Source organism: Streptomyces capparidis (assembly GCF_054782095.1).
In genome coordinates this window covers 1-115343 of record NZ_BAAGTD010000021.1, presented here as the reverse complement: position 1 = coordinate 115343, position 115343 = coordinate 1, and the positions used below count along the sequence as shown (strand labels likewise).

102 protein-coding genes, 1 tRNA gene and 1 pseudogene (1 of these 104 running past the window's edge) are annotated in these 115343 nt (G+C 72.7%); 45 read left to right on the top strand and 59 right to left on the bottom strand.

The annotated features are described in order from the left end of the window. A protein-coding gene (locus ACYVO2_RS18835; protein WP_461009028.1) for a cation:dicarboxylate symporter family transporter crosses the window boundary here: on the bottom strand, positions 1-221 show its beginning. The gene continues 1207 nt to the left of window position 1, outside the view; the window shows 221 of its 1428 coding nt (coding positions 1-221); its start codon is at positions 219-221; its stop codon lies beyond the left edge, outside the window. A gap of 182 nt (positions 222-403) precedes the next feature. Here ACYVO2_RS18835 and ACYVO2_RS18830 point away from each other — a divergent pair, with 182 nt between their 5' ends. Continuing rightward, complete coding sequence (locus ACYVO2_RS18830; protein WP_461009027.1) at positions 404-2119, top strand: sensor histidine kinase; 1716 nt, start codon at positions 404-406, stop codon at positions 2117-2119. Beyond that, entirely contained in the window at positions 2116-2826 is a 711-nt protein-coding gene (locus tag ACYVO2_RS18825) for a response regulator (RefSeq protein WP_461009026.1), read from the top strand. Before ACYVO2_RS18830 ends, ACYVO2_RS18825 begins: the two co-directional genes overlap by 4 nt. A gap of 52 nt (positions 2827-2878) precedes the next feature. Here ACYVO2_RS18825 and ACYVO2_RS18820 read toward each other — a convergent pair whose 3' ends face one another. After that, positions 2879-3904, bottom strand: coding sequence for an ATP-dependent 6-phosphofructokinase (locus ACYVO2_RS18820; protein ID WP_461009025.1), 1026 nt, complete (start codon positions 3902-3904; stop codon positions 2879-2881). A gap of 341 nt (positions 3905-4245) precedes the next feature. Between ACYVO2_RS18820 and pta the strand changes: the two genes are divergently transcribed. The 3 genes from pta (at position 4246) to pyk (ending at position 9404) form a co-directional block, all read left to right on the top strand. Beyond that, complete coding sequence (gene pta, locus ACYVO2_RS18815) at positions 4246-6393, top strand: phosphate acetyltransferase (protein WP_461009024.1); 2148 nt, start codon at positions 4246-4248, stop codon at positions 6391-6393. A 73-nt stretch (positions 6394-6466) separates the two neighbouring features. Further along, entirely contained in the window at positions 6467-7699 is a 1233-nt protein-coding gene (locus ACYVO2_RS18810) for an acetate kinase (protein WP_461009023.1), read from the top strand. 277 nt (positions 7700-7976) lie between these two features. Beyond that, entirely contained in the window at positions 7977-9404 is a 1428-nt protein-coding gene (gene pyk / locus ACYVO2_RS18805) for a pyruvate kinase (protein ID WP_461009022.1), read from the top strand. A 78-nt stretch (positions 9405-9482) separates the two neighbouring features. Here pyk and ACYVO2_RS18800 read toward each other — a convergent pair whose 3' ends face one another. From ACYVO2_RS18800 to ACYVO2_RS18785, 4 genes are all read right to left on the bottom strand, one after another. Next, on the bottom strand, positions 9483-10841 hold the full coding sequence (locus tag ACYVO2_RS18800; RefSeq protein WP_461009021.1) for a hydrogenase expression protein HypF: 1359 nt from the start codon (positions 10839-10841) through the stop codon (positions 9483-9485). 124 nt (positions 10842-10965) lie between these two features. Beyond that, a complete protein-coding gene (locus ACYVO2_RS18795; protein WP_461009020.1) occupies positions 10966-11517 on the bottom strand; it encodes a DUF6114 domain-containing protein in 552 nt (183 codons plus the stop codon). Between the two features lie 156 nt (positions 11518-11673). Beyond that, positions 11674-12309: a DUF6230 family protein gene (locus ACYVO2_RS18790; RefSeq protein ID WP_461009019.1), complete on the bottom strand. Its 636-nt coding sequence runs from the start codon at positions 12307-12309 to the stop codon at positions 11674-11676. A gap of 686 nt (positions 12310-12995) precedes the next feature. Continuing rightward, complete coding sequence (locus ACYVO2_RS18785; RefSeq protein ID WP_461009018.1) at positions 12996-13955, bottom strand: tetratricopeptide repeat protein; 960 nt, start codon at positions 13953-13955, stop codon at positions 12996-12998. 554 nt (positions 13956-14509) lie between these two features. On the opposite strand from ACYVO2_RS18785, the gene ACYVO2_RS18780 reads away from it, so the two are divergent. Next, complete coding sequence (locus ACYVO2_RS18780) at positions 14510-15154, top strand: TetR/AcrR family transcriptional regulator (RefSeq protein ID WP_461009044.1); 645 nt, start codon at positions 14510-14512, stop codon at positions 15152-15154. Here ACYVO2_RS18780 and ACYVO2_RS18775 read toward each other — a convergent pair. The 4 genes from ACYVO2_RS18775 to ACYVO2_RS18760 all read right to left on the bottom strand — a co-directional run bounded on the left by ACYVO2_RS18775 (position 15130) and on the right by ACYVO2_RS18760 (position 18342). Further along, positions 15130-16830, bottom strand: coding sequence for an acyl-CoA mutase large subunit family protein (locus tag ACYVO2_RS18775; protein ID WP_461009017.1), 1701 nt, complete (start codon positions 16828-16830; stop codon positions 15130-15132). The genes ACYVO2_RS18780 and ACYVO2_RS18775 overlap by 25 nt on opposite strands. Before the next feature lie 162 nt (positions 16831-16992). Further along, positions 16993-17322, bottom strand: coding sequence for a DUF3817 domain-containing protein (locus tag ACYVO2_RS18770; protein ID WP_461009016.1), 330 nt, complete (start codon positions 17320-17322; stop codon positions 16993-16995). A 100-nt stretch (positions 17323-17422) separates the two neighbouring features. After that, entirely contained in the window at positions 17423-17932 is a 510-nt protein-coding gene (locus tag ACYVO2_RS18765) for a MarR family winged helix-turn-helix transcriptional regulator (RefSeq protein WP_461009015.1), read from the bottom strand. 74 nt (positions 17933-18006) lie between these two features. Beyond that, complete coding sequence (locus tag ACYVO2_RS18760) at positions 18007-18342, bottom strand: DUF3817 domain-containing protein (protein ID WP_461009014.1); 336 nt, start codon at positions 18340-18342, stop codon at positions 18007-18009. Positions 18343-18521: 179 nt separating this feature from the next. Here ACYVO2_RS18760 and ACYVO2_RS18755 point away from each other — a divergent pair, with 179 nt between their 5' ends. The 4 genes from ACYVO2_RS18755 to ACYVO2_RS18740 all read left to right on the top strand — a co-directional run bounded on the left by ACYVO2_RS18755 (position 18522) and on the right by ACYVO2_RS18740 (position 21529). Beyond that, entirely contained in the window at positions 18522-19160 is a 639-nt protein-coding gene (locus tag ACYVO2_RS18755; protein WP_461009013.1) for an AIM24 family protein, read from the top strand. Continuing rightward, positions 19160-19810, top strand: a complete 651-nt coding sequence (locus ACYVO2_RS18750; RefSeq protein WP_461009012.1) for an AIM24 family protein — start codon at positions 19160-19162, stop codon at positions 19808-19810. The genes ACYVO2_RS18755 and ACYVO2_RS18750 overlap by 1 nt, the downstream gene beginning before the upstream one ends. Before the next feature lie 173 nt (positions 19811-19983). Next, positions 19984-20763, top strand: coding sequence for an AIM24 family protein (locus ACYVO2_RS18745; RefSeq protein ID WP_461009043.1), 780 nt, complete (start codon positions 19984-19986; stop codon positions 20761-20763). Positions 20764-21040: 277 nt separating this feature from the next. Then, a complete protein-coding gene (locus tag ACYVO2_RS18740; protein ID WP_461009011.1) occupies positions 21041-21529 on the top strand; it encodes a MarR family winged helix-turn-helix transcriptional regulator in 489 nt (162 codons plus the stop codon). Positions 21530-21561: 32 nt separating this feature from the next. Here the strand turns inward: ACYVO2_RS18740 and ACYVO2_RS18735 are convergent, their stop codons facing one another. After that, positions 21562-23046, bottom strand: a complete 1485-nt coding sequence (locus ACYVO2_RS18735; protein WP_461009010.1) for a sensor histidine kinase — start codon at positions 23044-23046, stop codon at positions 21562-21564. 1 nt (position 23047) lies between these two features. Further along, positions 23048-23728 (bottom strand): response regulator, encoded by a 681-nt coding sequence (locus tag ACYVO2_RS18730; protein ID WP_461009009.1) that lies wholly within the window; start codon positions 23726-23728, stop codon positions 23048-23050. 120 nt (positions 23729-23848) lie between these two features. On the opposite strand from ACYVO2_RS18730, the gene ACYVO2_RS18725 reads away from it, so the two are divergent. Continuing rightward, positions 23849-24547 carry a PepSY domain-containing protein gene (locus tag ACYVO2_RS18725; protein ID WP_461009008.1) on the top strand — a complete coding sequence of 233 codons (699 nt, stop codon included), beginning with the start codon at positions 23849-23851 and terminating at the stop codon, positions 24545-24547. Between the two features lie 118 nt (positions 24548-24665). Here ACYVO2_RS18725 and meaB read toward each other — a convergent pair whose 3' ends face one another. Both meaB and ACYVO2_RS18715 read right to left on the bottom strand, forming a co-directional pair. Further along, positions 24666-25637 (bottom strand): methylmalonyl Co-A mutase-associated GTPase MeaB, encoded by a 972-nt coding sequence (meaB, locus tag ACYVO2_RS18720; RefSeq protein ID WP_461009007.1) that lies wholly within the window; start codon positions 25635-25637, stop codon positions 24666-24668. Between the two features lie 41 nt (positions 25638-25678). Next, positions 25679-26878 carry an acetyl-CoA C-acetyltransferase gene (locus ACYVO2_RS18715; RefSeq protein ID WP_461009006.1) on the bottom strand — a complete coding sequence of 400 codons (1200 nt, stop codon included), beginning with the start codon at positions 26876-26878 and terminating at the stop codon, positions 25679-25681. Between the two features lie 310 nt (positions 26879-27188). Between ACYVO2_RS18715 and mce the strand changes: the two genes are divergently transcribed. The 7 genes from mce to ACYVO2_RS18680 all read left to right on the top strand — a co-directional run bounded on the left by mce (position 27189) and on the right by ACYVO2_RS18680 (position 36887). After that, a complete protein-coding gene (mce, locus tag ACYVO2_RS18710) occupies positions 27189-27662 on the top strand; it encodes a methylmalonyl-CoA epimerase (protein WP_461009005.1) in 474 nt (157 codons plus the stop codon). A 375-nt stretch (positions 27663-28037) separates the two neighbouring features. Next, the gene (gene scy / locus ACYVO2_RS18705; protein ID WP_461009004.1) at positions 28038-31493 is read left to right on the top strand and encodes a polarized growth protein Scy; all 3456 of its coding nucleotides are present in this window, start codon (positions 28038-28040) and stop codon (positions 31491-31493) included. A gap of 117 nt (positions 31494-31610) precedes the next feature. After that, positions 31611-32540 (top strand): cellulose-binding protein, encoded by a 930-nt coding sequence (locus tag ACYVO2_RS18700; protein WP_461009003.1) that lies wholly within the window; start codon positions 31611-31613, stop codon positions 32538-32540. Positions 32541-32793: 253 nt separating this feature from the next. Beyond that, positions 32794-33804, top strand: a complete 1011-nt coding sequence (locus tag ACYVO2_RS18695; RefSeq protein WP_461009002.1) for an ABC transporter ATP-binding protein — start codon at positions 32794-32796, stop codon at positions 33802-33804. Then, positions 33801-34571 (top strand): ABC transporter permease, encoded by a 771-nt coding sequence (locus ACYVO2_RS18690; protein ID WP_461009001.1) that lies wholly within the window; start codon positions 33801-33803, stop codon positions 34569-34571. The genes ACYVO2_RS18695 and ACYVO2_RS18690 overlap by 4 nt, the downstream gene beginning before the upstream one ends. A 109-nt stretch (positions 34572-34680) precedes the next feature. Beyond that, on the top strand, positions 34681-35973 hold the full coding sequence (locus ACYVO2_RS18685) for an ABC transporter ATP-binding protein (protein WP_461009000.1): 1293 nt from the start codon (positions 34681-34683) through the stop codon (positions 35971-35973). After that, entirely contained in the window at positions 35970-36887 is a 918-nt protein-coding gene (locus tag ACYVO2_RS18680) for an ABC transporter permease (RefSeq protein WP_461008999.1), read from the top strand. The genes ACYVO2_RS18685 and ACYVO2_RS18680 overlap by 4 nt, the downstream gene beginning before the upstream one ends. A 106-nt stretch (positions 36888-36993) precedes the next feature. Here ACYVO2_RS18680 and ACYVO2_RS18675 read toward each other — a convergent pair whose 3' ends face one another. Beyond that, positions 36994-37314: an ATP/GTP-binding protein gene (locus ACYVO2_RS18675; protein WP_461008998.1), complete on the bottom strand. Its 321-nt coding sequence runs from the start codon at positions 37312-37314 to the stop codon at positions 36994-36996. Between the two features lie 217 nt (positions 37315-37531). Here ACYVO2_RS18675 and ACYVO2_RS18670 point away from each other — a divergent pair, with 217 nt between their 5' ends. Continuing rightward, positions 37532-38560, top strand: coding sequence for an LLM class flavin-dependent oxidoreductase (locus tag ACYVO2_RS18670; protein WP_461008997.1), 1029 nt, complete (start codon positions 37532-37534; stop codon positions 38558-38560). A gap of 9 nt (positions 38561-38569) precedes the next feature. Here the strand turns inward: ACYVO2_RS18670 and ACYVO2_RS18665 are convergent, their stop codons facing one another. Further along, positions 38570-38962, bottom strand: coding sequence for an SCO5389 family protein (locus ACYVO2_RS18665; protein ID WP_461008996.1), 393 nt, complete (start codon positions 38960-38962; stop codon positions 38570-38572). A 350-nt stretch (positions 38963-39312) separates the two neighbouring features. Here ACYVO2_RS18665 and nucS point away from each other — a divergent pair, with 350 nt between their 5' ends. After that, positions 39313-39972 carry an endonuclease NucS gene (gene nucS, locus ACYVO2_RS18660; RefSeq protein ID WP_461008995.1) on the top strand — a complete coding sequence of 220 codons (660 nt, stop codon included), beginning with the start codon at positions 39313-39315 and terminating at the stop codon, positions 39970-39972. A 56-nt stretch (positions 39973-40028) separates the two neighbouring features. Here the strand turns inward: nucS and ACYVO2_RS18655 are convergent, their stop codons facing one another. The 4 genes from ACYVO2_RS18655 to ACYVO2_RS18640 all read right to left on the bottom strand — a co-directional run bounded on the left by ACYVO2_RS18655 (position 40029) and on the right by ACYVO2_RS18640 (position 45002). Next, entirely contained in the window at positions 40029-42614 is a 2586-nt protein-coding gene (locus tag ACYVO2_RS18655) for an AAA family ATPase (protein WP_461008994.1), read from the bottom strand. A 159-nt stretch (positions 42615-42773) separates the two neighbouring features. Next, positions 42774-43103 carry an STAS domain-containing protein gene (locus tag ACYVO2_RS18650; RefSeq protein ID WP_461008993.1) on the bottom strand — a complete coding sequence of 110 codons (330 nt, stop codon included), beginning with the start codon at positions 43101-43103 and terminating at the stop codon, positions 42774-42776. 310 nt (positions 43104-43413) lie between these two features. Continuing rightward, positions 43414-44262, bottom strand: coding sequence for a 3-hydroxyacyl-CoA dehydrogenase family protein (locus ACYVO2_RS18645; protein ID WP_461008992.1), 849 nt, complete (start codon positions 44260-44262; stop codon positions 43414-43416). Between the two features lie 89 nt (positions 44263-44351). After that, positions 44352-45002 carry a TetR/AcrR family transcriptional regulator gene (locus ACYVO2_RS18640; protein WP_461008991.1) on the bottom strand — a complete coding sequence of 217 codons (651 nt, stop codon included), beginning with the start codon at positions 45000-45002 and terminating at the stop codon, positions 44352-44354. A gap of 185 nt (positions 45003-45187) precedes the next feature. On the opposite strand from ACYVO2_RS18640, the gene ACYVO2_RS18635 reads away from it, so the two are divergent. Together ACYVO2_RS18635 and ACYVO2_RS18630 are read left to right on the top strand one after the other, a co-directional pair. Beyond that, the gene (locus ACYVO2_RS18635) at positions 45188-45979 is read left to right on the top strand and encodes an ABC transporter ATP-binding protein (protein ID WP_461008990.1); all 792 of its coding nucleotides are present in this window, start codon (positions 45188-45190) and stop codon (positions 45977-45979) included. A 34-nt stretch (positions 45980-46013) separates the two neighbouring features. Then, a complete protein-coding gene (locus ACYVO2_RS18630; RefSeq protein WP_461008989.1) occupies positions 46014-46775 on the top strand; it encodes an ABC transporter permease in 762 nt (253 codons plus the stop codon). A 40-nt stretch (positions 46776-46815) separates the two neighbouring features. On the opposite strand, the gene ACYVO2_RS18625 is transcribed toward ACYVO2_RS18630, so the two are convergent. Beyond that, complete coding sequence (locus tag ACYVO2_RS18625) at positions 46816-47982, bottom strand: DUF3179 domain-containing (seleno)protein (RefSeq protein ID WP_461008988.1); 1167 nt, start codon at positions 47980-47982, stop codon at positions 46816-46818. A gap of 486 nt (positions 47983-48468) precedes the next feature. Here ACYVO2_RS18625 and ACYVO2_RS18620 point away from each other — a divergent pair, with 486 nt between their 5' ends. Further along, a complete protein-coding gene (locus ACYVO2_RS18620) occupies positions 48469-49107 on the top strand; it encodes a LysE family translocator (protein ID WP_461009042.1) in 639 nt (212 codons plus the stop codon). 18 nt (positions 49108-49125) lie between these two features. Here ACYVO2_RS18620 and ACYVO2_RS18615 read toward each other — a convergent pair whose 3' ends face one another. Further along, positions 49126-50016, bottom strand: coding sequence for a LysR family transcriptional regulator (locus ACYVO2_RS18615; RefSeq protein WP_461008987.1), 891 nt, complete (start codon positions 50014-50016; stop codon positions 49126-49128). 221 nt (positions 50017-50237) lie between these two features. Here ACYVO2_RS18615 and ACYVO2_RS18610 point away from each other — a divergent pair, with 221 nt between their 5' ends. Together ACYVO2_RS18610 and ACYVO2_RS18605 are read left to right on the top strand one after the other, a co-directional pair. After that, positions 50238-50606 carry a YybH family protein gene (locus ACYVO2_RS18610; protein ID WP_461009041.1) on the top strand — a complete coding sequence of 123 codons (369 nt, stop codon included), beginning with the start codon at positions 50238-50240 and terminating at the stop codon, positions 50604-50606. A 37-nt stretch (positions 50607-50643) separates the two neighbouring features. Next, positions 50644-52179 (top strand): MFS transporter, encoded by a 1536-nt coding sequence (locus ACYVO2_RS18605; RefSeq protein WP_461008986.1) that lies wholly within the window; start codon positions 50644-50646, stop codon positions 52177-52179. 16 nt (positions 52180-52195) lie between these two features. Here the strand turns inward: ACYVO2_RS18605 and murA are convergent, their stop codons facing one another. Then, positions 52196-53476, bottom strand: a complete 1281-nt coding sequence (gene murA / locus ACYVO2_RS18600; protein WP_461008985.1) for a UDP-N-acetylglucosamine 1-carboxyvinyltransferase — start codon at positions 53474-53476, stop codon at positions 52196-52198. An 83-nt stretch (positions 53477-53559) separates the two neighbouring features. Here murA and ACYVO2_RS18595 point away from each other — a divergent pair, with 83 nt between their 5' ends. Continuing rightward, complete coding sequence (locus ACYVO2_RS18595; protein ID WP_461008984.1) at positions 53560-54132, top strand: cob(I)yrinic acid a,c-diamide adenosyltransferase; 573 nt, start codon at positions 53560-53562, stop codon at positions 54130-54132. A gap of 78 nt (positions 54133-54210) precedes the next feature. On the opposite strand, the gene ACYVO2_RS18590 is transcribed toward ACYVO2_RS18595, so the two are convergent. Next, on the bottom strand, positions 54211-54825 hold the full coding sequence (locus ACYVO2_RS18590) for a hypothetical protein (protein ID WP_461008983.1): 615 nt from the start codon (positions 54823-54825) through the stop codon (positions 54211-54213). A 179-nt stretch (positions 54826-55004) separates the two neighbouring features. On the opposite strand from ACYVO2_RS18590, the gene ACYVO2_RS18585 reads away from it, so the two are divergent. Then, the gene (locus ACYVO2_RS18585) at positions 55005-56258 is read left to right on the top strand and encodes a sensor histidine kinase (RefSeq protein ID WP_461008982.1); all 1254 of its coding nucleotides are present in this window, start codon (positions 55005-55007) and stop codon (positions 56256-56258) included. Further along, positions 56255-56908, top strand: coding sequence for a response regulator (locus tag ACYVO2_RS18580; RefSeq protein WP_461008981.1), 654 nt, complete (start codon positions 56255-56257; stop codon positions 56906-56908). Before ACYVO2_RS18585 ends, ACYVO2_RS18580 begins: the two co-directional genes overlap by 4 nt. A gap of 15 nt (positions 56909-56923) precedes the next feature. Here ACYVO2_RS18580 and ACYVO2_RS18575 read toward each other — a convergent pair whose 3' ends face one another. The 25 genes from ACYVO2_RS18575 to ACYVO2_RS18455 all read right to left on the bottom strand — a co-directional run bounded on the left by ACYVO2_RS18575 (position 56924) and on the right by ACYVO2_RS18455 (position 84536). Next, positions 56924-57418: a DUF2550 domain-containing protein gene (locus tag ACYVO2_RS18575; protein WP_461008980.1), complete on the bottom strand. Its 495-nt coding sequence runs from the start codon at positions 57416-57418 to the stop codon at positions 56924-56926. A gap of 106 nt (positions 57419-57524) precedes the next feature. Continuing rightward, positions 57525-57902 (bottom strand): F0F1 ATP synthase subunit epsilon, encoded by a 378-nt coding sequence (locus ACYVO2_RS18570; RefSeq protein WP_461008979.1) that lies wholly within the window; start codon positions 57900-57902, stop codon positions 57525-57527. A gap of 127 nt (positions 57903-58029) precedes the next feature. Beyond that, positions 58030-59475 carry a F0F1 ATP synthase subunit beta gene (atpD, locus tag ACYVO2_RS18565; protein ID WP_461008978.1) on the bottom strand — a complete coding sequence of 482 codons (1446 nt, stop codon included), beginning with the start codon at positions 59473-59475 and terminating at the stop codon, positions 58030-58032. A gap of 5 nt (positions 59476-59480) precedes the next feature. Further along, positions 59481-60395 carry a F0F1 ATP synthase subunit gamma gene (locus ACYVO2_RS18560; protein WP_461008977.1) on the bottom strand — a complete coding sequence of 305 codons (915 nt, stop codon included), beginning with the start codon at positions 60393-60395 and terminating at the stop codon, positions 59481-59483. Between the two features lie 22 nt (positions 60396-60417). Further along, positions 60418-62013: a F0F1 ATP synthase subunit alpha gene (gene atpA, locus ACYVO2_RS18555; RefSeq protein WP_461008976.1), complete on the bottom strand. Its 1596-nt coding sequence runs from the start codon at positions 62011-62013 to the stop codon at positions 60418-60420. Positions 62014-62165: 152 nt separating this feature from the next. Beyond that, entirely contained in the window at positions 62166-62981 is an 816-nt protein-coding gene (locus tag ACYVO2_RS18550) for a F0F1 ATP synthase subunit delta (RefSeq protein WP_461008975.1), read from the bottom strand. A gap of 73 nt (positions 62982-63054) precedes the next feature. After that, positions 63055-63606, bottom strand: coding sequence for a F0F1 ATP synthase subunit B (locus ACYVO2_RS18545; RefSeq protein WP_461008974.1), 552 nt, complete (start codon positions 63604-63606; stop codon positions 63055-63057). 37 nt (positions 63607-63643) lie between these two features. Next, complete coding sequence (gene atpE / locus ACYVO2_RS18540; RefSeq protein ID WP_461008973.1) at positions 63644-63886, bottom strand: ATP synthase F0 subunit C; 243 nt, start codon at positions 63884-63886, stop codon at positions 63644-63646. A 79-nt stretch (positions 63887-63965) separates the two neighbouring features. Next, positions 63966-64775 (bottom strand): F0F1 ATP synthase subunit A, encoded by an 810-nt coding sequence (gene atpB, locus ACYVO2_RS18535; protein ID WP_461008972.1) that lies wholly within the window; start codon positions 64773-64775, stop codon positions 63966-63968. A gap of 241 nt (positions 64776-65016) precedes the next feature. After that, positions 65017-65454, bottom strand: a complete 438-nt coding sequence (locus tag ACYVO2_RS18530) for a hypothetical protein (protein ID WP_461008971.1) — start codon at positions 65452-65454, stop codon at positions 65017-65019. Positions 65455-65758: 304 nt separating this feature from the next. After that, the gene (locus ACYVO2_RS18525) at positions 65759-67111 is read right to left on the bottom strand and encodes an MraY family glycosyltransferase (protein ID WP_461008970.1); all 1353 of its coding nucleotides are present in this window, start codon (positions 67109-67111) and stop codon (positions 65759-65761) included. Between the two features lie 245 nt (positions 67112-67356). Continuing rightward, positions 67357-68772 carry a serine hydroxymethyltransferase gene (locus tag ACYVO2_RS18520; RefSeq protein ID WP_461008969.1) on the bottom strand — a complete coding sequence of 472 codons (1416 nt, stop codon included), beginning with the start codon at positions 68770-68772 and terminating at the stop codon, positions 67357-67359. Positions 68773-68802: 30 nt separating this feature from the next. Then, a complete protein-coding gene (locus ACYVO2_RS18515; RefSeq protein WP_461008968.1) occupies positions 68803-69492 on the bottom strand; it encodes an arsenate reductase/protein-tyrosine-phosphatase family protein in 690 nt (229 codons plus the stop codon). Further along, positions 69489-70136 (bottom strand): L-threonylcarbamoyladenylate synthase, encoded by a 648-nt coding sequence (locus tag ACYVO2_RS18510; RefSeq protein WP_461008967.1) that lies wholly within the window; start codon positions 70134-70136, stop codon positions 69489-69491. Before ACYVO2_RS18510 ends, ACYVO2_RS18515 begins: the two co-directional genes overlap by 4 nt. A gap of 40 nt (positions 70137-70176) precedes the next feature. Further along, positions 70177-71022: a peptide chain release factor N(5)-glutamine methyltransferase gene (gene prmC / locus ACYVO2_RS18505; RefSeq protein ID WP_461008966.1), complete on the bottom strand. Its 846-nt coding sequence runs from the start codon at positions 71020-71022 to the stop codon at positions 70177-70179. Positions 71023-71111: 89 nt separating this feature from the next. Then, complete coding sequence (gene prfA, locus ACYVO2_RS18500; protein ID WP_461008965.1) at positions 71112-72182, bottom strand: peptide chain release factor 1; 1071 nt, start codon at positions 72180-72182, stop codon at positions 71112-71114. Between the two features lie 111 nt (positions 72183-72293). Continuing rightward, positions 72294-72518: a 50S ribosomal protein L31 gene (rpmE, locus tag ACYVO2_RS18495; RefSeq protein WP_461008964.1), complete on the bottom strand. Its 225-nt coding sequence runs from the start codon at positions 72516-72518 to the stop codon at positions 72294-72296. Between the two features lie 178 nt (positions 72519-72696). Then, positions 72697-73809, bottom strand: a complete 1113-nt coding sequence (locus tag ACYVO2_RS18490; RefSeq protein WP_461008963.1) for an LCP family protein — start codon at positions 73807-73809, stop codon at positions 72697-72699. 266 nt (positions 73810-74075) lie between these two features. Further along, entirely contained in the window at positions 74076-76127 is a 2052-nt protein-coding gene (gene rho / locus ACYVO2_RS18485) for a transcription termination factor Rho (protein WP_461008962.1), read from the bottom strand. 735 nt (positions 76128-76862) lie between these two features. Then, positions 76863-77780, bottom strand: a complete 918-nt coding sequence (thrB, locus tag ACYVO2_RS18480; protein ID WP_461008961.1) for a homoserine kinase — start codon at positions 77778-77780, stop codon at positions 76863-76865. A 433-nt stretch (positions 77781-78213) separates the two neighbouring features. After that, positions 78214-79305 carry a threonine synthase gene (thrC, locus tag ACYVO2_RS18475; RefSeq protein ID WP_461008960.1) on the bottom strand — a complete coding sequence of 364 codons (1092 nt, stop codon included), beginning with the start codon at positions 79303-79305 and terminating at the stop codon, positions 78214-78216. A gap of 219 nt (positions 79306-79524) precedes the next feature. After that, positions 79525-80817 (bottom strand): homoserine dehydrogenase, encoded by a 1293-nt coding sequence (locus ACYVO2_RS18470; protein WP_461008959.1) that lies wholly within the window; start codon positions 80815-80817, stop codon positions 79525-79527. Between the two features lie 95 nt (positions 80818-80912). Then, positions 80913-82301 (bottom strand): diaminopimelate decarboxylase, encoded by a 1389-nt coding sequence (lysA, locus tag ACYVO2_RS18465; protein ID WP_461008958.1) that lies wholly within the window; start codon positions 82299-82301, stop codon positions 80913-80915. A gap of 111 nt (positions 82302-82412) precedes the next feature. Continuing rightward, positions 82413-84074, bottom strand: coding sequence for an arginine--tRNA ligase (gene argS / locus ACYVO2_RS18460; RefSeq protein WP_461008957.1), 1662 nt, complete (start codon positions 84072-84074; stop codon positions 82413-82415). Positions 84075-84170: 96 nt separating this feature from the next. Continuing rightward, on the bottom strand, positions 84171-84536 hold the full coding sequence (locus tag ACYVO2_RS18455) for a response regulator (protein ID WP_461008956.1): 366 nt from the start codon (positions 84534-84536) through the stop codon (positions 84171-84173). 171 nt (positions 84537-84707) lie between these two features. Between ACYVO2_RS18455 and ACYVO2_RS18450 the strand changes: the two genes are divergently transcribed. After that, positions 84708-84779 (top strand) — tRNA-Arg (locus tag ACYVO2_RS18450). Positions 84780-85078: 299 nt separating this feature from the next. Here ACYVO2_RS18450 and ACYVO2_RS18445 read toward each other — a convergent pair. Then, positions 85079-86773: a TIGR04141 family sporadically distributed protein gene (locus ACYVO2_RS18445; RefSeq protein WP_461008955.1), complete on the bottom strand. Its 1695-nt coding sequence runs from the start codon at positions 86771-86773 to the stop codon at positions 85079-85081. Positions 86774-86965: 192 nt separating this feature from the next. Between ACYVO2_RS18445 and ACYVO2_RS18440 the strand changes: the two genes are divergently transcribed. From ACYVO2_RS18440 to ACYVO2_RS18420, 5 genes are all read left to right on the top strand, one after another. Next, positions 86966-89086: an N-6 DNA methylase gene (locus ACYVO2_RS18440; RefSeq protein ID WP_461008954.1), complete on the top strand. Its 2121-nt coding sequence runs from the start codon at positions 86966-86968 to the stop codon at positions 89084-89086. A gap of 78 nt (positions 89087-89164) precedes the next feature. Then, entirely contained in the window at positions 89165-91231 is a 2067-nt protein-coding gene (locus tag ACYVO2_RS18435; protein ID WP_461008953.1) for a type I restriction-modification system subunit M, read from the top strand. Continuing rightward, entirely contained in the window at positions 91228-92448 is a 1221-nt protein-coding gene (locus tag ACYVO2_RS18430) for a restriction endonuclease subunit S (protein ID WP_461008952.1), read from the top strand. The genes ACYVO2_RS18435 and ACYVO2_RS18430 overlap by 4 nt, the downstream gene beginning before the upstream one ends. A gap of 122 nt (positions 92449-92570) precedes the next feature. Beyond that, on the top strand, positions 92571-92735 hold the full coding sequence (locus ACYVO2_RS18425; protein ID WP_461008951.1) for a hypothetical protein: 165 nt from the start codon (positions 92571-92573) through the stop codon (positions 92733-92735). A gap of 8 nt (positions 92736-92743) precedes the next feature. Further along, positions 92744-95896: a type I restriction endonuclease subunit R gene (locus ACYVO2_RS18420; RefSeq protein WP_461008950.1), complete on the top strand. Its 3153-nt coding sequence runs from the start codon at positions 92744-92746 to the stop codon at positions 95894-95896. A gap of 76 nt (positions 95897-95972) precedes the next feature. Here ACYVO2_RS18420 and ACYVO2_RS18415 read toward each other — a convergent pair whose 3' ends face one another. Continuing rightward, the gene (locus ACYVO2_RS18415) at positions 95973-96218 is read right to left on the bottom strand and encodes an ATP-binding protein (protein WP_461008949.1); all 246 of its coding nucleotides are present in this window, start codon (positions 96216-96218) and stop codon (positions 95973-95975) included. A gap of 316 nt (positions 96219-96534) precedes the next feature. Between ACYVO2_RS18415 and ACYVO2_RS18410 the strand changes: the two are divergent. From ACYVO2_RS18410 to ACYVO2_RS18400, 3 genes and pseudogenes are all read left to right on the top strand, one after another. Next, a pseudogene (locus ACYVO2_RS18410) lies at positions 96535-96728 on the top strand (transcriptional regulator); the annotation flags it as partial. A gap of 18 nt (positions 96729-96746) precedes the next feature. After that, positions 96747-96941: a hypothetical protein gene (locus ACYVO2_RS18405; protein WP_461009040.1), complete on the top strand. Its 195-nt coding sequence runs from the start codon at positions 96747-96749 to the stop codon at positions 96939-96941. Between the two features lie 30 nt (positions 96942-96971). Continuing rightward, positions 96972-98588 carry a serine/threonine-protein kinase gene (locus tag ACYVO2_RS18400; RefSeq protein ID WP_461008948.1) on the top strand — a complete coding sequence of 539 codons (1617 nt, stop codon included), beginning with the start codon at positions 96972-96974 and terminating at the stop codon, positions 98586-98588. 16 nt (positions 98589-98604) lie between these two features. Here the strand turns inward: ACYVO2_RS18400 and ACYVO2_RS18395 are convergent, their stop codons facing one another. The 5 genes from ACYVO2_RS18395 to ACYVO2_RS18375 all read right to left on the bottom strand — a co-directional run bounded on the left by ACYVO2_RS18395 (position 98605) and on the right by ACYVO2_RS18375 (position 104765). Next, positions 98605-100713 carry an AIPR family protein gene (locus tag ACYVO2_RS18395; protein WP_461008947.1) on the bottom strand — a complete coding sequence of 703 codons (2109 nt, stop codon included), beginning with the start codon at positions 100711-100713 and terminating at the stop codon, positions 98605-98607. A gap of 26 nt (positions 100714-100739) precedes the next feature. Then, the gene (locus tag ACYVO2_RS18390; RefSeq protein ID WP_461008946.1) at positions 100740-102020 is read right to left on the bottom strand and encodes a hypothetical protein; all 1281 of its coding nucleotides are present in this window, start codon (positions 102018-102020) and stop codon (positions 100740-100742) included. A 462-nt stretch (positions 102021-102482) separates the two neighbouring features. After that, positions 102483-102965: a hypothetical protein gene (locus ACYVO2_RS18385; RefSeq protein ID WP_461008945.1), complete on the bottom strand. Its 483-nt coding sequence runs from the start codon at positions 102963-102965 to the stop codon at positions 102483-102485. Positions 102966-103068: 103 nt separating this feature from the next. Further along, positions 103069-103545 carry a hypothetical protein gene (locus tag ACYVO2_RS18380; RefSeq protein ID WP_461008944.1) on the bottom strand — a complete coding sequence of 159 codons (477 nt, stop codon included), beginning with the start codon at positions 103543-103545 and terminating at the stop codon, positions 103069-103071. A 20-nt stretch (positions 103546-103565) separates the two neighbouring features. Beyond that, positions 103566-104765: a helix-turn-helix domain-containing protein gene (locus ACYVO2_RS18375; RefSeq protein ID WP_461008943.1), complete on the bottom strand. Its 1200-nt coding sequence runs from the start codon at positions 104763-104765 to the stop codon at positions 103566-103568. Positions 104766-105173: 408 nt separating this feature from the next. Here ACYVO2_RS18375 and ACYVO2_RS18370 point away from each other — a divergent pair, with 408 nt between their 5' ends. Next, a complete protein-coding gene (locus ACYVO2_RS18370) occupies positions 105174-105593 on the top strand; it encodes a hypothetical protein (protein ID WP_461008942.1) in 420 nt (139 codons plus the stop codon). Then, on the top strand, positions 105590-106021 hold the full coding sequence (locus ACYVO2_RS18365; protein ID WP_461008941.1) for a hypothetical protein: 432 nt from the start codon (positions 105590-105592) through the stop codon (positions 106019-106021). Before ACYVO2_RS18370 ends, ACYVO2_RS18365 begins: the two co-directional genes overlap by 4 nt. A 243-nt stretch (positions 106022-106264) precedes the next feature. On the opposite strand, the gene ACYVO2_RS18360 is transcribed toward ACYVO2_RS18365, so the two are convergent. Further along, positions 106265-107332: a glycoside hydrolase family 43 protein gene (locus ACYVO2_RS18360; RefSeq protein ID WP_461008940.1), complete on the bottom strand. Its 1068-nt coding sequence runs from the start codon at positions 107330-107332 to the stop codon at positions 106265-106267. Positions 107333-107726: 394 nt separating this feature from the next. Here ACYVO2_RS18360 and ACYVO2_RS18355 point away from each other — a divergent pair, with 394 nt between their 5' ends. The 6 genes from ACYVO2_RS18355 to ACYVO2_RS18330 all read left to right on the top strand — a co-directional run bounded on the left by ACYVO2_RS18355 (position 107727) and on the right by ACYVO2_RS18330 (position 113617). Beyond that, entirely contained in the window at positions 107727-108902 is a 1176-nt protein-coding gene (locus ACYVO2_RS18355) for a S1 family peptidase (RefSeq protein ID WP_461008939.1), read from the top strand. A 176-nt stretch (positions 108903-109078) separates the two neighbouring features. Beyond that, positions 109079-109342 (top strand): CopG family transcriptional regulator, encoded by a 264-nt coding sequence (locus ACYVO2_RS18350; protein ID WP_461008938.1) that lies wholly within the window; start codon positions 109079-109081, stop codon positions 109340-109342. Next, a complete protein-coding gene (locus tag ACYVO2_RS18345) occupies positions 109339-109752 on the top strand; it encodes a type II toxin-antitoxin system VapC family toxin (protein WP_461008937.1) in 414 nt (137 codons plus the stop codon). Before ACYVO2_RS18350 ends, ACYVO2_RS18345 begins: the two co-directional genes overlap by 4 nt. A gap of 130 nt (positions 109753-109882) precedes the next feature. Then, entirely contained in the window at positions 109883-110425 is a 543-nt protein-coding gene (locus tag ACYVO2_RS18340; protein WP_461008936.1) for a DUF6328 family protein, read from the top strand. Positions 110426-110461: 36 nt separating this feature from the next. Further along, positions 110462-112582, top strand: a complete 2121-nt coding sequence (locus ACYVO2_RS18335; RefSeq protein ID WP_461008935.1) for a PP2C family protein-serine/threonine phosphatase — start codon at positions 110462-110464, stop codon at positions 112580-112582. Between the two features lie 123 nt (positions 112583-112705). Then, a complete protein-coding gene (locus tag ACYVO2_RS18330) occupies positions 112706-113617 on the top strand; it encodes an aminoglycoside phosphotransferase family protein (protein WP_461008934.1) in 912 nt (303 codons plus the stop codon). Between the two features lie 72 nt (positions 113618-113689). Here the strand turns inward: ACYVO2_RS18330 and ACYVO2_RS18325 are convergent, their stop codons facing one another. Then, the gene (locus ACYVO2_RS18325; RefSeq protein ID WP_461008933.1) at positions 113690-114796 is read right to left on the bottom strand and encodes a response regulator; all 1107 of its coding nucleotides are present in this window, start codon (positions 114794-114796) and stop codon (positions 113690-113692) included. Beyond that, positions 114789-115016, bottom strand: coding sequence for a hypothetical protein (locus ACYVO2_RS18320; RefSeq protein WP_461008932.1), 228 nt, complete (start codon positions 115014-115016; stop codon positions 114789-114791). Before ACYVO2_RS18320 ends, ACYVO2_RS18325 begins: the two co-directional genes overlap by 8 nt. Positions 115017-115343 lie beyond the last annotated feature (327 nt).

Below are 115343 nucleotides of genomic sequence, written 5' to 3'. Positions count from 1 at the left end.
ACGCCGAGCACGATCGTGCAGAAGATGATCGGCGAGATCATCATCTTGATCAGGTTCACGAAGCCGGTGCCCAGCGGCTTGAGTTCCTTGGCCGTGTCGGGCGCCGCGAGACCGACCAGGATGCCGATCAGCACCGCGGCGATCACGGCGATGTACAGGTAGTGGGTCCGGTCCCGGCGCTTGACCGGGCGCTGTGTGGCGGGCGCGGTGTCCGCAGCCATGGCGATCTCCTTGCTCCAACAACTGGACCCGTTAGCCACCGTTAGCTGAAGGGGTCCCGCTGAATATCCTTGGCGGAGTGACGCCCGTCACGCTTGCGTTCATTTCGTTCACGAAGCCGGACGGAAACGCCCTGTTCACGCCCGAGAAACGATCTTGTCGTGCGATAGGCACACTTGAGCCCATGGCCAGAAATCGACCCCGGCGCCCCCGCCCCGGACGGCGCCCCGGCCCGCACCGCCCGCGGCGGCGGAGCCTTGCCGGGCAGTTGTTCGCCATGCAGGTCGTGGTGGTCGCCGCGGTCGTGATCGGCTGCGCGGTCCTCGCCTGGTTCAACGCGCACGCCCAGGCCGAGGAGTCCGCGCGGGAGGAGGCCGTCGCGGTCGCGGCCGCCACCGCCGCCGCGCCGACCGTGCGCGATGCGGTCACCGGCCGGGAAGGCGCCGACCCGAGCGCGGTCCTCCAGCCCTACGCCGAACAGGTGAGGCGGGACGCCGGCGTCGCCTTCGTCACGATCATGAAGCCGGACGGCACCCGCTACACCCACCCCGACCCGCGGCGGATCGGGGAGAAGTTCCTCGGCCACACCGGGCCCGCCCTGCGCGGCGAGACGTTCACCGAGACCTACGAGGGGACCCTGGGCCGCTCCGTGCGCGCCGTCGCCCCCGTGCGCGGCGCCGACGGGCAGGTGGTCGCCCTGGTCAGCGCCGGGATCACGGTGGACGCCATCGCCGCGCGGGTCAGCCGGCAACTGCTGCCGCTGATCGGCGTCGCCGTGGCGGCGCTCACCCTGTGCGGGCTCGGCACCTACGTGGTCAACGCGCGGCTGCGCCGCCACACCCACGGCATGGGCGCCGCCGAGCTCAGCCGCATGTACGACTACCACCAGGCCACCCTGCACGCGGTGCGCGAGGGCCTGCTGCTGCTCGACGGGCGGCGGCGGGTCGCCCTGTGCAACGACGGCGGGCGCGCCCTGCTCGGCCTGCCGGAGCACCCCGAGGGCAGCCATGTCACCGAGCTCGCCCTGCCGCCGTCGCTGACGGCCGCGCTCACCTCGGACGAGCCCCGGGTGGACGAGGTGCACCTGACCGCCGACCGGGTCGTGGTGGTCAGCACCTCCCCCATCGCCGAGTCCGGCGGCGGCACCGTCGTCACCCTGCGCGACCACACCGAGCTCCAGGCCCTCACCGGCGAGCTGGACTCGGTGCGCGGCTTCGCCGAGGCGCTGCGCGCCCAGGCGCACGAGGCCGCCAACCGGCTGCACACCGTGGTGTCGCTGATCGAGCTCGGCCGGGCCCAGGAGGCGGTGGAGTTCGCCACCGCCGAGCTGGAGCTCGCCCAGGCGCTCACCGACCAGGTGGTGGGCTCGGTCGCCGAGCCGGTGCTGGCCGCGCTGCTGCTGGGCAAGGCGGCGCAGGCCAGCGAGCGCGGCGCCGAGCTCACCCTCACCGAGGACAGCCGGATCGACGACGGGGTGCTCCCGGCCTGGCTCGGCTCCCGCGACCTGGTCACCATCCTCGGCAACCTCATCGACAACGCCGTGGACGCGGCCATCGACGGCGCCGCCCGCACCGGCGAGCGGCCCCGCGTCACCGTCACCGCCCGCGCCGACGACGACGGGCTGCTGGTGCGGGTCCGCGACAACGGCACCGGCATCGACCCGGAGGCGGCCCGCCAGGTGTTCCGGCGCGGCTGGACCACCAAGGCCGACGACCGCCCCCACGGGCACGGCCTGGGGCTCGCGCTGGTGGAGCAGGCGGCGCGGCGCAACGGCGGCACCGTGGAGGTCGGCGCCGCCGGGGGCGGGGACGGCGGGGGCGGCGCCGAGTTCACCGTCCGGCTGCCGCCGGCCCGGCGGGAGCGGGTCGCTCGGGAACCGGAAGGGGCGCGGCTGCGGTGATCAGGGTGCTGGTGGTCGAGGACGACGTGGTCGCGGCGGACGCGCACCGGATGTACGTCGAGCGGGTGCCGGGGTTCGGCGTGGCCGGCGTGGTGCACTCGGGCACCGAGGCCCTCCAGTTCCTGGGGCGGCCCGGCACCGCGCGCGGCGGGGGCGGCGACCGGCAGGTGGACCTGGTCCTGCTGGACCTGTACCTGCCGGACGGGCACGGGCTGAACGTGTGCCGCTCGCTGCGCGCCGCCGGGCACACCGCCGACGTGATCGCCGTGACCTCGGCGCGGGACCTGGCCATGGTGCGGCAGGCGGTGTCCGTGGGCGTGGTGCAGTACCTGCTCAAGCCGTTCACCTACCCGACGCTGCGCGACCGCCTGGAGCGGTACGCCCGGTTCCGGGAGGACCTGGCGCGTCAGGGCGAGGCGTCCAGCCAGGACGACGTGGACCGGGCGCTGTCGGCGCTGCGGGCACCCGGGACCGCGGTGCTGCCCAAGGGCCTGAGCGGGCCCACCCTGGAGGCGGTCACCGCGGCGCTGCGGGAGGCCGAGGAGGGACTGTCCGCGGGGGCGGCCGGGGCGGCCGTGGGGGTGTCCCGGATCACGGCGCGCCGGTATCTGGAGCACCTGGTGGACACCGGCCTGGCGGCGCGCAGCCCGCAGTACGGGCAGGTGGGGCGGCCCGAGCTGTGCTACCGGTGGGCGGGCGGCGGCTGAGCGCGCCCGGCGGGGCGAGCGGGACGGCGGGGGGCGGGAGCCGTCGGCGCCGTCAGAACACCGACTCCGCCTCCTCGCACCGCTCCGGCGGCACCGTCTTCAGCCGGGACACCGCCTCCGCCAGCGGCACCAGTTCGATCTCGGTGCCGCGCAGCGCCGTCATCATCCCGAACGCGCCCTTGTGCACGGCCTCGATGGCGTGCCAGCCGAAGCGGGTGGCCAGCACCCTGTCGTACGGCGTGGGCGTGCCGCCGCGCTGCACATGGCCGAGGATGACGGGCTTGGCCTCCTTGCCGAGGCGCTTCTCCAGCTCCCTGGCCAGCCGGTTGCCGATCCCCGCGAACCGCTCGTGCCCGTACGGGTCGATGGGGCCCTTGGCGTAGTCCATCTCGCCCGGCGCCGGGTGCGCGCCCTCGGCGACCACCACCACCGCGAACTTCTTGCCGCGGGCGAACCGGGCGTCCACCATCTCGCACAGGTCGTCCACGTGGAACGGCCGCTCGGGGATGAGGATGGCGTGCGCGCCGCCCGCCATGCCCGCGTGCAGGGCGATCCAGCCCGCGTGCCGCCCCATGACCTCCACCACCATCACCCGCTGGTGGGACTCCGCGGTGGTCTTCAGCCGGTCGATCGCCTCGGTGGCCACGCCGACGGCGGTGTCGAAGCCGAAGGTGACGTCGGTGGACGAGATGTCGTTGTCGATGGTCTTCGGCACGCCGACGACCGGCATGCCCGCCTCGCTGAGCATCCGCGCCGCGGTGAGCGTGCCCTCGCCGCCGATCGGGATCAGCGCCTCCAGGCCCAGGGTGTCCATCAGCTCCCCGGTGCGTTCGGCCGCCTCGCGCAGCCGGGCGCGCTCGACCCGGGCCGAGCCGAGGACGGTGCCGCCGCGGGGCAGTATGCCGCTGACGGAGTCCAGGTCCAGATGGCGGTAGCGGCCCTCGATGAGCCCCTTGAAACCGTCCTCGAACCCGATGACGTCGTCACCGTGCTCGGCCACCCCGCGGTGCACCACGGAACGGATCACCGCGTTCAGCCCGGGGCAGTCGCCGCCGCTGGTGAGGATGCCGATGCGCATGTCCGGTAACTCCTGGCGTGATTCGTCCGACAACAAGAACTATCGACCGCGCCGCCCACGCCCGCATCTCGCGCCCGACCCCGGCCACTGCTACAACCCTGCCCAGGCCCAGGGGAGACATTCACCCCCGGTGATCCCGGGCGCGTCCCGGCGAGCCCCGCTCCTCGGGCCCCGGCGGGCCCGCCCCGGGCGCGGGCCACACACCCAAACCGGGACCCGCTACGCGCACTACTCACAGCGGGCGGTATTGTCAAGAGGTCATCGCAGTGGTTTTGCCGGATCCGTTCCGGGGACTGCGGTGCGCACCAGACCTCCGCGAGAGCGAAGATCGGAGAGCGCGCGTGGCACGCAGCGTGTACGTCACGGGGATCGGACGCGGCGACGGCCGCCAGGTCGTGGAACTGGGGGTCATGGAGCTGCTGACCCGCCAGGTGGACCGGGTGGGCGTGTTCCGGCCACTGGTCCACGCCGACCCCGCCGCGGCCTCAGGACTGCGCCGCGACCACATCGCCGACCTGCTGCGCGGCCGCTACCGCCTGGAGATCCCCGCCGAGCGGCTGTACGGCATGACGTACGAGGAGGCCGCCGCCCTCCAGGCCGAGGCGGGCATGGACGAGCTGGTCTCCCGGCTCGTGGACCGCTTCCGCGAGGCCGAGCGCGGCCATGAGGCCGTGCTGGTGCTCGGCACCGACTTCGGCGACACCAACATCCCGGCCGAGCTGGCCTTCAACGCCCGCCTGGCCAACGAGTTCGGCGCCTCCGTGCTGCCCGTGGTGGGCGGCCTCGGGCAGAGCGAGGAGGCGGTCGGCGCCGAGGTCCACAACGCCTACCGCGCCTACCACGACCTGGGCTGCGACATCCTGGCCATGGTCGCCAACCGGGTCGCCCCCGCGGACCGGGAGGCGGTGGCGGCCAAGCTGGCGGCGAGGCTGCCCGTGCCGGTGTACGTCCTGCCGGACGAGCCCGCCCTGGCCGCGCCCACGGTGGCGCAGGTGGTGGAGGCGGTCGGCGGCGAGGTGCTGCTCGGGGACGCCGCGGGGCTGTCCCGGGACGTGCGCGACGTGGTGTTCGGCGGCGCGATGCTGCCGACGTTCCTCAAGGCCCTGACCGAGGGCTGCCTGGTCCTGACCCCCGGCGACCGCGCCGATCTGATCATCGGTTCGCTGGCCGCCCACGCCGCGGGCTCCCCGCCGATCGCCGGGCTGCTGCTCACCCTGGACGAGCGCCCCAGCGACCAGGTCGCCGCCCTCGCGTCCCGGCTCGCCCCCGGCACCCCCGTCATCTCCGTGCCCGGCCTGAGCTACCCGACCGCGACCTCGCTGAGCCGCCTGGAGGGCCGCCTGACCGCGGCGAGCCCGCGCAAGGCGGAGACGGCGCTCGGCCTGTTCGAGATGCACGTGGACACCGCCGCGCTGACGGCCCGTCTGTCGGTGGCGCGCACCGAGCGGGTCACCCCGATGATGTTCGAGCACGACCTGCTGGAGCGGGCCCGCGGCGACCGCCGCCACATCGTGCTCCCCGAGGGCACCGAGGAGCGGGTGCTGCGCGCGGCCGAGGTGCTGCTGCGGCGCAACGTGTGCGACCTGACGCTGCTCGGCGACGAGGACGCGGTGCGCAAGCGGATCGCCGACCTGGGGCTGGCCATCGCCCTGGACCGGCTGCCCGAGCCGGGCGCCCCGGCCTGCGCCCGCGTGATCGACCCGGCCGCCTCCCCGCTGCGGGACCGGTTCGCCGAGCGCTACGCGGGCCTGCGGGCGCACAAGGGCGTCACCGTGGAGCTCGCCCACGACGTCGTCTCCGACGTCACCTACTTCGGCACGCTGATGGTCCAGGAGGGGCTGGCCGACGGCATGGTGTCCGGCGCGGTGCACAGCACCGCGGCCACCATCAGGCCCGCCTTCGAGATCATCAAGACGGCGCCCGGCGCCTCGATCGTCTCGTCGGTGTTCTTCATGTGCCTGGCCGACCGGGTGCTGGTGTACGGCGATTGCGCGGTCAACCCGGACCCGGACGCCGCGCAGCTCGCGGACATCGCGATCTCCTCGGCGGAGACGGCGGCCCAGTTCGGGGTGGAGCCGCGGGTGGCGATGCTGTCGTACTCCACGGGCAGCTCCGGCTCGGGCGCCGACGTCGACAAGGTCAGGCGGGCCACCGAGCTGGTGCGCGAGCGGCGCCCGGAGCTGCTGGTGGAGGGCCCGATCCAGTACGACGCGGCCGTGGAGCCGACGGTGGCGGCGACCAAGCTGCCCGACTCGCCGGTCGCCGGACGGGCCACCGTGCTGGTGTTCCCCGACCTGAACACGGGCAACAACACCTACAAGGCCGTCCAGCGCTCCGCGGGCGCGGTCGCGGTCGGGCCGGTGCTCCAGGGCCTGCGCAAGCCCGTCAACGACCTGTCCCGCGGCGCGCTGGTGCAGGACATCGTCAACACCGTGGCGATCACGGCCATCCAGGCCCAGTCCGCGGCGTCCCCGGTGCGCGGCGGCTGACGGCCGGTCCGCGCCCGCGGCGGCCGACGGCCCGCGCCCCGCCCACGAAACCACCGTCGAAAGAGAAGCGCTCGTGAAGCCCACCCGGGTCCTCGTCCTCAACTCCGGCTCCTCGTCGGTGAAGTACCAGCTCATCGACATGGCCGACGACTCCCGCCTGGCCCAGGGCCTGGTGGAGCGGATCGGCGAGAGCGGCGGCCGGGTCAGCCACACCCTGACCGGCGGCCGCGAGGACGGCCCCGAGGGCGGCACCCGCACCCGCGAGGGCCGGATCGAGGACCACGCCGCCGCGCTGCGCGCCGTCGCCGACGAGCTCGCCGCGGACGGCCTGGGCCTGGACTCGCCGAGCCTGGCCGCGGTCGGCCACCGCGTGGTGCACGGCGGCACCGAGTTCACCGAGCCGACCCTGGTCACCGACGAGGTGCTGGACGCCGTCCGCCGCCTGGTGCCGCTGGCGCCGCTGCACAACCCGGCCAACATCACCGGCATCGAGGTGGCCCGGCGCCTGCGCCCGGACCTGCCGCAGGTGGCGGTGTTCGACACGGCGTTCCACTCGACCATGCCGGAGCACGCGGCCCGGTACGCGGTCGAGACCGCGACCGCGGACAAGCACGGGGTGCGCCGCTACGGCTTCCACGGCACCTCGCACGCCTACGTCTCCCGCGCCGCGGCCCGGTTGCTGGGCCGGGCGCCCGAGGAGTTCAACGCCGTGGTGCTGCACCTGGGCAACGGCGCGAGCGCCACCGCGGTGGCCCGCGGCCGGTGCGTGGACACCTCCATGGGCCTGACCCCGCTGGAGGGCCTGGTCATGGGCACCCGCTCCGGCGACATCGACCCGGCCGTGGTGTTCCACCTGGCCCGGGTCGGCGGGATGTCGGTGGACGAGATCGACAACCTGCTCAACCGCAGGAGCGGGCTGCTCGGCCTGTGCGGGGACAACGACATGCGCGAGATCGGCCGCCGCGTCGGCGAGGGCGACGAGGCGGCGCGGCTCGCCTTCGACGTCTACGCCCACCGGCTGCGCAAGTACGTCGGCGCCTACCTGGCGGTGCTCGCCGCCGAGGCGGGGGGCGCGCACGCGATCGTGTTCACCGCGGGCGTGGGCGAGAACTCCGCGGCCGTGCGCGAGGCGGTGCTGCGGGGCCTGGCGCCGCTCGGGGTGGAGCTGGACGCCTTCCGCAACTCCCTGCGCGGCGACTCGGCGCGGCTGGTCTCGGCGGAGGGCAGCCGGATCGCCGTGGCGGTGGTGCCCACCGACGAGGAGCTGGAGATCGCCCGCCAGGCGTACGCGCTGGTGAACGGGTAACCCGACAGGAAGAGCCCCGGGAGAGCCGCCCGGCGGGGCTCCCGGGCGGGTTGCGCGCGAGCCCTCCGGGCCCGCCGGGGTGCCGCTTCCCGGCGCCCCGCCGCGGGGAGGCGCGCCCGCTCCGGTACCGTCGCCCCGCGCGTCACCGCCCGACAACCGCACAGCCCGCGCGCGGCACAGCCCGTACCGCCCGCACAGCCGCACCGCCCAAGGTGTCCCATTCACCCGGGACACTCCAGATTTTTCCAAATAAATCCCGGTGGATAGGATCATATTCATGCGCCGAGCCAAAATCGTCTGCACCCTGGGCCCCTCCGTCGACAGCTTCGAGCAGCTCAAGGCCATGATCGAAGCCGGGATGAACGTGGCCCGCTTCAACATGAGCCACGGCTCCCACGCCGAGCACGAGGCCCGCTTCCACCGCGTGCGCCAGGCCGCCGAGGCCCTGGGCCGCCCCGTCGGGGTGCTCTTCGACCTCCAGGGCCCCAAGATCCGCCTCGAGACCTTCAAGGACGGGCCGGTCGAGCTGAAGCGCGGGGACGAGTTCACCATCACCGCCGAGGACGTCGAGGGCGACCGGCACATCTGCGGAACCACCTACAAGGGCCTGCCCGGCGACGTCACCAAGGGCGAGCGGATCCTGATCAACGACGGCGCGGTCACCCTGGAGGTGACCGCGGTGGAGGGCCCGCGCGTCCACACCATCGTCATCGAGGGCGGCGTCGTCTCCGACCACAAGGGCATCAACCTGCCCGGAGTCGCGGTGAACGTGCCCGCGCTGTCCGAGAAGGACGTGGAGGACCTGCGCTTCGGGCTGCGGCTCGGCGCCGACATGATCGCGCTGTCCTTCGTCCGCGACGCCAAGGACGTCATGGACGTGCACCGCGTCATGGACGAGGAGGGCCGCCGCGTCCCGGTGATCGCCAAGGTCGAGAAGCCGCAGGCCGTGGAGAACATGGAGGACGTCGTCTCGGCGTTCGACGCGGTGATGGTGGCCCGCGGCGACCTCGCCGTGGAGTACCCGCTGGAGCGGGTGCCGCTGGTGCAGAAGCGCCTGATCGAGCTGTGCCGCCGCAACGCCAAGCCGGTGATCGTCGCCACCCAGATGATGGAGTCGATGATCAGCTCCTCGCGGCCCACCCGCGCCGAGGCGTCCGACGTGGCCAACGCCATCCTCGACGGCGCCGACGCGGTGATGCTGTCGGCCGAGTCGTCCGTCGGCAAGTACCCGATCGAGACCGTCAAGACGATGTCGAAGATCGTCGCGGCGGCCGAGGAGGAGCTGCTCAGCCGCGGCCTCCAGCCGCTGGTGCCGGGCAAGAAGCCGCGCACCCAGGGCGGCTCGGTGGCCCGCGCCGCCGCCGAGATCGGCGACTACCTGGGCGCGAAGGCCCTGGTGGCGTTCACCAAGTCCGGCGACACCGCCCGGCGCCTGTGCCGCTACCGCTCCCCCATCCCGATCGTGGCGTTCACCACCGACCAGGACACCTGCAACCAGCTCACGCTGAGCTGGGGCGTGGACACCTTCGTGGCGCACTGGATGAACACCACCGACGAGATGGTCGAGCAGGTCAACGCGGCGATGCTGCGGACCAACCGCTACCGCGAGGGCGACATCGTCATCGTCACCGCGGGTTCCCCGCCCGGCGTCCCCGGCACCACCAACATGGTCCGGGTGCACCACCTCACCGCGCCCGGCGAGTAGGCCCGGCACACCACACGCCAGGGGCGCCTCCGCGGTCCGCGGAGGCGCCCCTGGCGTGCCGTGCCCGTGCCCCGCCGGTCACTGGGGTGTGGTGTACACCCGCATGCCGGGGATGTTCAGGGTGCCGCCGTACTGGGCCACCTGGGTGACCGTGACGTCGGTGAAGAACAGCTCCGGGAGGACCAGCGGCGGCTCGTGCTCGGCGTCGAACTCGATCGGGATGATGCCGAGCAGCTTGCCCTTCAGCCGCTCGGTGTACATCGTCACCGTGCCGTTCTCGAACGACGAGGTGCTGCCGTCGCGGGCCTGCACGTGGTAGTCGTACCCGTTCTCGCCGTTCACTATCTGGTGCAGGTTCCCGATGTCCAGGCCGGAGGCGGTGAACTTCAGCGCCTGGACGGTCTGCCCGTTCTGGCGGGTGACGTTCACCACCCCGTGGTACGCCAGGCCGTGCAGGTCCAGGCGCGTGGACTCCAGGACCCAGCTCGTGTTCGGCAGGGCGTTGTCCGTGACCTCGTCGGTGCCGGGGACCTTCTTCTCCTCCGGGCAGGGGTAGCCGGCCGGTCCGTCGGCGGGATCGGTCCCCTCGGCGGCCTCGTCGGCGGGCTTGTCGTCCGTCTTGCCGTCAGCGGCCTTGTCGTCCTCGGGCTTGTCGTCCGTCTTGCCGTCCTCGGCCGCCTCGTCCTCGGCGCCGCTACCCGCGTCGACCTCGTCCCGCTCCCCGGCCACCGGGTCCGTCTCGGCCCCGGTGTCCCCGGTCTTCTGCTGCGATTCCTTGTCCTGAGGTGCCTTGTCCTGCGGTGCCTCGTCCTGCGGTGCCTCGTCCTCGGGGGTCTTGTCCTCGTCGGCCGCGGGCGGCGTGGAGGGCGTGGACGGGGTGGACGGGTCCGAGGCGGCGGGCGGCTGCTGCGCCGTGTCCTCGCCGTCCTTGTCCCGGTCCGGGTTCAGCAGGTCACCGATCGGGCCGAGGATGGGGTCGAGCAGGCCGGGCCGCTGCTCGACGGGCTCGGTGGACGGGCCGCTCTCCTCCGGCTTCGGGGCGGGCTCGTCCGCCCCGCCGGTGCCGCCGGAGCCCTCGCCGCCGTCCTGCTGGTCCTCCTCGCCCTTGTCCGGCTCCTTGTCGGAGCCGGCGGGCAGGGTGGAGGCAGTCTCGGAGGGCGCGGGCTTCACGGGCTGCCCGTCCGCGGGCGGCTTCGCGTCCTCGCCGGCCTTGCCGGTGTCCTTGCCGCTCTCCTTGCCCGCGTCCTTGGCGTCCTTGTCCGAGGCCTTGTCGGAAGCCTTGTCCGGGGCCTTGTCCTGCTCCGGCTCCTTCTCCTCCTCACCCGCCTTGTCCGGCGCCGTCACGCACGGCCCGGCCGTGAACTTGTCCTTGGACACCTCGTCCGCCTGGGCCAGTCGAGGGGTCAGTCCCATGCCCATGAGCACGGCCGTCGGCATGGCCGCCAGCGCGATCGCCTTGCCGGCGGGGACCTGGATCCGGTGGAGCAGTGATCTGCGTGGAGCTGCGTGCCGCGGCCCGGTTTTCGGCCGGCTGCCACCGCCGGCCTCGGCTCGCACCTCTTCACCCGGCACGGTGCCCTCCGTTCGTTGAGTCGTCTTCCGCCCCCGCGCCCACCGCGGCGGGCTCGGACCCGTCGGCGCCCCGCGCGCCGTCGGCGTCCTTCAAGGGGGCGCGGGCTGGACCGTCCACCCGCTCGCCGCCGCCGTCTCCGCTCTGCCCCGGCACCCACGCGACGGCGAGGCCGCCGCCGAGGAGGCCGAGCAGGAATCCCACGAAGAGCCCACCGAAGTTGGACACGACCAGGGACACCAGGCACAGCAGGATCGAGGCGATCCCGGCGAAGACCCGCACCACCGACTGGAACCACATGGTCAGTCCCAGCACCACCAGCAGCACGCCGATGATCAGCGACGCCGATCCCGTCGTGGTGGCCATGCGGAACTGGAGCTGGCCCATGGTGACGTTGCGGTAGGGGATGTACATGATCGGCACCCCGGCGAACATGGTCAGCAGACCCGCCCAGAACGGGCGCGACCACCGCCACGCGCGGAAGGCGTCGCGCGCCTTCCCGAACCCGTCCGTCAGCGAGCGTGTCGAAGTGGCGCTGGTCATGTGGCAGCTCCCTGCGTGGCGATCGGTCACGATCGATCGTTCGGTGTTTCCAAGGACGGGGCGGCGCGGTGACGGCCGCGGAGACGGACGGGTGCGAAGGGACGGGCGACCGCGCTGCCCGCGACCAGGCCGCCCCTCCGTCACCCGCCGGTCAGGTCAGTAGCATTCCTTCTTCGGGCCACTGCCCTTGCTGACGTCCATCTGCAACCCGCTGAGCTTGAAGGTACCGGCACTGGTGGCCCATGCCTTCTGCTTGACGCCGGTGAGCACCGCCGTCTCCGCCTGCTGCGCGAACGAGCCCGGCAGGACCTTGCGCTGGTCCTCGGGCTCCTTCTGCTTCGGGCCCTTGTTGATGCCGTTGACGGAGACGCCGATGTCGATGTTCGTGAACGTCGCGTCGGCCTCGAGGTGGTCGAGGTCGATGTAGAGGTTCTCGGCGGTGACGTTCTCGCCGTTGCCGCCCGCGTTGAGCTTCAGTGTGACGTCACCGAAGATCGGCACGGGCACCACGACGGACTGGCAGAGGTTGGTGATCTCCGCGTGCTCGAACGCCGAGACCGCCACCGGCCGCTTCGTGCCGCCGGCGCCGTCGTTGAGCGCGCCGTACTGGGAGAACCCGGTGCCGACGAGCTTGTCGGTCGTGACCTTGAACTCTTGGCCGGAGACGCTGAACGACGCGGCGAGCGCACCCTGACCGATCGCCACGCCGATCGCGGCGGTCGCGGCCACACTCGGCACCATGACGACAGCGAACCGCTTCCATCTGGTGCGGCCACGAGCCTGGGACTTCATGACTTTCCTCCTTCTGGGACGTACATCTCCGGCTGCGCGCTCAGGGCGAACAGACCTGGGAGGGGAGAAGTGCTACGTCCTCGGGAAGGAGAGCGCCGTCGGCCTCCACGGGTCGTGGCTGAGACGGGGCGGCACCGGCCTGGTGCGCCCCGAGCCGGAACCGTCCACGCGGGCGTGGGCGGTACGACCGGTGGCATCGGCGATCACCCCCGAGCGACAACCACTGGCCACGCTCTCGCGCAACCTTGCTGGACAGGCCCCGCCCGGTCGACGGGGACCCCCCTGTCCCCGGACGGCGGAACACGTCCGCCGCCCGCGCCCGGTGGGGACCCAGTCACCGAGGCGCCGACCGGCTGCCGGCTTCGGGAATGGACCGAGCGTGGCCGATCGTGGTCCATCAGGAGCGGCCGCACAAGTGGTTCGTTACCAGTGAGTAACGAAGTCATGAAGGATCTTGGAGGTTCCCGGCCACCGCGACCACGGTCCGTGCGCGGGACAGCGGATGACAAAAGGGGGCGATGACCCCCCTATCCGTCACCGCACAAAAAGATCATTTACCGACAGTAACAAGCGCCCCGCTTTGCCAAGTTTTGGTAAAGCGGAGCGCTTGTCAGTCGTTTGAGAGACGGATTGTCAGCAGCGGACAACCCTCCGGTGGCCGCTGCCGGACGGCCGGGAGGGGCCGGTCAGAACAGCACCCGGGCCAGCGCCTGACGCGCCTTGACCACGCGCGGGTCGTCCGTGCCGATCACCTCGAACAGGCTCAGCAGGTGCACCCGGGCCTTGTCCCGGTCCTCGCCCGCCACCCGGCGGACGGTCTCCACCAGCCGCCCGAACGCGTCCTCCACATGCCCGCCGACCATGTCCAGGTCGGCCGCGGCGATCTGCGCGTCCACGTCGGCCGGGGCCCCGGCGGCCGCGGCGCGCACCGCCGTCGCGTCGGCGCCCTCCACCCGGCGCAGCAGCTCCGCCTGGGCGAGCCCCGCCTTGGCCTCGGCGTTGGCCGGGTTGTCCGACAGGACGTTGCGGTACGCCTGGACGGCGCCGCCGAGGTCGCCCCGGTCCAGCGCGTCGTGCGCCGCGGACAGGGCGATCTCCTCCGGGGTCTGCGGCGCGCGGGGCTGCTCTTCTTCCTCGTCCGCCGCCTCCGCGGCCTCGCCGACGATCCCGAACTGCCGCTCCGCGACCTGGATGAGCTGGTCCAGGTACTGGCGGACCTGGGCCTCGCCCAGCGCCCCCTGGAACAGCGGCACCAACTGGCCCGCGACCACCGCCATCACCGCGGGGATCCCCTGGATGCCGAACTGCTGGGCCAGCATCTGGTTGGCGTCCACGTCGATCTTGGCGAGCACGAACCGGCCGCCGTAGGAGTGGGCCAGCTTCTCCAGCACCGGGCCGAGCTGCTTGCAGGGGCCGCACCACTCGGCCCAGAAGTCGATGACGACCGGGACGCGCGTGGAGCGCTGGAGGACGTCGTTCTCGAACGTGGCCTCGGTGACGTCGTACACGAGGTTCCCGGCGGCCCCGCCGGCGCCGCCGGAGGACGCCGCCTCACGTGCCTGCTGGGCCTTCTGCGCGGCTTCTCCCGCCGCCTTCACCGCGGCGAGGTCGACCACACCGCTCATGGACATGTTCCGTGGCTGCATGGGTCAATCCTCCCCCCTCTGCGCGGTATGCGTGAACAGGCCCCGGCATCCACCGCCCGCGTCGGCGCTCCGCCCGCCGCGAACGGGCGGACTCCCAGGTGGGCGGGGTCCCCTCCCGCCCTCGGCGACGACGAGCGGCGGCCGCGCGGGCCGCTTTTCGCTACGGGCCGTAGCGTAACTCCACCGCCGGTCCTCCCCGCAACCCCCCGCGGCCCCCGCGCGGTGATCGTGTGCGGAGTCACACCGTTCCCCCACCGGTCCACCACCGAACGCCCCTTGGCAGGCGGCCCGGCCACGGACCGGCGGCCTCCGCCCGCCCGCCTCGGGGACGAGGTCCAGGCCCGCCCGGGGCGGGGTTTGCCGGGGCGGGGACAGGGGTCGTGACGGGGCCCGGAGCCGCGTCCCGGTGGCGCGTCGGACGAACCGTCCCGGCGCGCCGCGACCGGCGCACCCGATGCGGGCCACCCGCCGCGGCGCCGCGGCGGGTCGAGTGGTTCCGATCACTTCCGGCCACTCGGCGTGGCGGTAGAGTCCGCGCCGTGGCGGGTTCCTCCATGGCCGACGACGAGGCCCCGGGAGCCGCCCGGCGCTCCGGCCGGCCGCGCAGCGCCGAGGCGGACCGGGCGATCCTGCGCGCCACGAGGGCGGCCCTGGTGGACCTGGGCTGGGCCAAGCTGACGATGGGTGACGTGGCCGCCCGCGCGGGCGTGGCCAAGACCACGCTCTACCGGCGCTGGCCGTCCAAGAGCGCGCTGGTGGTGGACGCCGTCGCGGCGGTGTTCGGCGAGGGCATGGAGCTGCCCGACCTCGGCAGCCTGCGGGCCGACGTGGAGTGCGTGGTGCGGCGGTTCGCCGCGCTGCTGGACCAGCCCGAGACCAGGACTGCGCTGATGGCGGTGGTCGCCGAGTCCACCCGCGACCCGGCGCTGCGCAGGCGCATCCGCGAGGTCATCGTGGCCCCGCAGAAGAACCTGGTCGTGCTGGGCCGCCGCCGGGCCCAGGAGCGCGGGGAGCTGCCCGGGGACGACGGCGACCCCTCGGCGACAATCGACCTGGTCTTCGACGTCATCGCCGGAGCCGTGATCCACCGCACGCTGGTCAGCGCGGAGCCGGTGGACGAGCGCTGGGCGGAGCGGTTCACCGCCCTGCTGCTCGACGGCCTGCGGTCGTCGGGTCAGAACCGCGCGGGCTCGGTGTAGGAGCCCCACTCCTCCCGCAGCGCCCCGCAGACCTCCCCGAGCGTGGCCTCGGCGCGCACCGCGTCCAGCATCGGCTCGATCATGTTGCCGCCGTCCCTGGCCGCGGCCACCATGGCCGCGAGCGCCGCCCGCACCGCCGCGTCGTCCCGGCGCGCCCGGCGTTCGGCGAGCATCCGCACCTGCTCCCGCTCGACCTCGTGGCTGATGCGCAGGATCTCCAGGTCCCCGGTGACCGAACCGTGGTGGCAGTTCACCCCCACCACCCGCTTGTCGCCCTTCTCCAGCGCCCGCTGGTACTGGAACGCCGACTCGGCGATCTCCGAGGTGAACCACCCCTCCTCGATGCCGCGCAGGATGCCCGAGGTCATCGGTCCCACCGGGTGCTGCCCGTCGGGCACGGCGCGCTTCCCGAGCTCCTTGATCCGGTCGAAGACGGCCTCCGCCTCCTGCTCCATCCGGTCGGTGAGCGCCTCGACGTACCACGAGCCGCCGAGCGGGTCGGCGACGTTGGCCACGCCGGTCTCCTCCATGATCACCTGCTGGGTGCGCAGCGCGATCTCCGCCGCCTGCTCCGACGGCAGGGCCAGGGTCTCGTCCAGGGCGTTGGTGTGCAGCGAGTTGGTGCCGCCGAGCACCGCCGCCAGGGCCTCCACCGCGGTGCGCACCACGTTGTTGTAGGGCTGCTGGGCGGTGAGCGACACCCCCGCGGTCTGGGTGTGGAAGCGCAGCCACTGCGCCTTGTCGGACCGCGCCCCGTAGACGTCCCGCATCCAGCGCGCCCAGATCCTGCGGGCGGCGCGGAACTTGGCGATCTCCTCGAAGAAGTCCACGTGCGCGTCGAAGAAGAAGGACAGGCCCGGCGCGAACACGTCCACGTCCAGGCCGCGGCTGAGGCCGAGCTCCACGTAGCCGAAGCCGTCCGCGAGGGTGTACGCCAGCTCCTGGGCGGCCGTGGCCCCGGCCTCGCGGATGTGGTAGCCGGAGACGGACAGCGGCTTGTAGGCGGGGATGCGCGAGGCGCAGTACTCCATCAGGTCGCCGATCAGGCGCAGGTGCGGCTCCGGGGCGAACAGCCACTCCTTCTGCGCGATGTACTCCTTGAAGATGTCCGTCTGGAGGGTGCCGTTGAGCGTGCCTGGGTCGACGCCCTGCCGCTCGGCGGCCACCAGGTACATGCAGAAGACGGGCACGGCGGGCCCGGAGATCGTCATCGAGGTGGTGACGTCGCCGAGCGGGATGCCGTCGAACAGGACGTCCATGTCGGCGGCGGAGTCCACCGCCACCCCGCAGTGGCCCACCTCGCCGAGGGAGCGCGGGTCGTCGGAGTCGCGGCCCATCAGCGTCGGCATGTCGAACGCGACGGACAGGCCGCCGCCGCCCGCCTCGAGGATCATGCGGTAGCGCTCATTGGTCTGCCGGGCGTTGCCGAACCCCGCGAACTGGCGGATCGTCCAGGTGCGGCCGCGGTAGCCGGTGGGGTACAGGCCGCGGGTGAAGGGGTACTCGCCGGGCCAGCCGATGCGCTCGAAGCCCGGCACGACGGCGCCCGGCGGCGGGCCGTACACCGGCTCCACCGGCGCGCCCGAGAGGGTGGTGAAGTCCGCGTCGCGCTTGCGCGCCGCGTCGTACCGCGCCTGCCAGCGGCGGCGGCCCTCCTCGAGGGAAGCTGCGTCCACCTTGCTCCGCCTTCCGGTCCGCCCCGGGATTACTAGGGCTTCCAACTATCGGACGTCCTAGTAATTGTCGGCAGTACGTTCGGTTCAGGCAAGCACCGCAGGTCAGAAAGGGGGGGTGTGGCGGGCGGGAGGGCCGTGGGACCGGCCGCCGCCCGCCGGGGGTCACGCCTGTGCCGGGGCCTCGGCCTCGTCGGTCTCCAGCAGGGGGGCGACCTCGCGGGCGACCCGGCGCTCCACGAAGAACGCGGCCAGGGGCACACAGCCGGCGACCAGCACCCACAGCAGCTTGCCGAACGGCCACTTCGCCTTGACGCCCAGGTCGAAGGCGAAGACCACGTAGACGAGGAACAGCACCCCGTGGATCTGGGACACGAGCATGGTGTCGCCCGTGTCGAACCCGTACTTCAGGATGATGCAGACGGTGAACACCAGCAGCCACACGGCGGTGATGTACGCCATCACCCGGTAGCGGGTCAGGACACTCGGCTTCATGGCGTCGAGCCTAACCTGCGCCGGACCGGCTCGACGTCCGCCCCCGGCCCGCCCGGAGCGCGCCCGTCCGCGGGCCGCGCCCGTCCCCGGGGCGCGGGGGTCAGGCGTCCTCGAAGTCGCCCGCGCCCACCCGCAGGGGGCGCAGCACGGCGAAGATCTCCTCGCACTGCGCGGCGTCGTACATCTCCAGGCCGAAGTCCATCGCCATCAGGTCGCGGGTGGCCGCCTCCACCACCTCGCGGCCCCGGTCGGTGATGGACGCCAGCACGCCGCGGCCGTCCTGCGGGTTGGGCCGCTTGTCGACCAGGCCCGACCGCACCAGGCGGTCCACGGTGTTGGTGACGCTCGTGGGGTGCACCATCAGCCGCTCACCGATCTTGGACATGGGCAGCTCGCCCGCCTGGCTGAAGGTGAGCAGCACCAGCGCCTCGTACCGGGCGAACGTCAGCCCGTACGGCTTGACCACCGCGTCCACCCGGGCGAGCAGGATCTGCTGGGCCCGCATGATGGAGGTGATCGCGGCCATCGAGGGCACGGGTCCCCAGCGCTTGCTCCACAGCTCGTCGGCGCGGGCGATGGGGTCGAACGGCAGGCTAAGGGGCTTCGGCACGCCCTTACCGTACCGGCCCGGGACCGGCCGGTCGCCCCTGTCTCACGCCCCGGGATCCCGGGGCGCGCGGGGCCTCAGGCCGCCGCCGCGGCGGGCTCGGCGGCGGCGATCCGCTCCTGCTCCGCCTTGAGCCTGCGCTCGGCGTAGAAGCCGGCGAAGGGGATCACCGAGGACACGAAGTACAGCGCGGCCCGCTTCAGGTCCCAGCGGACCTTGTTCCAGGCGTCGGCCCACAGCAGCACGAACGCGACGAACAGCACGCCGTGCAGCAGCCCGAGCGGCAGGACGAGGTCCACGTCCCCGTCGGTGGCCCGCTTGAGCACCGAGCCCAGGCTCAGCAGCAGCAGGAACGAGATGGCCTCGGCGGTGGAGACGACGCGCAGGCGGAACAGGGCGACGCGGGTGTTCACTGGACTCTCCGGGGGTCGTGACGTGCGTGGGCCGCGCCCGCGCACGCCGTAGGCGACTTTGTGAACGCAAGCACAAGCACTCTTATTATTGCCACCCCTTTACCCGGCCTGTCTCAGGGGGGCCACAAACCGCCGTCTCCCCTGGTCGCGGGCCCGCCGCGGTGATTAGCGTCTCCGTCGTGGCGCAGTTTCGACTACAGGGGTCCAAGGTGCTCGCCGTCGACTTGGCGGGCGACTCGGTGAAGGCCCGCAACGGATCGATGGTGGCCTACGACGGCCAGATGACGTTCAAGAAGCTCTCCGGCGGTGGCGAGGGCCTGCGCGGCATGGTGACGCGCAGGATCACCGGGGAGAGCATGGAGATGATGGAGGTCAAGGGGCAGGGGACCTGCTACTTCGCGGACCGGGCGACGGCGATCAACCTGGTGCGCCTCTCCGGCGAGAAGCTGTTCGTGGAGGCCAGCAACCTCCTGGCGGCGGACGCGGGCCTGCGGACGGGCACGACGTTCACCGGACTGCGCGGGGCCGCGCAGGGCAACGGCCTGTTCACCACGACCGTCGAGGGCGTGGGCCAGGCCGCGCTCACCTCGCACGGGCCCGCGATCGTGCTGCGGGTCACACCCGGCACGCCGCTGCTGGTGGACCCGGGCGCGTACGTGGCGCACACCGGCAACCTCCAGCAGCAGTTCCAGACCGGCGTGACCTGGCGCACCTTCGCCGGGGAGGGCTCCGGCGAGTCCTTCCAGATCAGGTTCGAGGGGGACGGCCTGGTGTACGTGCAGCCGAGCGAGCGCGAGACGATCGGCGGGGATGTGTGATGCCGTTCCACCGGATCAACTCCAAGATGGTGGAGGCCAAAATCCTCCCCGGGCAGCGCATGTTCAGCCAGCGCGGCGCGATGCTCGCCTACACCGGCGAGGTCTCCTTCACCCCGAACACGGCGAGCGGCCAGGGCGGGGTGGGCTCGATGATCGGGCGGCGGGTCGCGGGCGAGGCCGCGCCCCTGATGACCGTCGAGGGCCAGGGCTCGGTGCTGTTCGGGCACGGCGGGCACCACGTGCACTGCGTGGACCTGGCGGGCGACACCCTGTACGTGGAGGCCGACCGGCTGCTGGCGTTCGACGGGACGCTCCAGCAGGGGACGATGTTCCTCGGCTCGCAGGGCGGCGTGATGGGCGTCATCCGGGGCCAGGTGACCGGGCAGGGCCTGTTCACCACCACGCTCCAGGGCCACGGCTCGGTGGCGGTGCTGGCGCACGGCGGGGTGATCGAGCTGCCGATCACCCCGGACCGGCCGGTGCACGTCGACCCGCAGGCGTACGTCGCCCACCGCGGCGACGTGCGCAACAAGCTGTCCACCGCCCTCGGCTGGCGGGACATGGTGGGCCGCGGCTCCGGGGAGGCGTTCCAACTGGAGCTGTCCGGCCACGGCACGGTGTACGTACAGGCGTCGGAGGAGAAGCTGTGACCTACCCGCCCCAGCAGCCCCACCAGCCCGGCAATCAGCCGGGCCCGTACCCGCCCGGGGCGTACCCGCCGGGCCCGCCGCCCCAGCCGGGGGCCTACCCGCCGGCCGCGTACCCGCCGGGTGCGCCGCCGCCGCAGCAGCCGGGGACGTACGCCCCCGGGGGGCAGCCGCCGGTGCCGCAGCAGCCGGGCGGACCCGTCGTCCTGGACCCGTACACGCTGCCCAGCGACGACAACGTCAACCCCTACGCGTTCTGCGTGGAGCTGCGGGGCACCCAGTGGTTCCTCCAGAAGGGGAAGATGATCGCCTACTACGGGCAGATCGACTTCAACGGCATCGGCCACGGCCCGCTGGACCGGCTGGTGGCGGCGAACTTCCACTCCCCGCTGCACGCCGCCGACTGGGTGGTGGCGCAGGGCCAGGGCAAGATGCTGCTCGCCGACCGGGCGTTCGACATCAACTCCTACGACCTGGAGAACGGCAACCTCACCATCAGGTCCGGCAACCTGCTGGCGTTCCAGCCGGGCCTGTCCCTGAAGCAGTCGATCATCCCCGGGTTCCTGACGCTGATCGGGACGGGCAAGTTCGTGGCGGCGTCCAACGGCGCGGTGCACTTCGTGGAGCCGCCGGTGCGGGTGGACCCGGAGGCGCTGGTCGGGTGGGCCGACTGCCCGTCGCCGTGCCACCACTACGACCACGGGTACATGCGCGGCGTGCTCGGCGGGATCCGGGCGCTGACCGGGCTCGGCGGCACCTCGGGCGAGGAGCACCAGTTCGAGTTCGTGGGGCAGGGGCAGGTGCTGCTCCAGTCCACGGAGGTGCTGATGGAGGAGCGGCCCACGGGCGCGGGCCCGCACCAGGGCGGCCGGCCCGCGGGCGGCGCCCCCGCGGGGCGGCCGGCGCCGCAGTTGCCGGGGCAGTTGGGCGGGATCCAGCGGCGGCTGGGGCTGTGAACGGCCGGCCGTGAGGGGCCTGGCCGGGCACGGCCGGGCCGGGCGCCCGGGCCGTGAGCCCGGGACGGCGTGAGCGCGGCGGCCGGCGAGGGACCGCGGGCCGCCGCTGCGCCGATGGGGTGGCGGGCGGCGGAACGGGTGGATGTCGGGCGTCTGTCCGCCGCCGGTCCCGGAGAATGCCGGAGGGCGGCCGTACCGGTGCGATCCGGTGCGGAGCCCACGCGTCCGCACACCCAAAATAGTTTAATGTTGAATATTCTCGGGTAGACTTGATCTCATGGACACGCATGACGGCAGCGCCGACCAGCCGGAGCCGCGCTGGCTCAGCAGCGAGGAGCAGCGCACCTGGCGCACCCACCTGGAGGTCAGCAAGCTCCTCCTCCACCAGCTCGAGCGCGACCTCCAGCCGTTCGGCCTGACCATCAACGACTACGAGATCCTGGTCCACCTCTCCGAGGCGCCCGACCGCCGCATGCGGATGAGCGACCTGGCCCGGGCCACCCTCCAGTCCAAGAGCCGCCTGTCCCACCAGATCACCCGGATGGAGGGCGCGGGCCTGGTCCGCCGTGAGAACTGCGAGTCCGACCGGCGGGGCCTGTACACGGTACTCACCGACGAGGGCTGGCGCACCATGCGCCGGGTCGCGCCGTCCCACGTCGCCTCGGTGCGGGAGCACTTCATCGACCGGCTCGGGCCCGACTCGGTGGAGCTCCTCCACAAGATCCTCGAGCCGGTGGCCGAGCACCTGCGCTCCGGGCGCCTGTAACGCGTCCCGCGGGCCCCCGCCGCCCCGACCCGCTACGGCGCCGCGGGCAGCCGCAGCTCGAACAGCGCGCCGCCGCCCGGCGCCTCCCGCACGGACAGGGTGCCCCCGTGCCGGCGCGCCACGTCCCGGGCGATCGCCAGGCCCAGGCCCGCGCCCCCGGCGTCGCGGCTGCGGGCGTCGTCCAGCCGCACGAACCGCTCGAAGATCCTCTCCCGCTCGGCCTCGGGCACCCCGGGCCCGTCGTCCGCGACGGCCAGCACCACCCAGGCCCCGTCCCGGCGCAGCCCCACCGACACCGCGGACCGCGCGTGCCGCTGGGCGTTGTCCACCAGGTTGCCCAGCACCCGCGCCAACTGCCCGCGGTTGCCCGGCACCTCGGCGGGCTCCGCTCCCGGCTCGGCCCGCACCGGCACCCGGTCCGTGCGGGCCCGCTGCCCCAGCTCCTCGCGCACCAGCGCCCCGAGGTCCACCGGGCCCCGGCCCCTGGCCCCGTCGGGCGGGGCGCCCTCGGCGTCGAGGCGGGCCAGCAGCAGCAGGTCGGCGGCCAGGTGCTGGAGGCGCACCACGTCGGCGAGCAGGTCGTCCACCTCCAGCAGCGCCGGGTGGGCCGCGGCCACCTCCAGGTGGGTGCGCAGCGAGGCTATGGGGCTGCGCAGCTCGTGGGAGGCGTCGGCGACGAAGCGGCGCTGCCGCTCCACGGACTCCTCCAGCGCGGCGAGGGTCTCGTTGGTGGTGCGGGCGAGCGCGGCGACCTCGTCGCGGGAGGCGGGCTCGGGCACCCGGCGGGAGAGGTCGCTGGCCCGGATCTCGGCCATCTCGGCGCGGATGGCCTCCACCGGGCGCAGGGCGCGCCCGGTCACCAGCCAGGTCACCGCGGCGACCACGGCGAGCAGCACGGGCAGCCAGACCAGCATGGACCTGGTGACGTCGGCGACGGCCTCGCGCTGCGGGGTGAGCGAGGACCCGGCGTAGACGGTGACGGGCTCTCCCCCGGCCTCGGCGCGCACCGCGGCGACCCGGAAGTCGGCGTTGCCCTCGACGTCGTCGGCGTCGGCGGTGGCGTGCCCGTCGTCGTCCACCGGCAGGGTGACGTCGGCGTGGTCGGCCTTCTCCGCGACCCGCCCGGGCGCGGCCCGCTCCTCCTCGTCGTCCTCGTCGTCGTCCTCCGGCCGCTCCCGGGGGCCGGGCGCGGCGGGGTGGAAGGCGGCGAACGGGGCGGCCCCCTCCATGCTGTCGCTGGCCGCGAGCACCCGGCCGGCGCGGTCCACGACCTGCACCGGGTCGTCGGTCTCCAGGCCCTGCGCGTCCTTGGCCGAGCCGAGCGCCGCCACCTGGGCGGCCACCTGGCGGGCCTTGGACTCGGCCTCCACCTGGGCGTTGTTCCGCAGCCCGTCCCGCAGCACGCCTATGATCACAAAACCGGCGGCGAGCAGGGCCAGCGCCACCACCGCGGTGGCCGCCACCGAGGTGCGCAGCCGCACCGAGCCCCGCAGCGCCCCGCCTCCCGGGCCGGCCACCCTAGGCACCGCCGTCCGCCGCCAGCCGGTAGCCGGCCCCGCGCACGGTGGTGATCGAGCGCCGTCCGAACGGGGCGTCGATCTTGCGGCGCAGGGCGCTGATGTAGACCTCGACGATGTTGGGGTCGCCCTCGTAGGCGAAGTCCCACACGTGCTCCAGGATCTCCGACTTGGACACCACCTGCCCCGCCCGCACCGCGAGCTGCTCCAGCACCGCGAACTCCTTCGCCGTGAGCCCGATCTCCCGCTCCCCGCGCAGGCAGCGCCGGGCGCCCGGGTCCACGGTCAGGTCGCCCAGGCGCAGCACGGTGGCGCCGCCGCGGGTCCTGCGGCGCAGCAGGGCGCGGACCCGGGCGAGCAGCACCACGTAGGAGAACGGCTTGGTCAGGTAGTCGTCGGCGCCGGTGTCCAGGCCCTCGGCCTCGTCGTACTCGCCGTCCTTGGCGGTGAGCATGAGCACCGGCGTCTCGTCCCCGGCCGCGCGCAGGGCGGCGCAGACGCGGTAGCCGTTCATGCCCGGCAGCATGATGTCGAGGACGATCAGGTCGTAGTCCTGGGTGGTGGCCAGGTGCAGGCCCTCGGTGCCGTCGTGCGCGACGTCCACGGCGAAGCCCTCGGCGGCCAGGCCGCGGGCCAGCGCGGCGGCGAGGCGCTTCTCGTCCTCCACGATCAGCAGGCGCATGCGTCAAGACTCGCAGAACCACCCTGAAGGGATCTTCAGGTTGCTTCAGGGTCCCTTCAGCGAGCGCGGCGCAGGGTGGGTGGTGAAAACGCGGACCGACACCTCACAACGGGAGGCACCATGAAGCCCCGCAAGTTCCTGATCAGCGCGATCGCCGTGGCCACGCTCGCCGGCGGCGGCAGCGCGTACGCCCTGGCGGCCGGGGACGACGGCGGGGCGGCGCCCGTGGTGAGCGCGGACACCCGGCAGGCGGGCGACGACGACCGCGACGACCGCCGTGACGACGCGCGCGACGACGCCGGGAACGACGACCGGGACGACGCCCGCGAGGACGCCCGCGAGGCGCGCGCCGCGAAGGTGAGCGCGGTGGACGCCGCCCGGGCCGCGGCCCGCGCCGTGCCCGGCACCGCGTACTCGGCCGACCTGGACGGCGACGGCCGACCGGTGTGGGAGGTGGACGTCCGCGCGAAGGACGGCACCTGGCACGACGTGACCGTGGACGCGCGCGACGGCGGCGTGGTGCGGGACCGGGTGGACGAGGACGAGGACGAGAACACCGCCTCGCGGATCACCCTGGAGCGGGCCGCGAACGCCGCCACCAGGGCCGTGCCCGGCACCGTGACCTCGATCGACCTCGACGACAACGGCTGGGACGTGGAGATCGCGGGCAAGGACGGCAGGCACCACGAGGTGGCGGTCGACCCGTCCACGGCCAAGGCCACCGCGACCCGCGACGACCGCGACGACGGCGGCAAGGGCGACCACGACGACGGCGACGGCGACGGCGACGAGCACGGCGCCGACGAGCACGACGACTGACCCCGCACCGGCCCGCCCCCACGGGGCCGGGTGCGGCGGCCCCGGTCACGCGCGCGTGGACGCGCGGGGCCGGGGCCGGCTCGTCCTCCGCTCCCGGCGCGCGGGCGGTCCCGTCCGGTCAGGACTGGTCCCGCAGCCCCCGCAGCAGTTCGTCGGCCGCCGTGTACGGGTCCAGCCCACCGGCGGTGATGCGGTCGGCCAGGGCGTCCAGGCGCCGGTCGCCGTGCAGGTCGCCGATGCGCTCCCGCAGGGCCGTCAGCGCGATCGTCTCGACCTCGCCCGCCGCCCTGCGGCGCCGGCGCTCCGCGAGCACGCCGCGCTCCTCCATCCACGCCCGGTGCTTCTCCAGCGCCTCCACGACCTCGTCCACGCCCTCGCCGCGCGCCGCGACCGTCTTCACGATCGGCGGGCGCCAGTCCCCGGGCGCGCGGGACTCGCCCAGGCCCAGCATGTGGTTCAGCTCCCGGACGGTGGAGTCGGCGCCGTCCCGGTCTGCCTTGTTGACCACGTACACGTCCCCGATCTCCAGGATCCCGGCCTTGGCCGCCTGGATCCCGTCGCCCATGCCGGGCGCGAGCAGCACCACCGAGGTGTCCGCCCGCTCCGCGATCTCCACCTCGGACTGCCCGACGCCGACGGTCTCCACCAGGATCACGTCGCACCCGGCCGCGTCCAGCACCCGCACCGCCTGGGGCGCGGCCCACGCCAGGCCCCCGAGGTGGCCGCGGGTGGCCATGGAGCGGATGTAGACGTCCGGGTCCCCGGAGTGCTCCTGCATCCGCACCCGGTCCCCGAGCAGCGCACCGCCGGAGAACGGCGAGGACGGGTCCACCGCGAGCACGCCCACCCGCTTGCCCTGCCGCCGGTAGGCGCCCACCAGCGCGGAGGTGGACGTGGACTTGCCGACGCCCGGCGAGCCGGTCAGGCCCACCACGTACGCGTTGCCGGTCAGCGGGGCGAGCGCGGCCATGACCTCGCGCAGCAGCGGGGAGGCCCCCTCCACCAGGGAGATCAGCCGGGCGACGGCGCGGGGGCGGCCCGCCCTCGCCTGCTCGACGAGGGCGGGGACGTCCCAAGTCCTGGTTGTCACTTGTCTCCTTAGCCGTAGGACCTGGCCGGGGCGCGCGCCGGTCAGGTGCGCGGCACCCGCACGATCAGTGCGTCGCCCTGCCCGCCGCCGCCGCACAGCGCGGCGGCGCCGGTGCCGCCGCCGCGCCGCCTCAGCTCCAGCGCCAGGTGCAGCGCGATCCGGGCGCCCGACATGCCGATGGGGTGGCCCAGGGCGATCGCGCCACCGTTGACATTCACCTTTTCGAGGGAAATCCCCAGTTCCTTGGCGGACTGCACCACCACGGCGGCGAACGCCTCGTTGATCTCCACCAGGTCCAGGTCGCCGACGGTGAGGCCCTCGCGCTCCAGCGCCCGCGCGATCGCGTTGGCCGGCTGGGACTGGAGGGAGTTGTCCGGCCCGGCGACCACGCCGTGCGCGCCGATCTCGGCGAGCCACTCCAGGCCGAGCTCCTCGGCCTTGGCCCGGCTCATCACCACCACGGCGGCGGCGCCGTCGGAGATCGGCGAGGAGGAGCCCGCGGTGATCGTGCCGTCCTTGGTGAACGCCGGGCGCAGCTTCGCCAGCACCTCGGGGGTGGTGTCGGGGCGGATGCCCTCGTCGGTGCTGACCAGCAGCGGGTCGCCCTTGCGCTGCGGCACCTCCACGGGCACGATCTCCGCCTCGAACAGGCCGTTCTGCTGCGCCTTGGCCGCCCGCTGGTGGGAGGCGGCGGCCACCTCGTCCTGCACCTCGCGGGAGATGCCCAGCCGCGTGTTGTGCCGGTCGGTGGACTCGCCCATGGCCACGTGGTCGAAGGCGTCGGTCAGCCCGTCGTACGCCATGGAGTCCAGCACCTCGAGGGCGCCGTACTTGTAGCCGCCGCGGGAGCCGGGCAGCAGGTGCGGGGCGTTGGTCATCGACTCCTGGCCGCCGGCGACGACGACGTCGAACTCGCCGGCGCGGATGAGCTGGTCCGCCAGGGCGATGGCGTCGAGCCCGGACAGGCACACCTTGTTGATCGTCAGCGCGGGCACGCCCATCGGGATGCCGGCCTTCACCGCGGCCTGGCGGGCGGGGATCTGCCCGGCCCCGGCCTGGAGCACCTGGCCCATGATCACGTACTGCACCTGCTCGCCGGAGATGCCGGCGCGCTCCAGCGCGGCCTTGATCGCCACGGCGCCGAGCTCCGCCCCGGAGAAGCCCTTGAGCTGCCCGAGCAGGCGGCCCATCGGTGTGCGTGCGCCCGCGACGATCACGGAGGTGGTCTGGTTGGCGGTCATGGCGCGGCCCCTTCCTCAACGCTGAGGGTGGCGGTTGTGAGGGTTTCCGCCCAAGATACTGAGCGGTACGGACCGCGTCACCGGCGCCGCGGTGTGATCGCGGGCACGTTGCGTGACGGCGTGTGCGCACGGTGGACTTTGAGCGTGGGCCGCCGTTCCGGCGTATGGAACGGAATGAAGATGTTCAACGGCCCGTTGTCCACCGGCGCCGCCCACGGGTGCAGGGTGGACGGCGGCGGGAACGCGCCGGGCTCCGGCGGCCGTGCGGTCCGCACGACTCCCCCGCCCGCCCTCACCGGAAGGCCACCGCATGCTGTCGCGCATCGACCACATCGGCATCGCCTGCTTCGACCTGGACAAGACGGTCGAGTTCTACCGCACGACCTACGGCTTCGAAGTCTTCCACACGGAGGTGAACGAGGAGCAGGGCGTCCGCGAGGCCATGTTGAAGATCAACGAGACCTCCGACGGCGGCGCCTCCTACCTCCAGTTGCTCCAGCCGGTCCGCGAGGACTCCGTGGTCGCGAAGTGGCTGGCGAAGAACGGCGAGGGCGTGCACCACATCGCGTTCGGCACCGCGGACGTGGACGCCGACGCGGAGGCCGTCCGGGGCAAGGGGGTGCGGGTGCTGTACGACGAGCCGCGCCGCGGCTCGATGGGCTCGCGCATCACCTTCCTCCACCCCAAGGACTGCGGCGGCGTCCTCACCGAGCTGGTCACCTCCGCCCCGCGGGGGGCGCACGACGGGCAGGAGGACGTCCCGGAGGAGCCCGAGGCGCGCTGAACCGGCCCGCGCGCGGGTACCACGTCCCGCCGCCGCCGCGAGCGCGGACCGAATACGCTGGTCCCACACGTCCCGGCGGATCGGCTGTCCCCGGTAGAGTGCACTGTCGGCGCGACTTGGGCTTCCGGAGAACGACTGGATCTGCCGGTGCGGATCGGCTGCCGCGGACCGACCGGGCGCCGGGTCGGTCCGCGCGGAGGGCGGTGGCGGGATACGGGTGGCCGGTGCGCCGGAGGACGGGCCACGCCCCGCGGTTGATCTGACACCATTCTCCGGAAGGCCATGTTCATTCGGGAAGGCTCACCCGGACGGCGGAGCGGGGACCACCGCCGCCCGGCCGAGGGCCCGCGACCAGGAGACGGATGGGACCGCGCAGTGCGGGGCTACGACCGCTACGAGGTTGACGACCACCTCTCTCAGTTCGAAGCCGAGATGGAACGGCTTCGCACCGAGCGGAACAAGGCCGTCGATCACGCCGAGGACCTTGCCTACCAGGTGGAGGTCCTGCGCGCCAAGCTGCACGAGGCCCGCCGCCAGCTCGCCCAGCCGCGCGCCTACGACAGCGTCGGCCACCAGGCCGAGCAGCTCCTGCGCAACGCCCAGATCCAGGCCGAGCAGATGCGCGCCGACGCCGAGCGCGAGCTGCGCGAGGCCCGCGCCGCGGGCCAGCGGCTGCTCCAGGAGGCCGCGGAGCGCCAGTCGCAGCTCGAGGCCGAGTGGCACACGGAGGCCGTCCGCAGGCGCCGCCGGCTGGACGAGGAGCTGGCCGAGCGCCGCAGCACCGTCGAGAGCCACGTCAACGACAACGTCGCCTGGGCCGAGCAGTTGCGGGCCCGCACCGAGGCGCAGGCCCGCCGGCTGATGGAGGAGTCGCGGGCGGAGGCCGAGGCCACCCTGGCCGGCGCCCGCGCCGAGGCGCAGCGCCTCGCCGAGCAGGCCCGCGAGCGCGTCGCCGCCGACGCCGAGTCCGCGCGCACCGAGGCGGACGCCCTGCTGCGCCGGGCCCGCGCCGAGGCCGAGCGGCTGCTGGCCGCCGCGTCCGCGCAGGCCCAGGAGGCCACCGAGCAGGCCGAGCAGTTGCGCGGCGACGCCCTGGGCGAGGCCGAGCGCACCCGCCGCGAGGTGGGCGAGCTCACCCGGGCCGCGCAGACCCGCAAGGAGGAGGCCGAGGCGCTGCTGCGGGAGGCCCGCGCCGAGGCCGAGCGGCTGCGCGAGGAGACCGCGGCCGCCGCGGCCAAGCGCCTGGCCGCCGTCGAGGCCGAGGGCGAGCAGCGCACCCGCACCGCCCGCACCGAGGTGGCCCGCCTGGTCGCCGAGGCCACCAAGGAGGCCGAGGCCCTCAAGGCGGAGGCCGAGCAACTGCGCGCGGACGCCGCGAGCGAGGCCGAGCGCATCCGCACCGAGGCCGCGGAGGCCGCCCGCGCCGCCGCGTCCGAGGACGCCGCCGCCCAGTTGGCCAAGGCCGCCAAGGCCGCCGAGGAGATCCTCGGCAAGGCGTCCGACGACGCCCGCGCCGCCACCCGGTCCGCCTCCGACGAGGCCGAGCGCATCCGCGCCGAGGCCGAGGCGGAGGCGGAGCGGATCCGCGCCGAGGCCGCCGAGACCGCCGCCCAGGTGCAGAGCGCGGCGCAGGACGACACCAAGGAGTTCCGCGAGCGCACCACCCGCCTCCAGGAGGAGGCGCGCCGGCTGCGCGGCGAGGCCGAGCAGCTCCGGTCGGACGCCGTCGCCGAGGGCGAGCGGATCCGCACCGAGGCCCGCCGCCAGGCCATGCAGCAGATCGAGGAGGCCGCCCGCACCGCGGAGGACCTGCTCACCAGGGCCAAGGCCGACGCCGACGAGCTGCGCCGGGGCGCCGCCGCCGAGACCGAGCGGGTCCGCGCCGACGCCGCGGAGCGCGCCGCCGCCGCCCGCGCCCAGGCCGAGGAGCTGCTCACCCAGGCCAGGGCCGAGGCCGACGAGATGCGCGCCGACGGCCGCCACCAGGCGGAGGAGCAGATCCGCGAGGCCGAGCGCGAGGCCCGCCGGGTGCGCGCCGAAGCCGACCAGGCCGCCACCAGGATCGCCGCGGAGACCGCGGAGGACGTCGCCCGGCGCAGGGCGGAGGCCGAGGAGCGGCTGGCCGCGGCCGAGCGGGAGCTGGCCGACGCCAAGGCGCAGGCGGAGCGGCTGCGCGCCGACGCCGTCGCCGAGGCCGAGCGGCTGCGCGCCGAGGCCGCCGAGCGGGCCCGGGCGCTGACCGAGCAGGCCGAGGCGGAGGCCGGACGGGTCCGCGACGCCGCCGCGGCCGACGCCGCCGCGGCCCGCGCCGAGGGCGAGTCGTTCGCGGTGCGGCTGCGCGGCGAGGCCGCGGCCGAGGCCGAGCAGTTGCGCACCGAGGCGCAGACCGAGGCGGACCGGCTGCGCACCGAGGCCCAGTCGGTGCGGGAGCGCGCCGACTCCGAGGCCGCGCAGGAGCTGTCCGCGGCCGCGGAGGAAGCCGCGCGGCGCCGCCGGGAGGCGGAGGAGCTGCTGGGCGCGGCCCGCACCGAGGCGGACGCCGAGCGCACCGCGGCCCGCCGGGAGAGCGAGGAGCTGCTCGCCGCCGCCCGCACCCGGGTGGAGGAGGCGGGCGCCGAGGCGGACCGCCTCGTCGGCGAGGCCGACCGGCGCGCGGCCGAGCTGGTGGCGGCCGCCGAGAGCCACGCGCAGGCGGTGCGCGACTCGGTGGCCGGGCTGCGGGAGGCCGCCGAGGAGGAGATCACCGGGCTGCGGTCGGCCGCGGAGCACGCGGCGCGGCGCCTGACCGAGGAGAGCGAGCGGGACGCGGAGCAACTGCGCCTCGCGGCCGCCGTCGAGCGGGAGCGGGCCGCCGAGGACGCGGCGCGGATCCGCGCGGACGCGGCCGAGGAGGCCGCCGCCGCGAAGGCGCTCGCCGAGCGCACCGTCAACGACGCCATCGCCGAGTCCGAGCGGGCCCGCGCCGAGGCGCGCGACGAGGCCAACCGCCGCCGCGTGGAGGCGGCCGAGCAGGCCGACGCGCTGGTGTCGGAGGCGAGCGGCGAGGCGGAGCGGCTGGTCACCGACGCCAGGGAGCAGGCGACGCGGATCACCGCGTCCGCCGAGGAGCGGGCCGACGCGATGGTGGCCGCCGCCCGCAAGGAGGCAGAGCGCCTGGTGTCCGAGGCGACGGTGGAGGGCAACGCCTTGGTGGAGCGGGCCCGCACCGACGCCGACACGATGCTCGGCGAGGCCAGGCGCGACGCGACCGCGATCCGCAGGCGCGCCGAGGAGCTGCGCGAGCGGGTGGAGTCCGAGGTCGAGCAGTTGCACGAGCGGGCCCGCAAGGAGGCCGCGGAGGCGATGAAGTCCGCGGGCGAGCGCGTCGACAAGCTGGTGGCCGCGGCCACCGAGCAGCTCACCGAGGCCGAGGAGCGGGCGCGCACCCTGGTCGCCGAGGCCGAGGAGAAGGCCGCCGAGGTGTCGTCGAAGGCCCAGTCCGAGGCGAGCAAGGTGCGCATCGCCGCGGTGAAGAAGGCGGAGGCGCTGCTGAAGGAGGCCGAGCAGAAGAAGGCCGCGATCGAGCAGGAGGCCGAGCGCACCCGCGAGGAGGCCCAGGACGAGGCCCGGCGGATGGTCGCCGAGGGCAAGCGGGAGCTGGATCTGCTGGTGCGCAGGCGCAAGGACATCAACGCCGAGATCGCCAGGGTCCAGGACGTCCTGGAGGCCCTGGAGTCGTTCGAGGCGCCGTCCAACGGGAGCGGCGGCGGCAAGGGCGGCGTCAAAGCCGGGGCCGGAGCGGGCTCCACACGTTCGGGTGGGAGGCGGTCCGACGATCCCTCACTCGATTGAGTGGGCCATTCTCCAGATTCCCAGTGCGATGACTCGATGACACGCCGCTGTCACGCCTAGGATTCCCCCTATCACTATCACCTCACCGGTCTACGACGTCTCAGCGACAGGAACCCCATGAGCGACACTTCCTCCCCCTTCGGCTTCGAACTCGTGCGGCGCGGGTACGACCGCACGCAGGTGGACGAGCGCATCACGAAGCTGGTCGCCGACCGCGACAGTGCCCTCAGCCGGATCACTCAGCTTGAGAAGCGGATCGAGGAGCTGCACCTCGAGACGCAGAACGCGCAGGCACAGCTCGCCGACTCGGAGCCGTCCTACGCCGGTCTTGGTGCCCGTGTCGAGAAGATCCTGCGCCTCGCCGAGGAAGAGGCGAAGGACCTGCGCGAGGAGGCGCGCCGCGCCGCCGAGCAGCACCGGGAGCTGGCGGAGAGCGCCGCCGCCCAGGTGCGGGCCGACGCCGAGTCCTACGCCGCGGAGCGCAAGGCCAAGGCCGAGGACGAGGGCGCGCGCATCATCGAGAAGGCCAAGAGCGAGGCCGCCTCGCTGCGCGCCGACGCCAACAAGGACGCGCAGACCAAGCGTGAGGAGGCCGACGCGCTCTTCGAGGAGACCCGCGCCAAGGCCGCGCAGGCCGCCGCGGACTTCGAGACGAACCTGGCCAAGCGCCGCGAGCAGTCCGAGCGCGACCTGGCCGCGCGTCAGGCCAAGGCGGAGAAGCGCCTGGCGGAGATCGAGCACCGCGCCGAGCAGCTCCGCCTGGAGGCGGAGAAGCTGCGCACCGACGCCGAGCGCCGGGCCCGCCAGACGGTGGAGACCGCGCAGCGTCAGGCCGAGGACATCGTCGCGGACGCGAACGCCAAGGCCGACCGGATCCGCAGCGAGTCCGAGCGCGAGCTCGCGGCGCTGACGAACCGTCGCGACAGCATCAACGCGCAGCTCACCAACGTGCGCGAGATGCTGGCCACCCTCACCGGTGCCGCCGTCGCCGCCGCCCCCGACGACGACTCGCTGACCCGCGGGGTGCCGGCGCAGCAGTCCCGTTGATCGTCCGCTCCCTCCCGTAGATACGGGGTTCGGCCCCGGAGGGTTCACCGTCGCCCGCCACTTTTTTCGAAGTGGCGGGCGACGGCGTGTCCGGGCCGGCGGGGAGGGCCGTCCCGCCCGGAGGCACGGCGCCTCCACCGGCCGCGCCGGGTGCCGACGCGGCGCCCTCCGGTCCACCGGCTCCGCCCCCGGGCCCGCGCCCGGGCTCCCGGCGCGAGTGGCGGGTGGGGAGGTGTCCGTTTAGCGTGGTTTCGTGATTCAGGTGGAGGGACTGACCAAGCGGTACGGGGAGAAGCTGGCCGTGGACCGGCTGAGCTTCACCGTCCGGCCCGGCGTGGTCACCGGGTTCCTCGGGCCCAACGGCGCCGGCAAGTCCACCACCATGCGGATGATGCTGGGGCTCGACCACCCCACCGCGGGTGGGGTCCGCATCGACGGCCGCCTCTACGACGAGCTGCGGGAGCCGCTGCGCTACATCGGCGCGCTGCTGGAGTCCAAGGCGGTGCACCCCGGCCGCAGCGCCTACCACCATCTGCTGTGCCTGGCCGAGAGCAACGAGATCCCGCCCGCCCGCGTCCGCGAGGTGCTCGACCTGGTGGGGCTGACGGGGGTGGCGCGCAAGCGCACCCGGGGCTTCTCCATGGGCATGGGCCAGCGGCTGGGCATCGCCGCCGCGCTGCTGGGCGACCCGCGGATCCTGCTGTTCGACGAGCCCGTCAACGGCCTGGACCCGGAGGGCATCCACTGGATCCGCACCCTGATGCGCTCTCTGGCCGCCGAGGGCCGCACGGTGTTCGTCTCCAGCCACCTGATGAGCGAGATGGCGCTCACCGCCGACCACCTCATCGTCATCGGCCAGGGCCGGCTGCTCGCCGACACCACGATGGCCGACTTCATCGCCCGCAACTCCCGCGCGTTCGTGCGGGTCCGCACCCCGGAGCCGGAGCGGCTGACGGAACTGCTCACGGCCGAGGGCGTGGTGCCCCGCCCGTCCGACGACGGGGCGTACGAGGTCTCCGGTGTGCCGGCGGCCGCGATCGGCGAGCTGGCGGCGCGGCACCGCCTGGTCCTGCACGAGCTGAGCGAGCAGCGTGCTTCCCTGGAGGAGGCGTTCATGCGGATGACGGCCACGGCCGTGGAGTACCACGCCCACACACCGCTGGACCCGGAGCCCGCGGGTGCGGGCGAGGACCTGCCGCGGTGGGGCGCCGGGTGGCCCCGGTCCCGCGCGCGGCGCGGCGGCGAGCGGGGGGAGGCCCCGTGACGGTCGCCCCCGCGGTGCTGCGCTCGGAGTGGACGAAAGTGCGGACGGTCAACTCCACGGTGTGGACGCTGGTGTCCGCGTTCGTGGTCACGGTGGTCGTCAGCGCGCTGCTGTGCGCCCTGATGAACGCCAACTTCGAGGATCTGACGCCCATGGAGCGGGCCACGTTCGACCCGGCGGGGCTGAGCTTCTCCGGGATGTTCCTCGGGCAGCTCGCGGTGATCGTCTTCGGGGTGCTGGTGGTCGGCAGCGAGTACAGCACGGGCACCATCCGCGCCTCGCTCGCCGCCGTGCCGCAGCGGGAGGTGTTCCTGGCCTGCAAGGTGGCGGTGGCGTCGCTGCTGGTGCTGCTGGTGGGGGTGGCCACCAGCGTGGCGTCGTTCTTCCTCGGACAGGAGCTGCTCGGGCCGCACCGCACGTCCTTCGGCGACCCGGGCGTGGCCCGCGCGGTGTTCGGCGCGGCGCTGTACATGACGCTGATGGCGGTGTTCGCCATGGGGGTGGCGGCGATGCTGCGCGGCCCGATCCTGGCGCTCGGCGTGCTGATGCCGTTCTTCTTCCTGGTCTCCTCGATCCTGGCGAACGTGCCGGGCGCGCGGGAGGTCGCCCGGTACTTCCCCGACCAGGCGGGCGGCCGGATCATGCAGGTGGTGCCGGACAGCGACCCGGCGCCGTACTCGCCGTGGCAGGGCCTGGGGATCATGGTGCTGTGGGCGGCGGCGGCGCTCGCGGGCGGCTTTGCGGCGCTGGCCAGGAGAGATGCCTGAGGCAACGGTCCCGACCCGCGCCGCGCGGAACCGTTTCCCGCTTAGTACCCTCTCACTTTCACGGGGGCGGTGCCCCAATGTCGTGACATCCGATGAGGGGCGGAAAGACGTGATCGAGGCAGTCGGCCTCACCAAGCGCTACGGCGCGAAGACAGCCGTCAACAATTTGTCGTTCCAGGTCAGGCCGGGCGCGGTGACCGGCTTCCTGGGCCCGAACGGCTCGGGCAAGTCCACCACCATGCGCATGATCCTGGGCCTGGACGCGCCCACGGCCGGCCGGGTGACCGTGGGCGGCCGCCCGTTCCGCGACCTGGCGAACGCGCCCCGCCAGGTCGGCGCGCTGCTGGACGCCAAGGCGGTGCACGGCGGGCGCAGCGCGCGGCAGCACCTGCTGTGCCTGGCGCAGTTGTCCGGCATCCCGGCGCGGCGCGTGGACGAGGTCCTCGGCGTGGTGGGCCTCCAGGGCGTGGCCAGGAAGCGGTCCAAGGGCTTCTCCCTCGGCATGGGCCAGCGGCTGGGCATCGCCGCGGCGCTGCTCGGCGACCCGCCGGTGCTGCTCTTCGACGAGCCGGTCAACGGCCTGGACCCGGAGGGCATCCACTGGGTGCGCAACCTGATGCGGAAGCTGGCCGCCGAGGGCCGCACCGTGTTCGTCTCCAGCCACCTGATGAGCGAGATGGCGCTCACCGCCGACCACCTCATCGTGATCGGCCAGGGCCGGCTGCTCGCCGACATGAGCGTGCGGGACTTCATCGCCTACAACTCCACCGGGTTCGCCCGGGTCCGCACCCCCGACGCCGGGCAGGGCGAGAAGCTGGCGCGGGTGCTCGCCGAGGCGGGCGGGCAGGTGCTGCCCGAGCAGGACGGCGCCCTGCGGGTCACCGGCCTCGAGCTGCCGCGGATCAGCGACCTCGCGCACGGCGCGGACGTCCGCCTGTGGGAGCTCTCCCCGCATCAGGCCTCGCTGGAGGAGGCGTACATGCGGATGACGCAGGGCCTGGTGGAGTACCGGTCCACCCAGGACATGCGGGCCGGGCTCCAGCAGCCCGCCGCCCCGTTCCCCGGCGGCGCCCCCGGCGGGTTCCCGCCCGGCGTGCCGGGCGGCCCCCAGCCGCAGGGCCCGTGGCAGGGCGGCCCCGTGCCGCCGCAGCAGCCCCCGCACCTCCAGCAGCCGCACCCCCAGCCCCAGCCGCAGCAGCCGCAGCAGCCATGGGCGCCGCAGGCCCCGGCCGCGCAGGGCTTCGGCGCCCCGCCGCAGCAGGCTCCCGCCCAGGCCCCCGCCCCGCAGCCGGGCTACGCGCCGACGGCACTGGCCACTCCGGCCGCTCCCCCGCCGCCCGCCGCGCCGCCGCAGCAGCAGGCCGCCGCCCCCGACCTCACCAAGCGCGAGAGCGAGTCGTGACCGTGAACCCGTACCCGGCTCCAGCAGCCCCTCCGGCCCAGGGCCCGGCCGGCCCGCCCCAGCCGCCCGCCCAGCCCGTCTTCACCTCCCCGATCCCGGCCCGGCCGACCCACCTCGGGCACGCGCTCGCCTCGGAGTGGACGAAGATCCGCACCGTGCGCTCCACCATGTGGTCGCTCGGGGTCATGGTGGTGCTGGTCGTCGGCATCGGCCTGCTGATGACGTTCACCGTGGGCGAGGACGAGTTCGACGACTCGCCGATCCTCAGCTTCGGCCTGCCCGGCGTGCTGCTCGGGCAGTTGTGCGTGGTGACCCTCGGGGTGCTGGTGGTCACCTCCGAGTACAGCACGGGAATGATCCGCACCACCCTCACCGCCTGCCCGAAGCGGGGCCGGATGCTCACCGCGAAGGCGCTGGTGTTCACCACCGTGGCGCTGGTGCTTTCCACCGCGTCCGCCGGTCTGGTGGCGCTGGTCAACTACGCCCAGTTCGACGGCCGCGACGCCACGCCCGACTACGTCGTCGCCGACGAGTTGGGCCGGCCGGACTTCGTGGCGCACGCCGCGGAGGCGACCACCGGCGAGATCGTCCGGGCCACGCTCGGCGTCGGCCTGTACATGGCGCTGCTCGGTCTGCTCTCCCTGGCCGTCGGCGTGCTGCTGCGGCACACCGCGGGCGCGGTGACGGTAATGCTCGGCGTGATCCTGCTGCCGCTGCTGATCTCGCTGTTCATCCCGGCGGAGGACGTGCGCGAGAAGATCCAGGAGTACTCCTCCATCAACATCGTGGCGCAGTTGTACGAGATCCCGATGGTGGGCGACGCGAACGGCTGGGGTCTGCTCGGCGGTCTCGCGGGCGTGACCCTGGTGGTGCTCGGCGGGGCCTACGCGGCGCTCAACGCCCGCGACGTGTAGGCGCGCACCGCGCGCACCGGCGCGCACGGCACGAGGAGCACGAGGAAGGGGCCCGGCCCCGCGCACGACGCGCGGGGCCGGGCCCCTTCCCGTCGTGCGGCCGCGGTCAGTGGCGCGGCGCGTTGCGGGCCCGCAGGACGTCGGCGCGGCGCCGGTCGCGGGCGTTCCAGCAGCCGCGGTGCCAGTGCCTGCGGTCGTCCACGCCGCCGAAGCTCGGCCACGCCACGACATGGCCCACCCCGGGCGGGATCTCCTGCTCGCAGCCGGGGCAGCGGTAGCGCTTGCCCGCGGCGCCGGCCACCGGGCGCACCACCCAGTCCTCGCCCCGCCAGCTCTCGGTCCGCTCCAGGCCGAACCCCGGCCCGGGGCCGGTCCGCTGGGGCTGCGGCGGTTCCGCCCGCCGTGGGCGGTTGCGGCGCGGGGACACGCGGCTGCCCTTTCGTTCGCTGGGTACGGCCCTGCGCTGGCCGCCCCACCAGGGTACGCGCCCGCGCCGCGGCCGGGCCCGGCGTCCGCCCCCGATGCACTCGTTGGGGGTGCCGCGGGCAGGTGTCCACATTGACGCACGGGCGCGCTCCCGCGCCCGTGCCCCCGGGGACGCCAACACCGTTGAGGGATGGACGCGTTCACGAAAGGAGCGGCAGATGCGTGTGGGAGCGTTCCTCCTCGCCGCCCAGTTCCCCGGCCAGGGGCACGGCGAGGCGCTGCACCGGGCGGTGTCCGCCGCGGTCGCCGCCGAGCGGGCCGGGCTCGACGACGTCTGGCTGGCGGAGCACCACTTCGTGCCGTACGGGGTGTGCCCGTCGGCGGTCACCCTCGCGGCGCTGCTGCTGGGCCGCACCCGTCGGATCGGGGTGGGCACCGCGGTCAGCGTGCTGCCGACCGCCCACCCGGTGGCGCTCGGCGAGCAGGCGGCGCTGCTGCACCTGGTGTCGGGCGGGCGGTTCACGCTCGGGGTGGGGCGGGGCGGGCCCTGGGTGGACCTGGAGGTGTTCGGGGCGGGCCTCGCGGCGTACGACAGCGCCTTCCCCGAGTCGCTGGAGCTGCTGCTGCGGTGGCTGACCCGGCCCGCGGTGGCCGGGCACGGGCCGCGCCACCGGTTCCGCGAGGTGCCGGTGGTGCCCCGCGCCGAGGAGGCCGCGGCGGACGCGCCCGCGCCTCCCGTCGTCGTCGCCTGCACCTCCCCCGGCACGGTCGCGCTCGCCGCCCGGCACGGGCTGCCGATGCTGCTCGGCATGCACTGCGGGGACGGCGAGAAGGCCGAGATGGTCGCCGCCTGGCGGGCGCAGGCCCTCGCCGCGGGCCGCCCGCCCGCCGCGGTGGACCGGGTCGAGCACGTCTCCGCCGGCGTGGTGCAGGTCGCCGACACCCGCGAGGAGGCGGTGGAGACGCTGACCAAGGCGATGCCGGGCTGGCTGCGGCAGGGCCTGGCCGCCCACGTCACCGTGGACGGCCGGAAGCGGACCATGCGGGACCCGCGCGCCTACACCGAGCTGCTGTGCGACCTGCACCCGGTGGGCCCGCCCCGGCTGTGCGCCGGGCAACTGGCGGCCACCGCCGAGCGGACCGGCATCCGCCGCTTCGCCCTGCTGGTGGAGGGGTCGGGCGACCTGGCCGCCACGCAGCGGAACGTGGCCAGGCTCGGCGAGGAGGTGCTGCCGCTGCTGCGCTGAGCGGCCGCGTCAGCAGTCCCGCAGCACCGGGGACTGGTTGAGCACCTGGGCCCGCACCGTCCTGAACCGCGCGTAGCTCTCGTCGCCCTCCGGGCCCGGCGGGAACACGGCCACCCGGTGGCAGTTCTGGAACGCCAGCCGCACCCCGAAGTGGCGCTCCAGCGCGCCCCTGATCGCGTCGCTCGCCAGCGCCCGCAGCAACTGGCCGCGGGCCTGCTCGTCCGGTGGCGGGACCTGGTTGTCGGCGAACGCCCCGCCGTCCACGCCCAGCCGCGCCACCAGCGAGCTGACCATCTCCCAGGCGTACGGCAGGGAGACGCGGACGCAGTCGACGAACCGCGCCTCGTCGACCTCGCCCCGCTCCGCCTGTTCCAGCAGCTCCGGTGAGACGTCGAGCGACATGGGTTCTCCTCTCGCGGCCCGCTGCGGGCAGCGGGCGTGACGGACGCGCGGTCCCCGACCGGCCCGGACGGGGGGACGGGCGGGGAGGGACGGGTGCGTGCCGGTGCCGGGCGGTGCGCGGGCGAAGCGGACGGGCGCCGGGGAGGGCCGAGCGGGAGCAGGGACGGCGCCGCGGCGCGGCCCGGCCCCGTCCGGTGGCGCGCCCCGCAGGCAAACCGTAGGCCAGTGGCGCACAGCGCGAACAGACAGGCCCCAGCCACACATCCGGCGCCTTCCGGGCGGGCCCCGCGCGGCCGCTCCTTCGCGCTCGGATCGCCCGCGCGGGGTCGCATCGACTAGCCTGGCCGACCGTGCGTCTCGTCATTGCCCGCTGCTCCGTGGACTACGCAGGCCGGCTCACCGCCCACCTGCCCCCGGCGCCGCGCCTCATCCTCGTCAAAGCCGACAACTCGGTGTCCATCCACGCGGACGACCGCGCCTACAAGCCGCTCAACTGGATGTCCCCGCCGTGCACCCTCAAGGAGGAGGGGGACGTGTGGACGGTGGTGAACAAGGCCGGGGAGAAGCTGATCATCACCATGGAGGAGGTGATGCACGACTCCTCCCACGAGCTGGGCGTGGACCCGGGACTGATCAAGGACGGGGTCGAGGCGCACCTCCAGGAGCTGCTCGCCGACCGCATGGAGGTGCTCGGCGCCGGCTGGTCGCTGATCCGCCGCGAGTACCCCACGGCCATCGGCCCGGTGGACATCCTGTGCCGGGACGCGGACGGCGTCACCGTCGCGGTGGAGATCAAGCGCCGCGGCGAGATCGACGGCGTGGAGCAGCTCACCCGCTATCTGGAGCTGCTCAACCGGGACCCGCTCCTGGCCCCCGTCAAGGGCGTCTTCGCCGCGCAGGAGATCAAGCCGCAGGCGCGGGTGCTCGCCACCGACCGGGGCATCTCCTGCGTGACGCTCGACTACGACGCGCTGCGCGGCATCGAGGACGACAAGCTGCGGCTGTTCTGAGCCGGCCGCCCGTGCCACGGCCCGCCCCGGGAGCGCCCCGGGGCGGGCCGTCGCCGTCAGGCCGCGCCCGCCCCGCCCGCCGGGGGCTGGGCCGGCTGCTCGGGCTGTGCGGGCTGGCCGGGCTGCTCCGGCTGGGACGGGCCGGCCGCGGAGCCGGAGGCGTCCGGCGGGGTGCCGGGGTCCTGCGGCGGGGGCTCGGAGGACTCCGGCGGGGTGGACGGCCCGCTCGGCGGCGGCGAGGAGCTTTCGGACTGCGAGGGGTCGGGGCTGGCGGAGCCCGACTCGGAGCCCTCGTCCGGCGGCGCGGACGGGCTGGACGGCTCGGTCTGCCCGCCGCCCGGGGCCGTGCTCTCCCGCCCGGGCGCCGAGGCGGAGGGCGAGTCGGGGGCGGTGCCGCCGCCGGGGCGGCCGGTGGTGCCGAGGGCGGGCGGCACGGCGGAGGAGGTGGACGGGTCCGGCGCCACGGCGGGGCCGCCGCCGCGCGGGGCCGGGGTGTCCCGCGCCGGGCCCTCGGTGTCCGGGGTGTCCGGCCGTTCCGGTGCGCGCTGCGGGTCGCCGTTGTCGGCCGGGGCGACGTTCATCGGGGACTTGGGGGTGTGCCCGGTCTCCGAGGCGCTGCCGAGGGTGACGACGGTGCCGAGCACGGCGGCGATCAGCACCCCGGCGCCGGCCGCCGCGAGGTTCCGGCGGGAGCCGCGCGGCGCGAGCGTGCGCGGGCCGCCCGCCGACGCCAGGCGCCTGCCGACGGCGCCCGCGGCGCCGGCGACGCGCGGCCCGCCGGTGATCCGGGGCAGCGGCGCGGTGCCCGCGGCCCTGGGCAGCACGGTGGTGGGCGCCTCCGCCGGGTCCCGCTGGTCCGGCAGCAGCGCCAGCACCCGCCGTCCCGCGGCGGTGCCCGCCCGGTCGGCGAGCGCCCCGCGCAGCGCGACGGACGCCTCCAGCTCGGCGCGCGCCCGGTCGGGGTTGCCCGTGCACAGCGCGAGCACGCCGAGCTCGTGGTGGAAGTAGGCCTCCAGCGCCACGTCGCCCGCCAGGCGCGCCGACTCCTGGCCGGTGCGCAGGGCCCGCTCCCAGGCGCCCCAGTGCAGGGCGGCGGCGAACGCGGGCGCGGCGGCGCGGGCGAGGTCGGCGGCGACCCGAGGGTCGCCCTCCTCCTTGGCCGCGGCCATGGCGGCGAGGACGGGCTCGGCCTCGGCGGCGACCCGCTCCGCGGGCACCGACGGGTGAGCGGCCCACCAGGTGTAGTGGCGGGCCGCGGTGCAGGCGTACCCGGCCCGGTCCGCGGGCCGCGCCAACTGGGCGTGGACGCCCGCGGCGAGCCGGTAGTGGGAGGCGACGGGCACGGCCAGGCCCCGGGCCACCAGGTCGGCGAGCGCGGCGTCGCCGTGGGTGTCGCCGACCAGGGCGGGCAGGTGGGCCGCCGCGGGGCACTCCCCGCCGAGGGCGACGGCGAACCGCAGGGCGTCGCGCGCGGAGTCGTCCAGCTCGGCGGCGAACCTGGCGGCGGGCGCCGCGCTCTCCGCGAGGGAGGGCAGCGGCACCTCGTGCGCGGGGGCGGGGGCGGGCGGGCCGTCGGTGTGGCGGTCGTCCTCGTCGTCATCCGCGGCGACGCCGAACGGGTTGCGGTCGGCCGCGGCCAACTGGGCGGCGAGTTCGGCGCGCCGGGCGTCGCGCCGCCGCAGCAGGGCCCCGGCCTGGACGAACCGCAGCGGCAGCCCCTCGGACTCGAACCACAGGTCGGCCGCCCACGCGGTCTCGTCCTCCTCCAGCGGCCGGCCCACGGCGTGCCGGAGCAGCTCGAGGCAGGTCTCGCGGCCGAGCCCGGTGAGCGCGACCTCCTCGAAGGCGGAGCCGGGGGCGGCGGCGGGCGCGCCCGGGTTGGCGGCGACGAGGAAGGCGCACTCCGGCGCGGAGGCGGCCAGCTCCTCCAGCGCGGCGCCGCCGAACTCGGCGTCGTCCACGACCACCACCGCGCCGACCGCGCGCAGCAGCTCCAGCAGGCGCTGCCGGTCGGGGCGGTAGCCGGGGGCGCGGAAGACGGCGGCGAACAGGGCGTACAGCAGGTCGGCCGGGGTGCGGCGGTGGCCGGACAGCTCGACGACGCCGTCGGGCGCGACGTCCGCGCAGGCCGCGGCGACCGCGCGGAGCAGCGAGGTGCGGCCCACCCCGGAGGGGCCGGTGAGCCGCACGCAGTGGCCGCGGGAGAGCAGCCGGACCAACCGGTCGCGGACCTCGTCCCGCTCCAGCAGGGGCAGGTCGGGGCCGGCGTTCCCGGCGGGCACGGGCGGGCGGGCGGCGCGCGCGGCGCGGGCCCGCTCCGCGGCGTCGCGCTTCTCCGGGACGGGCCGGGAGCCGGGCGGGCAGGGCCCGACCTCGCTGCCCGTGGCCGGGCCCACGGTGAGCAGGTGGTGGCCGGCGAGGATCTCGGTGTGCCGGGCGGCGCCGCGCGGGGCGGTCTCCTCCCCGGCGCCCAGGGGCGGGCGGGGCGGGCGCGCGACGGGCGCGGGCAGGGCGGCCCGGCCGGGCGGCGGGGAGGCGGGCACGGCGGGCTCCCGGCGCCCGCGGGGCACCGGGAGCCGGCTGGAGTCGGCGGCCCCGTGCGGGCCCGCGCCGAATCTCGACTCTTCGGAATATGGGTCCATGGTGGTTCCGCCCCCTGTCGCGGCGCTTCGGGGTCCTGGCGGGTGCTGTCGGCAGGCACCGGCCGGTTCGGGGTCGGCCCGGTGCCCGGGGTCGTCCTGCTCTCGCGGCCCGCTCGCGCTCGCCGGCCGCGCCGCGGGACGTCCGCACTCTACTGCGGTTCAGCGGGCGGCGGGGAAGGCGCCCTCCACGGCGACCCCGCCCTCCACCGCCAGGACCCGGTGCAGCCCGGTGGCGACCAGCAGCCGCTGCATCCGGGGCGGCACCGCGCGCAGCACCAGCCTCCTGCCGCACCGCCCGGCCCTGCGGTGCACGCCCATGATCACGCCGAGGCCCGTCGCGTCGAAGGACTCCAGCTCGCCGAGGTCGAGCACGAGGTCCCCGGTGCCCTCGTCCACGGCGGCGTGGAGGATCGTTCGGGCGTCCGCCGCGCTCCGGACGTCGAGGCGGCCCCCGACAGTGAGCTCGGCGTGGTCGCCCCTGATGTGCATAAGCGCTCCCGGAGATAGGGCGGGCCGCTCCTCGTCGAACGGCCGCTTTTCCGACGGTCAAAGTTGACGGTCAAGCACACGCCAATTCAGCCAAGCGTTCAGGAATTGACGAAGAAATCACCCGTAAGAGTGAAGGTGGCCGGGTGTTGTCCCCGGCCACTTCGCCCTCGGGTGCGGGCGGAGCCGTCTGGCCGCGTCCGCTCGTTCATCTGATGTACCCAAAGCGGCCCGCGCCGACCGCCGGAAGGCACCTGTCCGCGGCCCGCGGACCCGTCGGCGCGGCCGGCGGGCCCGGGCGGGCCGGGGGCGCTCAGTAGGAGTAGAAGCCCCGCCCGCTCTTGCGCCCGAGGTCGCCCGCGTCCACCATCCGGCGCATCAGCTCCGGCGGGGCGAACTTCTCGTCCTGCGTCTCGGTGTAGATGTTGCCCGTGGCGTGGGCGAGGATGTCCACACCGGTCAGGTCCGCGGTGGCCAGCGGGCCCATGGCGTGGCCGAAGCCCAGCTTGCAGGCGATGTCGATGTCCTCGGCCGAGGCCACGCCGGACTCGTACAGCTTCACCGCCTCCACCACCAGGGCGGAGATCAGCCGGGTCGTCACGAAGCCCGCCACGTCCCGGTTCACCACGACGACGGTCTTGCCGACGCCCTCGGCGAAGGAGCGCGCCGCTTCCAGGGTGGCGTCGTCCGTCTTGTACCCGCGCACCAGCTCGCACAGCTTCATCAGCGGCACGGGCGAGAAGAAGTGGGTGCCCACGACCTGCTCCGGACGCCCCGTCACCGCGGCGATCTTGGTGATCGGGATGGCCGAGGTGTTCGAGGCGAGCACCGCGCCGTCCTTGCACAGCCGGTCGAGCTCGCGGAAGATCTCCTGCTTGACCTCAAGCTTCTCGAACACCGCCTCCACCACCACGTCGGCGTCGGCCGCCGCCTGGAGGTCGGTGGTGGTCGTGATCCGCGCGAGCGCCGCCTCGGCGTCCTTCTCCTCGAGCTTGCCCTTGGCGACGAACTTCTCGTAGGAGCCGCGGATCCCGTCGCGGGCCCGGCCCAGCGCCTCGTCGGTGAGGTCGCGCAGCACGACCTCGTACCCGGCCTGCGCAGCGACCTGCGCGATCCCCGAGCCCATCAGACCGGCCCCGATGACGGCGAGCTTCTTCGCCACGTGCCTTCCCTTCGCCTGGCGGTTGTCCCAGCGGGCCGACCTTAACGCCCGTTCACCTCCCGCGGCACCCTGACGAGGCGAGGGTCACGTCACGGTTTGACGGCGTACGCCAGCACCCGCTCGCCGAGCAGGGACACCGCCGCGTCCAGCCTGGCCGTCGCCAGGGCCGCGGCCTGCTCCCGGGTGCGGCCGGCGAACGTCGCCTCGGCGATGGTGCACGCCACCTCGTCGGCCACCCAGCCGAGCTGCCCGGCCACCAGCCCGGGCAGCGGGTCGTCCGGGTCGGCACCCGCCTCCTCGCGCAGGGTGCGGGTGAGCTCCAGGACGTTCTCCCGCTGAATGACCATCACCCGGGCGGTGAGGGCCTGGCTCTCCCGGATCGCCCGCAGGAAACGCTCGTAGCCCTCGACCAGGCCCAGGTCGGGCGAGCACTCGGCCAGGTCGGCGCGCGTCCTGCGCACCAGCGCCGCGGCGGCGGACTCCCCGGGCGCGCGTTCGCGGACGATGCGCGACAGCCGTCCCACGACCTCGGCCTCCCGGTCGAAGAACAGGCTCTCCTTGTCCGGGAAGTAGTTGTAGAGGGTGTTGACGGACACCTCCGCCGCCTCGGCGATCTCCGCCATGGTCACCGCGTCGAAGCCGCGCTCCAGGAACAGGCCGGTGGCCACGTCCGAGATGTGCAGGCGGGTCCGGCGCTTCTTGCGCTCCCGCAGCCCTTCCGCGCGAACCGTCTCCGTCATGGACCCATGCTAACCACGGGGCCAAACTTGGGGGCGTTGCAAACTTTGTTGGCATGTGTTTCTGTAGACACCCCAAGCAGGCGCCCCGGGCACGCGTCCCGAGCAGGCGTCCCAGCGGTCGGCCGCCGCCGTCTGCCGCGCGTCGCCCAGGACCGCCGCCGCCCCACCCCACCCGCAGGAGCCCCATGCCCACCCCAGCCCGGAACCCGGTCATCACCACCAGCGCGCTCGCCCGCTCCTTCACCACCCGGCGCGGCACCGTCGAGGCCGTGCGCGGCATCGACCTCACCGTCGCGCCCGGCGAGATCCTCGGCCTGCTCGGCCCCAACGGCGCGGGCAAGACCACCACCCTGCGGATGCTCACCACCCTGCTGCCGCCCACCGGCGGCGAGGCCGTGATCGCCGGGCACGACCTGCGGCGCGACCCGGCCGGGGTGCGGCGCCGCATCGGCCACGTCGCCCAGTCCGGCGGGGTGGACCCGGCGGTCGGCGTCCGCGAGGAGCTGTTCACCCAGGCCCGCCTGTACCGCCTGGACCGGCGCCGGGCGCGGGAGCGCACCGCCGACCTCGCCCGCGACCTGGGCCTGCTCGACCTCCTCGACCGGCCCGCCGGCGCCCTGTCCGGCGGGCAGCGCCGCCGCCTGGACATCGCCATGGCCCTCACCCACCGCCCCGAGGTGCTCTTCCTCGACGAGCCCACCACCGGCCTCGACCCGGGCGGCCGCGCCGCCCTGTGGGACCTGGTCCGCCGGGTGCGCGACGAGTGGGGCACCACCGTCGTGCTGACCACCCACTACCTGGACGAGGCCGACGCCCTCGCCGACCGACTGGTGATCGTGGACGGCGGCCGGGTCGTCGCCGAGGGCACCCCCGCCGCGCTCAAGGCCGAGCACGCCGGATCGCCCGGCGCCTCACTCCAGGAGGCGTTCCTCGCCGTGACCGGCCGCCCCGCGCCCGCCGCCCCCCTCGCCGTCTGACGCCCCCCGCCGCCCTCTCCCCCGGAGCCCGTCCATGCCCCTGACCCACTTCCTCACCGACACCGGGCTGATCTTCGGCCGCTGCCTGCGCCAGACCCTCCGCTCCTGGGTGGGCCTGCTCATCGGCGTGCTCCAGCCGCTGCTCTACCTGCTCCTGTTCGGGCCGCTGCTTCGGCACGTCCCGCTGGGCGGCGAGGGCGACCCGTGGCAGGTGCTGGTGCCCGGGCTGCTGGTGCAGCTCGGGCTGTTCAGCGCGGCGTTCGCCGGGTTCGGCATCCTGATCGAGAAGCACCACGGGGTGGTGGACCGGATGCGGGTCACCCCGGTCAGCCGCCCGGCGCTGCTGCTCGGCCGGGTGCTGCGCGACGTGGTGGTGCTGCTGGCGCAGTCCGCGCTGCTGGTCCTGGCCGGGGTGGCGATGGGGCTGCGGGCGCCGCTGGCCGGGGTGCTGATCGGCTTCGCGTTCGTCGCGGCGCTGACGGTCTCGCTGGCGTCCCTGTCCTACGCGCTGGCCATGCGGGTGGACTCCCCGCAGGAGTTCGCACCGGTGGTCAACACGGTGAACATGCCCGCGATGCTGCTGTCCGGCATCCTGCTGCCAATGGCGCTGGCCCCCGGCTGGCTGGACGCGCTCTCCCGCTGCGTGCCGTTCCGCCATGTGGTGGACGCCGTCCGCGCCGCCTTCCTCGGCCGCTACACCGACGGGACGGTGGGCACGGGAGCCCTGGTCGCGGCGGGCCTGGCGGCGGTGTCCCTCGCCGTGGGCACCCGCCTGTTCCGGCGCGCGGGAGCATGAGGCCCCGCCCCCGCGGACCGGAACAGGCGCGGCGCGGCCCTCAGAGCCGGACGAGCCGGGTGTCGGGGTGGTACAGCTTCCAGGAGAACCAGAACTCGTCGGAGATCGGCAGGGGCGTGAGGTCCGACGCGGGCTCCCCGCCGACCCGCCGGCCCAGCAGGTTCCACACCGCGCCGCCGGTGAGGTCGCGCAGCAGCAGGTCGTCGTCGAGGACGAGCTTGGTGTCCCGCCCGTCCACCTCGGCCCGGAAGCCGTTGACCGCGCCGTTCACCGCGACCAGGTAGTAGCCGCCCTCCTCGTCCTTCACCACGCGGCGCTCCAGCAGCTCGTTCCTGAGGTACACCTTGGGCTCACGGCCCGAGGGCTCCAGGATGCCGACGACCCGGGTGCGCGGAGGGAAGGTGTTGTCGCGCCTCCGGCGCGGCAGGCCGAGCGTGTGGTCGCCGTTCATGAGCCTGTTGAAGGTGCCCGGTACAGGGAAGTCCATCGGCTTCAGGTCCCGCATGGTGACATGCGCGATTTGCGGGAGCGGGTCGAGGCGTTTCACATCCGTCCAGGACAGGATCTGGAAGGGCAGCATCCTCAGCGTGTGGGGGTGAAGTTTCCCCAGGATCGACTCGAACGTGGCCTGCTGGAAGAACGTCTTCGTGCGGCGGTCGGCCACGATCATGTTGGTGTTCTTGAACGAGCCGACGAACAGCGGGCCGATGTCGGTGACGTCGAACGGAATGATGCTCCGGCAGTGGGCGCAGTAGGTGAGCGAGACGATCGAGTCGCCGAACCGGTCGTTGACGATGTGGTGATGGATGACGTAGTCGAGGGGATACGCCTTCGTGACACCCCGGTGTTCGATGACGGCCAGGTGCATTTCCCCGCGCAGCGGCAGGTTCAGAGGGTCGTCCGACATCGCCGGGAAGTCCACGGCGGGAAACAGCGTCTCCTGGTGGAACCAATAGGTGAGGTAGACCGCGGCCCCCAGGACGGCGAGCGGACCGATCATGGAGAGGGAGAAGGCGCCCTGCTCGACGGTGTCCCACGCGGCGAGGCCGACACCGGCGGCGACCAGCGTCCAGACGGCGGGCTTGCGGATGAAATAGTGATAATAGAGCCATGAGACGGGAAATGGAGGGATCATCGCCATGTAGAATGCCGCCGCGCCGATGGCCAGCGCCACGACAGCGACGGTGTACGTCAGGGCTAAGAGCATGATTCCTTCTCCTCCGGTAAGGAAGGCCGGGGTCGGCCGCCGCACGGTGCCGTCGAGGCGGAGTCCGGTACCGGAAACACCTCGACCCGGTCCTGAGAAACTCCGTACGGCGCGGGACGCGTTCCACGGGACGTATCCGGGACGGCGCGGGAATTTCCGCGCGGCGTTTCCCGGCGAGCGGCCCTGGGCGGACCTGCGTGCGGTCTTCTGCGGCGTGTCGGATGCATGGTGGGACTCCTTTCGAGCGAGCACCTTAGCGTAGGCGGAACGACGCCGCGCCGAACAGCGGTCGCGGTCGTGTAAATGGCGCCGGGGACGCGCGGTCGAGTAATTCTCGTGCGGTGGCTGACATTCCGATGAGAATTCCGTGGAGCGAGGGGAGCGGCCGTGGCCGCCACCCCGGGCGGCCGGGCGCGGCGCAGGCCCGTGGAGAGGCCCGCGAAAAGGGGGTGCGGGACGGCGTGCGGCAGGTGTTCGATGAGCGGCATGGTGTCCACCGACCGGTTGCTCGCGTTCGCCGCCATGTCGTTCCTGCTGATCATCGTGCCCGGCCCCAGTGTGCTGTTCGTGGTCGGGCGCGCGCTGGCGCAGGGCCGCCGCGCCGCGCTGACCACGGTGGTGGGCAACGCCCTCGGGGCGTATGTGCTCGTGGTGGCCGTGGCGCTCGGGGTGGGCACCCTGGTGGAGCGCTCCGCGGTGGTCTTCACCACCCTCAAGCTGGTGGGCGCCGCGTATCTGGTGTACCTGGGCATCAAGGCGATACGGCAGCGCCACGCGCTGCACGCCGAGGTCACCGGAGACGGGCCCGAACGCGGCGGGCTGCGCACGCTGTGGGAGGGGTTCGCGGTCGGCGTGACCAACCCCAAGACCACCGTGTTCTTCGCCGCGGTGCTCCCCCAGTTCGTCGACCGGGAGCAGGGGCACGTCGCCCTTCAGATGCTGCTGCTCGGCCTGGTCTTCAACGTCCTGGCGCTGTTCTGCGACAGCGTGTGGGGCCTGGTCGCGGCCACCGCGCGCGGCTGGTTCGTCAGCTCCCCGCGGCGGCTGGCCATGACCGGCGGGGCGGGCGGGCTGACGATGATCGGCCTGGGCGTCACCGTCGCCGTGACCGGACGCAAGGACTGACTCCCGCCGGGGCCCGGCTCAGCCCGTCCTGGCCGCGGTGAACGACTTCCGGCAGTGCCCCAGCAGCTCCCGCAGCGCGGGGCTGTGCGTGCCCTTCCAGACCAGGGCGAGCAGGCCGGGCGTCGTCACGTCGTCGATGAGGCGGGCGGTGAGGCGGTCCTCGTGGCACGGGGCCATCGACTCGCACAGGACGCCGACGCCCAGGCCCCTGGCGGCGAGGTCGGCGACCGCCTCCGGGGCGCTGGCCTGGAGGGCGATCAGCGGGCGCAGGCCCTGAGCCGCGCAGGCCCCGTCGAGGACGGTGCGCAGCCCCGTGCCCGGGGGCATGCACACCAGCGGGTGCGCGGACAGCTCGCGCAGGGTCAGGCGCTCCCCCGCCGCCAGCGGGTGGCCGGGCGGGAACACCGCGATCAGGCGCTCGCTGGCGACCGTCCACGCGTCCAGGCCCTCCGGTTCCGCGGTCGCGGTGCCGACGAGGGCCAGATCGACGTTGCCGGAGCGGACCCGCTCCATGAGCTGGTCGGCGGTGTCCTCGAGCAGGGCGAGCTCCACCCCGGGGTGCGCGCGGTGGAACGCCGCGAGGGCCTCGAACAGCGGGGTGACGGTGCATCCGGTCACCATCCCCACCGCGAGCCGCCCCCGGATCACGCTGCTGACCTCGCCCACCGCCTGCCCGACCGACTCGGCGGCGGCCAGCGCGGCGCGGGCGTGCTCCAGCGCGGCCTTGCCCGCGACGGTGAGGGTGACGCAGCGGGCGGAGCGGTCGAACAGCTCGGCGCCGAGCTCCCGCTCCAACTGCCGGATCTGGGCGCTGACCCCGGACTGGCTGATGTGGACCCGCTCCGCGGCCCGGGTGAAGTTGCGCTCCTCGGCGACGGCGACGAAGTACTCGAGCTGCCTCAGTTCCATGACTGCCTCAGTTCCATGACTGAGGATTCTAGTATCCAGCAATAGCATCTGTTGGACTTCTGATCAGGGTGGGGCGAGCCTGGAGGCAGCACCGGGGAGGGACGGCGACCGGGGCCCGGCCGCCGCCGCGGCGGTCACCGGCCGCCCGCTCCCCCGGGAATCCCGCATCCGACCCCCGCAAGGAGACAGCCGTGCCCGACTACGACCGGTACGAGAAGGCCATGCGCCCCGAGGACATCACCCGCCTGTTCGTCGAGCGCTCCAACGCCGGCGACGCCGCCGGGGTCGCCGCCCTGTACGAGCGGGACGCGGTGCTGGCCTACCCGCCCGGCCGGCAGACCGTCGGCCGCGAGGCGATCCGCGAACTGTGGGAGAAGGTGCTGGCCAACCGCCCCCGCTTCGAGCCGGAGCAGCCCCTGCCCACGCTGGTCAGCGGCGACATCGCGCTGACGTCCACCCCGCCGGGGGACGGCGCGGGCGCCCGCGCCCAGGTCGTCCGCCGCCAGCCCGACGGGAGCTGGCTCCGCCTGCTCGACCAGCCCGAGTTCCTCCCGCCCACCGGCGACGCGTCCGCCTCGCCCGCCCGCTGAGCAGCGGCCCGCCGGAACCGAAGGAACAGGTACGCAGATGCGCAAGTGGCTGCCGCTGACCACGGTCTGCCTGGGCACGTTCATGCTGCTGACCGACGTCACCATCGTGAACGTCGCCCTGCCGGACATGGTGGGCGACCTGGACGCGTCGTTCGGCGCCCTCCAGTGGGTCGTCGACGCCTACGCCCTCGCCCTGGCCGCGCTGGTGCTCGGCGCCGGGGCGATCGCCGACCGCACCGGGCACCGCCGGGCCTACGTCGCCGGACTCGTCCTGTTCGCCGCCTCCTCCCTGGCGTGCGGGCTCGCCCCCGGCCCCGGCGTGCTGATCGCGGCCCGCGCGGTGCAGGGCGTCGGCGCCGCGGCCATGTTCGCCACCACCTTCGCCCTGCTCAACAGCGCCTACACCGGGCGGGACCGGGGCACCGCCTACGGCGTGTGGGGCGCGGTGGCGGGCGCGTCCGCCGCGGTCGGCCCGATCCTCGGCGGCCTGCTCACCGAGGGCGTGTCCTGGCGGTGGATCTTCTTCGTCAACCTGCCGGTGAGCGCGCTCGCGGTGGTGCTGTGCGTCACCACGCTCACCGACGCCCACGCCCCCGTCCGCGGCCGGGTGGACATCGCCGGCATCGCCGCGTTCAGCACCGCCGCGGCCTGCGCCACCTACGCACTGATCCGCGCCAACGAGGAGGGCTGGACGGACCCCGCGGTGTGGGTACTGCTCGCGCTCGCCGCGGTGCTGCTGGCCGCCTTCGCCGCGGTCGAGGCCCGCTCGCCGCACCCGCTGCTGGACCTCGCGCTGCTGCGCCACCGCTCGTTCACCGGGGTGCTGCTCGCCGGGTTCCTGCTGACGTTCGCCGCGTACGCCGTGTTCACCTACACCTCGGTGTGGCTCCAGTCGGTGCTGGGCCTCAGCGCGCTGGAGACCGGTCTGACGGGGCTGCCGATGTCGGTGATGGCGTTCGGCGTCTCGGCGGCGCTGGGCCGGGCGCTGCACGGGCGGCGGCCCGACCTGGTCGTCGGGGGCGGTCTCGCCTGCGTCGGGCTCGGCGGGCTGCTGACGGCCGTGCTCGTGGACGCGTCCGCGGACTGGACGGCGCTGATGCCGGGGCTCACGCTGGTCGGCGTCGGGGTGGGGCTCGCCACGCCGGTGCTGGGCTCGCTGCCGATGTCCCTGGTGCCGCCCGAGCGCGGCGGCATGGCCGCGGGCGCCGTCAACACCACCCGGCAGCTCGGCTACGCCTTCGGCATCGCCGCGCTGGGCAGCGTCTTCACCGCCGGAGCGCGGGGCAGCCTGGCCGACCGCGGCGTCCCGGACGCGGCACGGGCCGCCCACGCGGTCGCGGGCGGGCGCACCCCGGAGCTGCTGCGGGCCGCGCCGCCCGGCGGGCGGGAGTTCCTCGACGCGGCGGCGCCGGGAGCGGCGGCCGGTGGCGCGCAGGCGGCGTTCGCGGTCGCCGGGGCGCTCGGCGCGCTCGGCGCCGCGGCGGTGCTCGTCCTGCTGCGCCCGGCCGCGCCCCGCCCGGCGGCGGAGGCCGCGGCCCCGGCCGGGGTCCCGCGGTCCGGGGCGGTGCGGTGACGCCCGGCGGCGCCGCCTACCCCGCGCTCTCCCGGTCGATCGTGGCGCCGAGCCCGCGCAGATGGGCCAGCAGGCCCGCGTAGCCGCGGTCGATGTGGTGGATCTCCGAGACGGTGGTCTCGCCCTCGGCGACGAGCCCCGCGAGCAGCAGCCCCGCGCCCGCCCGCACATCGCTGGCCCGGACCGGGGCGCCCGTGAGCCGGTCCACGCCCCGCACCACCGCGTGGTGCCCGTCGGTCTCGATCCGGGCGCCCATCCGGGACAGCTCCCGCAGGAAGACGAAACGGGCCTCGAAGATGTTCTCGGTCACCATCGCCGACCCCTCCGCCACCGCGTTCAGCGCGGCGAACTGCGGCTGGAGGTCGGTGGCGAACCCCGGGTACGGCAGCGTGACCACGTCCACCGCCCGGGGCCGCCGCTCCATCCGCACCCGGAAGCCGTCCGGCACCCGGTCCACCTCGGCGCCCGCCCGCGCCAGCTTGTCCAGGGCGATCTCCAGGTGCTCCGGCCTGGCCCGGCGCACCGTCACGTCGCCGGCCGTCATCACCGCGCCCACCGCGTACGTGCCGGCGACGATCCGGTCCGGCACCGTCTCGTACACCACCGGGGACAGCCACTCCACGCCCTGCACCTCGATGGTGGAGGTGCCCGCGCCGCCGATCTTGGCGCCCATCTCCTGGAGCATCGTGCACAGGTCGACGATCTCCGGCTCGCGCGCCGCGTTGTCGATGACCGTGGCGCCGCGCGCGGTCGCCGCCGCCATCAGGATGTTCTCCGTCGCGCCGACGCTGGGGAAGTCGAGCGCCACCGCGCTGCCCCGCAGGCCCCGCGGTGCCCGCGCCACCAGGTGCTCCCCCTCGGTGGTGACGTCCGCGCCGAGCCGCACCAGCCCGTTCATGTGCATGTCCAGGCCGCGCGCGCCGATCGCGTCGCCGCCCGGCAGCGCGATCCGCGCCTCCCCGCAGCGGGCCAGCAGCGGTCCGAGCACGCTGATGGAGGCCCGCATCCGCCGCGCCACCGACGCCTCCACCCGGTGGCCCGGACGCTCGGGGACGGTGATCCACGCCACCCCCGAGTGGCCGCCGTCGCCGGTCCACTCGAAGTCCGCCAGGCAGCCCGCGCCGCGCAGCAGGTCGGCCATGATCTCGACGTCCAGGATGCGCGGGACGTTGCCCAGGCGGGTGGTGCCCTCCGCCAGCAGGGCGGCGGCCATCAGCTTCAGGGCGCTGTTCTTGGCCCCGGGAACCGTGACGCCGCCCGCGAGCCGCGCTCCGCCCTTGACTCGGAACCGTTCCATCCGGGAATCGTATGACCGTATCGGCTCCGAACCCGGCACCGACGCCCCTGCCCGCCCGGTCCCCGCCTCGTTAGGCTCGCCGCATGGTCAACCTCACCCGCATCTACACCCGCACCGGCGACGACGGCACCACGGCGCTGGGCGACATGAGCCGCACCGCCAAGACCGACCCCAGGATCGCCGCCTACGCGGACGCCAACGAGGCGAACGCCGCCATCGGTGTGGCCATCGCCCTCGGCGGGCTGCCGGAGGAGGTCGTCACCGTGCTCACCCGCGTCCAGAACGACCTGTTCGACGTGGGGGCGGACCTGGCCACCCCGGTCGCCGAGAACCCGAAGTTCCCGCCGCTGCGGGTGGAGCAGGGCTACATCGACCGCCTGGAGGCCGACTGCGACCGGTTCCTCGCCGACCTGGACAAGCTCCGCAGCTTCATCCTCCCCGGCGGCACCCCCGGGGCGGCGCTGCTGCACCAGGCGTGCACGGTCGTCCGCCGGGCGGAGCGGTCCACCTGGGCGGCGTTCGACACCCACGGCGAGACGATGAACCCGCTCACCGCGACCTACCTCAACCGCCTGTCGGACCTGCTGTTCATCCTGGCCAGGACGGCGAACAAGGAGCGCGGCGACGTCCTGTGGGTCCCGGGCGAGAACCGCTGAGCCGCGCGGGGCGGGGGCGGGCGCGCCCCCGCCCGGCCGGACCCGGCCTCCCCCGGCACCGGGCCCCGGGCCACGCCCTCAGATGCCCGCCTTGCGGCGGGACTCCGCGAGGTCCGCGGGCTTGTCCCCGGCCTCGTCCCCGGCCTGCTCCGGAGCCTTCTCCGAGGGCTTCTTCGGCCAGATGGTGTACGTCGCCGCGATGATCAGGTGGATCATCGCCGCCCGCACCATCGTCCCCTGCCACCCCTCGAGCTGCTCCGTGCGCCGGGGGGCGTCCACCCACCACACGGCGACCTGGAGCAGTCCGACGGCGATGGCCGCCGCCAGCGCGGTGCGCAGCCACAGCCGCCACTCGTACCGCGCGCGGGCCATCCCGTACTTCGGCGGCTTCGGCGGCGGGGGCCCGCCCGCGAAGCGGTGCGCGAACCTGGCGTCCGCCCACTTCACCATCGAGTGGCCGTACGCCACCGAGAAGCCGATGTACGCCGCGGCCAGCCCGTGCTGGAACTCGGCCGTGGCACCCCGCCGCAGGTCCACGGCGGTGGCGATCAGCAGCACCACGTCCACCAGCGGCACGCACACCAGCACGGCCGCGCTCGTCCGCCGCCACCGCAGCAGGTAGCGCAGGGCCAGGCCCAGCGTCAGCAGTACCCAGAAGCCGATCTCGCAGGCGACGACGACCTTGAGGACCATGGCTCCTCCTCTCTCACGCGACTCCCCCCGACCCTCTCCCGCCCGCCCCCGCCCGCGCATCGCCCCCAGTGCCGAGCCGTCCCTGCATCGTTCGATGTACGCGGCCCGCCCCCGGACCCGCCGCGCCGCCGACGTGCGCGCCCGGCGCCGATGATGGGATGGTCACCGTCGGGAGGATCATGAAAGAGCTGCTCGGACGCCTGCCGCGCCCGCACCGGGACGACGCGCTCATCGCCGCCACCGGGCTGCTTGGCGGGCTCGTCCTGTGGGCGCTCGGCCTGGTCAGCAACCCCTGGCTGCCCGACCTCGGCGTCGGCCTGCCCGATCCCGGGGCGCTGCCGCTGGCCCCGCTGCTGGTCATGTGCGGCGCGGAGCTGCTGCGCCGCTCCGCGCCGCGGGTGGCCCTGCCGGTGGGCACCGTCGCCCTGGCCGCCGACCAGCTCACCGGCTCGCTGATCGCGTCGGTCGCCATGTACGCGGACCTGGTCTACGCGTCCGTGCTGTACGGCTCGCCCGCCGCGGCCCGCCGGGTCCCGCGCAACAGCCTGATCGTGACGGTGCTGGCCACGATCGTCCCGCTCGCCGTGCTCCGCGCCCCCGAGGCCCTGCTGTTCGGCTTCGCCACCGCCGTGGTCGGCCCCGGCTCGGCGTGGAGCGGGCTCGCCGTCCGCAACCACAGGGACGCCGCGGCGGCGGCCCGGCTCCGCGCCGAGCAGACCACGCTCCTGGCCGAGCTGGACCGGCGCGCCGCGATCGGCCAGGAACGGGCCAGGATGGCCAGGGAGCTGCACGACCTGGTCGCCAACCACCTGTCGGCGATCGCCATCCACTCCTCCGCTGCGCTGTCGGTGACCGGCGACGACCCGCGCGCCACCCGGCGGGCGCTGTCGGTGATCCGGGAGAGCAGCGTGCAGGGGCTGGCCGAGATGCGCCGCCTGATCGAGCTGCTGCGCACCGCCGGCGAGGAGGAGCCCGCGCCCGCGCCCCGGCTCGAGGCGCTGGACTCGGTGCTGGAGCGGGCCGGCTCGGCGGGGGCCGCGGGCGGCCTCGCGTTCGAGCTGCGGGACGAGCGGCCGGGCGGGGCCGCGCTGCCCGCGCCGGTGGAGCTGGCGGCCTACCGGATCGTCCAGGAGTCGCTCACCAACGCGCTCAAGCACGCCGCCCCCGGCACCGTCACCGTCCGCCTGACGGAGTCCGCGGGCACCCTCAGCGTGATCGTGGACAGCCCGTACCTCGCCGAGCCGGGGCCGCGCGCACCGGGCGCGGGCGCGGGTCTGGTGGGCATGGCCGAGCGGACGGCGCTGCTCGGCGGCGCGTTCGAGGCGGGCCCGCTCCCGGAGGGACCGGGCCCGGGCACCGGCACCGGCTCAGGGCTGTGGCGGGTGCGCGCCGATCTGCCCGTCACCCGAGACGAAGGGACCACCCAGCCGTGACCATCCGTGTCGTCGTCGCCGAGGACCAGGCCGCCGTCCGCGCGGGCCTGCTGCTGATCCTCGGGTCGGCCCCCGACATCACCGTGGTCGGCGAGGCCGCCGACGGGGAGGAGGCGGTGCGGCTCGCCCGGGAGCTGCGCCCGGACGTCGTGGTCATGGACGTGCAGATGCCCCGGCTCGACGGGGTCGCGGCGACCCGCCGGGTGGTGGGCGAGGGCCTGGCCGACGTGCTGGTGCTGACCACGTTCGACCTGGACGAGTACGTCTTCGGCGCGCTGCGCGCGGGCGCGGCCGGGTTCCTGCTGAAGGACACCGACGCCGAGCAACTGGTGGAGGGGGTGCGCGTGGTGGCGCGGGGCGAGGGCCTGGTGGCGCCCGCGGTGACCCGGCGGCTGATCTCGGCGTTCGCGACCCGCCGTCCCGTCGCGGGCGGGGAGGCTTCGGCGGCGGTGGAGTCGCTGACCCCGCGGGAGCGCGAGGTGCTGGCGTGCCTCGGGGAGGGCCTGTCGAACGCGGACATCGCCGAGCGGCTGCGGATGGCGGAAGCGACGACGAAGACGCACGTCAGCCGGATCCTGGCGAAGCTGGGCCTGCGCAGCAGGGTGCAGGCGGCGGTGCTGGCGCAGGAACTCGGGCTGACCTCGCCGTGAGGAGGGCCGGTTCGCTCAGGCCACGTTGACGCGCTGCCCGGGGGGCGCGGCCTCCAGCCAGGCGAGGAACCCCGTCAGGGCGTCCTCGCTCATGGCGAGCTCCAGCAGGGTGCCGCGATGGCGGCAGGTGAGCACGACGGCGCCGGACAGCAGCGCCACCTCCTCCTGGCCGCGCGGGGTCCGGCGCCGCAGCACCTCGATCTCGCCGCGCTCCAAGAGCTGGCGGGGACGGGGGGCGTAGGAGAAGACGCGGAACCACTCGACGCGGTCGCCGCTGTAGCGGGCGACGCCGAAGATCCAGCCCTTGCCCCCGGGGTCGGGGGCGTCGGCGGGCTCACCGGGACCGCCCTCGGCGCCGGACCGCTCCGCCTCGGGCGGCAGGCGGAGCCGCAGGGAGCAGTCGAACGTTCCGCCGGAGCGCTGGATGAGCCGTCTGCGCAGCCCGAACACGAACAGCCCCAGCAGGGCGAGCCCCACCACGGCGCCGCACACCTGAAGAGCGAGGATCACGCCCACCGACCTCCTCGCTCGCGTATGCCGTTCTCCACCTGCCCCGTTTGTGGTGCCCCCGCCGCCCGGGCAGCCGGTGCCCGGCGGCCCGCGGTTCGGCGACCGGTCAGCGCGCGCCGACCGTGGCGGCGCGCAGCCGTACCTCGGCACGCCGCTCCGCGGCGGCGTCCTCCTCGGACTTCGCGCGCTCCAGCGCCCGCTCGGCGCGTTCGACGTCGATCTCGTCGGCCAGCTCGGCGACCTCGGCGAGGATCGACAGCTTGTCGTCCGCGAACGAGAGGAAGCCTCCGTGCACGGCGGCGACGACGGTGCCGCCGTCGGACGTGCGGACGGTCACGGGCCCGGACGTCAGCACGCCCAGCAGCGGCTGGTGGCCCGGCATGACACCGATGTCGCCCGACGTGGTGCGCGCGACGACGATCGTGGCCTCGCCCGACCAGACCTTGCGGTCGGCGGCGACCAGCTCGACGTGCAGCTCAGCCAAGACGGCTCCTTGGGTTCGCACCAGCCTGGTGTGGCTGGTGTGTGTCAAAGAATAACGGGAGTGCGGGTGAGGGGCGGGCCGGGGCCCGCCCCTCACCCGGGATGCACCGCGGACCGGAAGGCGGGCGTCAGGAGACGCCGAGCTCCCGGGCGTTGCGCTCGAGGTCCTCGATGCCACCGCACATGAAGAACGCCTGCTCGGGGAAGTGGTCGTACTTCCCGTCCGCGATGGCGTTGAACGCGGCGATGGACTCGTCCAGCGGCACGTCCGAGCCGTCGATACCGGTGAACTGCTTCGCCGCGTGGGTGTTCTGCGACAGGAAGCGCTCGATCCGGCGGGCGCGGTGGACGGTGAGCTTGTCCTCCTCGCCGAGCTCGTCGATGCCGAGGATGGCGATGATGTCCTGGAGGTCCTTGTACTTCTGGAGGATCCCCTTGACCCGGGTGGCGCACTCGTAGTGCTCCTGCGTGATGTACCGCGGGTCCAGGATCCGGGAGGTGGAGTCCAGCGGGTCCACCGCCGGGTAGATGCCCTTCTCCGAGATCGGCCGGGAGAGCACCGTGGTCGCGTCGAGGTGCGCGAACGTGGTGGCCGGGGCCGGGTCGGTCAGGTCGTCCGCCGGAACGTAGATCGCCTGCATCGAGGTGATCGAGTGGCCGCGGGTGGAGGTGATGCGCTCCTGGAGGATGCCCATCTCGTCCGCGAGGTTCGGCTGGTAGCCCACCGCCGACGGCATGCGGCCGAGCAGGGTGGACACCTCGGAGCCCGCCTGGGTGAAGCGGAAGATGTTGTCGATGAACAGCAGCACGTCCTGCTTCTGCACATCGCGGAAGTACTCCGCCATGGTCAGCGCGGACAGCGCGACCCGCAGACGGGTGCCCGGGGGCTCGTCCATCTGGCCGAAGACCAGCGCGGTCTTGTCGAGCACGCCGGACTCGGTCATCTCGTCGATGAGGTCGTTGCCCTCACGGGTGCGCTCGCCGACGCCGGCGAACACCGACACACCCTCGTGCAGGTTGGCGACACGCATGATCATCTCTTGGATGAGCACGGTCTTGCCCACGCCCGCGCCGCCGAACAGGCCGATCTTGCCGCCCTTGACGTACGGGGTCAGCAGGTCGATGACCTTCAGGCCGGTCTCGAACATCTCGGTCTTGGACTCGAGCTGGTCGAAGGCCGGGGCCTTGCGGTGGATCGGCCAGCGCTCGGTGATCTGGAGGGACGCGGTGTCCTCCACGTTCATCACCTCACCGAGGGCGTTGAACACCTTGCCCTTGGTGACGTCGCCGACCGGGACGGAGATCGCCGCGCCGGTGTCGCTCACCGGGGCCGAGCGGACCAGGCCGTCGGTGGGCTGCATGGAGATCGCGCGCACCAGGCCGTCGCCGAGGTGCTGGGCGACCTCGAGGGTCAGGGTCTTCGTGACGCCCTGCTCCGCCGGGTCGGCGACCTCGACGTGCAGCGCGTTGTAGATCTCCGGCATCGCGTCGACGGGGAACTCCACGTCGACGACCGGGCCGATGACCCGGGCGACGCGCCCCGTCGCGGCGGCCGTCTCAACAGTGGTGGTCATATCTGTCAGTCACTCCCCGCGGTCGCGTCGGCCAGGGCGTTCGCGCCACCGACGATCTCGCTGATTTCCTGGGTGATGTCGGCCTGGCGGGCCGCGTTGGCAAGCCGCGTGAGCGACTTGATGATCTCTTCCGCGTTGTCGGTGGCCGACTTCATCGCGCGGCGCCGGGCCGCGTGCTCGGAGGCGGCCGACTGGAGCAGCGCGTTGTAGATCCTGCTCTCGACGTACCGCGGCAGCAGGGCGTCGAGGACGCCCTCCGCCGACGGCTCGAACTCGTACAGCGGCAGCACCTCGCCCTTGGCCGGCGCCTCCTGCTCGCTCTCCTCCAGGGAGAGGGGCAGCAGCCGCTTGCCCACCGGCGTCTGGGTGATCATCGAGACGAACTCGGTGAACACCATGTGCAGCTCGTCCACCCCGCCCTCGGAGGTCTCCGTGGTGAAGGCCTCGATGAGGGCGGAGGCGACCTCCTTGGCGTCGGCGTAGGTCGGCTTGTCGGTGAAGCCGGTCCACGACCGCTCGACCGGCCGGTTGCGGAAGGAGTAGTAACCCGCGCCCTTGCGGCCGACGACGAAGCTGACGACCTCCTTGCCCTCGGCGCGCAGCCGCTGCGTGAGCTGGTCCGCGGCCTTGATGGCGTTGGAGGAGTACCCGCCCGCGAGCCCGCGGTCGCTCGTGATGAGCAGGACCGCGGCCCGGGTCGGGTTCTCCGCCTCCGTGGTCAGCGGGTGCCGGGTGTTCGAGCCGGTCGCCACCGCCGTCACCGCGTGGGTGAGCTCGTTCGCGTACGGCGTCGACGCCGCCACCTGGCGCTGCGCCTTGGCGATGCGCGATGCGGAGATCATCTCCATCGCCTTGGTGATCTTCTTGGTGGCGGTGACCGTCTTGATGCGGCGCTTGTAGACCCGAAGCTGGGATCCCATGGGTTCAGCAGGTCCCTTCGGTCTACTTGGAGGTGCCGGCCCGCGGCGTGTCGTCGCCCAGAAGCTGGCCGTCCGAGGTCTCGAACTGCCGCTTGAAGGTGGTGACGGCCTCGGTCAGCGCCTCGGTGGTCTCGTCCGGGAGCTGGCCCGTCTCGGCGATGCCGGTGAGCAGGTCCTTCTTCTCCCGCTTCAGGTAGTCGATGAACTCGCGCTCGAAGCGGCGCACGTCCTCGACCGGCACGTCGTCCATCTTGCCGGTGGTGCCGGCCCAGATGGAGACGACCTGCTCCTCCGCCGGGAACGGCGAGTACTGCGGCTGCTTGAGCAGCTCGACCATGCGCCGGCCGCGCTCGAGCTGCGCCTTGGAGGCCGCGTCCAGGTCGGAGCCGAAGGCGGCGAACGCCTCCAGCTCGCGGAACTGGGCGAGGTCCACGCGCAGTCGGCCCGCGACCTTCCGCATCGCCTTGATCTGCGCCGAGCCACCCACGCGGGAGACGGAGATACCGACGTTCAGCGCCGGGCGCTGGCCCGCGTTGAACAGGTCGGACTCCAGGAAGCACTGGCCGTCGGTGATGGAGATGACGTTGGTGGGGATGAACGCGGAGACGTCGTTGGCCTTGGTCTCCACGATCGGCAGACCCGTCATCGAGCCGGCGCCCATCTCGTCCGACAGCTTCGCGCAGCGCTCCAGCAGGCGGGAGTGCAGGTAGAAGACGTCACCCGGGTAGGCCTCGCGGCCCGGCGGGCGGCGCAGCAGCAGGGACACGGCGCGGTAGGCGTCGGCCTGCTTGGACAGGTCGTCGAAGACGATCAGGACGTGCTTGCCGTCGTACATCCAGTGCTGGCCGATGGCCGAGCCGGTGTACGGGGCGAGGTACTTGAAGCCCGCCGGGTCCGACGCCGGGGCGGCGACGATCGTGGTGTACTCCAGGGCCCCGGCCTCCTCCAGCGCGCCGCGCACGGACGCGATGGTGGAGCCCTTCTGGCCGATGGCCACGTAGATGCAGCGGACCTGCCGCTTCGGGTCGCCGGAGCGCCAGTTGTCCCGCTGGTTGATGATCGTGTCGATCGCGAGGGCGGTCTTGCCGGTCTGCCGGTCGCCGATGATGAGCTGGCGCTGGCCGCGGCCGATCGGGGTCATCGAGTCGACGGCCTTCAGGCCGGTCTGGAGCGGCTCGTGGACGCTCTTGCGCTGCATCACCGTGGGGGCCTGGAGCTCCAGGGCACGGCGGCCGGACGTCTCGATCTCGCCCAGGCCGTCGATCGGGTTGCCCAGCGGGTCCACCACGCGGCCGAGGTACCCCTCGCCCACGGGGACCGAGAGCACCTCGCCGGTCCTGCGGACCGTCTGGCCCTCCTCGATGCCGCTGAACTCGCCGAGGATCACGACACCGATCTCCCGCTCCTCGAGGTTGAGGGCGAGGCCGAGGGTGCCGTCCTCGAACTTCAGCAGTTCGTTGGCCATGGCCGAGGGCAGACCCTCGACCTTGGCGATGCCGTCACCGGCCTCGGTGACGGTACCGACCTCCTCGCGCGAGGCCGCGTCCGGCTTGTACGACTGGACGAAGTTCTCCAGCGCGTCCCGGATCTCCTCCGGCCGGATCGTGAGCTCCGCCATCTGGTGTCCCTGCTCTCCCTAGTTGGGCCCGGATCGCCGTCCCCGGCGACCGCGTAACTGGCACGGCCCAACTCGGGCCGCATCTCTCCATGCTTGTTGAGTTGTGGGGCCGGGGCCCCGAGGGGGCCGGCCCTACGGCGCCGGCGTCCCGGTCAGCCGGCCAGGCCGCGGGTCGCGCCCTCCAGGCGGCTGGCGACCGTCCCGTCGATGACCTCGTCGCCGATCCGCACCCGGATCCCGCCGCGGACCTCGGGGTCCACGTCCAGGTTCAGGTGCACCTCGCGGCCGTACATCCTGCCCAGGGCGGCGCCCAGCCGGCTCTTCTGCCGGTCGGTGAGCGGCACGGCCGAGGTGACCACGGCCACGACGCGCCCGCGCCGGGCGGCTGCGAGCTTGGAGTAGCCCTCCAGGCCCACATCCAGGCTACGGCCACGCGGATGTGCCACGAGCCGGGCGATCAGCCGCTCCGTGACCGGGTGCGCCCGCCCGCCGAGCAGCGAGTGGACCAGCTCCGACCGGGAGGCGGGCGGCGCCGCGCGGTCGGCCAGCGCCTGCCGCAGCTCGGGCGAGGACTGCACGATCCGGCCGAACCGGAACAGCTCGTCCTCCACGTCGTCCAGCCGGTTCTCCCGCTCGGCCACGACGAGCTCGGCGATCGCCGCCAGCTCCTCCACGGCGTCCGCCAGGTCGCGCGGCTGCGACCAGCGGGAGCGGACCAGGCCGCCGAGCAGGTCGAGCGTGGGACCGCCGACCTGGCCGGACAGCAGCCGGGCGGTGAGGTCCGCCTTGGCCTGCCCGTCCTTCGCGGGGTCGGTCAGCACCCGGCGCAGCGCGACCTCGCGGTCGAGCAGGTGCCCGACGGAGGCCAGCTCCGCCGACAGCTCGCCGGCGTCCACGGCGGTCCCGGCCAGCAGCGCGTCCAGCCGCTCGCGAGCGGAGGCCAGCGCCTCACGGCTAGCGCCGTTCATCGGCGGCCCTCCTTCCGTCCAAGGCCACGCCCGGCCGCGTCAACGACCGCCCCACGGCACGCCGTCGGGGTGTTCATCGCGCGGCACCTTCCTCGGCCCGCTCCTCGAGCTCGTCGAGGAACCGGTCGATGATCCGGCTCTGCCGGGCGTGGTCCTCCAGGGACTCGCCGACGATGCGGCCGGCCAGCTCGGTGGCGAGCTTGCCCACGTCCTGCCGCAGCAGCGCGGCGGCCTGCTTGCGGTCGGCCTCGAGCTGGGCGTGGCCCGCCTCGACGACGGCCTCCCTCTGCCGCTGGCCCTCGGCGCGCATCTCCGCGATGAGCGCCGCGCCCTGCTCCTGCGCCTCCTGGCGCAGCCGAGCGGCTTCGTGGCGGGCGTCGGCGAGCTGCTCGCGGTACTCCTCGAGCACCCGCTGAGCCTCCGCCTGCGCCTGCTCGGCCTTCTCGATCCCGCCCTCGATGGCCTCACGCCGCTCCTCGAGCACCTTGTTGATGCTGGGGAGGAGCTTGGAGTAGAAGAGCCAGAAGACGATGGCGAAGGCGAGCAGGCCGACGACGAACTCCGGAACCGGAGGGATCAGAGGGTTCTGCTCCTCGTCCTCCGCCGCGATCAGCAGGAGATTCACGTCTGGACCTTCCTCTGGTTGTTGCCTGGGATCCGGATCAGGTGCCGAACACGAACGGCATGACGATGCCGATCAGGGCGAGCGCCTCACACAGGGCGAAGCCGAGGATCTGGTTCTGACGGATCAGACCGGCCGCCTCGGGCTGGCGGGCCAGCGCCTGGGTGCCGTTGCCGAAGATGATGCCGACGCCGATGCCGGGGCCGATGGCGGCGAGGCCGTAACCGATGGAGGCGAGGGAGCCGGAGACCTCGGAGGCGGCGAGGGTCTGGAGAGCGGACATGCCGTTTCTTCCTTCTTCTTCATGAGCCGGTGGGGGTTGGCCACCGGACGTCTCTCGTACGGGGCGGATGCGGCGGCTGTCAGTGGTCCGCGTGCAGCGCACCCTGAATGTAGCTACAGGCCAGCAGGACGAAGACGTACGCCTGGAGCCCCTGGATGAACAGCTCGAACATCGTCATGATGATCACCATGACGAACGACACGGCCGCGTAGGCGATGCCGATGCCGTTCAGCAGGTACCAACTGGCGATGGTGAAGATCAGCAGCAGCAGGTGTCCGGCGAACATGTTCGCGAACAGCCGCACCGCGTGCGTGAAGGGCCGGACGAACACGTTCGACAGGAACTCGATCGGGATGAGGATCGGGTAGATCGCCTTCGGCAGCCCCGGCATGTAGCACAGGTTCTTGAACCCGCCCGCGAAGCCGTGCTTCTTGAAGTTGATCGTCAGCCAGGTGATCCACACCAGCAGGGCGAGACCCGCCGGGAAGGCGATGATCGAGGTCACCGGGAACTGGGCGAACGGCACGATGGACCAGAGGTTCATGATCCATACGAAGAAGAACAGCGAGACCATCAGCGGGACGTACTTCTCGCCGTCCTTCTTGCCGATCGTCTCGTACACGATGCCGCGGCGCACGAAGTCGTACCCGGCCTCGCCGACCATCTGGAGCTTGCCGGGGACGACCTTCGGCTTGGCGAACGCCGCCCAGAAGAAGCCGATCACCAGCAGCGTGGTCAGCAGCGCGAGCAGGATCGGCTTGTTGAACTCGATCCCGCCGACCGTGAACATCGGCTTGAACATGAAGGAGTGCAGGCCCGGTGAGGGGAAGCCGCACCCGTCGAAGATGTGGCAGTCGGTCTCAAAGGCGAGCACCTGGCCATTACTCACCGGGAGCTCCTTCGGCGTGACGCATGGGTACGGCAACCTCGTTGTGTCGGCGCGACGTCGAGCCGCGGAACGGCACTGGACTGGTTATGCAGATCAGGAGCGGGCCGAAGGGCCCGGAAGGCGCATGCGGCATGGGCAGCCTTGTCCGTCCCGAGGACCGAAGGCCACCTGCGCCCGCTGAGCCGTAGTTGGCACCGGACGATAGCAGGAGCCGGCGCGTGCCCCGACTCCACCCCCGGTCTCATGCCCGGGACTCCGGCGTCTTGGGCGCCCCGCTCCCGGCCGCGGCCGGGTCCACGTAGAGGATCTTGGCCTTCATGTGCCCGCGGACCTGGGCCGTGACCCAGACGACGGTGCACCCGAGCAGGGTGAGGGCCATCGCCCGGAGGTCGAACGCGTCCGTCTCGCGGAACAGCATGAGCACCAGCATCAACAGCAGCAACTGCGTGGTGTAGACCAGCAGGCCCATCGCCTGGAACAGGTGGGGCAGCGCCCTGGCGGTGCGCTGGAGCGCCACCAGGCCGGCGGCGAAGAACGCGATCACCAGTGCCGCGCCGACAGCCGCGCCGATGGCGCCCTCGGATCCCGCCACCGGCGCGCTGACCCCGACGGCCACGAGGCCGAGGGCAGCGGTGGGGACAGCGGCGCTCAGAAGGATCCGGGCGTCGTTGGACTGCATGCGGGCAGCTCCGGGGTTGTGGACGTGCAGTGCGGGGTGACGGGCGCCGGCCCGCGGCATGCGGGCGAACGCCGATCAGGAGGGTGTGACCAAGGGGCGATGTCCGCCTCAGCCGGAAGACCCTCTCGTGTGGTCTTTCGGCTTGCCCCCGTCGTTCGTGAACGGTATCACAAACTATTTGATGAGAGCTTTACCTATTTGCTGTGCTCCACGTCACACTTACGGGTTACTGGGCGCACGATTGCGCTGTTAGCGAAACAATGCCCCCTACCCTTCGCGGCGGCCCTCTCGCACGGCCCCGAACTCACGACTCCCCGCCCTGTGACCCGGCCGTCGAGCCCGCCCCGGAGTGGGCGTGCGAGCGGCGGGCGAAGCGGTGGCGGTCGCCGACCGCGGAGGCGCCGTTGGCCCGGTGCGGCGCGCCCGCGGGGCGGGCGTCCTGCCCCTCGGCGGGCGCCGCGGCCTCGTGGGCGGCGCCGCGACGGCGGCGGCTGCCCCGGTACCGCGGCGGGACGACGGCCTCCGCCCACTCGGGCGCCTTGGGCCGGAACCGCGGCAGCATCAGCACCACCAGGCCGATCGCGCACAGCACCAGCACGGCGAGCAGCAGCACCGTGGTGTTGGACTGCACCGAGAACGCCACCGTGCCGAGCGCGATCAGCGCCGACCAGAAGTACATGATCAGCACGGCGCGGCTGTGCGAGTGGCCGATCTCCAGCAGCCGGTGGTGCAGGTGCTGCTTGTCGGCGGCGAACGGCGACTGGCCGTTCCAGGTGCGGCGGACCACGGCGAGGATCAGGTCCGTCATCGGCACCGCGATCACCGTCAGCGGCAGCAGCAGCGGGATGTAGACCGGCACCATCTCCTGCACGGCCTGCCGCTGGGAGCCGCCGAACTCGGCGAGGTCGTCCAGCTCGACCTGGCCGGTGATGGAGATCGCCGAGGCGGACAGCATCAGCCCGATGAGCATCGAGCCGGAGTCGCCCATGAAGATCCGCGCCGGGTGCATGTTGTGCGGCAGGAAGCCCAGGCACATGCCGATGAGGATGGCGCTGAACAGGGTGGCGGGCGCGGCGCCCTCGATGCCGTGGCCGAACCACAGGCGGTAGGCGTAGATGAAGAACGCGACGGCGGCGATGCAGACCATGCCGGAGGCCAGGCCGTCCAGGCCGTCCACGAAGTTCACCGCGTTGATCGTGACGACGACCAGGGCCACGGTCAGCAACTGGCCCTGGATCGGGGTCAGGGTGAGGGTGCCGACACCGGGGACGGGCAGCGAGATGATCTGGAGGCCCTGGAAGACCATGACGCCCGCGGCGACCATCTGCCCGCCGAGCTTGAGCAGGGCGTCCACGCCCCACTTGTCGTCCAGCACCCCGAGCAGCCAGATCAGCCCGGCCCCGGCGAGTACCGCGCGGGGCTCGTCGGTGCTGGTGAAGACGACGCCGATGTGCGGCAACTGCGAGGCCACCAGCAGGCCCGCGCACAGTCCGCCGAACATGGCGATGCCGCCCAGCCGGGGGGTGGGCTCGCGGTGCACGTCGCGCGCGCGGATCTCGGGCATGGCGCCGGCCGCGATGGCGAACTTCCGCACCGGCCCGGTCAGCATGTAGGTGACGGCCGCGGTCACCAGGAGGGTCAGCAGGTATTCACGCACGGCGGCCCCTGGTCCGGTGGCAGGTCTCGCTGGTCCTCACGCGTCACACCCTATTCGCGTCCTTCCCCCCTGAGCGAACAGCCGAGGTGATCGGCCGCGGTGGCGGTGCGACAGAAGGGACGAAGGTGACCCCGCCGCGTTCCGGCGCGGCGGGACGTGGACACGGGAGGAGACTCCGCGGACGCCGGGAAGGTTGCACACGCGACCCCGGCCGCCGGCGGGCGGGCCGCCCCGCGGGGCCGGGCTCAGCCGGCCGGGTACGCCGGGAAGCCCTCCAGCAGCGCCGCCACCGCCGAGGTGAGCTCCGCGCGGTGGCGCCCGTCCGGGTCGCGCAGGGCGCGGGCGATCAGGCGGGCCGTCCCGGCCAACTGCTCCTCCCCCATGCCCTGGGTCGTCACCGACGAGGTGCCGGCCCTGACCCCGGAGCCCGCTTCCACCGGGCGCTCGTCATACGGCAGGCAGCTCTTGTCCAGCACGATGCCCGCCCGGGCGCACCGGGAGCGGGCCTCCAGGCCGTCCAGGCCGAGCCCCAGCGTGCTCGCCGTCACCAGGTGGGTGTCCGTGCCCCCGGTCAGCGGCTCGACGCCCTCCTCCGCCAGCCCCCGCGCCAGCGCCCGCGCGTTGCGCACCACCTGCCGGGTGTACGCGGCGTACTCCGGGGTGGCGGCCTCGGCGAAGGCGACGGCCTTGGCGGCCACGCTGTTCATGTGCGGGCCGCCCTGCGAGAACGGGAACACGGCGCGGTCGATGCGCCGGGCCAGGGCCTGCCCGCACAGGATCAGCCCGCCGCGCGGCCCGCGCAGCACCTTGTGGGTGGTGGCGCACACCACGTCCGCCCAGGGCACGGGGCTGGGCGCCACCCCGCCGGCGACCAGGCCGATGGTGTGCGCGGCGTCCACGATCAGGTAGGCGTCCACCTCGTCGGCGATCGCGCGGAACGCCGCGTAGTCCAGGTGCCTGGGGTGGGCGATGGAGCCGCACACGATCGCCTTGGGGCGGCGGGCCAGGGCCAGGTCGCGGACCTGGTCGTAGTCCACCTCGCCGGTGTCCCGCCGCACCCCGTACCCGTGGAAGCGGAACCACCGGCCGGAGAAGTTCGCGGACGAGCCGTGGGTGAGGTGGCCGCCGTGCTCCAGGGACATGGCCAGCACCGTGTCCCCGGGCACGAGCAGGGCGGCGTAGGCGGCCAGGTTCGCCGAGGAGCCGGAGTAGGGCTGGACGTTGGCGTGGGCCACCCCGAACAGTTGTTTGGCCCGCTCCACGGCGAGCTGCTCGGCGACGTCCACCACCTCGCACCCGCCGTGGTGGCGGCGGCCCGGGTAGCCCTCGGCGTACTTGTTGGCCAGCGGGCTGCCCAGGACTGTGAGCACGGCCGGGGAGGTGAGGTTCTCCCCGGCGACGAGCTGGATCCTGCGGCGCTGCCGGGCCAGCTCGGCGAGCACCACCTCGGCGATCCGCGGGTCAGCGCCCCGCAGCGCCTCCATGCCCGCGCCCCAGGACCCGGCCTCCGGCCCGGCCGCGCCCCGCGGGGCCGGATCCCGGGCGGTGCCGCCCTGCGCGGCGCGGCCCCCGGCCCGCGCGGCGCGGCCTGGGGGTGTGCGCTCTTCGGGTGTGCTGCCCTGCGCGGTGTTGCCCGCAGGGGGCGGGCCGGCGACCGTCATCGGGACTCCCGGACGGGAGGAGGCGGGTACTCAGTCCCACTTTAGGTGGGCTTCCCGGGATACGCCGGTCAAAGCGGTCACCACCGGATCGAGGGCGTGGTAGATCTCGTCGCCGCAGTTGCGGAAGACGGTGATGGGCGCGCCGTAGGGGTCGTACACCTCGTCCGCGTCCGGGGTGGGCGCCAGCAGCCAGCCCCGCAGCGCGGCGGCGGCCCGCACCAGGGAGCGGGCGCGCTCGATCACGCCGCCCTCCTCCGCGTGGGGCAGCGTGGCGGGGTCTATGGCCCGCACCAGCCGGGTGAACTCCTTCAGCGTGAACGTCCGCAGCCCGGCGGCGTGGCCCATGGAGATCACCTGGGCGCGGTGGTCCCGGGTCGCGGTCAGCACCAGGTCCGCCTCGATGACGTGGTCGTCGAGCAGCTCGCGGCCGGTGAAGCCGTCCGCGTCGGCGCCGTACTCGGCGAGCACGGCGGCGGCGTTGGTCTCCATCGGGGCGCCCTCGTGCCCCCAGGTGCCCGCGCTCTCCACGACGATCCCGGCGGCCTGGTCGCCGAGACGCTTGCGCAGCTCGTGCCGCGTCAGCCGCTCGGCCATGGGCGAGCGGCAGACGTTGCCGGTGCACACGTGGAGGATGCGGAAACGGTCACCCGAGGGGGCCTGGTCCGATATGCCCCGCTCGTGGTCCGTGTACCCGCACGCCGGCCCCCGGGGCGCGGTCAACTGGCCGCCCCCAGGCCCGGTACGACCTTGCGCAGCTCCTCCAGCGACAGCGCGCCCGCGCGCAGCAGCACCGGGACGCGGCCGGTCACGTCCACGATCGAGGACGGCACGTTGTCCAGCGTGCGCCCGCCGTCGAGGTAGACCGACACCGAGTCGCCGAGCATCTCCTGCGCGGCGTCGCAGTCCTGCGGGGCCGGGTGGCCGGTGAGGTTCGCGCTGCTGACGGCCATCGGCCCGGTCTCGTTGAGCAGCTCGATCGCGACCGGGTGCAGCGGCATGCGCACCGCGACCGTGCCGCGGGTGTCGCCGAGGTCCCAGCGCAGGGAGGGCTGGTGGCGGGCGACCAGGGTCAGGGCGCCCGGCCAGAAGGCGTCCACCAGCTCCCACGCCTGCTCGGAGAAGTCGGTGACCAGGCCGTGCAGCACGGTCGGCGAACCCACCAGGACCGGGGAGGGCATGTTGCGGCCCCGGCCCTTGGCCTCGAGCAGATCCCCCACGGCCTCGGCGGAGAACGCGTCCGCGCCGATGCCGTACACGGTGTCCGTGGGCAGCACGACCAGCTCACCGCGGCGTACCGCGGACGCGGCCTCGCGCAGTCCGATCGCCCGGTCGGACGCGTCGGAGCAGTCGTAGCGGCGTGCCATCGTCAGGGCCTCCTGGTTCGAAGAATGGGCCTAGCGGCGTTCATGGCATGACCTTGCGGGCTGTGGCGAACCGGGGCCGGTTGTTCAGGTCCCGGTGGTCGGCGGCGTCCGTCCAGCCCGCGTCCTCGTTGAAGATCCAGGGGACCTGGCCGCCCTGTGTGTCGGCGTGCTCGACGACGACGACGCCGCCGGGCCGCAGCAGGCGGGAGGCGGTGCGCTCCAGGCCCCGGATGACGTCCAGGCCGTCGCGGCCCGAGAACAGCGCGATCTGCGGATCGTGGTCGCGCGCCTCGGGGGCGACGTTCTCCCACTCCTCGAGCGGGATGTACGGGGGGTTGCTGATGACCAGGTCCACCTGGCCGTTGAGCTCCGGCAGGGCGGCGAGCGCGTCCCCGTGGTGCAGCGCCACGCGGCTGCCCTCGGTGTTGCGGCGGGCCCAGGCCAGCGCGGTCTCGTCCAGCTCCACGGCGTGCACGGTGCTGCGCGGCACCTCCTGGGCGAGCGCCAGCGCGATGGCGCCCGAGCCGGTGCACAGGTCCACCACCAGCGGCTCGGCCACGTCCATGGCCCGCAGCGCGTCTATCGCCCAGCCGACGACGGACTCGGTCTCCGGCCGGGGCACGAACACGCCCGGGCCGACGGCCAGCTCCAGGTAGCGGAAGAACGCCCGGCCGGTGATGTGCTGGAGCGGCTCGCGGGCCTCGCGGCGCGCCACGGCCTCCCAGTAGCGGGCGTCGAAGTCGGAGTCGGGCACGGTGTGCAGCTCGCCCCGCTTCACGCCGTGCACGTACGCGGCCAGCTCCTCGGCGTCGAAGCGCGGGGACGGCACGCCGGCGTCCGCGAGCCGCTGGGTGGCCTGGGCCACCTCGGCGAGCAACAGGTTCACTCGGGCCCTCCTCGCGGTGTTCTCGGGGCTGGGGTCTTCTCGTGGTGGGGGCGCGGCGGGGTGCGCCGGGTCCAAGCGTGGCAGGCGCGTCATCCGGCCGCGGCCAGCTTGGCCGCGGAGTCGGCGTCCACGCAGGCCTGGATCACCGTGTCGAGATCGCCGTCGAGCACCTGGTCGAGGTTGTACGCCTTGAAGCCCACCCGGTGGTCCGAGATGCGGTTCTCGGGGAAGTTGTACGTCCTGATGCGCTCGGAGCGGTCCACGGTGCGCACCTGGCTGCGCCGGGCGTCGGACGCCTCCTTCTCGGCCTCCTCCTGGGCGGCGGCAAGCAGCCTGGCCCGCAGGATGCGCAGCGCCTGCTCCTTGTTCTGCAACTGGCTCTTCTCGTTCTGGCAGGAGACGACGATGCCGGTGGGCAGGTGGGTGATGCGCACCGCGGAGTCGGTGGTGTTCACCGACTGGCCGCCGGGGCCCGAGGAGCGGTAGACGTCGATCCGCAGGTCGCTGGGGTTGATCTCCACGTCCACGTCCTCCGCCTCGGGCAGCACCAGCACGCCCGCGGCCGAGGTGTGGATGCGGCCCTGGGACTCGGTGGCGGGCACGCGCTGCACCCGGTGCACCCCGCCCTCGTACTTCAGGCGCGCCCACACGCCGCCGCCCGGCTCGGTCCGGCCGCGGCTCTTGACCGCCACGGAGACGTCCTTGTAGCCGCCGAGGTCGGACTCGTTGGCCTCGATGATCTCGGTGCGCCAGCCGACCCGCTCGGCGTAGCGCAGGTACATGCGCAGCAGGTCGCCGGCGAACAGCGCGGACTCCTCGCCGCCCTCGCCCGCCTTGATCTCCAGGATGACGTCCTTGTCGTCGCTGGGGTCGCGCGGGACCAGCAGCAGCCGCAGCCGCTCGGTGAGCTCCTCGCGCCGCTGTTCGAACGCCTTGACCTCGGCGGCGAAGTCGGGGTCCTCGGCGCCCAGCTCACGCGCGGTGGTGATGTCGTCCCCCGTCCGCAGCCACTCCCGGTACGCCTCGACGATCGGGGTGAGCTCCGCGTACCGCTTGTGGAGCCTGCGGGCCTCGGCCTGGTCGGCGTGGACGGATGGGTCGGCCAGCCGCTTCTCGAGGTCGGCGTGCTCGCCGATCAGGTCCTGGACCGCCTCGAACATGGTGGGGCACCCCTTCGTGGTTGCTGCTGGGGTTGACGCGATGGGGGACGACAAAGCGCCGGTCCGGCCGCCCCTGCGCGGGAGCGGCCCTGGACCGGCGCTGACGTGTGGCTACTTCTTCGCGGACCCGGCGCGCTTGCCGAAGCGGGCCTCGAACCGGGCGACGCGGCCACCGGTGTCGAGGATCTTCTGCTTGCCCGTGTAGAACGGGTGGCACTGCGAGCAGATGTCCGCGCGGATCACGCCGTCCTTCGCCGTGCTGCGGGTGGTGAAGGAGTTGCCGCAGGTGCAGGTGACCTGGGTCTCGACGTACGTGGGGTGGATGTCGGGCTTCACAGGGATCTCTCCAATGACTCGGGAGGGCACCGGGTCGGGCGGCGGGCTGCCGCTCCGTGAACCGGGGCCGACGCACCAGTCTGCCAGGACAGGCACGCAACGACCAAAACGCGGCCCGGGGCCCTGGATATTCCGGGGGCCCCGCGCCCGGCCGGCAGGGCGCCTGCGCAGGGCCGCCTCAGCGGGTGCTCGGGGCCAGCCTGGGCATCGAGGGGGCGGACGGCGTGTCCACGGGGACGGTGGCCACGCCGGGGCCGCCCTCCGTGGCCGACCTGGGCACCGGGCGGTCCGCGCGCAGCGCCGCCCACACCTGGCCCGCCTGCGGCTGCCTGGGCACCACGCGGTTGCGGTCGGCCGCGTCGTAGTCCACCGGCAGCACGACCATGGTCACGTCCCGCGCGTCGATCCGCCCCAGGCTGTCCGCCAGCTTGGTGACGCCGCCGATGGAGGCGATCTCCGAGTCGGTGGTCAGCGCCCCGGAGGCGGCCCTGGCCACCCGGTACAGCTTCGCCGGGTTGGTCAGCACGCCCAGGTCGTGCACCTGGGTGAGCAGCGCGGTCAGGAAGCGCTGCTGGAGCTCTATGCGGCCCAGGTCGCTGCCGTCGCCGACGCCGTGCCGGGTGCGGACGAAGCCGAGCGAGCGCTCGCCGTCCAGGTGGTGGGTGCCCGCCCGCAGGTCCAGGCCGGACTCCCGGTCGTGGATCGGCCGGTCCACGCGGACGGTCACCCCGCCGAGGGCGTCCACCAGCTTGGTGAACCCGGCGAAGTCGATCTCCAGGTAGTGGTCCATGCGGATGCCCGTCATCGCCTCGACGGTCTTCACCGAGCAGGCCGGGCCGCCGATCCGGTACGCCTCGTTGAACATCGAACGGGCCCGCGCGGGCGCCGTGCCGCCGACGCCGTCGGTGCGCCGGCACGCCGGGCGGTCGACCAGCGTGTCCCGCGGGATGCTCACCACCGTGGCCTTGCGGTGGCCGGCCTCGACGTGGACGACCATCGCGGTGTCCGAGCGCGCGCCGCCGGCTCCCCCGCCGTACGCCGAGTTGGCGCCGGCGCGGGAGTCGGAACCGAGGACGAGGAGGTCCATCGAGCCGTTGTCGACGTCCCGCGGCCGGTCCCCGCCCAGTTGCGCGTCGAGGTCGATGCCGCGCAGGTCCCCGCTGAGCACGAGGTAGACGAACGCGAGCCCGCCGACGCCGAGCACGGCGGCGGCGGTCACGATCCAGGTGGTGACCCGCAGGACGGCCCGCCGCAGCGGACCCGGTGTCCCGGAGTGGTCTCGCGTGCCCATGCTCTTCCCGCTCCTGAAGGCAGCTTCCCCCTACCACCGGATTCCCCCGGAGGAGCGGGTGAAGCCTTCGGATGCCCAGGAGAAACAACCAGGGACCCTTCCTTCCGAAGGACTCGGAGAGAAGGGCCCCTGGGCGGGAGGCAGGAGTGCGGCCCCGAAGGACCGCGGGGCCCGGGGGCGCGGCCCCCGGCGGGGTCCGGGGAGCCGAAGCCCCTGCCCCTCCGGAGGACCCGCGTCCCCGGGCCCCCTGTGCCCGGCGCGGCCGGTCAGTCGTTGTTGCCCATGCCCGGCGTCGTCTTCGCGATCTGCATGAGGAACTCGGCGTTGCTCTTGGTCTGCTTCATCTTGTCCAGCAGCAGCTCGATCGCCTGCTGCTGGTCCAGCGCGTGCAGCACCCGGCGGAGCTTCCAGACGATGTTCAGCTCCTCGCCCGCCATGAGGATCTCCTCCTTGCGGGTGCTGGACGCGTCCACGTCCACCGCCGGGAAGATCCGCTTGTCGGAGAGCTTCCGGTCGAGCTTGAGCTCCATGTTGCCGGTGCCCTTGAACTCCTCGAAGATCACCTCGTCCATCCGCGAGCCGGTCTCGACCAGCGCGGTGGCCAGGATGGTCAGTGAGCCGCCGTCCTCGATGTTGCGGGCGGCGCCGAAGAACTTCTTCGGCGGGTACAGGGCGGTGGAGTCCACACCACCGGACAGGATGCGCCCGGACGCCGGGGCCGCCAGGTTGTAGGCGCGGCCCAGACGGGTGATGGAGTCCAGCAGGACGACCACGTCGTGGCCGAGCTCCACCAGGCGCTTGGCGCGCTCGATGGCCAGCTCCGCGACGGTGGTGTGGTCCTCGGCGGGCCGGTCGAAGGTCGAGGAGATGACCTCGCCCTTCACCGACCGCTGCATGTCGGTGACCTCCTCCGGACGCTCGTCCACCAGGACGACCATCAGGTGGCACTCGGGGCTGTTGCGGGTGATCGCGTTGGCGATGGACTGGAGGACCATCGTCTTGCCGGTCTTCGGCGGGGCGACGATCAGACCGCGCTGGCCCTTGCCGATCGGCGACACCAGGTCGATGATCCGCGTGGTCAGCACGCCCGGCTCGGACTCCAGGCGCAGCCGCTCCTGCGGGTACAGGGGGGTGAGCTTGCCGAACTCGGGGCGGCCGCGGCCGCTCTCCGGCGCCATGCCGTTGACGGAGTCCAGGCGCACCAGCGCGTTGAACTTCTCCCGGCGCTCGCCCTCGCGGGGCTGGCGCACCGCGCCGGTGACGTGGTCGCCCTTGCGCAGGCCGTTCTTGCGGACCTGGGCGAGGGAGACGTACACGTCGTTCGGCCCGGGCAGGTAGCCCGAGGTGCGGATGAACGCGTAGTTGTCGAGGATGTCCAGGATGCCGGCGACGGGGATGAGGACGTCGTCCTCGGCGATCTGCGGCTCGTTGCCGAACTCCTCGCGGCCCCTGCTGCGGCCCCTGCGGTCCCGGTAGCGGCCCCGGCGGCGGCGGCCGCCGCCGTCGAAGTCGTCGTCGTCCTGGGCCTGCTGCTGACCGGCGTTGCCGCGGTCGCGGTCGCGGCCCTGGCGGCCCTCGGCGGCCTCGTTCCCGGCGCCGTCGCCCTTGCGGCGGTCCCGGTCCCGGTCGCGGTCGCGCTGGCCGCGCTCCCTGCGGTCGCCCTTCTGGCCGCGGCGGCCGTCCTGGCGGTCGTCGCCCTTGGCCTCGGTCCTGCCCTCCGCGGTGTCCGCCGCGGCGGCGGCCTTGGCGTCCGCCTTGGCGGCCGGGGCCTGCGCGGGCTGCTCGGCGGCCTGCTCCCTGGCCTGCTCCTTGGACTGCTCCTTGGGCCGCTCCTGCTCCGCGGCGGGCTGCTCGGCCTCGCCGGGGCCGGCCTCCGGGGCCCCGGCGGGCGCGGTGGCGCGGCGGCGGCGGCGCTCGGTCGGCGGCTCCTCGGCGCTGGGCTGACCGGGGATGTCGATCTGCTGCTGGGCGCCGCCCTCGGCCTTGGGCTCGCCGGTGCGGGCCCGGGAGGTGGTCCTGCGCTTGGGCTTCTCCGGCGCCGTGGCCGGCTCGGCGGCCTTGTCCGCCGCGGCCTCGCCGCCGCCCTGCGCGGCCTGCCTCTCCTTGATCACCTCGATCAACTGGCTCTTGCGCATCCGCGCGGTGCCGCTGATGCCGAGCCCGGAGGCGAGCTGCTGGAGCTCGGCCAGGACCATGCCGTTGAGGCCGGTGCCCGACCGGCGGCGCCTGGGGGCAGCACCGGTGGCGGGCGCGGCGGGAGCGTCCGGGGCGGGCGCGGCGTCCGGGCGCACGCCCATCAGATCGGTGGTGTCGCTCACGAAGGGTCCTTCCCTGGAGCGGGCGTCGGCCTGTCTTGGCTCGGCGACCGGTTGTGCTGTCCGGGCCCGCTTCTGCGACTTGCGGGTCCGGGGCGGTGGGGTCCGCCCTGCGGCGGAGAGATCATTCACGTCCTGCCGATCGTGGAGCGACAGGCAGGAGACGCGAGGCGACGACGCGCTCGCGCCGGTTCCGGTACTGGACAGCCAGGCCACTCAGGCGTGAAGCACAGGTGGTGGGGTGGTTCCCGGAAGATTCGTCGTCCCGATGGCCGGGTCACCCCCGCTGCCGGGGTCCCCCTGGTGTCGGGACAGGGAGCACCGCGCCTTTCAGGGCGCCTGGTGCAGACATGAGGTTAACACTACCGGGTCCAACAAACATTCCCCCTCTCGCCGACCCCCAATCGTGTCGCCCGCCGGACGTCCCGGTCGGCCCCGCGCGTGTCCCGGAGCCTTGCGTTCCCGCGCCGGACGTGCTTTCAAACCCACTGGTCACGGCCTCACCCTCCCCCGCGCCGCCCGGTGTTCCCGCCGCTCGGCGGCGGTATCCGCGCGTAGCGGCTGCCTCGTCCGGGCCCGCGGTCTGGGCGGGGACCCGGCTGGAAACTGTCGTCCCGGTCGTCGCGGTGACTGCTGTGTCGTCCGACTCGATCCCCTTCTCCGTGGTACCGCAGGTACCTGCTGGTGCCGAGGACCCGGTCCCCGGCCCGTCCCCCCGTCCGGGCGCGTGCCCGGCGGTCACGCCCCCAGCGGGAGCACGCACGCCCCCGCCGGGTCGAACGCGAGGCGGTGCGCCGCCCACCCGTCGCCCGCGAGACGGGCGACCTTCTCGGCCGCGCCCTCCTCGGTCAGCGCCAGCACGGTCGGCCCCGCGCCCGAGACGACCGCGGGCACGCCCTCGGCCCGCAGCGCCGCCACGAGCTCCAGGCTGCGCGGCATCGCCGGCGCCCGGTAATCCTGGTGGAGGCGGTCCTCCGTGGCCGGCAGGAGCAGGTCGGGGCGGCGGGTGAGCGCCTCGACCAGCAGCGCGGCCCGCCCGGCGTTGACGGCCGCGTCCACGTGCGGGACGGTGCGCGGCAGCAGCCCGCGGGCGGTCTCCGTCCTGAGCTCCTCCGCGGGGACGAACACCACGGGGACCACGCTCGGGGCGGGGTCGAGCCGGACGGCGCGGGCCGCCCCGTTCTCCGTCCAGGCCAGGGTGAACCCGCCGAGCAGGCACGCCGCGACGTTGTCGGGGTGCCCCTCCAGCTCGGTGGCGAGCTCCAGCAGCGCCGCGTCGTCCAGCCGCTCGGGCCCGCCTATCGTGACCGAGCGGGCCGCGATGATCCCGGCGCAGATCGCGGCCGAGGACGAGCCGAGGCCGCGCCCGTGCGGGATGCGGTTGGCGCACACCACCTCCAGGCCGCGGGGCTGGCCGCCCAGGACGTCGAACGCGGCGCGCAGGGCCCGCACGATCAGGTGCTTGTCGTCCCGGGGCAGGGTGTCGGCGCCCTCGCCCGCGATGTCGATGTGCAGCCCCGAGTCGGCGACGCGGACCACCACGTCGTCGTACAGGCCGAGCGCCAGCCCGAAGGCGTCGAAGCCCGGGCCGAGGTTCGCGCTCGTCGCGGGCGTGCGCACGCGGACTGCGGCGGCGCGGAACGCGGGACCGGCCATACGCGGGGACTCTCCTCGATGTGGATCTGCCGAACCTCCCGCCCGGTGCGGGGCTGCCCTCGCCGCGGGCACCGGGCGATGCTGGGTGCTGCCGTGCTGCCGGGAGGGGCCTCGAGGGCCCAGTGCGCGGTCTGGTACCGACTCGCCGACTCGCGGCTGAGTCCCGTACTGGGCCTCGTACTGGCGCCTCGTACTGGCGCGGACTGTGGGACAGCGGCGTCCGTGACCCGGAAGCCTGACCCCGGCCGGGTGGTCCTGGACGGCGGAATATGCCGTCGGATGGGGACCAGCTTATCGAAGACAGGTTCCGCTGCGACATACGGCGCACGAACGGCGCACACCGCGTGTCGTGTGCACGGGCGTGCGCCCTCGCCGGCGGGGGCGGCTCACCCCGGGGCCGGGCCCCGGAGCGCGCCGCCGCCTCGCGGTGCCGTCACACCAGCCCGAGCTGCTTGGCCGCCAGATCGGCGTCCACCGGGACGGTGACGGGCTGCGGCGCGCCCGCCACGGCCCAGTCCGGGTCCTTCAGGCCGTTGCCGGTGACCGTGCACACGATGCGCTGCCCCCGGTCCACCAGGCCCTCGTCCGCGGCCTTGAGCAGCCCGGCCACGCTCGCGGCCGAGGCGGGCTCGACGAACACGCCCTCGCGGGAGGCCAGCAGCCGGTAGGCGGCCAGGATCTGACGGTCTGTCACCGCATCGATGAGGCCGCCGGACTCGTCCCTGGCCCGCTCGGCCGACTGCCAGGAGGCCGGGTTGCCGATGCGGATGGCGGTCGCGATGGTCTGCGGGCTGGTCACGGGCTCGCCGCGGACGATGGGGGCGGCGCCGGCCGCCTGGAAGCCCCACATCCGCGGGGTGCGCGCGGCCATGCCGTCGGCGGCGTACTCGCGGTAGCCCTTCCAGTAGGCGGTGATGTTGCCCGCGTTGCCCACCGGGAGCACATGGACGTCGGGGGCGTCCCCGAGGGCGTCCACGATCTCGAAGGCGGCCGTCTTCTGGCCCTCGATGCGGGAGGGGTTCACCGAGTTCACCAGCGCCACCGGGTAGTGCTCGGACAGGCCGCGGGCGAGGGTGAGGCAGTCGTCGAAGTTGCCGTCCACCTGGAGGATGCGCGAGCCGTGCACCAGCGCCTGGCCCATCTTGCCCAGCGCGATCTTGCCCTGCGGCACCAGCACCGCGCACACCATCCCGGCGCGCACGGCGTAGGCGGCGGCCGACGCCGAGGTGTTGCCGGTGGAGGCGCAGATGACGGCCTGCGCGCCCGCCGCCTTGGCGTGGGTGATGGCCATGGTCATCCCGCGGTCCTTGAAGGAACCGGTCGGGTTGGCGCCCTCGACCTTGAGGTACACCTCGCAGCCGGTGCGCTCGGAGAGCACCTGCGCGGGGACCAGCGGCGTGCCGCCCTCGAGCAGGGTGACGACCTGGGTGCCCGGGTCCACCGGCAGGCGTGTGCGGTACTCCTCGATGACGCCTCGCCACTGGTGGGTGGCGGCCCGGTTCGGCCTGTCGACGACGGCGTTCATTGCGCTACCCCTTTGGTGCTGCCTGTGTACCGTGCCGGTCACGGTGTGTGATCCGACGCGTGCTCTGCCGTGCGCGCCGTGCGCGCTGCCCGGGTACGGCGCGCCGTCGCGCCGCCCGCGCCGTTGCCCGCCCCCCGGCCGCCGTCGGGCGGCCAGGAGCGGGTCGGTCCCGCGGGGGCGGCCCGCCCCGGGAGGGAAGGGCCGGCCCCTCGGGACACGTCAGCCCCCCTCGACTCGCATGATGCTCGCCACGGCGCGCACCGTGTCCAGTTTGCGCAGCATCTCCACGGTGGCGGACAGGGCCGCGTCCGGCGCCCGGTGGGTGACGACGACCAGCGAGGCGTCGCCGTCCCTGCCCTGCTGCCGCACCGTGTCGATGGACACCCCGTGCTCGGCGAAGACCGCCGCGACCTGGGAGAGCACACCCGCCCGGTCGGCGACGTCCAGGCTGACGTGGTAGCGCGTGACGACCGCGCCCATGGAGCCCACCGGCAGTCGCGCGTACGCCGACTCACCCGGGCCCGTGGCCCCGCCGAGCCGGTTGCGGCACACCGCCACCAGGTCGCCGAGCACGGCGCTCGCGGTCGGGGCGCCGCCGGCGCCGGGCCCGTAGAACATCAGCCGGCCCGCGGCCTCCGCCTCCACGAACACCGCGTTGTACGCCTCGCGGACGGACGCCAGCGGGTGGCTGAGCGGGATCATCGCCGGGTGCACCCGGGCGGTGACCGCCTCCCCGTCCGCGGTGCGCTCGCAGATGGCGAGCAGCTTCACCACGCAGCCCATGCGCTTGGCGCTGGCGATGTCGGCGGAGGTGACCTCGGTGATGCCCTCGCGGTGCACGTCGGCGGCCGTGACCCGGGTGTGGAAGGCGATCCCGGCGAGGATGGCGGCCTTCGCCGCGGCGTCGAAGCCCTCCACGTCGGCGGTGGGGTCGGCCTCGGCGTAGCCCAGCGCGGTGGCCTCGTCCAGGGAGTCGGAGTAGCCGGCGCCGGTGGAGTCCATCCGGTCCAGGATGAAGTTGGTGGTGCCGTTGACGATGCCGAGGACCCGGTTGACCTTGTCCCCGGCCAGGGACTCGCGCAGCGGGCGCAGCAGCGGGATCGCCCCGGCGACGGCGGCCTCGTAGTACAGGTCCACGCCGTGTGCGGCGGCCGCGGCGTGCAGGGCGGCGCCGTCCTCGGCGAGCAGGGCCTTGTTGGCGCTGACCACGGACGCGCCGTGCGCCATGGCCGTGGTGATCAACTGGCGGGCCGGTTCGATGCCGCCGATCACCTCCACCACGACGTCGATGTCGTCGCGTTTGACCAGCTCCATGGCGTCGGTGGTGATCAGCTCGGCGGGCACGCCCGCCCGGACCCGGCCGGGCCTGCGCACGGCGATGCCGGCGAGCTCCACGGGGGCGCCGACGCGGGCGGCGAGGTCGTCCGCGTGCGCCGTCATCAGGCGCGCCACCTCGGAGCCGACGACCCCACAGCCCAGCAGCGCCACCCTCAGCGGACGCGTACGCATCATCCGACCTCGCTTCTCACCGGCACTCGTCGGGAACCAGTGTCGTCCACCACGCGGATGGATCTACGCCTGTTCCACGATCTGAGACTCATATCTCGTCATCCGACGTCCAGCCGCAGGAGATCCTCCTCGGTCTCCCGCCGCACGATCACCCGGGCCCGCCCGTCGCGGACGGCGACCACCGGCGGCCGCGGCACGTGGTTGTAGTTGCTGGCCATGGAGCGGCAGTACGCGCCGGTGGCCGGCACGGCGATCAGGTCGCCCGGCGCCAGGTCCCCGGGCAGGAACGCGTCGCGCACCACGATGTCCCCGGACTCGCAGTGCTTGCCGACGACCCGGCTCAGCATCGGCGGGGCGTCCGAGGCCCGGGAGACCAGCGCCACCGCGTACGCGGCGTCGTACAGCGCGGTGCGGATGTTGTCGGACATCCCCCCGTCCACGCTGACGTACGTCCGCAGGCCCTTCAGCGGCTTGACCGTGCCCACCTCGTACAGCGTGAACGCGGTCGGCCCGGCGATCGCCCGGCCCGGCTCCACCGACAGGCGCGGCACGGCGAGCCCCGCGGCCTCGCACTCGCGGGTGACGATCTCGGTGAGCGTCTTGGCGATCTCGTGCGGCTCGCGCGGGTCGTCGTCGGAGGTGTAGGCGATGCCGAGGCCGCCGCCGAGGTCGATCTCCGGCAGCTCGACGCCGTGCTCCTCGCGGATGCGCCGCAGCAGGCCGACCACCCGGTGCGCGGCGATCTCGAAGCCCGCCAGGTCGAAGATCTGCGAGCCGATGTGCGAGTGGATGCCCACCAGCTCCAGCGACGGCAGCTTCAGCACCCGCCGCACCGCCTCCTCGACGGCCCCGCCGAGCGACAGGCCGAACTTCTGGTCCTCGTGCGCGGTCGCGATGAACTCGTGGGTGTGCGCCTCGACGCCCACCGTCGCCCGCACCTGCACCCGCTGCCGCACCCCGTGCCGGGCGGCCGCGTCCGCGATCCGGGCGATCTCCACGTAGGAGTCGACGACGATCCGGCCGACCCCGGCCGCGACCGCGCGCTCCAGCTCGGCGACGGACTTGTTGTTGCCGTGGAAGGCGATCCGGTCGGCCGGCATCCCCGCGGACAGCGCGGTGGCCAGCTCGCCGCCGGAGCACACGTCGAGGTTCAGGCCCTCCTCGTGCACCCAGCGCACCACGGCGCGGCTGAGGAACGCCTTGCCGGCGTAGAAGACATCCGCGTCCCCGCCGAAGGCGTCGTGCCAGGAGCGGCAGCGGGCCCGGAAGTCGTCCTCGTCCAGGATGTACGCGGGCGTGCCGAACTCCTCGGCGAGCTCGCGCACGTCCAGCCCGGCGACCCGCACCACGCCGTCCTCGCCGCGGGCGACGGTGCGCGCCCACACCTTCGGGTCCAGCGCGTTGAGGTCGGCGGGCGGGGCGAGCAGGTGCCCCTCGGGCAGCACGTCGGCGTGGCGGGGGCCGGCCGGGTGGGCGGAGCGGCTCATGCGCGCACCGCCCCGGGGAAGGCTCCCGCCACCGGGCGGAATCCGGACATCTCATTCACTGCAACGTTCTCCCTACTCGTCCGCACCGACCCCGCCCCTGGGCTCCCCGCGTCACATCCGCTCGGGAGCGCTGACCCCCAGCAGCTCCAGACCGTTGGCCACCACCGTGCGGGTGGCCGCCGCGAGCCACATCCGCGCCCGGGTCAGGTCGGTCGCCTCCTCGTCGCCGAACGGCAGGATCCGGCAGGCGTCGTAGAAGCGGTGGTACCGGCCCGCCAGGTCCTCCAGGTAGCGCGCCACCCGGTGCGGCTCGCGCAGCTCGGCGGCCGTGGCGACGATGCGCGGGAACTCGGCGAGCGCGCCGAGCAGCTCGTTCTCCCGCTCGTGGGTGAGCAGCTCGGGCTTGAAGCCCTCCGCCGGCCCCTTGTCGATGCCCAGCGCCGCGGCCTGCCGCTCCACCCCGCACATCCGGGTGTGCGCGTACTGCACGTAGAAGACCGGGTTGTCGTTCTTCCGGCTGGTGAGGACGTCGATGTCGAGGGTGAGGGTGGAGTCCGTGCTGGACCGGGCGAGCGCGTACCTGGCGGCGTCCACGCCGATCCAGTCCACGACGTCGTCGATGGTGATGATGTTGCCGGCCCGCTTGGACATGCGGACCTCGTCGCCGTCCTTCATCATCTTGACGAACTGCCCGATGAGCACCTCGATGTGGTGCTCGGGGTCGTCGCCCGCGCAGGCCACGATCGCCTTCAGCCGCCCGACGTACCCGTGGTGGTCGGCGCCCAGCATGTAGACGCACGTCTCGTTGCCGCGGTCCCGCTTGTCCAGGTAGTAGGCGGCGTCGGAGGCGAAGTAGGTGGTGTCGCCGTCCGCCTTGACCAGCACCCGGTCCTTGTCGTCGCCGAAGTCGGTGGTGCGCAGCCAGATGGCGCCGTCCTTCTCGAAGACGTGCCCCTGCTCCCGCAGCCGCTCGATGGCCCGCTCGACCGCGCCGGACTCGTGCAGGCTCTTCTCGGAGAACCACACGTCGAAGTGCGTGCCGAACTCCTGCATCGACCGCTGGATCTCGTCGACCATCAGCCGCAGGCCCTCGGTCCTGAAGACCGTGCGCTGCTCCTCCTCGGGCCGCTCCAGCAGCCCCGGCTGCCCGGCGGTGATCCGGGCGGCGATGTCCTCGACGTACTGGCCCTTGTACCCGTCCTCGGGCACCGGCCGGCCGTTGGCCACGGCCAGCAGGGTGGCGGCGAACTTGTCGATCTGCACGCCGAAGTCGTTGATGTAGTACTCGGTGGTGACCTCGGCGCCGGAGGCCCGCAGGATCCGCGCCAGCGAGTCACCGACCGCGGCCCACCGCACACCCCCGATGTGGATGGGGCCCGTGGGGTTGGCGGAGACGAACTCCAGGTTGATCCGCAGCCCCTTCGCGGACTGCCCTCGCCCGTACTCCCGCCCGGCCTCGACGATCCTGCGGGCCAGGTCGCCCTGGGAGGCGGCGTCGAGCGTGATGTTGAGGAACCCCGGGCCCGCGACCTCCACCGAGGCCACGCCCGGCTGCTCGGCGAGGCGGCCCGCCAGGATCCCGGCGACCTCCCGCGGCGGCTTCCCGGCGGGCTTGGCCAACTGCAACGCCGCGTTCGTCGCGTAGTCGCCGTGCTCCCTGTTCTTGGGTCGCTCCACCGTCACCTGCTCGGGCACGGGAACGACCAGCTCGCCGGCCTCGACGGCGGAGCGGACGGCGGACAGGACTGCCTGGGAGAGCTCTGCGGGTGTCACGGGTCAAGCGTAGGGGAGGCGGGGGGCCCGACCGCCAACGGGTTTCACCCGCTGGGACGCCCGCCCCGGCGGGGCCGTCCGGTCACGGCCGTCCGGTCACGCCGGACGTTCCGCCTGCTCCATGTGCATCAGGCGGCGCACCAGCCGCACCAGCTCCACCGGCTCGAACGGCTTGCCGAGGTAGCCGTCCACTCCGACGGCCTCCCCCCGTTCGAGATCGAGGTGCGTACAGGCGCTGACGATCGCGATGCGCAGATCCCGCGTCCGCGGGTCGGCGCGCAGCCGCGCCGCCGTCCGCAGCCCGTCCAGCCTGGGCATGACGACATCGAGCGTGACGACGTCCGGCTGGACGTGCTGGACCATCTCCAGGCACTCCGCGCCGTCCGCCGCGGTCACCACCTCGAACCCCTCGAGCTCGAGATTGACCCTGATCAGCTGCCGGATCACCTTGCTGTCGTCCACCACAAGGACCCGACCGGACACCCCAGCCACAACGGAGAGCCTAGGGCGGCACCGGTGAGTGCGTCCGCGTTTTGCCCACTTCGGCCCCGTGAGGGGTACGCCCGCGCACAGAAAACCCTGTACACGGGCACCCCCGCGGAACTGGTAGTGTTCTGCACGTCGCAAGGACACGCCCCCGTAGCTCAGGGGATAGAGCAACGGCCTCCGGAGCCGTGTGCGCAGGTTCGAATCCTGCCGGGGGCACTTCGGCACCGGGCCCTGACCAGCAGAAATGCCGGTCGGGGCCTTTCTTGTGCGTCCCCGAACATGTCCCATCCCGCATAAGCACTTCACATGGGCCATGCGCGGGGCGGAGAGCCGCTGAGCGGAGCACCCACATGAAGCCGGTTGCGGTGATCTGCGTATTCGCTGGCGCCTTGGCGGCCTACTTGGCGATGTAGGCCACGACCACCGCTGCTGAGGCGTGCCCTCCGCATCCCGTCGGTACGAGGTAACCGGCGGCGCGTCGACCTGTGTGCCGAATCGCAGCACCCAGGCCCACGCTACGCGGCCAGGTGGCGGATTCCCGCCCGGCTCGGAGGCACCGCCGTGGCCTGGATCCCAATGGCCTCGACGGCGACGCCCCACGCCTCGAGCATCTTGGCCGTCTGTATGAGGGTGATCTGGGAGAAGGGGAACAACGTGTCGACGGTGAGGTCGGTTCCATTCTTCAGCAGGATCGCGAATACGACCCTCGACGGCCGGAAGCCCTCCGGCAAGACCCGGCCGGGCCGGGCCGCGGCCACCTTCCGGGCGAACCCGTCCATCGCCTCCGGCGAGTGCAGCAGGGCCTGAACGGCGACCACAGCCTGACCGAACAGATGGCTCAGCGCGTCGGAGCCCTTGGCCCGCTTCACCATGACCAGGACGTCGTCCGGGCTCAGCAGATCGCAGATCTCCACGCCATTGCCCCGGTGCAGCGACGTCCGGACGTTGTCACGGTCGAAGCAGACGTACCCGGGCCGCAGGTCGGGCACCGACTCGTTGTAGTCCCGCTCCTTGTCCCCGAGCACCCAGGCCGGGAGGTCGACCGAGGGCGTGTCGGTGATGAGCCGCTTCACCTGCGAGCGGATCGCCTCCAGATACGCCGCACCGATCTCGTACCACTGCCCGTCCAGCAGGAAGAACCGGCGGGCCCCGAGCGCCACCTCCACCTCGATCCACCGCAGCACGCTCGACGTCCAGATGACGTCAGCCTTCTCCGCCCGGGTGTGCGCGTAAAGGGTGACGGTGCCGTCCCGAAGCGCAGCCAAACGCGTTCCCGCCCTCTGCACGCGGGCCCGGTCAAGGACGTACTCCAGGCTGAAGTCATCGGTGAGGCGCGCCTCCGGGCTGTGCACCTTGGTGGCGAAGGCCTGTGCGACGCTGTAGTCGTCCCAGTGATCGGGCGGGACGGCGACCGCGATACGTCCGCCCGGTACCTCGCCCAGCATGTCGTCGAGCCGTTCCTCCAACCGCGTAACGAGGGCGGCGTCCTTGACAGGGACGATGTGCTCGACGAACTCCAGTTCTGGAACCGGGGCCTCGTCCCGAAGGACACGAGCGATGGCCCGGATGTCCGCGACCAAGTCTGCGGCGTCGATACCGAGGCGCATCCGCAGCCCGGTACCGCCCTCAACGCTGGAGATCTTCGCACGGTCCTCCTTAGCGATCGTCAGCTGAATCCCGTCCAGCCGACCGCCCAGCCGCCGCACGATCTGCGCGTGCTCCTGGACACCCAGGCTCCAGACCGGAGCGCCGCCGGGCACGAGGGTGATGTCGGTCCGGCCACCGCCCGGCGTATGGGAGACCATGTCCCGGATCTGGGCGGGGTCCACCCTGCGGATCACGAAACTCAGCCCGAACCGCCGGTCCTTGACCCGGTCGGGAACCAGGCGGAAGCCCTGGTCGTAGCCGATGGCGTACACCTCGCCGTCGACCACGAGCATCAGCAGCCCGGCCGACCGGTTCACCGGCCGCGAACCCTCACAACCGGTCGTGCGATTGACCTCGCCGCACCAGCTCGCGACCGGCTGCTCGAAGCTGCCAGTGACCAGCAGCGCCGGAACGCCCAACCGCTCCTCCGGGAAGTGCAGTTCCGCGTCAACGGCTTCAAGCCGAGCCGGGTCGAGGACGTCGAACATCGCGTCGACCGTGGGAGCGACACCCGTGAGCCGGTACAGGGTGCGCTTGGACGTGCCGGAAGTGCTGGTGGCCATGGTGCCGCTCCATTCGCATCGAAGTGTCGTGGGCAGGGGACCCCGGGAGGGCCGGGGAAGCTGGGCAGCCGAGCGAAAGCACAACCAGTAGAGCGATAACTGAAAGCGTTGTCAAACGCTTACATCGGTTGGGCATTGGTATAGAGTGAAGACGTCCAGTTCGCACACCCTCACGTCACCCGGCAGGAGCCCATGAACCAGCAGGCCAGTGCCCTCGTGACCGCCGCCGACATCTCCCGGCTGGCCGGAGTCACCCGCGCCACGGTGAGCAACTGGCGTCGTCGGCATCCGGACTTTCCGGCCCCTGCGGGAGGCACGGACACCAGCCCGACATACGACCTCGACGCCGTACGCGCCTGGCTCTCCGCCCGTGGCCAACTCCCTCAGGACACACCGGCGGACCAGCTTCGCACCGCGCTGCGCACCCACTCCGGCGACGCCGAACTGGCCATGCGCCTGCTCCCGGTGGTGCTCGCGGCCGCCCGGCTGGATCGGAGAGAGCGCGAAGCCCTTCCTGAACTGCGTGACGACGCACTGCTGCGATGGGTCCGGTCAGCTGCGGACGACGGAGCCCAGGACATCCCGGGAACCGAGGACGTCGCGTACGCCCCCGAAGCGGCCGAGCCGCTTCGGGCCTTGTTGCAGTGCGTCGTCATGGATGGCGCCGAGGCTGCGACGGATGTGTTGGCCGAAAGGCTGCTGGAGGACACGGGGGGCACCGGCACCTACCTCACGCCGCGCCCCTTGGCCGACCTCATGGCCCGGCTCCTCACCGATAGCGCGGGTGCCTTCCCCACGAGCGTTCTCGACCCCGCGTGCGGTACGGGGTCGCTGCTCGCCGCGGCGGCATCCGCGGGCGCGACCGCACTGCACGGCCAGGACGTGCTAGTCGCCCAAGTCGCCCAGGCCGCCGTGCGGCTCCGGCTGAACGCCCCCGAGGCGATGATCTCCGTACGTGTGGGGGACAGCCTGCGTGCCGATGCCTTCAAGAGCCTCACCGCGGACGCCGTCCTATGCAATCCCCCGTACGGAGTCCGTGCTTGGGGGCACGACGATCTGGCATACGACCAACGCTGGGCCTACGGCGTGCCTCCCAAGGGCGAACCCGAACTCGCCTGGGTCCAGCACTGCCTGGCCCACCTCACCCCCCGCGGCCGTGCCGTACTGCTCATGCCGCCCGCGGTCGCGGAGCGCACCGCCGGCCGGCGTATCCGGGCTCAGCTCGTACGCGACGGAGCCCTCCGCGCGGTCGTCACACTTCCCCAGGGCGCTGCCACCCCGCTCCACATCGGCCTGCACCTGTGGGTGCTCGAGCGCCCCGGGCCACAGGCGGAGGCCCCGGGTACGGTCCTGCTCGTCGATGCCGCCGCCGAAGTCCAGGAGCTCGACTGGGACGCCGTCAACGACACCGTGCTCACGGCGTGGCGGCCCTACCTCGACGACCAGGACGGCTTCACGGGAGCCCCAGGTATCGCCGCCGCCATGCCGGTCACCGACCTCCTGGACGAGACCGTCGACCTGACCCCGGCCCGCCGCATCCGGACGGCTTCCCGGCAAGCTCTCCGCCCCGCCCTGCTGGCCCGGCAGGCATCGGAGCTGTACGACCAACTCCGTAAAGGGGCAACAGATCTGGTCGGCCTCAGCGCCGACGGCGACTGGCCGCCAGCCGATGACCGGCCCCGCGACTGGCGCACCGCAACGGTTACGGACCTTCTGCGCGGCGGCGCTCTCAGTCTGCTCCACACCGCGCCCCCGGGCCGCCGGACCCGTAGCGGCCAACCGCAGCCTCGGCCCGAAACAGAACCCGGCGCACGAGCAGCACTCACGGCTGCCGACGTCTTCGAGGACCGGCCCGCCTCCGGAACAGAAGCGGATCTTCCCACCGGCATCGCCCTCCCCTCGATCCAGGCAAGTGACGTGCTTCTCACAGAGATCCTCCGCGTGGGTCGCACGGCCGCGGCCCGGGTCGTCGAGCCGGACGAGGCAGGTTGCCTCCTCGGACCCCACCTGCTGCTGTTCCGCCCGGATCGGCGTCGGCTCGACCCGTGGTTCCTCGCCGGGTTCCTCGCAGCGGAGCAGAACGTCAACGCCGCAGCCACCGGCACATCCATCATCCGGGTGGACCCCCGGCGACTACGCGTTCCCTTGCTCCCGCTCGCCGAGCAGCAGCGCTACGGCGCCGCCTTCCGCCGCCTGCATGAACTGCGTACTGCCGCCCGTCGTGCCGACCAGGCTGCCGAGGACGTCACACGTCTCCTCAACACCGGACTCACCGGCGGGGCGCTGTTGCCGCACGGTCACGGATCGGCTTGAAACGTGCGCCGCAGCACCGCGAACGACCAGACTTGACGTCTCTGTCCCGCTGGGATGGCGAACACCGGAAGGACACCGTTGAACAGCAGTAAGCACACGGAACTGGCGAACCACGCGTGGTCGGTCGCCGACCTCCTGCGCGGCGACTACCGGCAGCACGACTACGGCAAGGTGATCCTGCCGTTCACCGTGCTACGGCGCCTGGAGTGTGTCCTCGCCCCGACCAAGGACAAGGTGCTGGAGGTCGCCGCCCGCTTCAAGGACCAGGACATCAACCCCGACCGCTTCCTGCGCAAGGCGGCTGGCCACAGCTTCTACAACACCAGCATCTACACGCTGAAGGCCATCGCAGGCGACCCTGCACATGCCGCAAAGTACCTCAACGAGTACTACGGCGCCTTCTCCCCCAACGCTCGGGAAGTACTGGAGAGGTACGAGTTCGCCCAACAGATCAAGCGGCTGGACGCGGCGGACCTGCTGTACCAGGTGGTCGGACGGTTCGCCGACCTCGATCTGCGGCCGGTGAAGACGGACGCCGACGGCAAGGTAGTGCTCGGCGAGGACGGCAAGCCGGTCGAGATCGTCTCCAACCACCAGATGGGCTACATCTTCGAGGAGCTGATCCGGCGCTTCGCCGAACAGTCCAACGAGACGGCTGGTGAGCACTTCACGCCCCGGGAAGTCATCCGGCTGATGGTCAATTTGCTCATCGCGCCGGACAGCGACGCGCTGGCCCTGCCGGGCACCGTCCGCACGGTCATGGACCCGGCCTGCGGGACCGGCGGCATGCTCAGCGCGGCCGAGGAACACATCACGGCCCTCAACCCGGACGCCACGGTCAAGGTCTTCGGCCAAGAACTCAACCCCGAGTCCTGGGCCATCTGCCGGTCGGACATGATGATCAAGGGCCAGGACCCCGAGAACATCAAGTTCGGCAACTCCTTCAGCGACGACGGCCACACCGCCGCCACCTTCGACTACCTGCTGGCCAACCCACCGTTCGGCGTGGAATGGAAGAAAGTCAAGAACGCAGTTGAGGAGGAGCACGAACGCCTCGGTGAGAGCGGACGGTTCGGGGCCGGCCTGCCGCGCATCAACGACGGCTCGCTGCTGTTCCTCCAGCACATGATCTCGAAGATGAAGCCGGTGGACCCATCGGGTTCGGGCGGCAGCCGGATCGCGATCGTCTTCAACGGCTCACCGCTGTTCACAGGGGCGGCGGAGTCAGGCGAGTCCAAGATCCGGCAGTGGATCTTGGAGAACGACTGGCTGGAGGGCATCGTCGCCCTCCCCGACCAGCTCTTCTACAACACTGGCATTTCCACGTACTTCTGGGTGCTCAGCAACCGCAAGGCCAGGGACCGGCGCGGCAAGGTCGTCCTGCTGGACGCGCGCGACTACTGGCGCAAGATGCGGAAGTCACTCGGCGACAAGCGCAAGGAGCTGGGCGAGCAGCACATCTCCGAGATCACGCGGCTCTACACTGAGGCGCTGGCGGTACTCGACGCAGCGGAAAAGGGCGGCGGCCACGACCTGGCCGACCGGGCCGGAAAGATCAAGGTCTTCCGCAACGAGGACTTCGGTTATCGCCGAATCACCGTCGAGCGGCCGCTGAAGCTCCGCTTCGAGGTGACGGAGGAGACGCTGACGGCGATCACCGCGTCGAAGCCGATCACACGGGCCACGGACGCCGAGGCATTCGCAGCGGCACTGCGCCCGCTGGTCGGCAAGTCCTGGACGACGAAGTCCGACGCGTGGATCGACCTCAAGGACGCGGTCGTCGCGGCCGGCCTGCTGTGGCCGACGGGTGCGCCTTTCAGCAAGGCGCTACGGGAGGCGCTCGGCGTCCGTGACCCGGAGGGTGAGGTCCAGCGCATCAAGGGCCATCCGGAACCGGATCCGGAGCTGCGGGACTACGAAAACGTGCCGCTGGACGAGGACGTGGAGGAGTACCTGCGGCGGGAGGTTTTGCCGCATGTCCCGGACGCGTGGATCGACCACAGCAAGACGAAGATCGGCTACGAAATCCCGTTCACGCGGCATTTCTACGTATACAAGCCGCCGCGGCCGTTGGCGGAAATCGACGCGGAGCTGAAGGAGCTCGAGGCGGAGATCCAGGCGCTGCTTGGGGAGGTGGCGGAATGAGCACCGTGCGTCTGCGTCACCTTGCTGACGTCAATCCATTGACGCCGGCCTTCGATCGCCTGCCGAACGATGCGGAGCTCACTTTCCTCCCCATGGAAGCTGTATGGCCGGGAGAAAGACTAGACATCTCACGACGCCGGACCAAAAAATCGGTTGCCACTGGCTATACCCGCTTTCAGAACGACGACGTACTTGTGCCGAAGATCACGCCCACATTTGAGGCTGGACGGGCTGTGCTAGTTCACGGTCTCCATCAAGGCGTGGGCACGGGGAGTACGGAGCTTCACGTGCTCCGCCCTGGGCCGCTCATTGACCCCCGGTTCCTTCTGTACGTAGTGAATACGCACAGCTTCCTCAAAAAGGGGGAGGCTGAGATGTACGGCGTTGCAGGACAGCAACGTGTACCGGATTCCTTCCTACGCGACCTGCCAGTGAATCTACCGCCACTGGAAGAGCAGTGCCGCATCGCCGACTTTCTCGACGCCGAGACCTCCCGCATCGACGCTTTGAACGCGTCTCGGTCCGCGCAACTAAACCTCCTCGCAGAGCGCGAACGGGCCATGCTAGACCTTTCATTCCGAGAGGCGCGATCCGGCGCCCGGACGCGGCTCAAGTATCTATTCTCCGTGCGCCCGCGCTACGGCGTCCTGGTTCCGGTATTTACAGATGAGGGCGTCCCGTTCATCCGGGTCAATGACCTCCTAGACTTGGAAGGACGGGCCGATGGGTTGCGCAATATTCCGAGCGAATTGTCAGCACAATACGCCAGAAGCGTTGTCCGGCCCGGCGATCTACTGATGAGCGTTGTGGGAACACTCGGACGTGCAGCGATTGCCCCCGCAAGTTTGGCTGGCGCGAACATCGCGCGAGCCGTGTGTTCGATGCGTTTCAGGCCTGATGTGGAAGTGCAACTCGTAAAAGCCTGGCTCGATTCGAGCTCCTTTCACAAGCAGGCTCTAGTCGCGACGAGCACAGACACCGCCCAGCCAACACTCGGCATGGAAGACCTAGGGAACTTTTCCCTGACTTGGCCGTCGGACTTGCAGGAGCGGAAACACATGGTCCGAGAAATTGCCAGCATTCAGAGCTCCACGAGGGCTCTGAGAAAAAAACTCGAACGTCAAAAATCGGTTCTCGCCGAGCGCCGCCAAGCCCTGATCACCGCCGCCGTCACCGGCCAGATCGACGTGTCCACCGCCAGCGGACGAGGGATCTAGGAATGATCGCGCCATGAGCCCCGCCGCACCTTGCCGCCCACTGCCACTCATCACCCGTGTCCACGTCGTGACCTACAAATCCGTCGCTCAGCGTGCGCGACGGTGTGCGATACCGCCCGCGTGTGGACCAAGCAGCCCTTTCTGACGTCATCGATCTCGACCTTGCCCGCGTCAACTCCCCGCCCTTCGACAAGCTCTGCCACTACATCACCTATCTGGTCACCGGAAAGCGGGAGAATATCCGCTCATGCCCGTCCACGACGAAGCAGCATTCGGGAACGCCATAGTCACCGCCATGATGGAGCGCGGTTGGAGTGAAGGAAACCGGTCGCACTACCAGCCTCACCTCGGCCTGGACACAGCCCAGCTCTTCGAATTCATCGGCAAGACCCAAGCCGACGAATGGGCCGAACTGATCGCCCTCTACGGCGGGGACCCCAACACCGCCCAGGCCGGGTTCGCCAAGCGCGTGGACCAGGCGATCGCGACGGACGGTGTGCTGGACCTGCTCCGCAAGGGCGTGAAAGACCACGGCGTCCTGATCAGGCTCGCCTACTTCAAGCCCTCGCTCGTCGCCTCGGACGCCGTCCTGGACGACTATCGGGCGAACCGGCTCACCTTCGTCAAAGAGCTGGAGTACGCGGCCAAGCAGGCGGACAAGGGCAAGCGTCTCGATCTCACTCTCTTCCTCAACGGGATCCCGCTGGCGACCGCCGAGTTGAAGAACGCCCTCACGCGCCAGGGCGTGGAGGCCGCCAAGGAGCAGTACCGCACGGACCGCGACCCCACCGAGCTGATCTTCGCGCGGCGCGTGATCGCGAACTTCGCCATCGACACGGACCTGGTGTTCGTGGCACCAGAGCTACGGGGCAAGCCGACGCGGTTCCTGCCGTTCAACACCGGGTCGGCGGGCCCGGGGAAGCCCGGTGGCGCGGGGAATCCGGCGCCCACCGTCCCCGGGACGTACGCGACCTCGTACCTGTGGGAGCAGATTTGGGAGCGGGACACCTGGCTGGACCTGATCGAGCGGTTCGTGCACCTCAGCAAGGAGAAGGGCCCGGACGGGCGGACGCGGAAGAAGCTGATCTTCCCGCGCTACCACCAGTGGGACATCGTCAAGAAACTCACCGACCACGCGGCCCGCCACGGTGCCGGTCACAACTACCTCGGCATGGCCTCCGCCGGCTCGGGCAAGTCGAACACCATCGGGTGGCTGGCGCACCGCCTCTCGTCGCTGCACACCCCCACCGACCCCGCCGAGATCGCCCCCGAGGCACTGGCCGCCGGGCTCAAGCCGGGCGCGCCCGTATTCGACAAGGTCGTGATCATCACCGACCGCCGCAATCTTGACGCCCAGCTCCGCGAGACCGTCGGCAGTTTCGAGAAGACCGCTGGTCTGGTCGTGAAGATCGACGAGAAGCACGGCGCGAAATCCGACCAGCTCGCCAAGGCGCTGTCCCGGGAGACCGGGAAAATCATCACGGTCACGCTGCACACCTTCCCGGCCCTCATCGACTACCTGCGCCGCAACCCCACCGAGATTCAGGGCCACAACTTCGCGATCATCGTGGACGAGGCCCACTCCTCGCAGTCCGGCGACGCGGCGACCGCCGTCCGCGCGGCACTGCGTGACTTGGGCCTGGACTCCGACTCGGACGAGGCCGGAGCGACCGAGGCGCCGGCGGCCACCACCACCGATGCCAAGCTCATCCGTAAGGCCGCCCAGCGCAGCAAGGCCGCGAACCTGTCCTACTTCGCGTTCACCGCCACGCCCAAGGCCAAGACGCTCGAGCTCTTCGGCACCCTGGAAAGCGTCAACGGCAAGCCGACGTACGTCCCCTTCCACACGTACTCGATGCGCCAGGCCATCGAGGAAGGCTTCATCCTCGACCCCCTGCGCAACTACGTCACGTACAACACGTATTGGAAGCTGGTGAACAAGAACCCGGACGAGCGCGAGGTGGACCCGTCCAAGGCCAATGCGCTGCTCGCCCGGTACGCCCTCACGCACGACTCCACCGTGGCACAGCAGGCGCAGGTGATCGTCGAGCATTTCCGCACGCACACCGCCGGCCGGCTCGGCGGGCGTGCCAAGGCCATGGTGGTGACGGCCTCCCGACACAGCGCCGTGCAGATGACCCGCGCGATCAGGAAGTACGTCGACGACCAGGCATACGCCGACCCCGGCGTCCTGGTCGCGTTCTCCGGCAGCCTCACGTACGACGGCGAGGAGACGACCGAGCCGAAGGAGAACGGTGGCCTGCCCGAGTCCGCTCTGCCGAAGGCGTTCGCATACACGCGCAAGGACGACAAGGCGGTGCGCACCGGTGGGAAGGCGACGCAGCGCGAGTACCGGATCCTGGTCGTCGCCGAAAAGTACCAGACCGGCTTCGACCAGCCTCTCCTCACCACGATGTACGTGAACAAGAAGCTCGCGGGCATCAACGCCGTACAGACCCTCTCCCGCCTGAACCGCACCGCCGACCGCAAGTCACAGGCGGACCTGGCCGTACTGGACTTCGTCAACGACGCCGAGGACATCAAGGAGTCCTTTCGCCCGTACTTCGAGGAGGCGAACACCCTCCCCTCCGACCCCAACCTCCTCTACACGGCACAGAGCCGGGTCATGCAGCCCGACATCCTCGTCGAGGACGAGATGCGGGAATTCGCCGATGCCTATCTGGCAGCCGAGGAGAAGGCGGCGGGCTCGGTGGCCCGCTGGGAGAAGCTGCACGCCGAGCTGTACCGGCATCTCGGCCCCGCCGTCGAACGGTTCACCGAGCTGCTGGACCGCAAGGACGAGGCGGGCGACCCGGACCAGGATGCACGCGCAGCCGCTGAGCAGTTCCGCGCGGACCTCAACGACTACGTGCGGAAGTACGGCTTCCTCTCGCAGATCGTGCCCTACCACGACGCCGACCTCGAATGCCTCTATCTCTACGGCCGCCACCTGCTCAACCGTCTTCCGCGACGCGGGGACGGCGGCGTGGACATAGGGGACGTCGACCTCAGTCACTTGCGCATCCAGAAGACCGGCGAGCACGACCTCGCGCTGACCTCAGAGGGGCCGGCGGAGCTGCGCGGCTTCGGTGAGGGCTCGGGCGGCGCCAAGGAGCAGGAGAAGTCGCTGCTGTCGGAGCTGATCGAGAGGTTCAACGACAAGTTCGGCACCGACTTCACCGAGCAGGACGTGATCACGCCGTTCTCGGAGGCGAAGGCTGACCCGAAGGTCCGCGCGGCCGCGGTCAACGACGAGGAGAACTTCGGGCTCGTCTTCGACGAGGTTTTCGAGGACAAGATGGCCGAGCACATCGACACCATCGCGGACATGGGACGGCAGTACTTCAGCCACGACGACAGCTTCAAGCAGTCGCTCAACCAGAGTGCGCGCCGGGCGGCTTGGCGGATGATCCGCCGGGAGGAGAACATCGACGACGAGACGACCTGACCTGCCTGGCCTTCCGTCCCCTCCCTACCGACCGCTACGCCAGGTCAGCCTCCGTGGTGGAACGAGAGGCCCGCGATCACGGACGTTCCTCGCGTGGGCGGGTTCGAACGGCCCAGGCGGTGACAAGGCTGTCAACGAGGATGAGCCCCCGACCGCTCTCGGAGTCCGTCTCCGGGTGAGCCAGTGCCGGTTTGTCGGTACTCAGGTCGGAAACGGCGGGCCAGTAGTGTCCGTCGGCGGGCCACAGGACGAGTTCGATCAGTTCCTCGTCCTCCCGGCAAGCGCCGTGGCGGATCGCGTTGGTGACCAGCTCGGAGGTCAACAGGCCGAGGTCGTCGCAGAGGTGAGGTGGGCAGGGAAGCGCCAGTGGACGGGTACGAGGAGGATGTCGCGCATGGCGAACTCCACGGCTTTATGAGGGATCGGGGATCGCCGGCGGCCTACCGCCCTGGTCGCGAGCACACCCGTCCCAGGGCGCCGGGCACGCTCGCGCGCCACCCTTCCGGCTTCGCTATGTGTAGTGTGCGCAATACGCAGAGTAGATCCGCTGGGGGCACATGTGCTACCCAGTCCTGAGCGCCCGTTGGAACGAACTTCGCGCCACGGCGGACTGGGCCGCACACGACGAGAGGGAACGCATGCCGCCCGTGAGCAATCCGACCGGACGCCAGCAGCGGTCGGGCGCCGAGCTTCGCAAACTGCGGGAAGGGGCGGGACTGTCCACGGTGTCAGCCCCGAGCACGTCCGGCGCATTGCCTTCCGGTATGAGTGCACGGACCAAGCCCTGGTGGATGCGCTGGTCGCTATGTGCGGCGACCACACGAGCGGGTGGTAGGAGGAATACCGTGACATTCGTGGACATTGCCGAGTTGGAGTGACACGCCCAAGGCTTGTGCGTGAGCACGATGAGGACCACTACATCGCCGACTCCCTCGAAGCCCTGCGCACCCTCATCACCGACATCAAGGCGGGCAAGGCCGACCACCTGCTTAGGACCCGCCGCGCACGCCTCCGCCAGTCGGTACCGTGTACAGCAATCGACTGATGAGGCAGCAGCACGGCGGGGGCGCAGCGCGTGGCGCAGGCACGGAGAATCGGCGAGCAGGGCCGCTATGAGCTGATCGAGGAGATCGAGTCCGGCGGCATGGGCACGGTCTGGCGCGGCTACGACGCCGTCCTGGACCGGGAGATCGCGGTCAAGCTCATCCGGCCCGATGTCGTCGCATCGCCCGCGCAGGTGAAGGAATTCACCCGCCGCTTCGAGCGCGAGGCGCGTGTCACCGCACGTATCGGCCACCACGGCGTGCCGCAGGTGTTCGACGCGGTGTTGGACGAGGCGTCGTACGACCGGCTCTACCTGGTGATGGAGTATGTGCGCGGGATCTCTCTGCGCAGGGTGCTCACGGGCATGGGGGGCGGAGCGGCGGTGCGGCTCCCGGTGAGCTGGGCCGCGTCAATCGCCGCACAGATCTGCACGGTCCTGTCGTACGCCCACGCGATCCCGGTCGTGCACCGCGACCTCAAGCCGGACAACATCCTCATCGCCGCGGACGGCACGGTGAAGGTGCTGGACTTCGGCATCGCGAAGCTGCTGCGCACGGACGTCACCCGACTCACGGCCACCGGCAACCGAATCGGTACCAGCCGCTACATGCCGCCCGAGCAGATCGACGGCACGCAGATCACGCCGCTCAGCGACCTGTACGCACTTGGCTGCGTGCTGCACGAACTCCTCGCCGGTGAGCCGGTCTTCAGCGGCGACAACGAGTACCAGCTCCTGCACCAGCACATGGAAATGCCGCCGACGCCGTTGCGCGCCCTGCGGCCCGAGGTGCCGGAAGGCTTGGAGGCGCTGACCCTGGACCTGCTGGCCAAGGCGCCCGAGCAGCGTCCGGCCGAAGCTTACGCGGTGTACGAACGCCTGTCGCCGCACCTGCCGCAGCCGGGTTCAGCGGCTGACCCCGTGGTCTTCATCGACGGCGGCTCCCCTTCGGAGATGCCTGACCCGACGCTGGTCTACCGGCAGCCGAACGCACCCCTGCGGCGGACCACGGTGCCTACGCCTTCCGCCGAGCTGGTGGCTCCGGTGCCGGTCCCGGCGCGCGTCGACACCGCGCTTCGGGACGCGGTCCGGGACGCCTACGCCCGGTCCGCGGACCTCGCCGAGAGCGGGCGGTTCACCCAGGCCGCGGACGTCCTCAAGGCTGTGATCACCACGGCAGCCACTGCCCTCGGCGCGCACAACCCCCGGGTGCTCGGCCTGCGGCGGCAGCGCGCGGCGGTCCTCATGGCCGGCGAGGACTTCCGGCGCGCCTTAGCGGAGTTCGACGCGCTGGCCGCCATCTACGCCCGTACGGCGGGACCGTCCAGCGACAGCGCATTGGAGTGCCGCCGGCACGCCGCCCACTGCCGGGCCAACCTCGGCCAGGCCACCATCGCCCTGCGAGAGTTCCAGGAAGTCCTGGAGGTCGTGTCCGACGCGGATGGAGACGCCTCCGAGACCGCTCTCGAGCTACGCCACAGCATCGGCGTCCTCCTCTTCTCCGAAGGCCGCCGCAGCGAAGCCGAGGGCGTCCTCGACGCCCTCCACGAGGACATGTGCGTAATCCTCGGCGAGGACCATGAGGAGACCCGCGAGATCGCCGACCTCCTCGCCCGGCTGCACCGCCCGGAGGGTTCAGGCCCCTACTGACGTCCCACCGATACCGTCAGGCTTCGCCCTCTTCGTCCTCTTCGCTGTGGATGCGCTGCGCCAGATCCCACAGGCTGTGGCCATCCGCGAGGAACCAGCGAGCTGTCCCCTGGTTGGACACCGGCCGCTCGTCCCATTCGGCATCCGCCCACATCTTCGACACCAGCCCGGACGGCGAGTACTGCTGCTCGTCGTGCGCCCACAGGATCGGCTTGGTCCGGTGATTGACCCAGGTCGCCTGGCGTCGCCTTTCGTCTTCGACGAGCCACTCTTCCATCGCGTCACGCTCGGGAGCGTTCAGGGGCACGTACCGAAGGGGGGATCCGTCCTTGATGACACGGCGGTCGACCAGGAGCGGCACCGTGTTCCTGCGGCGTGGCTTGCGCTCCTTTGCGGGGGGTGCGGGAACGGCGACGCCGTCGGCCAGGTCGCCAAGAACGTGTTTCGCCAGCTCTCGGCATGTATCCGCGGTCTGGAAGGCGGTCCTGATCTGAGGGCGGGGTCCGTACCGAGTGACGATCAGGTGCGTCAGTCGGCGCACCAAGTCCGGTACGAGGGTGGGAATCTTTTCCAGGACCTCGCTGTCCCAGTCGAAGTCGGGGTCATCGATGCTCGTGGCCCCGAGATGCTGGAAGAGCAGGTGGGTGACGAGAAAGCCACCATGCTCCGCGGTCGCCGCCTCGCGGCTGTTCTGCCCACTGCCCAGTTCGTAGACGGCGCTCCGTGCTGCGCGCAGTGTGAGGACGGAGCGCCACACCTTCTGCGGAGAGGGTTCACGGTGGAACAGCACAGTGTGGCTGCCCTTGGGACCCTGCTCCCAGAGGTTCTCCGTGGAACTCGCGGCTCGGGCGGCCTGTTCGGCATCCGGGTACAGGCAAGCAAGGGCGAGGGCGAGTTCGTCCAGTGAACAACCGGTCTCTGGGGCAGCGACCGGCTCGCCCCGCTTGATCACGTACTGCTTGCGCAGTTCGGCGCGCAAGTTGGCTTTGATCGCTTGGTGCACGGGCTCGAGCGCGATGTGATCGCGCTGCTCGATGGCGTTCTGCCGGTTCGCCGCCTGCGAGACCTGTACGCCGAATTTCCGGTCCCCATGCGTATTGATGACCTTGATGCTCAGAGTAGCGTGGGCCGCAGCCTCACCGTCATCGTGCATGGCCCTGGCGATAGCCCGTACCGTCTGAGCGCCGTTGACGATGCTCGCCCCCGTCACGGTCAGAGTGGTCGGCCTGCTCTGCGGTGCCTTGGCACTGTCGTGCTTCGCCGTGAGCGAGTCACAGATCATGGTGATGCCGTTGTTCAGGTGCCAGAATTTTGTGGGGTCGGACGTAAGGGTCTGGCCGATCTCCGCGTTGGTGACGGTGGTCCCGAGCGGGGCCCGGAGATTCTGCTCGAACAGGCTGGTGCCGTACGTCTCGTACCATTCGGCGACACTTTCAGCGGAGATCGTGCCCTGAAAGGCCTCAAGTGGTCCCTTCTGTTGATACCACTCGTCAAGGCGCACGTCCAGACAGATGGGCTCCGGCCGAAGGTCAGCATGGATCTGGTCATGGAAGTCTGCGGCGTACAGCACCTCTACGCTCAAGCGGGCGCCGTGCTTGTTGAACTCGTCGAGAGCGTTGTTGAGAACCTCACGTGCGGGCGGCGATGGCTCCGTGGTGCCCATCAGTGCGATGACCAGGGTGGCTCGCCCGTTGACGATGAATGGTCTGGCCTGTAGGGCGAGGGCACCGGCACGCTGATTGAACTGGTCGTACAGCTCGTTCTCGATCCGGTTCAGGCCGTCCACCATGGCCTTGGCAGCGTCCACGTCGAAGGTCGCCGTGCCCTTGTCGCTCCACTTCGCCTGGACCAGCAGAGCGTGCCCGCTCTCCGGCAGGGGGGCAATGGCGTCCAATCCTTGGTCCGCGATGCCATCCGTAACGAACCGGGCCGCCTCGGCCACGCTGCATTTGGCTACGCGTCGTACCGCGAGGGCCGCGAGGGCGCGGGAGAGGAAGCGCTGCTCGTAGTTTCCCCCTCGGAAGTGGGCGATGTCACTGTCGTCTATCACCCCGTCGAATGTCTCGTGCAGTTGCTCGCGGACCTGCGTTACCTGGCGAGGTGTGTCCGCCCCCGAGGTGGCCATGAATGGTTGCCCTCCCACTGGTGGTGTCATGCGATGCCCTGGGCCCGCATCCCGATCCCTGAGCCGTTGCCACGCGGCCGGCTGCTGAAGTCGACGACCATCAAGGCGACACCGACCGTTTCAACAGTGGCGTCCACCCAGTCCAAGGCCACATCGAAGGGCACCTCGCGCGCACCGAACCAACCGTCGCGCACCAGCCGGGCGAAGTCGGTCGGTACCAGGTGGCGGGTGAGGGCATCGACGGGAGGACCTGAGAAACCGGCCTCCGCCGCGGCCGAGACCGCTGCCGCAATCTGGCCATAGGGGTAGATCGCGCCGGGACTCGTTCGATGCAGAGCAGTAGTGAAGGGCACCTGCTCGTGAATGCGAAGAAAGATTGGGTCGTCCAGCAGGCTGTAATCGTTGGCGCTGCGTCGAGCGGGTGTCGGCAGGCGGTGAACACGGCCGAGGAACTCGTCCAGGCTGTGACGGGCGTCGGACGACAAGAGCCCGTTCGGGCCAGGACGCAGGTAGCGCAGCATGACGAGCGTCCGGGTGCCGACGTGGTAGTAATAGGCGTCGAGAGAGCCCTCACCGCCGTCGACCACCCACCGATCAGTTATCGACGTGGCCTCAACGTCATAGCTTTGGCGGCCTCCGCCGCTCACGAACGCCTGGACGACGGTCTCACCGACGCCGCTGAACCTTTCCGCCGCCCGCCCACGGATGTCGTCGAGCATCGGCTGAACCGCAGTCCCGGTGAGCCCACTCAGGAAGCTTGCCCGGGCGGCTGTCCTGACCCAGCCGCGCACCGGAGCAAAGTCATTCGGGGCCAACCCAGCTACCTTGGCGAATAGCAGCAGAGCATCACGCTCATCGCGCCATCGGAGCTCCCGGTCGCTCCAGCCTTCACCTTCGTCGAGCAACGGCAACAGCCTCTGGACTTCCCTCTCAACGTCGGGGGAGATACGCTGAAGATTTGCGAACACAATGTCCGCGTCGACCGTGACAGGGCCGCTTGCCGGTAACGATCTGGCGAGTGCACCATCCCGCTCGCCGCCAGCGCACCAGAGCCCCGAGAAAGGCACCAGGCCTCGAATCCTTCGTGCACGGGAGATGACGACCTTCCGGTCCCGATCGGTCTCGTGAGCAGGACGCACAATGCCCAGTCCCCAGATCCGCTCTGATTGCTCCCGGCCACCTTCGTCACCCGGCTGGTCGACAGGAGCAACCAGGATCGCGAGGTGCGATTTAACCTCGGGCCAGTCACGACAGGGTTGGGAATAGGACCTTTCTTTGGTCTGGTCGGCGTCGAGCAGACGAAGCAAGTCATGGTCAGGGCGCAGAATCGCCAGCCGTGGCGACCCCACCGAAGACGTGGAATCTGGCTGCCTTGGTTGCACGAATCCCATCCACTCCCCCAAACCGCCTGCCACCACCCCGAGGTAGGCTTAGGGGGATGGTAGCGCGCCAGCTCCAACCTCCAGCGAGTGGGTTTGCGTGCGCACAGCAGGACGCGGGCGGGGGCAGCCCAGTGTCATTGATCACGCGATGACGGCGTGATGATTTTTGAAGGCGTCGCCGCAAGCCAGAGCGGGTTGTCTCCATCGGCCCTCGGCATGGCGCAAGCTTTGGATCGCTCCGGACTGCCATCTTGGCAGACAGGCCGCGCACAGCCCGTCCGTCCGCCGCGCCACAGGCTGGCCCCTTCCCCTCCGTTCGGGGCCCCCGCCGGGTAGGGAGAACGATTCCACCACGCGGGTCGTCCCCTCCGCTGATCAAGTGAGACGTTACGCGCCGTCCGGCCAGACCACATCCACCGGCAACCCGGCGGCGCGGGCTTGGACGACGGTGTCGGCGGTAACGCCGCCATTACCGGAAGGCGGGCTGCCGTCCCAGACGGCCACGAGCCTGTCGGCGCGCTTGAGGAGTTCTCTGTTTGCCGCCTCGTACGCCTGCCGGTTCGCCGTCTCGTGCGGTATCACGAGCACCTCGGCGGCGGCCTCGACCAGCCGGTAGAACACCGGGGCGTGGTCCGGCTTGACCTTCGCCTGGCGGTAGTCTCGCGACGGCACGACGACGACCAGACGACCACCGGCCTCCAGCACCGCCTCGGCGAACAACGAGTCCGCCCCGCGCGCGATGCACGAGACCCCGACCAGCTCCCCGTCGTTGTCGTTCCACTCCGCCAGCAGCGTGCGCAATGCGTCGCGCACGAGGGCGGCGGTCGCCGTGGTGAGATCCATATGTCCGGTCACGGCGAAGGTGGTCACCAGGCCATCCTTCCAGTCACGTCGCTGAGAGCCGGGAAGGCGCTCAGGCTTGCGCTTCCGCCTGCCACCGACACGTGCGGTCGGCGTCTTTGGGCCTTCTGCGTCAGTCGCGTCGGGCCCTCTCCGGCCAGATCACCCGAACCGGCACCCCGGTCCGCCGGGCATGGGCCACCACATCGGCGGTGCCGCCATAGCCGCGCGCCGGTTGGCCGTCCCAGACGGCGATCAGCTCGTCCACCAGGCCGACGAGGATCTCGCTTCCGGCCATGTGGGCCTGCGAGTCCGATGTGACGAGTCCTGTGGAGTGCACTTCCACCGCTCGGTGCAGCAGGGTGTCGTACGTGGCGTGGTGCTGCTTCGGGAGACCCTGCCGGTACTCGTGGGCGGGCACCACCGCTTCGAGTCGCCCTCCGTGGGCGAGGACCAGCTCGGCGAACCAGGAGTCGGGGCCGTCCGCCAGGCACGAGACACCCACGAGATCGTTCGGGCGGTGACGCTCCACTTCCTCCCGCAGGGCGCGGCGGACCAGGTGCTCGGTCTCTTCGCCCAGCCCTCGATGTCCCGTGATGCCCACGCGCATGTCCGCTCCTCCCGGCCCGGTCACAAGTACACCTCGTGCAGTCGCTCGTCGAACTCCCGCACGATCCGCGGTGGAGTGGGTGAGGTGCAGGCGCGGCGTAGCGCACGGGCCCGGTCCACCACCCGGCCGGAGCGGAAACGCAGACCCGTCTCCAGTGCCTGCGTGCCCAAGGTGAAGGCTCCGTCGAGTCGTCCGGCCGTCAAGTGGGCGAAGGCGAGGTCCAGGAGCAGCAGGGCGCGTTGCTTCTCGTGGCCTGCCGCCATCACGGAGCCCGCACCGTCCTGGGCGTCGAACACCCAGCGCGGCAGGCCGAGCCGTGCGCCGCAGGACACCCGGCTGGCGGCGACCTTGGCGTGGGTGAAGCTGAACACCCATGGCCAGGGTGGTGACTCCTCGTCCGCCACCGAATCCGTCAGGTGGGCCGCGGTCGTCAGCGCTTGGTCCGCTCCTTCGCTGTCCCCCACTGAGGCGTGTGCGAGCGCTTCCGCTGTGCACAACCACGCGTCCGCTATGGCCGGTCTTCGTGCTCCCAGCCGCTTCCGCGCCGCCTCGACCAGTCGCAGGGCGTGCGCCCCGTTGCCCGCATGGGCCTCGAACTGCGCGAAGCTGCCGAGTTGATAGGCGGACAGCAGCGGGTCGCGCGCGCTGTGGGCCGCCTTGATGGCGGTGCCGTACCAGGTGCGGGCCGAGCCGTGGTCTCCCATGTCCCACGCCAGCCAGCCCGCCAGCGAAGCGATCTCGCTGCCCACCGCGGCCAGGCGGGCCCGGCTCTTGTTCTCTGTTTCGGCGGCGAGGGTCTGGGTGAGCCGGAGGTGCGCCAGGACTGGTTCCGTCAGGTGCCGGGAGGGCGTTGAGCCCTCCATGCGGCGGAACGCGGTGGTGGCCAGTCGGAGGGTGGCGGTGTGGCCGCCGCTTGGGTGTGCGTCGTTTCCGGGAGGGGCCGCCAGGACCGGGGCGGTGACGACCGCTGCCGCTCCGGCCAGGAAGTTTCGCCGTTCCACTTCGGTTCCATCTACGCGGGCGGCGTCTGCCGCTGTGTGGTCGGCGAGGCCGACCAGGCGCGGGGGAATGCGCAGATGGGTGGCGGCTCTCGCCAGGAGTGTCATGTTGTAGGAGGCGGCGCCGCGGCCCTCCAGCCGTGAGATGGCGGACTGGCTGACTCCGCACGCCTCGGCGAGCTGCTTCTGCGAAACCCGGGCAGCGATGCGGGCCAGCTTCACGACGCGGCCGAAGTCGCCGACCCGGGAAGCCTCCCGAACACCTTGCACAGACCAGTTCACCGATGTTCGCCCCCGAGACCTTGGTACATCGCCTTCATCAATCCCCGGCCATGCATATGCGGGGTACGCATACGCATATGCGGTGAGCGGGTCGTCACTGGTTCCCGCAGTATGCCCTGCGCTTTCGTCTCCTCACTACCCGTGACAGGGAAGGGGACACATGGCGATCAATGCCACCACTCGGAAGGTGATGCCTCCGGTTCGCGGACGGCATCCTGCCCGTGGCCGAATGGACGACGCCGACCTCGCTGCGAGGCTCACCGGAGGGCGCGATGTTCTCGGTACGGCGCTGACGCGCAAGGGGCACCTGGCGCAGCGGCGCTGTCGCCTCACTTCGGTGGAGGACCGGTGAGCGCCCCCGTGCACCCCGCGGAGCAGTGGGTGCCGCCGACGGGGGACGAGGTGGAGATGGTGGTCGCAGGCCGATACTGGGACGCGGTGAAGGTCGGCAGCGTGCCGGTGGGTGAGGCGGCGTTGACCTGTCTGCGGCACCGCAGCGGGGCGGTCATCGCCGATCACTTCGGCGGAGCGATGTACTGGCTGGTCCGCTGCGGCGCGGCCACGGCTTGGCCCGCCCTGCCGACCGTCACCTTCCTGACGGCCACCCCGGACCGCGTCTGCCTCGTCGGGGTGCCTCCGGTGTCCCGCCGGGTGCGGCCTCTCCCGCACTGGCGCGTGCCCTTGGGGCCGTCCTGCTACCTCACCGACCCGGCCGCCTTGTTCACGGCCCTGTGCACCGCCACCCGCACCGTGTTGGAGCACCCGTGACCAGGACCGGGCTGGTCCTCGCCCCGCCGCCGCGGCCTGTGGTCCTGCTGTACGACCGGCACTGCACCACCGCCACCGACCCGACCGTGGCCCGGCTGGACGAACTGCACCGGCACGCCGACGCGCAGGGGTGGGACCGGGCCGGGGTCTGGGTGGATTGCGGCCGCCCCGCCCGCACCCCGCACCTGCGCCCCCGCCTGTACGACGCCCTGGCCGCCGTCCCCCGGCTGCGATGGTGCCGGGATGGGCGGGTGCGCCCCGTGCTCCTGCTGATCCACACCGAGGACCGGCTCAGCACCCACCCCCTGTGGGCCGCCCACCTCCGCGAGCACATCCGGTGGGCGGGAGCCCGCCTGGAAGTGTTCGCGGAGGACGCCCGGAACCACGTGTGCGAGCCCCCGGCCACGGGGGACGGCGACAGCCGATGAGCGCACCTGCGAGGCCACGCCCCCGGCGACGGTGCGAGCCACAGCGCTGAACTCGCCATGTGGGCTCTGGCTCCGGTGGGCGTTCGCGACGGTGAGGAGAGAGGGTGACAGTGCCTGTGGAACCGACCCCTGACCACTTCCGCGTGCGCCTCGGTGCCGCGGATGCGACTGCTCGCTCTTCGCCGGAGAGGCGCTCGGCGGGCGGCGTCCCCGACACGCGTGGAGACGGCCGCCCGCCTCCCGCTACTCGAAGAACTTCAACCCCCACCCGGTGTTCGTGTTCGCGCCGGGGACGTTGGCGCGGCTGTACGTGGTGTTGCCCCACCAGCAGAAGGTGCCGGTGTACCAGTAGCGGTTCTCCCAGGCGTACGGGGTGCCCTTGGGGACGGCGTGGAACATCATCGGGAACGTCGGGCCCGCGGGTGGGCTGGTGTTGATGTCGCCGTTGAGGAGGACGAAGGTGTGGTGGCCGGGGCCGTTGACGTGGAGCGTCGGGTCCCAGCCGGGCATCATCGTGGCGCGGTTGGAGCCGAAGAGGCAGCCGTTGGACTTGTACCAGTCCCACACGTACGTCGGGTCGCCGCCGGCGCGCAGCCGCAGGTCGGCCAGGCAGTACTGGTCGCTCCAACTGCCGTTGGCGGAGTAGACGATGTGGAGTTGGCCGTTGGGGTCCTTGATGGGCTCGGGGCCCTCGTTGATGTACGGGCTGCCGACCACCCGCTCCCAGGGTTCCCGCGGCTGGGAGATGATGTACCGGGCGCCGGTCGTCGTGGTGGGGCTGCTCATCCGGGCGATGTAGAGGTTCTGCTCGACGTTGTCGTTGCCCGCCCAGCCGGACCAGACGAACCAGCGCTGCCCGTTGAAGACGAACGGGACGCCGTCGATGGCCCACTTGTCGTCGGGCAGGGCCATTCGCTTCGCGGTGGAGTATCCGGTGTCCGGGCTGGTTGAGCTGATCACGTACATGCGGTGGTCCGCGGCGCGGCCGGCGGTGAAGTAGATGTAGTAGCGGCCGCCGTCCAGGACGATCTCGGGGGCCCAGACCTCACCGAGGTTGCCGGTGTCGGTCCAGACCGGGCGGGCGGGTGCCGTGGCCAGGGCGCCGGGCGAGGACGCCTGCCGCACGACGATGCCGCCGCCGGTGGACTGCACCCCGATGTAGGTGCCGCCGACCCGGAGCACGCTCGGGTCCGCGGCCCTGAGGCTGGTCTGCCCCGCCTGGGCGGGGCCGCCGAGGGACAGGGCGAGCACGGCGGCGAGGACGCCGGACAGGGTGATGGCGGCGGCGGAAAGACAGCGAGGAAGCTTCACGGTCCCTTCCCTGGTCGGGCTCCGCTTCGACGCCGGGGTCGACGAGGTGCGTCGGCGCTGAGACGGCGTCCGGGCGGGGCCGCGTCGGAGGGGGGTGGGGCGGCTCCGGCCGTCACGCTCCTTCGCTCCCGTGCGGGGACGCGGAGGGGAGGAGGGGCGTAGTCGCAGCATCGCGGGTGGGCGGGGGCATGTCAACGCGTGCTGTGGGTGGGTCGGTGTGAGGGGGAAGCGGGCGGGTGCCGTGGGGGTGGGCGCCAGGGCCCTGACGGATGGCACGGTTGGCATGGACATGGTTCTGTGACGGAGGTAAGCTCCGTGCCCATCTGATGAGAGCGCTCTCAACTAGTGGTTGTTCCACCCCCGACCTCGCCGGAACGACGAAGGGCAACCCCCCATGAGACGCAGCAGACTCAAGCACGCCGCCCTGGCCACCCTCCTCATGCTCGGCGGCTGGTCCGCGGCGAGCACGCTGCCCGCCTCGGCGTCCGACTCCGCCGCCGGCTCCCCCACCGCCGCCACCGCCGCCCCGGAGACCTCGCCCGGTCTGCTCGAGGCGATGCAGCGGGACCTTGGCCTCACCCGCGCCGAGGCCGAGGACCGGCTCGCGGACGAGCGCCGGGCCACCGACCTCGTGCCCACGGCGCGCCGGGCCGCGGGGAGCGCCTTCGGCGGCTCGTGGTTCGACGCCGAGCGGGGGCGGCTGACCGTGGCCGTCACCTCGGACGCGGCGCCCGCCACGGTTCAGGCCGTCCGCGCCACCGGGGCGCAGGTGCGGACCGTCGAGCACAGCGAGAAGGAGCTCAACGCCGCCAAGTCGCGCATCGACCGCCTGGAGGCGCCCGCCGGCGTCAGCAGTTGGCACGTCGATCCGGCCGCGAGCACGGTGGTGGTGAACGTGGTCGGCGACGCGCGCGCTGACAACGATGTCCAGCGGTTCGTGGACCAGGCCCGCGAGGCGGGTCCGGTCACCGTGCGGACGGTGGGGTCCGCACCGCGGACCTTCGCGGCGGGCACGGTCGGCGGCGACCCGTACTACACCGGCAACGTCCGCTGCTCCATCGGCTTCTCGGTGCACGGCGGGTTCGTCACCGCCGGGCACTGCGGCCGGGCCGGCGCGGCCGTCAGCGGCTGGGACCGCACCCACATCGGGACGTTCCAGGGCTCGTCGTTCCCGGACAACGACTACGCCTGGGTCAGCGTGGGCAGCGGCTGGTGGACGGTGCCGGTCGTCCTCGGCTGGGGCACGGTTCCCGACCAGCTCGTGCGCGGCTCGGCCGAGGCCCCGATCGGCGCCTCCATCTGCCGCTCCGGCTCCACCACCCGCTGGCACTGCGGCAGGGTGCTGGCCAAGAACGAGACCGTCAACTACAGCCAGGGCGCGGTGCACCAGATGACGAAGACCAGCGTCTGCGCCGAGCCCGGCGACTCCGGCGGCTCGTTCATCAGCGGCGACCAGGCGCAGGGCGTCACCTCCGGCGGCTGGGGCAACTGCTCGAGCGGCGGGGAGACGTGGTACCAGCCGGTCAACGAGATCCTCAACCGGTACGGGCTGAGGCTGCACACCGCCTGATCCGGGAAGGCCGGGAAGGTGAGGAGGGTTCCGCCGGGGCGGCGTCCGGCGGGACCCTTCGTGTTGCCGCGGGGATGGGCCGCCCTGTTCCGGCGGCGAGGGGGTCCGCGTCGCGGCGGGGCCACGCGCGCACCCGCACGGGCGACCTCGGTGGTATGAGAGGTAGCATAGGTAGTATGAGCGAGCCCACCGCCAAGTACTCGATCACCATGCCGCGAGACATCGCCGAAGCTGCCCGGACCCGCGGTGGTCCTTCCGGACTGTCCGCCTACGTCACCGCCGCGGTCGCCCGCCAGATCGAGCGCGACAACCTCAACGAACTCATCCAGGTCGCCGAGGCGGACCACGGGGCCGTCACCGACGAAGAGGTGCAGGCCCTGCGCGAGCAGCTCCTCCGGGCCCGCCGGGAGCAGACGGGCGGCGGGACCGACGCCGCGTGACCCGTTCCCCCGCCGCCCCCGGCGGCACCCTGGTCCTCGACAGCGGGGGGTTGGCCAAGGCCGTACTGCGGGACCGCGCGGTCACCGCCTGGCTCGCCCTGGCCCACGCCGATGACCTGCGCGTGATCACGTCAGCCGCCACTCTCGTCGAGGTGGTCCATCCCCGTATCAATCGCCCGGCCTTCGAGTGGACGTTGTCCCGCATCGTCGTGGAACCGGTCACCGAGGCGATCGCCCGCCAGGCCGCCGGCCTCCTCGCCGACGCCGGGCTGCACGGCCACGAGTACGCCATCGACGCGATGCTCGGCGCCACCGCCCTCGCCGCACCGGGGCCGACCACGATCCTGACCTCGGACCCGGAGGACTTGGCGGCGCTGTGCGGTGGGCGCGTCACCGTCATCAAGATCTGATCCGGGCCGGGCAGGCGTCAAGTGACGGCCGCCGGCCCGGCGTTCCGCGGAGGCGTCGTCCCGCTTGAACGCCAGTTCGCATGGATGTCTCCGGTCGGGGCAGCCGGTGGGGGCGGAGGTGGTGGGTGCCATGACGATGGTGGAGGAGTCGGCCGGGGGCAGAGCTCCGGGGGGTGTGTGCGCGGCGGCGGGTGAGCGGGAGGAGACGCCGCGGGAGCGGGTCAACCGGCGGTGGAACGAGATCCTCCAGGAGACGCGGGTCGCGCAGACGGGGGTGCAGATCCTCTTCGGGTTCCTGCTGAGCGTGGCGTTCACCCCGGCGTTCCGGGAGCTGGGCACGTTCGACCGTACGGTGTACGTCGTCACCGTGGTGCTGGGCGCGACGGCCACGGGAGCGCTGATCGCGCCCGTGTCCATCCACCGGTTCCTGTCCGGGCAGCGGATGAAGGACGACGTGGTGGAGGTCGCGGGGCGGCTGATGGTCTGCGGCATGGTGTTCCTCGCCCTGACCATCGGGTGCACGCTGCTGCTGATCCTGCATGTGGTGATCCCGGGGCTGCTCGCCGAGCTGCTGGTCGGCGGGGTCATGCTGTGGTTCGGGCTGTGCTGGTACGCGCTGCCGCTGTGGCTGCGGCGGCGGGCCGGGCGGCAGCCGGGGGCGGACGGGGAGTAGGCGGCGGCCCCGCCCGGGCGGGCGTATGGTTCCGATATGGGCGATTCGCCGCGGGCGCTGGACGAGGCGCTGGCCGCCACCGTCCGCGGCACCGGGGCCTCGGCCGGGGGCCTGTACCTGCTGGCGGCGGACGAGCCCGTGCTGAAACTGGTGGTGCTGTGCGGCGTGCCGACGGTGAGCGCGGCCCCGTGGTGGCGGGTTCCGCTGGTCGCGGGCGGGCCGATCTCCGGCGCGGTGTGCGAGGACCGGCTGGTGTGGGTGGGCCGGCAGGAGGAGATGGCGCGCGACTACCCGCGCGCCGCGGCGGGCCTGCCCTACCGGTTCGCGCTGGCGGTGGCCCCGCTCACCGGTGTCCGGCACCGCTGGGGCGCGCTGCTGCTGCTGTGGCCCGCGACGCGTCCGCCGGAGCTGACCCCGCGCGAGCGCGGCCACATCGTCTCCAGCGCCCGGCGCATCGCCCGCCTGCTGGACGAGTCCCCCCGCCCGCCGGACGTCCCGGACCAGCCGCGCGTCGTCACGGCGCACCGGCCCGGCGCCGGCCCGCCGCAGCCGGGGCTCGCCGCGGCCGACCTGGTCGAGCGCCTGCCGGTGGGGGCGGTCTCCCTGGACCTGGAGGGACGCGTCACCTTCCTCAACACCGCCGCCGCCACCCTGCTGGGGCGCGGCGCCGACCAGCTCATGGGCACCCTGCCGTGGCAGTCCCTGCCCTGGCTGGACGACCCGGTGTACGAGGACCACTACCGCACCGCGATACTCAGCCGCGAACCCGTCGCGTACGCCGTGCTGCGCCCGCCCGACCGGTGGCTGGAGTTCCGGCTCTATCCGGACGACAGCGGCATCAGCGCCCTGATCGCCCCGGGCCGGAGCGGCGCGCGGCCCCGGGACACGGCACCGCCGCTCGGCTCGGCCGCGCCCGGCAGCGGGGGCGGGGCGGTGGCGGGCCGGGTCCACCAGCTCATGCACCTGGCGGCGGCGCTGACCGAGAGCGTCGGCGTGCGGGACGTCATCGACCTGGTCGCCGACCAGGTGCTGCCCGCCTTCGGCGCCCAGGGGATGGTGCTGTCCGCGGCGGAGGGGGGGCGGCTGCGGATCACCGGGTATCGCGGCTACAGCCCGCGGGCCATCGAGCGCTTGGACGGGCTGCCGCTCGACACCGAACTGACCCCCGCGGGCCAGGTCCTGAGCAGCGGCAGCCCCGCCTTCTACGCCACCCCCGAGGAGCTGGCCCGCACCCACCCACAGGCCAGCGCGCTCAGCGGGAAGCAGGCGTGGGCGTTCCTGCCGCTGATCATCTCGCAGCGGCCCGTGGGCTGCTGCGTCCTGTCCTACGACCGGCCGCACACCTTCACCGCGGGCGAGCGCGCCGTCCTCACCTCGCTGGCCGGCCTGATCGCCCAGGCGCTGGACCGGGCCCGCCTCTACGACGCCAAGCAGGACCTCGCCCACGGCCTCCAGCAGTCGCTGCTGCCCCGCACCCTCCCGGTGCTGCCCGGGCTGAACGTCGCCGCCCGCTACCTGCCCGCGACCCACGGCATGGACATCGGCGGCGACTTCTACGACCTGATCCGCCTGGGCGACACCGCCGCGGCGGCGGTCATCGGCGACGTGCAGGGGCACAACGTCAGCGCGGCGGCGCTCATGGGGCAGGTCCGCACCGCCGTGCACGCCCACGCCACCGCGGGTGCCGCGCCGGGCGAGGTGCTGGCCCGCACCAACCGGGTCCTGGCCGACCTGGAGACCGACCTGTTCGTCTCCTGCCTGTACGTGCACCTCGACCTCGCCGACCGCCGCGTCGCCCTGGCCAGCGCCGGGCACCCGCCGCCGCTGCTGCGACTGCCCGGGGTCCCGCCCCGGGCCCGGGTGCTCGACGTGGAACCCGGCCCCCTGCTGGGCGTCGGGGTGCAGGCCCCCTACCCGGTGACCAGCCTGCGACTGCCCGTGGGCGCCCTGCTCGCCCTGTACACCGACGGCCTGGTGGAGGTTCCCGGCACCGACCTCGCCCGGACCACCGAGGCCCTGGCCCGGCACCTGGCGGACGCGGGCGACCTGCCCCTGGACCGGCTGATCGACAGCATGGTGGCCACGGCCCGGCCGACCCGGCGGCACGTGGACGACATCGCCCTGCTGCTGCTGGAGGCCACGGAGCGCCCGGGGTGAGCCGCGGCGGCGGGGCCCAGCCGCGGGCGCCGGCTCGGCGGGGGCGGGTTCGGCGGGGGCGGGTTCGGCGGGGGCGGTTTTATCCGATTGCGCCGTCCGTGGGCGGCCCGTCATGATCCCGGGATGGCCGAGGACCGATACGCGGACGGACGGGCCGGGATCGACGCCCGGCTGGTGAGGCGGCTGATCGCGGCGCAGTTCCCGCCGTGGCGGGACCTGCCCGTGCGGCCGGTGGAGGTCGACGGGTGGGACAACCGCACCTACCGGCTCGGCGACGACATGACGGTGCGGCTGCCCACCGCCGCCAGCTACGCGCCCGCGGTCGGCAAGGAGCACCGGTGGCTGCCCGTGCTGGCGCCCTCGCTGCCGGTGCCGGTGCCCGAGGTGCTGGCCTTGGGGGCGCCGGGCGAGGGCTACCCGCACCACTGGTCGGTGCGCCGCTGGCTGGACGGCGAGACGGCGTCGGCCGCCCGCATCGACGACCTGCCGTCCTTCGCCGAGGCGGTCGCGGAGTTCGTCCTGGCCCTTCAGCACGTGGACGCCACGGGCGGGCCCGCGGCCGGGGCGCACAGCTTCCACCGGGGCGGGCCCCCGGCGCACTACGACGAGGAGACCCGCCGCTGCCTGGCCGCGCTGGACGGCCGGGTGGACACCGCGCGGGCCTCGGCCGTGTGGCAGGCCGCGCTCGCCGCCACGTGGCGGGGGGCGCCGGTGTGGTTCCACGGGGACATCGCCGCGGGGAACCTGCTGGTCAGGGACGGGAAGCTGGCCGCGGTCATCGACTTCGGGACCTCGGGGGTGGGGGATCCGGCCTGCGACCTGGTGATCGCGTGGACGATGTTCTCGGGCGAGAGCCGGGAGGCGTTCCGCGCCGCCGTGGGCCAGGACGCGGCCATGTGGGCGCGGGCGCGCGGCTGGGCGCTGTGGAAGGCCCTGCTGGTGCTGTCGCAGGACATCGACACCAGGCCGGAGTCGGCCGCCGAGCACCGCCGGGTCGTGGACGCGGTGCTGGCGGACCACGACCGCTTCGGCTGACCGCCGCGTCCCCGGGCGGCCGGGGCGCGCCGTTCCCGCGGGCGGCGGGGCCCGCGGACGGGGCGGCGGCGGTCAGCGTCCGCGCAGGCGGCGCTCCAGGTGGATCTCGGTGAAGACGGCGACCTTCGCGCGCAGCGCCCACGGGTCGCAGGGCTTGGCGATGTAGTCCACGGCACCGGCCGCGTAACCGCGCGCGGAGTGCCCGGCGTCGGCGCCCATGGCGGTGAGGAAGATGATCGGGATGTCCCGGGTCCTGCTGCGCCGCTTGATGTGGGCCGCGGTCTCGTAGCCGTCCATCTCGGGCATCTGCACATCCAGGATGATCACGGCGAAGTCGTCGTGGTCGAGCAGCGCCTTCAGCGCCTCCCGGCCGCTGGGGACGGCCACGAGCTGCTGGTCCAGGCTGGACAGCGCCGCGGTCATGGCGAGGAGGTTGGCCGGCTGGTCGTCCACGATGAGCACCTTCGGCAGGCAGCGCCGCGCCGGCCCGGGGAGGGCGCCGGCGCCGTGGTCGCCGGGCGGCTCCGGGGCGGGGCTGATGGTGGCGAGCTGGCGCTCCAGCAGCTCGCAGCGCTCCTCGGCCCGGTCGTGCCGGCGGCGCACCTCCCGCAACTGCGCGGACAGGCGGTCCACCTGCTGCTGGAGCATGTCGCGCTCCCGGACCAGCTCGGCCAGGTCGGGTGACTGCGCCTCCAGGGCGTCGGCGCGGGCGCGCTCGGCGCTCCACTCGGCCTCCAGGTGGCTCAGCCGCACCTCCAGGTCGGCGATGCGGGTCCTGCGGCTGAGCAGCGCCTCCCCCAGCACGTCCCCGTGCGCGGTGGAGCGGCGGGAGTCGCGGTCGGCGTCGGCGAGCTGCCGCTCCAGCAGCTCCACCGCCTGCCCGGGGGGAGCGCTGGTCTCGGAGGCGGCCTGGTGCAGCTTCCTGACCAGTTCGATGGCCTCGGGCGTGGCCGCGGTGCCGCGGTGCTCCGCGAGATCGGTGAGCAGGTCCACCACCACGTCCCACGGCGGGATCCGGGCGCCGCTGAGGTAGCGCGACAGGGCCCCGGCGTCCCGGTTGCGGCGTACGGCGTAGCGGCGCACCGACACCTCCAGGCCCGCGAACAGCTCCCGCAGCGCCGTGGCCAGCGCCCGGGACTCCTCGCTCAGGTCGTCCGCCAGGGGACGCAGCTCACCCACGCCCGCCTCCGCGGCCCCGCTCGGGCGGCGCGGGGGCGCCGGGCCCGCCGGGGGCCGGGGTGTCCGCGGCGATCAGCCGGTCGAAGAAGGGCACCGCAAGGCCCGCGGCGGCGCAGCCGTACAGCACGCCGCGCGGCGCCCCGCCGTCCGCGAGCGCGGTGAGCACCCCCGCCCCGATGCCCGTCAGCGAGCCGAGTAACAGTACGAGCGTCGACCTCAACGACAACAACGAGCGGTCCACCGGGTCCTCTTCGCTCCGCCGGCCGCGACACCGGCCCGGCATCCACCCTGCGGACGGGCGTCCGCAGGGTGGACCCAGCATGGCCGCGGGCACCGGTGTTGCGCCCAGGGAACGGCCGGGTCAGCAACACCGCGGCGGGCCCGGCACCGTTGCGGTGCGGGCCCGCAACACCGTCTCGCCGCAGGCCGGGGCGGCTCACGGCGGCCGGGCGGGGCCGGGTGGTGCGGGCGGGTTCGGCAACACCGGCCGGGCGCGCGTGCCCTCGGCCGGCGCCCGCGGCGGCGGGCCGCTCCCGGGACCGGGCGC

Coding starts and splice junctions, on each gene's coding strand:
- ACYVO2_RS18830 (WP_461009027.1), top strand. CDS start 404: ATGGCCAGAAATCGACCCCGGCGCCCCCGCCCCGGACGGCGCCCCGGC.
- ACYVO2_RS18820 (WP_461009025.1), bottom strand. CDS start 3,904: ATGCGCATCGGCATCCTCACCAGCGGCGGCGACTGCCCCGGGCTGAAC.
- pyk (WP_461009022.1), top strand. CDS start 7,977: ATGCGCCGAGCCAAAATCGTCTGCACCCTGGGCCCCTCCGTCGACAGC.
- ACYVO2_RS18800 (WP_461009021.1), bottom strand. CDS start 10,841: ATGCCGACGGCCGTGCTCATGGGCATGGGACTGACCCCTCGACTGGCC.
- ACYVO2_RS18795 (WP_461009020.1), bottom strand. CDS start 11,517: ATGACCAGCGCCACTTCGACACGCTCGCTGACGGACGGGTTCGGGAAG.
- ACYVO2_RS18790 (WP_461009019.1), bottom strand. CDS start 12,309: ATGAAGTCCCAGGCTCGTGGCCGCACCAGATGGAAGCGGTTCGCTGTC.
- ACYVO2_RS18785 (WP_461009018.1), bottom strand. CDS start 13,955: ATGCAGCCACGGAACATGTCCATGAGCGGTGTGGTCGACCTCGCCGCG.
- ACYVO2_RS18780 (WP_461009044.1), top strand. CDS start 14,510: ATGGCCGACGACGAGGCCCCGGGAGCCGCCCGGCGCTCCGGCCGGCCG.
- ACYVO2_RS18770 (WP_461009016.1), bottom strand. CDS start 17,322: ATGAAGCCGAGTGTCCTGACCCGCTACCGGGTGATGGCGTACATCACC.
- ACYVO2_RS18750 (WP_461009012.1), top strand. CDS start 19,160: ATGCCGTTCCACCGGATCAACTCCAAGATGGTGGAGGCCAAAATCCTC.
- ACYVO2_RS18740 (WP_461009011.1), top strand. CDS start 21,041: ATGGACACGCATGACGGCAGCGCCGACCAGCCGGAGCCGCGCTGGCTC.
- ACYVO2_RS18730 (WP_461009009.1), bottom strand. CDS start 23,728: ATGCGCCTGCTGATCGTGGAGGACGAGAAGCGCCTCGCCGCCGCGCTG.
- ACYVO2_RS18725 (WP_461009008.1), top strand. CDS start 23,849: ATGAAGCCCCGCAAGTTCCTGATCAGCGCGATCGCCGTGGCCACGCTC.
- ACYVO2_RS18715 (WP_461009006.1), bottom strand. CDS start 26,878: ATGACCGCCAACCAGACCACCTCCGTGATCGTCGCGGGCGCACGCACA.
- mce (WP_461009005.1), top strand. CDS start 27,189: ATGCTGTCGCGCATCGACCACATCGGCATCGCCTGCTTCGACCTGGAC.
- ACYVO2_RS18700 (WP_461009003.1), top strand. CDS start 31,611: ATGAGCGACACTTCCTCCCCCTTCGGCTTCGAACTCGTGCGGCGCGGG.
- ACYVO2_RS18670 (WP_461008997.1), top strand. CDS start 37,532: ATGCGTGTGGGAGCGTTCCTCCTCGCCGCCCAGTTCCCCGGCCAGGGG.
- ACYVO2_RS18665 (WP_461008996.1), bottom strand. CDS start 38,962: ATGTCGCTCGACGTCTCACCGGAGCTGCTGGAACAGGCGGAGCGGGGC.
- ACYVO2_RS18655 (WP_461008994.1), bottom strand. CDS start 42,614: ATGGACCCATATTCCGAAGAGTCGAGATTCGGCGCGGGCCCGCACGGG.
- ACYVO2_RS18650 (WP_461008993.1), bottom strand. CDS start 43,103: ATGCACATCAGGGGCGACCACGCCGAGCTCACTGTCGGGGGCCGCCTC.
- ACYVO2_RS18640 (WP_461008991.1), bottom strand. CDS start 45,002: ATGACGGAGACGGTTCGCGCGGAAGGGCTGCGGGAGCGCAAGAAGCGC.
- ACYVO2_RS18635 (WP_461008990.1), top strand. CDS start 45,188: ATGCCCACCCCAGCCCGGAACCCGGTCATCACCACCAGCGCGCTCGCC.
- ACYVO2_RS18630 (WP_461008989.1), top strand. CDS start 46,014: ATGCCCCTGACCCACTTCCTCACCGACACCGGGCTGATCTTCGGCCGC.
- ACYVO2_RS18625 (WP_461008988.1), bottom strand. CDS start 47,982: ATGCTCTTAGCCCTGACGTACACCGTCGCTGTCGTGGCGCTGGCCATC.
- ACYVO2_RS18620 (WP_461009042.1), top strand. CDS start 48,469: ATGGTGTCCACCGACCGGTTGCTCGCGTTCGCCGCCATGTCGTTCCTG.
- ACYVO2_RS18615 (WP_461008987.1), bottom strand. CDS start 50,016: ATGGAACTGAGGCAGCTCGAGTACTTCGTCGCCGTCGCCGAGGAGCGC.
- ACYVO2_RS18610 (WP_461009041.1), top strand. CDS start 50,238: ATGCGCCCCGAGGACATCACCCGCCTGTTCGTCGAGCGCTCCAACGCC.
- ACYVO2_RS18605 (WP_461008986.1), top strand. CDS start 50,644: ATGCGCAAGTGGCTGCCGCTGACCACGGTCTGCCTGGGCACGTTCATG.
- murA (WP_461008985.1), bottom strand. CDS start 53,476: ATGGAACGGTTCCGAGTCAAGGGCGGAGCGCGGCTCGCGGGCGGCGTC.
- ACYVO2_RS18595 (WP_461008984.1), top strand. CDS start 53,560: ATGGTCAACCTCACCCGCATCTACACCCGCACCGGCGACGACGGCACC.
- ACYVO2_RS18590 (WP_461008983.1), bottom strand. CDS start 54,825: ATGGTCCTCAAGGTCGTCGTCGCCTGCGAGATCGGCTTCTGGGTACTG.
- ACYVO2_RS18585 (WP_461008982.1), top strand. CDS start 55,005: ATGAAAGAGCTGCTCGGACGCCTGCCGCGCCCGCACCGGGACGACGCG.
- atpD (WP_461008978.1), bottom strand. CDS start 59,475: ATGACCACCACTGTTGAGACGGCCGCCGCGACGGGGCGCGTCGCCCGG.
- ACYVO2_RS18560 (WP_461008977.1), bottom strand. CDS start 60,395: ATGGGATCCCAGCTTCGGGTCTACAAGCGCCGCATCAAGACGGTCACC.
- atpA (WP_461008976.1), bottom strand. CDS start 62,013: ATGGCGGAGCTCACGATCCGGCCGGAGGAGATCCGGGACGCGCTGGAG.
- ACYVO2_RS18550 (WP_461008975.1), bottom strand. CDS start 62,981: ATGAACGGCGCTAGCCGTGAGGCGCTGGCCTCCGCTCGCGAGCGGCTG.
- atpE (WP_461008973.1), bottom strand. CDS start 63,886: ATGTCCGCTCTCCAGACCCTCGCCGCCTCCGAGGTCTCCGGCTCCCTC.
- ACYVO2_RS18530 (WP_461008971.1), bottom strand. CDS start 65,454: ATGCAGTCCAACGACGCCCGGATCCTTCTGAGCGCCGCTGTCCCCACC.
- ACYVO2_RS18520 (WP_461008969.1), bottom strand. CDS start 68,772: ATGACGGTCGCCGGCCCGCCCCCTGCGGGCAACACCGCGCAGGGCAGC.
- ACYVO2_RS18510 (WP_461008967.1), bottom strand. CDS start 70,136: ATGGCACGCCGCTACGACTGCTCCGACGCGTCCGACCGGGCGATCGGA.
- prfA (WP_461008965.1), bottom strand. CDS start 72,182: ATGTTCGAGGCGGTCCAGGACCTGATCGGCGAGCACGCCGACCTCGAG.
- ACYVO2_RS18490 (WP_461008963.1), bottom strand. CDS start 73,809: ATGGGCACGCGAGACCACTCCGGGACACCGGGTCCGCTGCGGCGGGCC.
- thrB (WP_461008961.1), bottom strand. CDS start 77,780: ATGGCCGGTCCCGCGTTCCGCGCCGCCGCAGTCCGCGTGCGCACGCCC.
- thrC (WP_461008960.1), bottom strand. CDS start 79,305: ATGAACGCCGTCGTCGACAGGCCGAACCGGGCCGCCACCCACCAGTGG.
- ACYVO2_RS18470 (WP_461008959.1), bottom strand. CDS start 80,817: ATGATGCGTACGCGTCCGCTGAGGGTGGCGCTGCTGGGCTGTGGGGTC.
- lysA (WP_461008958.1), bottom strand. CDS start 82,301: ATGAGCCGCTCCGCCCACCCGGCCGGCCCCCGCCACGCCGACGTGCTG.
- ACYVO2_RS18445 (WP_461008955.1), bottom strand. CDS start 86,773: ATGGCCACCAGCACTTCCGGCACGTCCAAGCGCACCCTGTACCGGCTC.
- ACYVO2_RS18440 (WP_461008954.1), top strand. CDS start 86,966: ATGAACCAGCAGGCCAGTGCCCTCGTGACCGCCGCCGACATCTCCCGG.
- ACYVO2_RS18430 (WP_461008952.1), top strand. CDS start 91,228: ATGAGCACCGTGCGTCTGCGTCACCTTGCTGACGTCAATCCATTGACG.
- ACYVO2_RS18420 (WP_461008950.1), top strand. CDS start 92,744: ATGATGGAGCGCGGTTGGAGTGAAGGAAACCGGTCGCACTACCAGCCT.
- ACYVO2_RS18395 (WP_461008947.1), bottom strand. CDS start 100,713: ATGGCCACCTCGGGGGCGGACACACCTCGCCAGGTAACGCAGGTCCGC.
- ACYVO2_RS18380 (WP_461008944.1), bottom strand. CDS start 103,545: ATGCGCGTGGGCATCACGGGACATCGAGGGCTGGGCGAAGAGACCGAG.
- ACYVO2_RS18355 (WP_461008939.1), top strand. CDS start 107,727: ATGAGACGCAGCAGACTCAAGCACGCCGCCCTGGCCACCCTCCTCATG.
- ACYVO2_RS18350 (WP_461008938.1), top strand. CDS start 109,079: ATGAGCGAGCCCACCGCCAAGTACTCGATCACCATGCCGCGAGACATC.
- ACYVO2_RS18340 (WP_461008936.1), top strand. CDS start 109,883: ATGACGATGGTGGAGGAGTCGGCCGGGGGCAGAGCTCCGGGGGGTGTG.
- ACYVO2_RS18335 (WP_461008935.1), top strand. CDS start 110,462: ATGGGCGATTCGCCGCGGGCGCTGGACGAGGCGCTGGCCGCCACCGTC.
- ACYVO2_RS18330 (WP_461008934.1), top strand. CDS start 112,706: ATGGCCGAGGACCGATACGCGGACGGACGGGCCGGGATCGACGCCCGG.